This is a genomic window from Streptomyces sp. NPDC012637 (assembly GCF_042954805.1).
GTDB lineage: Bacteria > Actinomycetota > Actinomycetes > Streptomycetales > Streptomycetaceae > Streptomyces.
Map to the genome: position 1 here is coordinate 1 of NZ_JBIBDS010000001.1, position 112,099 is coordinate 112,099.

At 70.1% G+C, this 112,099-nt stretch carries 104 protein-coding genes, 1 tRNA gene and 10 pseudogenes (1 of these 115 cut by a window edge); 55 read left to right on the forward strand and 60 right to left on the reverse strand.

The window, feature by feature from the left end:
- The first annotated feature begins 1,050 nt into the window (after positions 1–1,050).
- The 8 genes from ACFY8W_RS00005 (at position 1,051) to ACFY8W_RS00040 (ending at position 10,394) form a co-directional block, all read left to right on the forward strand.
- Positions 1,051–1,200, forward strand: a complete 150-nt coding sequence (locus ACFY8W_RS00005; RefSeq protein WP_382548715.1) for a hypothetical protein — start codon at positions 1,051–1,053, stop codon at positions 1,198–1,200.
- 531 nt (positions 1,201–1,731) lie between these two features.
- Entirely contained in the window at positions 1,732–2,868 is a 1,137-nt protein-coding gene (locus tag ACFY8W_RS00010) for a hypothetical protein (protein WP_382548717.1), read from the forward strand.
- A gap of 388 nt (positions 2,869–3,256) precedes the next feature.
- Positions 3,257–3,877, forward strand: coding sequence for a hypothetical protein (locus ACFY8W_RS00015; protein WP_152369426.1), 621 nt, complete (start codon positions 3,257–3,259; stop codon positions 3,875–3,877).
- 570 nt (positions 3,878–4,447) lie between these two features.
- On the forward strand, positions 4,448–4,987 hold the full coding sequence (locus ACFY8W_RS00020) for a DUF4365 domain-containing protein (RefSeq protein WP_167309075.1): 540 nt from the start codon (positions 4,448–4,450) through the stop codon (positions 4,985–4,987).
- Entirely contained in the window at positions 4,984–6,186 is a 1,203-nt protein-coding gene (locus ACFY8W_RS00025) for a hypothetical protein (RefSeq protein WP_152369428.1), read from the forward strand. The genes ACFY8W_RS00020 and ACFY8W_RS00025 overlap by 4 nt, the downstream gene beginning before the upstream one ends.
- 438 nt (positions 6,187–6,624) lie before the next feature.
- Complete coding sequence (locus ACFY8W_RS00030) at positions 6,625–7,365, forward strand: hypothetical protein (protein ID WP_382548723.1); 741 nt, start codon at positions 6,625–6,627, stop codon at positions 7,363–7,365.
- Positions 7,366–7,420: 55 nt separating this feature from the next.
- On the forward strand, positions 7,421–7,855 hold the full coding sequence (locus tag ACFY8W_RS00035; RefSeq protein WP_152369430.1) for a hypothetical protein: 435 nt from the start codon (positions 7,421–7,423) through the stop codon (positions 7,853–7,855).
- A gap of 169 nt (positions 7,856–8,024) precedes the next feature.
- On the forward strand, positions 8,025–10,394 hold the full coding sequence (locus ACFY8W_RS00040) for a hypothetical protein (RefSeq protein WP_391098141.1): 2,370 nt from the start codon (positions 8,025–8,027) through the stop codon (positions 10,392–10,394).
- 34 nt (positions 10,395–10,428) lie between these two features.
- Here ACFY8W_RS00040 and ACFY8W_RS00045 read toward each other — a convergent pair whose 3' ends face one another.
- Positions 10,429–11,070 carry a hypothetical protein gene (locus ACFY8W_RS00045; RefSeq protein ID WP_152369432.1) on the reverse strand — a complete coding sequence of 214 codons (642 nt, stop codon included), beginning with the start codon at positions 11,068–11,070 and terminating at the stop codon, positions 10,429–10,431.
- Between the two features lie 466 nt (positions 11,071–11,536).
- On the opposite strand from ACFY8W_RS00045, the gene ACFY8W_RS00050 reads away from it, so the two are divergent.
- On the forward strand, positions 11,537–12,235 hold the full coding sequence (locus ACFY8W_RS00050; protein WP_391101611.1) for a Helicase associated domain protein: 699 nt from the start codon (positions 11,537–11,539) through the stop codon (positions 12,233–12,235).
- Positions 12,236–12,327: 92 nt separating this feature from the next.
- Here the strand turns inward: ACFY8W_RS00050 and ACFY8W_RS00055 are convergent, their stop codons facing one another.
- On the reverse strand, positions 12,328–12,597 hold the full coding sequence (locus ACFY8W_RS00055) for a hypothetical protein (protein ID WP_391098145.1): 270 nt from the start codon (positions 12,595–12,597) through the stop codon (positions 12,328–12,330).
- A gap of 241 nt (positions 12,598–12,838) precedes the next feature.
- On the opposite strand from ACFY8W_RS00055, the gene ACFY8W_RS00060 reads away from it, so the two are divergent.
- Positions 12,839–13,054, forward strand: coding sequence for a hypothetical protein (locus tag ACFY8W_RS00060; RefSeq protein ID WP_391098147.1), 216 nt, complete (start codon positions 12,839–12,841; stop codon positions 13,052–13,054).
- Between the two features lie 773 nt (positions 13,055–13,827).
- A complete protein-coding gene (locus ACFY8W_RS00065; RefSeq protein ID WP_391098150.1) occupies positions 13,828–14,241 on the forward strand; it encodes a DUF6086 family protein in 414 nt (137 codons plus the stop codon).
- 41 nt (positions 14,242–14,282) lie between these two features.
- Here the strand turns inward: ACFY8W_RS00065 and ACFY8W_RS00070 are convergent.
- Positions 14,283–14,507 (reverse strand): annotated as a pseudogene (locus ACFY8W_RS00070) (transposase); the annotation flags it as partial.
- Positions 14,508–14,865: 358 nt separating this feature from the next.
- Here ACFY8W_RS00070 and ACFY8W_RS00075 point away from each other — a divergent pair.
- The 4 genes and pseudogenes from ACFY8W_RS00075 (at position 14,866) to ACFY8W_RS00090 (ending at position 17,442) form a co-directional block, all read left to right on the forward strand.
- Positions 14,866–15,690 (forward strand): helix-turn-helix domain-containing protein, encoded by an 825-nt coding sequence (locus ACFY8W_RS00075; protein ID WP_391098152.1) that lies wholly within the window; start codon positions 14,866–14,868, stop codon positions 15,688–15,690.
- Between the two features lie 83 nt (positions 15,691–15,773).
- Complete coding sequence (locus ACFY8W_RS00080) at positions 15,774–16,256, forward strand: cupin domain-containing protein (protein ID WP_391098154.1); 483 nt, start codon at positions 15,774–15,776, stop codon at positions 16,254–16,256.
- Positions 16,253–16,531, forward strand: a pseudogene (locus tag ACFY8W_RS00085) (SGNH/GDSL hydrolase family protein); the annotation flags it as partial. The gene ACFY8W_RS00080 and the pseudogene ACFY8W_RS00085, both read left to right, overlap by 4 nt.
- A 329-nt stretch (positions 16,532–16,860) precedes the next feature.
- Entirely contained in the window at positions 16,861–17,442 is a 582-nt protein-coding gene (locus tag ACFY8W_RS00090; protein WP_391098156.1) for an RICIN domain-containing protein, read from the forward strand.
- Positions 17,443–17,737: 295 nt separating this feature from the next.
- Here ACFY8W_RS00090 and ACFY8W_RS00095 read toward each other — a convergent pair whose 3' ends face one another.
- Positions 17,738–17,923, reverse strand: coding sequence for a hypothetical protein (locus ACFY8W_RS00095; RefSeq protein WP_391098159.1), 186 nt, complete (start codon positions 17,921–17,923; stop codon positions 17,738–17,740).
- A 128-nt stretch (positions 17,924–18,051) separates the two neighbouring features.
- On the opposite strand from ACFY8W_RS00095, the gene ACFY8W_RS00100 reads away from it, so the two are divergent.
- Positions 18,052–18,462: a hypothetical protein gene (locus ACFY8W_RS00100; RefSeq protein WP_391101613.1), complete on the forward strand. Its 411-nt coding sequence runs from the start codon at positions 18,052–18,054 to the stop codon at positions 18,460–18,462.
- Positions 18,463–18,609: 147 nt separating this feature from the next.
- Here ACFY8W_RS00100 and ACFY8W_RS00105 read toward each other — a convergent pair whose 3' ends face one another.
- Positions 18,610–19,392 carry a TSUP family transporter gene (locus tag ACFY8W_RS00105; RefSeq protein ID WP_391098162.1) on the reverse strand — a complete coding sequence of 261 codons (783 nt, stop codon included), beginning with the start codon at positions 19,390–19,392 and terminating at the stop codon, positions 18,610–18,612.
- 231 nt (positions 19,393–19,623) lie between these two features.
- Positions 19,624–19,827, reverse strand: a complete 204-nt coding sequence (locus ACFY8W_RS00110) for a hypothetical protein (RefSeq protein WP_391098164.1) — start codon at positions 19,825–19,827, stop codon at positions 19,624–19,626.
- A 503-nt stretch (positions 19,828–20,330) separates the two neighbouring features.
- Between ACFY8W_RS00110 and ACFY8W_RS00115 the strand changes: the two genes are divergently transcribed.
- Together ACFY8W_RS00115 and ACFY8W_RS00120 are read left to right on the forward strand one after the other, a co-directional pair.
- Entirely contained in the window at positions 20,331–20,963 is a 633-nt protein-coding gene (locus ACFY8W_RS00115; protein ID WP_391098166.1) for an SMI1/KNR4 family protein, read from the forward strand.
- A gap of 182 nt (positions 20,964–21,145) precedes the next feature.
- Positions 21,146–21,454, forward strand: a complete 309-nt coding sequence (locus tag ACFY8W_RS00120; RefSeq protein ID WP_384414797.1) for a hypothetical protein — start codon at positions 21,146–21,148, stop codon at positions 21,452–21,454.
- A 195-nt stretch (positions 21,455–21,649) separates the two neighbouring features.
- Here the strand turns inward: ACFY8W_RS00120 and ACFY8W_RS00125 are convergent, their stop codons facing one another.
- On the reverse strand, positions 21,650–22,045 hold the full coding sequence (locus tag ACFY8W_RS00125) for a hypothetical protein (RefSeq protein WP_391098170.1): 396 nt from the start codon (positions 22,043–22,045) through the stop codon (positions 21,650–21,652).
- Positions 22,046–22,212: 167 nt separating this feature from the next.
- On the opposite strand from ACFY8W_RS00125, the pseudogene ACFY8W_RS00130 reads away from it, so the two are divergent.
- Positions 22,213–22,551, forward strand: a pseudogene (locus ACFY8W_RS00130) (transposase); the annotation flags it as partial.
- Positions 22,552–22,680: 129 nt separating this feature from the next.
- On the opposite strand, the gene ACFY8W_RS00135 reads toward ACFY8W_RS00130, so the two are convergent.
- Positions 22,681–22,881 (reverse strand): hypothetical protein, encoded by a 201-nt coding sequence (locus tag ACFY8W_RS00135; protein ID WP_391098172.1) that lies wholly within the window; start codon positions 22,879–22,881, stop codon positions 22,681–22,683.
- Positions 22,882–23,073: 192 nt separating this feature from the next.
- Between ACFY8W_RS00135 and ACFY8W_RS00140 the strand changes: the two genes are divergently transcribed.
- On the forward strand, positions 23,074–23,592 hold the full coding sequence (locus ACFY8W_RS00140) for a pyridoxamine 5'-phosphate oxidase family protein (protein ID WP_391101616.1): 519 nt from the start codon (positions 23,074–23,076) through the stop codon (positions 23,590–23,592).
- Positions 23,593–23,628: 36 nt separating this feature from the next.
- Here ACFY8W_RS00140 and ACFY8W_RS00145 read toward each other — a convergent pair.
- The 4 genes and pseudogenes from ACFY8W_RS00145 to tap all read right to left on the reverse strand — a co-directional run.
- Positions 23,629–24,283: pseudogene (locus tag ACFY8W_RS00145) on the reverse strand (ATP-binding protein); the annotation flags it as partial.
- A gap of 103 nt (positions 24,284–24,386) precedes the next feature.
- Entirely contained in the window at positions 24,387–25,832 is a 1,446-nt protein-coding gene (locus ACFY8W_RS00150; RefSeq protein WP_391101618.1) for a helix-turn-helix domain-containing protein, read from the reverse strand.
- Positions 25,833–26,189: 357 nt separating this feature from the next.
- Entirely contained in the window at positions 26,190–26,747 is a 558-nt protein-coding gene (gene tpg / locus ACFY8W_RS00155) for a telomere-protecting terminal protein Tpg (RefSeq protein WP_391098174.1), read from the reverse strand.
- 6 nt (positions 26,748–26,753) lie between these two features.
- Complete coding sequence (gene tap / locus ACFY8W_RS00160) at positions 26,754–29,093, reverse strand: telomere-associated protein Tap (RefSeq protein WP_391098177.1); 2,340 nt, start codon at positions 29,091–29,093, stop codon at positions 26,754–26,756.
- Between the two features lie 1,082 nt (positions 29,094–30,175).
- Here tap and ACFY8W_RS00165 point away from each other — a divergent pair.
- Positions 30,176–30,424 (forward strand): hypothetical protein, encoded by a 249-nt coding sequence (locus tag ACFY8W_RS00165; protein ID WP_391098180.1) that lies wholly within the window; start codon positions 30,176–30,178, stop codon positions 30,422–30,424.
- A 383-nt stretch (positions 30,425–30,807) separates the two neighbouring features.
- Here the strand turns inward: ACFY8W_RS00165 and ACFY8W_RS00170 are convergent, their stop codons facing one another.
- Positions 30,808–31,983, reverse strand: coding sequence for a YhjD/YihY/BrkB family envelope integrity protein (locus ACFY8W_RS00170; protein WP_391098183.1), 1,176 nt, complete (start codon positions 31,981–31,983; stop codon positions 30,808–30,810).
- Positions 31,984–32,249: 266 nt separating this feature from the next.
- On the opposite strand from ACFY8W_RS00170, the gene ACFY8W_RS00175 reads away from it, so the two are divergent.
- From ACFY8W_RS00175 to ACFY8W_RS00185, 3 genes are all read left to right on the forward strand, one after another.
- On the forward strand, positions 32,250–32,465 hold the full coding sequence (locus ACFY8W_RS00175; RefSeq protein ID WP_391098186.1) for a DUF6479 family protein: 216 nt from the start codon (positions 32,250–32,252) through the stop codon (positions 32,463–32,465).
- Positions 32,466–32,559: 94 nt separating this feature from the next.
- Positions 32,560–32,826: a DUF4235 domain-containing protein gene (locus ACFY8W_RS00180; protein ID WP_391098189.1), complete on the forward strand. Its 267-nt coding sequence runs from the start codon at positions 32,560–32,562 to the stop codon at positions 32,824–32,826.
- Between the two features lie 135 nt (positions 32,827–32,961).
- The gene (locus ACFY8W_RS00185) at positions 32,962–33,411 is read left to right on the forward strand and encodes a hypothetical protein (protein ID WP_391098191.1); all 450 of its coding nucleotides are present in this window, start codon (positions 32,962–32,964) and stop codon (positions 33,409–33,411) included.
- 895 nt (positions 33,412–34,306) lie between these two features.
- On the opposite strand, the gene ACFY8W_RS00190 is transcribed toward ACFY8W_RS00185, so the two are convergent.
- Entirely contained in the window at positions 34,307–35,284 is a 978-nt protein-coding gene (locus ACFY8W_RS00190) for a hypothetical protein (protein ID WP_391098194.1), read from the reverse strand.
- Positions 35,285–35,396: 112 nt separating this feature from the next.
- Here ACFY8W_RS00190 and ACFY8W_RS00195 point away from each other — a divergent pair, with 112 nt between their 5' ends.
- Entirely contained in the window at positions 35,397–36,425 is a 1,029-nt protein-coding gene (locus ACFY8W_RS00195; protein WP_391098197.1) for a helix-turn-helix domain-containing protein, read from the forward strand.
- Positions 36,426–36,753: 328 nt separating this feature from the next.
- On the opposite strand, the gene ACFY8W_RS00200 is transcribed toward ACFY8W_RS00195, so the two are convergent.
- The gene (locus ACFY8W_RS00200; RefSeq protein ID WP_391098199.1) at positions 36,754–37,632 is read right to left on the reverse strand and encodes a DUF1206 domain-containing protein; all 879 of its coding nucleotides are present in this window, start codon (positions 37,630–37,632) and stop codon (positions 36,754–36,756) included.
- 130 nt (positions 37,633–37,762) lie between these two features.
- On the opposite strand from ACFY8W_RS00200, the gene ACFY8W_RS00205 reads away from it, so the two are divergent.
- Positions 37,763–38,020 (forward strand): WhiB family transcriptional regulator, encoded by a 258-nt coding sequence (locus ACFY8W_RS00205; RefSeq protein ID WP_391098202.1) that lies wholly within the window; start codon positions 37,763–37,765, stop codon positions 38,018–38,020.
- Between the two features lie 121 nt (positions 38,021–38,141).
- Here the strand turns inward: ACFY8W_RS00205 and ACFY8W_RS00210 are convergent, their stop codons facing one another.
- Entirely contained in the window at positions 38,142–38,588 is a 447-nt protein-coding gene (locus tag ACFY8W_RS00210; protein ID WP_391098205.1) for an ATP-binding protein, read from the reverse strand.
- Positions 38,589–38,706: 118 nt separating this feature from the next.
- Positions 38,707–39,918: a SpoIIE family protein phosphatase gene (locus ACFY8W_RS00215; protein ID WP_391098208.1), complete on the reverse strand. Its 1,212-nt coding sequence runs from the start codon at positions 39,916–39,918 to the stop codon at positions 38,707–38,709.
- Between the two features lie 107 nt (positions 39,919–40,025).
- Between ACFY8W_RS00215 and ACFY8W_RS00220 the strand changes: the two genes are divergently transcribed.
- Complete coding sequence (locus ACFY8W_RS00220; RefSeq protein ID WP_391098210.1) at positions 40,026–40,538, forward strand: MarR family transcriptional regulator; 513 nt, start codon at positions 40,026–40,028, stop codon at positions 40,536–40,538.
- 117 nt (positions 40,539–40,655) lie between these two features.
- Here the strand turns inward: ACFY8W_RS00220 and ACFY8W_RS00225 are convergent, their stop codons facing one another.
- From ACFY8W_RS00225 to ACFY8W_RS00240, 4 genes are all read right to left on the reverse strand, one after another.
- Positions 40,656–41,831 carry a SpoIIE family protein phosphatase gene (locus ACFY8W_RS00225; protein WP_391098213.1) on the reverse strand — a complete coding sequence of 392 codons (1,176 nt, stop codon included), beginning with the start codon at positions 41,829–41,831 and terminating at the stop codon, positions 40,656–40,658.
- A gap of 60 nt (positions 41,832–41,891) precedes the next feature.
- Entirely contained in the window at positions 41,892–42,260 is a 369-nt protein-coding gene (locus tag ACFY8W_RS00230; RefSeq protein ID WP_391098215.1) for an anti-sigma factor antagonist, read from the reverse strand.
- A 48-nt stretch (positions 42,261–42,308) separates the two neighbouring features.
- Positions 42,309–44,825, reverse strand: a complete 2,517-nt coding sequence (locus ACFY8W_RS00235) for a SpoIIE family protein phosphatase (protein ID WP_391101620.1) — start codon at positions 44,823–44,825, stop codon at positions 42,309–42,311.
- Between the two features lie 255 nt (positions 44,826–45,080).
- The gene (locus ACFY8W_RS00240) at positions 45,081–49,109 is read right to left on the reverse strand and encodes a HAMP domain-containing protein (RefSeq protein ID WP_391098217.1); all 4,029 of its coding nucleotides are present in this window, start codon (positions 49,107–49,109) and stop codon (positions 45,081–45,083) included.
- A gap of 385 nt (positions 49,110–49,494) precedes the next feature.
- On the opposite strand from ACFY8W_RS00240, the pseudogene ACFY8W_RS00245 reads away from it, so the two are divergent.
- The 3 genes and pseudogenes from ACFY8W_RS00245 to ACFY8W_RS00255 all read left to right on the forward strand — a co-directional run bounded on the left by ACFY8W_RS00245 (position 49,495) and on the right by ACFY8W_RS00255 (position 53,118).
- Positions 49,495–51,085 (forward strand): annotated as a pseudogene (locus tag ACFY8W_RS00245) (FMN-binding glutamate synthase family protein).
- A 33-nt stretch (positions 51,086–51,118) separates the two neighbouring features.
- Positions 51,119–52,837: a thiamine pyrophosphate-dependent enzyme gene (locus ACFY8W_RS00250; protein WP_391098220.1), complete on the forward strand. Its 1,719-nt coding sequence runs from the start codon at positions 51,119–51,121 to the stop codon at positions 52,835–52,837.
- Positions 52,838–52,923: 86 nt separating this feature from the next.
- Positions 52,924–53,118 carry a CsbD family protein gene (locus ACFY8W_RS00255; RefSeq protein ID WP_391098222.1) on the forward strand — a complete coding sequence of 65 codons (195 nt, stop codon included), beginning with the start codon at positions 52,924–52,926 and terminating at the stop codon, positions 53,116–53,118.
- Between the two features lie 979 nt (positions 53,119–54,097).
- Here ACFY8W_RS00255 and ACFY8W_RS00260 read toward each other — a convergent pair.
- On the reverse strand, positions 54,098–54,550 hold the full coding sequence (locus ACFY8W_RS00260) for an SRPBCC family protein (RefSeq protein WP_391098225.1): 453 nt from the start codon (positions 54,548–54,550) through the stop codon (positions 54,098–54,100).
- 279 nt (positions 54,551–54,829) lie between these two features.
- On the opposite strand from ACFY8W_RS00260, the gene ACFY8W_RS00265 reads away from it, so the two are divergent.
- Positions 54,830–55,939: a protein kinase gene (locus tag ACFY8W_RS00265; RefSeq protein ID WP_391098228.1), complete on the forward strand. Its 1,110-nt coding sequence runs from the start codon at positions 54,830–54,832 to the stop codon at positions 55,937–55,939.
- Positions 55,940–56,429: 490 nt separating this feature from the next.
- Positions 56,430–56,582: a hypothetical protein gene (locus ACFY8W_RS00270; protein WP_391098230.1), complete on the forward strand. Its 153-nt coding sequence runs from the start codon at positions 56,430–56,432 to the stop codon at positions 56,580–56,582.
- A gap of 283 nt (positions 56,583–56,865) precedes the next feature.
- Here ACFY8W_RS00270 and ACFY8W_RS00275 read toward each other — a convergent pair whose 3' ends face one another.
- Both ACFY8W_RS00275 and ACFY8W_RS00280 read right to left on the reverse strand, forming a co-directional pair.
- Positions 56,866–57,375: a hypothetical protein gene (locus ACFY8W_RS00275; protein WP_391098232.1), complete on the reverse strand. Its 510-nt coding sequence runs from the start codon at positions 57,373–57,375 to the stop codon at positions 56,866–56,868.
- Between the two features lie 16 nt (positions 57,376–57,391).
- Complete coding sequence (locus tag ACFY8W_RS00280; RefSeq protein WP_391098235.1) at positions 57,392–57,952, reverse strand: hypothetical protein; 561 nt, start codon at positions 57,950–57,952, stop codon at positions 57,392–57,394.
- A gap of 510 nt (positions 57,953–58,462) precedes the next feature.
- Here ACFY8W_RS00280 and ACFY8W_RS00285 point away from each other — a divergent pair.
- Together ACFY8W_RS00285 and ACFY8W_RS00290 are read left to right on the forward strand one after the other, a co-directional pair.
- The gene (locus tag ACFY8W_RS00285; protein ID WP_391098238.1) at positions 58,463–59,149 is read left to right on the forward strand and encodes a hypothetical protein; all 687 of its coding nucleotides are present in this window, start codon (positions 58,463–58,465) and stop codon (positions 59,147–59,149) included.
- Between the two features lie 217 nt (positions 59,150–59,366).
- On the forward strand, positions 59,367–60,179 hold the full coding sequence (locus ACFY8W_RS00290) for a DUF4241 domain-containing protein (protein ID WP_391098242.1): 813 nt from the start codon (positions 59,367–59,369) through the stop codon (positions 60,177–60,179).
- Between the two features lie 30 nt (positions 60,180–60,209).
- Here the strand turns inward: ACFY8W_RS00290 and ACFY8W_RS00295 are convergent.
- Positions 60,210–60,991: pseudogene (locus ACFY8W_RS00295) on the reverse strand (IS5 family transposase).
- Here ACFY8W_RS00295 and ACFY8W_RS00300 point away from each other — a divergent pair.
- Positions 60,941–61,069 (forward strand): hypothetical protein, encoded by a 129-nt coding sequence (locus ACFY8W_RS00300; RefSeq protein WP_391101802.1) that lies wholly within the window; start codon positions 60,941–60,943, stop codon positions 61,067–61,069. The pseudogene ACFY8W_RS00295 and the gene ACFY8W_RS00300 sit on opposite strands and share 51 nt — an antisense overlap.
- 40 nt (positions 61,070–61,109) lie before the next feature.
- On the opposite strand, the gene ACFY8W_RS00305 is transcribed toward ACFY8W_RS00300, so the two are convergent.
- The 4 genes and pseudogenes from ACFY8W_RS00305 to ACFY8W_RS00320 form a co-directional block, all read right to left on the reverse strand.
- Positions 61,110–61,598 (reverse strand): hypothetical protein, encoded by a 489-nt coding sequence (locus ACFY8W_RS00305; protein ID WP_391098244.1) that lies wholly within the window; start codon positions 61,596–61,598, stop codon positions 61,110–61,112.
- A gap of 205 nt (positions 61,599–61,803) precedes the next feature.
- Positions 61,804–62,043: a hypothetical protein gene (locus ACFY8W_RS00310; RefSeq protein ID WP_391098247.1), complete on the reverse strand. Its 240-nt coding sequence runs from the start codon at positions 62,041–62,043 to the stop codon at positions 61,804–61,806.
- On the reverse strand, positions 62,040–62,702 hold the full coding sequence (locus ACFY8W_RS00315) for a transposase (protein WP_391098250.1): 663 nt from the start codon (positions 62,700–62,702) through the stop codon (positions 62,040–62,042). The genes ACFY8W_RS00310 and ACFY8W_RS00315 overlap by 4 nt, the downstream gene beginning before the upstream one ends.
- Positions 62,703–62,759: 57 nt before the next feature.
- Positions 62,760–63,149, reverse strand: a pseudogene (locus ACFY8W_RS00320) (HAD-IA family hydrolase); the annotation flags it as partial.
- A 171-nt stretch (positions 63,150–63,320) separates the two neighbouring features.
- Between ACFY8W_RS00320 and ACFY8W_RS00325 the strand changes: the two are divergent.
- Positions 63,321–63,722, forward strand: a complete 402-nt coding sequence (locus tag ACFY8W_RS00325) for an SDR family NAD(P)-dependent oxidoreductase (protein ID WP_391098252.1) — start codon at positions 63,321–63,323, stop codon at positions 63,720–63,722.
- 185 nt (positions 63,723–63,907) lie between these two features.
- Here ACFY8W_RS00325 and ACFY8W_RS00330 read toward each other — a convergent pair whose 3' ends face one another.
- Positions 63,908–64,351 carry an anti-sigma factor antagonist gene (locus ACFY8W_RS00330; protein ID WP_391098254.1) on the reverse strand — a complete coding sequence of 148 codons (444 nt, stop codon included), beginning with the start codon at positions 64,349–64,351 and terminating at the stop codon, positions 63,908–63,910.
- 75 nt (positions 64,352–64,426) lie between these two features.
- On the reverse strand, positions 64,427–64,825 hold the full coding sequence (locus ACFY8W_RS00335) for a MarR family transcriptional regulator (protein WP_391098256.1): 399 nt from the start codon (positions 64,823–64,825) through the stop codon (positions 64,427–64,429).
- A 365-nt stretch (positions 64,826–65,190) separates the two neighbouring features.
- On the opposite strand from ACFY8W_RS00335, the gene ACFY8W_RS00340 reads away from it, so the two are divergent.
- On the forward strand, positions 65,191–66,456 hold the full coding sequence (locus tag ACFY8W_RS00340; RefSeq protein ID WP_391098258.1) for a competence protein CoiA family protein: 1,266 nt from the start codon (positions 65,191–65,193) through the stop codon (positions 66,454–66,456).
- A 350-nt stretch (positions 66,457–66,806) separates the two neighbouring features.
- Here ACFY8W_RS00340 and ACFY8W_RS00345 read toward each other — a convergent pair whose 3' ends face one another.
- Positions 66,807–67,250 carry a helix-turn-helix domain-containing protein gene (locus ACFY8W_RS00345; RefSeq protein ID WP_391098261.1) on the reverse strand — a complete coding sequence of 148 codons (444 nt, stop codon included), beginning with the start codon at positions 67,248–67,250 and terminating at the stop codon, positions 66,807–66,809.
- Positions 67,251–67,381: 131 nt separating this feature from the next.
- Here ACFY8W_RS00345 and ACFY8W_RS00350 point away from each other — a divergent pair, with 131 nt between their 5' ends.
- Positions 67,382–67,573, forward strand: coding sequence for a CsbD family protein (locus ACFY8W_RS00350; RefSeq protein WP_391098264.1), 192 nt, complete (start codon positions 67,382–67,384; stop codon positions 67,571–67,573).
- Between the two features lie 650 nt (positions 67,574–68,223).
- Here the strand turns inward: ACFY8W_RS00350 and ACFY8W_RS00355 are convergent.
- From ACFY8W_RS00355 to ACFY8W_RS00365, 3 genes and pseudogenes are all read right to left on the reverse strand, one after another.
- Entirely contained in the window at positions 68,224–68,382 is a 159-nt protein-coding gene (locus tag ACFY8W_RS00355; protein ID WP_391098267.1) for a hypothetical protein, read from the reverse strand.
- Between the two features lie 83 nt (positions 68,383–68,465).
- Positions 68,466–68,810 (reverse strand): annotated as a pseudogene (locus tag ACFY8W_RS00360) (serine hydrolase domain-containing protein); the annotation flags it as partial.
- A gap of 252 nt (positions 68,811–69,062) precedes the next feature.
- Positions 69,063–69,713, reverse strand: coding sequence for a tetratricopeptide repeat protein (locus ACFY8W_RS00365; protein ID WP_391098269.1), 651 nt, complete (start codon positions 69,711–69,713; stop codon positions 69,063–69,065).
- A 501-nt stretch (positions 69,714–70,214) separates the two neighbouring features.
- Here ACFY8W_RS00365 and ACFY8W_RS00370 point away from each other — a divergent pair.
- The 3 genes from ACFY8W_RS00370 (at position 70,215) to ACFY8W_RS00380 (ending at position 73,452) form a co-directional block, all read left to right on the forward strand.
- Positions 70,215–70,478 carry a hypothetical protein gene (locus ACFY8W_RS00370; RefSeq protein ID WP_391098272.1) on the forward strand — a complete coding sequence of 88 codons (264 nt, stop codon included), beginning with the start codon at positions 70,215–70,217 and terminating at the stop codon, positions 70,476–70,478.
- 418 nt (positions 70,479–70,896) lie between these two features.
- Positions 70,897–72,072, forward strand: a complete 1,176-nt coding sequence (locus tag ACFY8W_RS00375) for a SpoIIE family protein phosphatase (protein ID WP_391098274.1) — start codon at positions 70,897–70,899, stop codon at positions 72,070–72,072.
- 729 nt (positions 72,073–72,801) lie between these two features.
- Positions 72,802–73,452 (forward strand): DUF4360 domain-containing protein, encoded by a 651-nt coding sequence (locus ACFY8W_RS00380; RefSeq protein ID WP_391098277.1) that lies wholly within the window; start codon positions 72,802–72,804, stop codon positions 73,450–73,452.
- Positions 73,453–73,681: 229 nt separating this feature from the next.
- Here the strand turns inward: ACFY8W_RS00380 and ACFY8W_RS00385 are convergent, their stop codons facing one another.
- From ACFY8W_RS00385 to ACFY8W_RS00405, 5 genes are all read right to left on the reverse strand, one after another.
- On the reverse strand, positions 73,682–74,014 hold the full coding sequence (locus tag ACFY8W_RS00385) for a DUF6004 family protein (RefSeq protein WP_391098279.1): 333 nt from the start codon (positions 74,012–74,014) through the stop codon (positions 73,682–73,684).
- Positions 73,971–74,102 carry a DUF6004 family protein gene (locus ACFY8W_RS00390; protein ID WP_391098282.1) on the reverse strand — a complete coding sequence of 44 codons (132 nt, stop codon included), beginning with the start codon at positions 74,100–74,102 and terminating at the stop codon, positions 73,971–73,973. Before ACFY8W_RS00390 ends, ACFY8W_RS00385 begins: the two co-directional genes overlap by 44 nt.
- A 226-nt stretch (positions 74,103–74,328) precedes the next feature.
- A complete protein-coding gene (locus tag ACFY8W_RS00395) occupies positions 74,329–74,541 on the reverse strand; it encodes a hypothetical protein (protein WP_391098284.1) in 213 nt (70 codons plus the stop codon).
- Between the two features lie 485 nt (positions 74,542–75,026).
- Complete coding sequence (locus tag ACFY8W_RS00400) at positions 75,027–75,854, reverse strand: DUF2785 domain-containing protein (RefSeq protein WP_391098286.1); 828 nt, start codon at positions 75,852–75,854, stop codon at positions 75,027–75,029.
- A 330-nt stretch (positions 75,855–76,184) separates the two neighbouring features.
- Complete coding sequence (locus ACFY8W_RS00405) at positions 76,185–76,754, reverse strand: methyltransferase domain-containing protein (protein WP_391098288.1); 570 nt, start codon at positions 76,752–76,754, stop codon at positions 76,185–76,187.
- A gap of 421 nt (positions 76,755–77,175) precedes the next feature.
- Here ACFY8W_RS00405 and ACFY8W_RS00410 point away from each other — a divergent pair, with 421 nt between their 5' ends.
- Positions 77,176–77,493, forward strand: a complete 318-nt coding sequence (locus tag ACFY8W_RS00410; RefSeq protein WP_391098290.1) for a DUF6221 family protein — start codon at positions 77,176–77,178, stop codon at positions 77,491–77,493.
- 59 nt (positions 77,494–77,552) lie between these two features.
- Here ACFY8W_RS00410 and ACFY8W_RS00415 read toward each other — a convergent pair whose 3' ends face one another.
- Positions 77,553–78,137 (reverse strand): exonuclease domain-containing protein, encoded by a 585-nt coding sequence (locus ACFY8W_RS00415; protein ID WP_391098292.1) that lies wholly within the window; start codon positions 78,135–78,137, stop codon positions 77,553–77,555.
- A gap of 423 nt (positions 78,138–78,560) precedes the next feature.
- Between ACFY8W_RS00415 and ACFY8W_RS00420 the strand changes: the two genes are divergently transcribed.
- A tRNA-Pro gene (locus tag ACFY8W_RS00420) sits at positions 78,561–78,634 on the forward strand.
- A 3-nt stretch (positions 78,635–78,637) separates the two neighbouring features.
- A complete protein-coding gene (locus tag ACFY8W_RS00425) occupies positions 78,638–81,022 on the forward strand; it encodes a hypothetical protein (RefSeq protein WP_391098294.1) in 2,385 nt (794 codons plus the stop codon).
- Between the two features lie 395 nt (positions 81,023–81,417).
- Here ACFY8W_RS00425 and ACFY8W_RS00430 read toward each other — a convergent pair whose 3' ends face one another.
- Entirely contained in the window at positions 81,418–83,793 is a 2,376-nt protein-coding gene (locus ACFY8W_RS00430) for a hypothetical protein (RefSeq protein ID WP_391098296.1), read from the reverse strand.
- A 13-nt stretch (positions 83,794–83,806) separates the two neighbouring features.
- Positions 83,807–84,229, reverse strand: coding sequence for a hypothetical protein (locus tag ACFY8W_RS00435; protein WP_391098298.1), 423 nt, complete (start codon positions 84,227–84,229; stop codon positions 83,807–83,809).
- Positions 84,230–84,576: 347 nt separating this feature from the next.
- On the opposite strand from ACFY8W_RS00435, the gene ACFY8W_RS00440 reads away from it, so the two are divergent.
- Positions 84,577–84,726: a hypothetical protein gene (locus ACFY8W_RS00440; RefSeq protein ID WP_391098301.1), complete on the forward strand. Its 150-nt coding sequence runs from the start codon at positions 84,577–84,579 to the stop codon at positions 84,724–84,726.
- Positions 84,727–84,903: 177 nt separating this feature from the next.
- The gene (locus ACFY8W_RS00445) at positions 84,904–85,344 is read left to right on the forward strand and encodes a VOC family protein (RefSeq protein WP_391098304.1); all 441 of its coding nucleotides are present in this window, start codon (positions 84,904–84,906) and stop codon (positions 85,342–85,344) included.
- 305 nt (positions 85,345–85,649) lie between these two features.
- Here ACFY8W_RS00445 and ACFY8W_RS00450 read toward each other — a convergent pair whose 3' ends face one another.
- Positions 85,650–87,419, reverse strand: coding sequence for a hypothetical protein (locus tag ACFY8W_RS00450; RefSeq protein WP_391098306.1), 1,770 nt, complete (start codon positions 87,417–87,419; stop codon positions 85,650–85,652).
- 672 nt (positions 87,420–88,091) lie between these two features.
- On the opposite strand from ACFY8W_RS00450, the gene ACFY8W_RS00455 reads away from it, so the two are divergent.
- Positions 88,092–88,871, forward strand: a complete 780-nt coding sequence (locus ACFY8W_RS00455) for a phosphotransferase (protein WP_391098308.1) — start codon at positions 88,092–88,094, stop codon at positions 88,869–88,871.
- Positions 88,872–89,351: 480 nt separating this feature from the next.
- On the opposite strand, the gene ACFY8W_RS00460 is transcribed toward ACFY8W_RS00455, so the two are convergent.
- The 3 genes from ACFY8W_RS00460 to ACFY8W_RS00470 form a co-directional block, all read right to left on the reverse strand.
- Positions 89,352–89,735, reverse strand: a complete 384-nt coding sequence (locus tag ACFY8W_RS00460; RefSeq protein WP_391098310.1) for a hypothetical protein — start codon at positions 89,733–89,735, stop codon at positions 89,352–89,354.
- 315 nt (positions 89,736–90,050) lie between these two features.
- The gene (locus ACFY8W_RS00465) at positions 90,051–91,553 is read right to left on the reverse strand and encodes a DUF4157 domain-containing protein (RefSeq protein WP_391098312.1); all 1,503 of its coding nucleotides are present in this window, start codon (positions 91,551–91,553) and stop codon (positions 90,051–90,053) included.
- Positions 91,554–91,919: 366 nt separating this feature from the next.
- The gene (locus ACFY8W_RS00470; protein ID WP_391098314.1) at positions 91,920–92,885 is read right to left on the reverse strand and encodes a GDSL-type esterase/lipase family protein; all 966 of its coding nucleotides are present in this window, start codon (positions 92,883–92,885) and stop codon (positions 91,920–91,922) included.
- A gap of 770 nt (positions 92,886–93,655) precedes the next feature.
- On the opposite strand from ACFY8W_RS00470, the gene ACFY8W_RS00475 reads away from it, so the two are divergent.
- The 3 genes and pseudogenes from ACFY8W_RS00475 (at position 93,656) to ACFY8W_RS00485 (ending at position 95,365) form a co-directional block, all read left to right on the forward strand.
- Positions 93,656–93,952 (forward strand): hypothetical protein, encoded by a 297-nt coding sequence (locus ACFY8W_RS00475; RefSeq protein ID WP_391098316.1) that lies wholly within the window; start codon positions 93,656–93,658, stop codon positions 93,950–93,952.
- Between the two features lie 170 nt (positions 93,953–94,122).
- Positions 94,123–94,970 (forward strand): annotated as a pseudogene (locus ACFY8W_RS00480) (IS5 family transposase).
- Entirely contained in the window at positions 94,967–95,365 is a 399-nt protein-coding gene (locus ACFY8W_RS00485) for a hypothetical protein (RefSeq protein ID WP_391098319.1), read from the forward strand. Before ACFY8W_RS00480 ends, ACFY8W_RS00485 begins: the two are co-directional and overlap by 4 nt.
- 92 nt (positions 95,366–95,457) lie before the next feature.
- Here the strand turns inward: ACFY8W_RS00485 and ACFY8W_RS00490 are convergent, their stop codons facing one another.
- Together ACFY8W_RS00490 and ACFY8W_RS00495 are read right to left on the reverse strand one after the other, a co-directional pair.
- Positions 95,458–95,748 carry a hypothetical protein gene (locus ACFY8W_RS00490; RefSeq protein WP_391098322.1) on the reverse strand — a complete coding sequence of 97 codons (291 nt, stop codon included), beginning with the start codon at positions 95,746–95,748 and terminating at the stop codon, positions 95,458–95,460.
- Positions 95,749–96,480: 732 nt separating this feature from the next.
- Positions 96,481–97,344, reverse strand: coding sequence for a hypothetical protein (locus ACFY8W_RS00495; RefSeq protein WP_391098325.1), 864 nt, complete (start codon positions 97,342–97,344; stop codon positions 96,481–96,483).
- Between the two features lie 168 nt (positions 97,345–97,512).
- Here ACFY8W_RS00495 and ACFY8W_RS00500 point away from each other — a divergent pair, with 168 nt between their 5' ends.
- Positions 97,513–98,064 carry a 2'-5' RNA ligase family protein gene (locus ACFY8W_RS00500; RefSeq protein WP_391098327.1) on the forward strand — a complete coding sequence of 184 codons (552 nt, stop codon included), beginning with the start codon at positions 97,513–97,515 and terminating at the stop codon, positions 98,062–98,064.
- Between the two features lie 28 nt (positions 98,065–98,092).
- Here ACFY8W_RS00500 and ACFY8W_RS00505 read toward each other — a convergent pair whose 3' ends face one another.
- The 5 genes from ACFY8W_RS00505 to ACFY8W_RS00525 form a co-directional block, all read right to left on the reverse strand.
- Entirely contained in the window at positions 98,093–98,554 is a 462-nt protein-coding gene (locus ACFY8W_RS00505; protein WP_391098329.1) for a DoxX family protein, read from the reverse strand.
- Between the two features lie 83 nt (positions 98,555–98,637).
- Positions 98,638–99,072 carry a YdeI/OmpD-associated family protein gene (locus ACFY8W_RS00510; protein WP_391098332.1) on the reverse strand — a complete coding sequence of 145 codons (435 nt, stop codon included), beginning with the start codon at positions 99,070–99,072 and terminating at the stop codon, positions 98,638–98,640.
- A gap of 231 nt (positions 99,073–99,303) precedes the next feature.
- The gene (locus ACFY8W_RS00515) at positions 99,304–99,972 is read right to left on the reverse strand and encodes a glyoxalase (RefSeq protein WP_391101622.1); all 669 of its coding nucleotides are present in this window, start codon (positions 99,970–99,972) and stop codon (positions 99,304–99,306) included.
- 289 nt (positions 99,973–100,261) lie between these two features.
- Complete coding sequence (locus ACFY8W_RS00520; RefSeq protein ID WP_391098335.1) at positions 100,262–102,457, reverse strand: SpoIIE family protein phosphatase; 2,196 nt, start codon at positions 102,455–102,457, stop codon at positions 100,262–100,264.
- A 390-nt stretch (positions 102,458–102,847) separates the two neighbouring features.
- Positions 102,848–103,531 (reverse strand): maleylpyruvate isomerase N-terminal domain-containing protein, encoded by a 684-nt coding sequence (locus tag ACFY8W_RS00525; RefSeq protein WP_391098338.1) that lies wholly within the window; start codon positions 103,529–103,531, stop codon positions 102,848–102,850.
- A gap of 939 nt (positions 103,532–104,470) precedes the next feature.
- Here ACFY8W_RS00525 and ACFY8W_RS00530 point away from each other — a divergent pair.
- A complete protein-coding gene (locus tag ACFY8W_RS00530; RefSeq protein WP_391098340.1) occupies positions 104,471–105,712 on the forward strand; it encodes an FAD-dependent monooxygenase in 1,242 nt (413 codons plus the stop codon).
- Between the two features lie 120 nt (positions 105,713–105,832).
- Here the strand turns inward: ACFY8W_RS00530 and ACFY8W_RS00535 are convergent, their stop codons facing one another.
- Both ACFY8W_RS00535 and ACFY8W_RS00540 read right to left on the reverse strand, forming a co-directional pair.
- A complete protein-coding gene (locus ACFY8W_RS00535; protein ID WP_391101624.1) occupies positions 105,833–106,243 on the reverse strand; it encodes a Rid family hydrolase in 411 nt (136 codons plus the stop codon).
- 96 nt (positions 106,244–106,339) lie between these two features.
- Positions 106,340–106,513 (reverse strand): annotated as a pseudogene (locus ACFY8W_RS00540) (transcriptional regulator); the annotation flags it as partial.
- A gap of 65 nt (positions 106,514–106,578) precedes the next feature.
- Here ACFY8W_RS00540 and ACFY8W_RS00545 point away from each other — a divergent pair.
- On the forward strand, positions 106,579–107,007 hold the full coding sequence (locus ACFY8W_RS00545; RefSeq protein ID WP_391101805.1) for a hypothetical protein: 429 nt from the start codon (positions 106,579–106,581) through the stop codon (positions 107,005–107,007).
- On the opposite strand, the gene ACFY8W_RS00550 is transcribed toward ACFY8W_RS00545, so the two are convergent.
- From ACFY8W_RS00550 to ACFY8W_RS00560, 3 genes are all read right to left on the reverse strand, one after another.
- The gene (locus ACFY8W_RS00550) at positions 107,004–107,300 is read right to left on the reverse strand and encodes a hypothetical protein (protein WP_391098343.1); all 297 of its coding nucleotides are present in this window, start codon (positions 107,298–107,300) and stop codon (positions 107,004–107,006) included. The genes ACFY8W_RS00545 and ACFY8W_RS00550 overlap by 4 nt on opposite strands.
- Positions 107,301–107,476: 176 nt before the next feature.
- Positions 107,477–107,914 carry a hypothetical protein gene (locus ACFY8W_RS00555; protein WP_391098345.1) on the reverse strand — a complete coding sequence of 146 codons (438 nt, stop codon included), beginning with the start codon at positions 107,912–107,914 and terminating at the stop codon, positions 107,477–107,479.
- Positions 107,915–108,022: 108 nt separating this feature from the next.
- Entirely contained in the window at positions 108,023–108,556 is a 534-nt protein-coding gene (locus ACFY8W_RS00560; protein ID WP_391098348.1) for a hypothetical protein, read from the reverse strand.
- A gap of 286 nt (positions 108,557–108,842) precedes the next feature.
- Here ACFY8W_RS00560 and ACFY8W_RS00565 point away from each other — a divergent pair, with 286 nt between their 5' ends.
- A complete protein-coding gene (locus ACFY8W_RS00565; protein WP_391098351.1) occupies positions 108,843–110,036 on the forward strand; it encodes a hypothetical protein in 1,194 nt (397 codons plus the stop codon).
- A 113-nt stretch (positions 110,037–110,149) separates the two neighbouring features.
- Here ACFY8W_RS00565 and ACFY8W_RS00570 read toward each other — a convergent pair whose 3' ends face one another.
- Positions 110,150–110,995, reverse strand: a complete 846-nt coding sequence (locus ACFY8W_RS00570) for a UTRA domain-containing protein (protein ID WP_391098353.1) — start codon at positions 110,993–110,995, stop codon at positions 110,150–110,152.
- Positions 110,996–111,567: 572 nt separating this feature from the next.
- On the opposite strand from ACFY8W_RS00570, the gene ACFY8W_RS00575 reads away from it, so the two are divergent.
- A protein-coding gene (locus ACFY8W_RS00575; RefSeq protein WP_391098355.1) for a cellulose binding domain-containing protein crosses the window boundary here: on the forward strand, positions 111,568–112,099 show its 5' portion. It continues 902 nt past the right edge of the window; the window shows 532 of its 1,434 coding nt (coding positions 1–532); the start codon lies at positions 111,568–111,570; its stop codon lies beyond the right edge, outside the window.

Consider the following 112,099-nt stretch of genomic DNA (forward strand, 5'->3'; position numbering starts at 1 on the left):
CAGCCGGGAGGGGGCGGCGGCCAGGACGGGTCGGGCTGCCAGCCCGCCGGAGGGACCCAGCCCTGGACCAGGGGCCAGTTCGGCGGCGGATTGAATCGGAACCTGTCCACACTCACCCGTCCACTCCCCTCCCCCGGCACCGCCCGGTGCCCCGCCCTCGATTTCCCGCGCGATCATGCCGTGCAGGCTGCCGGGAGGAAGGCCGATCACGAGGATCGGCGCAAAAGGCACCCTGGCTGCCACCGAAGGCCGCGGGAGGGGCGTCGTCGCGCTCCGGCTTCGAAAGAGCCATACTCGGCGCGTGTTGCCGCCGGTTTGGGCGACGTTTGTCAGGCTCCCGCGGACGGGATGGCGTGACGCTGCCGCACTGAGCAGCCGTTCTGCGCGGCCCTGTGTCCCGGGTGGGACCGTGCCTGCCGAGAGGGCCGGCATTCCGCCCAGGGCCAGTCAGTGTGTCTCGGCCACGCGGGGGGATATCGCACATACCACTCGTGTGTGCCCAAGTCACCTTACCTTGCACATCAGATGGCCGGTTTCTATGCCTCCGGTCCCCCACTTCCGAGGAGTTGTTCGTGTCTGCTTCCCTTACGCCCGTCCAAAGCATCGACGCCACGACCGCGGCACTCCAGGAAGAGCTTCCTCGCCTGGAGCAGCTTCAGCAGGAACTCGAGAAGGAGCTGGCCGCGGTCTCGGAGCGCGTCCTGTCGGTCCGTAAGGCACTGACGGCCTTGCTGGCCCTGGCCGAGACCCCTGCCCCTCGGGCGGTGCAGGCCGCGCCTGAACCGGCTGTGGCAAAGGACGAGACGGCGGTCGAGGCGGCGCCTATACAGGAAGCGGGTCCGGTTCCCGCGCCCCGCAAGGCCGCCACCACACGCGCGGCCGGCGAGCGTAAGACGACGCCGGCCAAGGCCAACGGGCGGAAGGAACGGTTCCCCTGCGAAGAAGCCTCGCGTCGCGACCGCGTCGCGGAACGCCGCTCCTGCCGCGAAGGGCCCTGCCGGCTTCACCGAGCAGGTGATCGGCATTCTCGCCCGTTCACCGGAGACTGCGATGCGCGCGCGGGACGTCGCCCAGGCACTCGGCCATGATTCCTCGACGGGCGCCGTGAACTCCGTCCGCAGCACGCTCAACCGCCTCGTGGCCACCTCGCGGGCCGCCCGCGCCGGCCGGGGTCTCTACCAGGCTGCTGCCGCCAGCTGATCCAGTCGCAGGTCATCGCCATCCGGCACCTCCTCGCCGGGGCCTCGCTGACGGAGTCTGGCACCTTGTGATCTCTGTCCGCACATCGACCCGGCGAGGCTCCGCTGCCCTTCGTTGCGGGCCAGTCCGACGAGGGCTACGGCGTCGTGGTCGAGTTCGCCGGCTGTTCAGAGCCGCACCCCGCCCAGGCCGCCGCAGCATCTCGATCACCACCCGTTCCAACAGCCGACACCGCGCCTGACCACGCTTCCCCAACTGGTTGCACAGGGGGCGTGAACTACCGCAACTGAAACCACCAGATGCCCCCAGTCACCGCGGCGCTGCCGGCTGCGTACGCAGCGCCTCGAATCATGGCGAACCCTGCGGCCCGAAGCAGGCGTCGGGGTCCTTTGCGAAAACGTCTCGTCATTTCGTCTCTCCTCTGAGCTGGCTGCCGTGCGCACGATGCGCGACAGGCGTATGGCTCAGTAGGCCAACCCGTCCCAGAGTGAGGCCCTGTGTGAATCGCGGGGTTCTAACTAGACTCGCCTCGTGGTGTGGAAAGAGCCCAGCGAAGCCGAGCAGCGATTGTGTGAGCAGCTTGCGGCGCACGGGCTGTCAGTGAGCTGGGCGAAGATTCGTCGATGGCGCGAGTTCGGTGCGCTGCCCTGGAAGAAGCGGGAAGGCCTGGGGCGTGGGGCTGGGTCGAGCTCGGGGCTCCTACCGGAGACTTTCGCTGTTGCTCAAGCCCTGGCGCTGGCCACCGCGAAGAAACGGCCCCTGGAGCAGGCCGTACTCGAGGTGTTCACCACGGGCGCTCGGCTCGATCAAGTCCTCGCGGCCGCGACGGTACCGCTACCCGAACGTGCGGTTCGACGCGCTCTGGCCTGGTACATGGCGCGGGATCGCTCCCATCCCTTTGCCGCCATCGAGATGGCCGCCAGATCCGCAGGCGGCTGCCCCGACAAGGCCATGGATGCCGCTCTGGAGGCGGCTCACCGGTACTTCCCCAAGCTGTACCGCCAGGCGAAACAAAAGGGGCGACCGCCGGGTATGACGGTGCCCGACAGCCTCGCCGACGCCGATGGCCTCGCGACCATCGCCGTGGCAACGGTGCTCGGCTTCGAGGTCTTCGGCGCCGACGCCGTTGTGGAGGCAGTGAACCAGTCGCTGCCCGAGCTAACTGACGAGTACGGGGACCAGGTCTTCGCCCAACTGAGCAGCTCTCTGCGAGGGGCTGAAGGTCACGGCGCGAACCCGTGGTCCCGCCGTGCTCGCTGGCCCTCGCTTCAGGACCGGATCCAAAGGGTGGAAGAGGTCGAGTACGCGCAGCTCTGCGGGATCCGCGATGCGCTGGCCCTACTCGTGGAAGCCTCCCCCGCGCTGGCGCTGGCGCTGGCGCGAAGAGCAGGGGTCGAAGATCCGGCTGTACGGCACGTTGAGGCAGTTCGGGCGGCGAACCGGCGCACAGATGAGTACCTGCGACGGGCCGAGGACATCAGCCGCTGCCCCACGGAACGGGCCTGGAAGGACTTCACCGGCCTTCTCCTGAACGTCTGCATTTCGCCACGGCGCCTCAGTACTTTCCAGGACGATGTCACGGCTCTGGATCCTGCCTTGAACGACATTCCAGGCCTTGGCCGTCGGGTGCTCGCGAGCTGTATCGCCGCCTCGGCCGGCGAAGCATAGGGGCCTCGCTCACTGCAAGAACACCAAGCGCCGGATGCCAAGCCGAAGCGAAGCCGTTGCGGCTGAGTCTTCAACGGGGTGCAGGAGGTACCGTTCCCTGGCACGCAGCGGGACAGGTCGGCATCAACCCTCTACAGCCTCACAGGCCCAGGTGTGCCATCGTTCCAATGTGAGTTCTGAAGACATAGCCGCCTACGCGTCACTTATGGCAGGCATCGCTGCCCTGGTCATGGTCGCTTTCGGACTGCGCCAGTTGCGCTTGCTACGGGAGCAGAACCGGAGCAGTCAAAGGGCGAGTGCCGCTGCTGTGGAAGCTGCGGATGCTGCTCGGGCTGCCGTCACTGAAACGGCTCGGACACGTGCTGACACGTTCGCGCCAAGGATCACGGTGCTGTCCGAGGAGCCCCAGTGGCCTCCGCTCATCAGCCGGCACGCGTCCCGTGGAGATCGTCTGTTTTCCTCGGGCGTCGTGCATGGTGCCGAGCAGCTGGGCCGGGAAGAGCTGATCTTCCCCGAGAGTGCGGAACACCTGATGTGGTTCGTCGTCCGTAGTGTTCTCACGAACGAGGGTGCCTCGACAGCTCGTGTCCGGATCATGGGAGACGGCGAGTTCATCGAAGGTGATTCTCACCTGCTGCCCGGTGAGCGGCTGTCTGTCCCTCCGCGAAGTGCTGCAGGCTCCGGCTTCGGAGAGGACTATTTGCACCGGATGCACATCCTGCGTCCCGGACAGTCAGCTCTCGTTCAGTGGGCCGCTCCGATGAAAGTTGCCGAGTGGACCGTCAACCATGATCTGGGAGCTCCACCGGAGGCGAGCGTGACGATCGAGGCCTTCGACCACGCTGCCCATGGTGTCATCGACCGCACCAGGGTGAGCGTCACCGCTCGGGTGCTTCGTCCGGTCCGCGGGCGTGAGGCGCACTGGGCTCTGACCACCGCCGAACCCCGGGACGTTCACGTCGTGGTCTGGGATACCGAGCGCGAGTACCGCAGCGAGCAGCGCGACTGACATGCGACCGTAGAGGCAGCACGGTGCCTGAGCCGATGCAGGATCTGTCACCCGGTCGGGAGCACTGTACGTCGGCGGCCAGGGGGAGCTCGAGATCGCCTGCCTGGCCCCTACCTCGCGCCTGCGCCTGCGTGAGGCTGACAGCTCTCGGAAGTGCGGGTGCCCGGTGGCAGACTCTGGCCGCGCTGGCCGGGAGGGTGCCACTGACTGACTCGTTCAGCTGGCGTACAGGTTGAGCAGGTGTTTGCCCGGTCGGGGCTCGAGGTTGCGGTAACTGAATCGCAGCAGGGTACGGCCAGCGGCGCTGTGGTCTTGGCTGAGACTGATGGGCTTCAGAGGGTGGGCTGCGTGAGAAGCGTCAATCGATTAGCGGACCTGGCATCGCGGACGTAGATCGCCCCCTGCCCGGGGCGTCCATAGTTTGCTGCCCGGCCTGGCGTTGCAGGGCTAGGATCCGCCCGCAGCGTTCGCGGCGGTCTTTCGTACTCGGGGACGGTGAGTGAGGCATAGAGTGTGGCGAGGGTCGAGCGGTGCGGGTGGTGGCCCTTGGGGCGGGAGCGTGATCGGCGGGTGGACGAGGCGGGGTTTCGCCGAGCGGGTATCCCCGCGAGCGCGCACAAGGAACGCGCGAGCTATCACGTCCTGGGGCTTGTGGCCAACAGTGCAGGCTGTCAGCTGCAGGATCCGCAGCTCGACTACGACTGTCTCGACACGACAGTGCTGGGTTCGGGTCCACACTCTCGGCGCGGCCCCCGGTTCGATGTCCAGCTGAAGTGCACAAGCAGCGTCCATACGGCAAGGCCGCTCGCCAATGGCGACTACTCGATGAACCTGCCGGCCGACCAGTACCTGAAGCTACGAGCCCCGGGCTATGTCCCGGTGCGGCTGGTAGCGATGATCCTCCCAGAAGGAGTAGAGGTTCCGCAGGTCAGGAACGACGGGACCTTCTGGGCCCTGGATGGTTTCATGCTGTGGTCCGACCCGGAGGACTGGCCTGCGCTTGAGCCTGGGAGGAAGTTCGGCAGAGTGATTCTCCCGCGGGAGAACGAGTTCACTCCGGAGTACGTCAGAGACCTGATCAAGCGCCTGGGCAACGGAGGTGGGCGGTGAAACTGGAAAAGCTGGACTCTGGGGCCTTCCGGCCCCTGGTTCCGTCTGTCTCCGTCGCGATGCTCTCGGACTTCCTTCATGAGGCTGGCTGGGTGCTGGCCGACGAACGTGAGGGACTAGCGGAGTACTGGCTTTCCCCCCAGGCGGGAGCCGGTGAATCGGAGGATGGGGCCTACCTGCTGCCGCTGAACGAAGGGATGCGTGACTACGACCGTAGGCTGGCCGAGCTGCTCGCGGGACTGGCCGACTACTTCGGTGATGACGCATCACAGCTTCTGCAGCGAATCAGTTCCGTGGACTGGGACACTCTGTTGTTCCGCATAAATCCTGCCGGGCCTGGTGAGTCCGTGCCGCTTGCCGAGGCTGCGAGCGTCCTCGCTGTGGGCTCGGAAATGCTGAGGCTGGCGGCTCTCTACACGGACAATCCCGAAAGGACCGGATGGGGCAGCCGCCGTAGTGCCGGCGTGGCGGCCTATCTGCGCGACGGGGTGCGGCTCGGCCACACCCGGCAGGGCAGCTTCGTCTTCCCGGTGATGTCTCGTACCGGGCCATGGCAGGGAACCCGGCCGCCATTCGGACGGCAGGTCATGATGAACCTCGCCGCCGCGCTCGACCGTGTCCATCGCTGGGTCCGTACCGGCGCCGATGAACGTGAGGGCATGCCTCCGTTCGAGACCGCCGTTGCAAAGTCCCTGCGTCCGCTTGCCCGAGCCGGAGACCTGTCGCTTGAACTGTCGTTCCAGTGGGCTGCGAATCCTCCCACCATGGAGAACATGCGAAACAGTCCCCTATCCTTCGACGCCTCCGCCGTACGTACGTTGCACAGACGTACCCAGCAGCCGACCATGCCGCACGGCATCGAGGATGATCTGCCGGAGCCGGAGAGGGCTGCTCTGCGGTCTCCCTCCGCCATCACCCGCCAGCCGCAGGAACAAGAACTCACCGGCGAGATCGTCGCCATCGGTGTAGATGACCGCAATGCAGCCCGAGGGCAGAACCCCTGCTTCATCGTGCTCCGTGTCGGGGAGAACGACTACACCATGGCGGTCAACCATGACGAGCATGACTACGCGCTCCGCGCGCGTCGAGACGGACGGAGGGTCACCGCCAGAGGGGAAGTCGCCATGCGTGGGAACGGGAGAACGATCCAGGGCTCTCTGGTCCGGGACCAGACTCCCTCGCTCCCCCGTCGACCTTAAGGCGTATAGGCACGTCCAAGGGACTACCGCCGCCATTGCAGGAGGCAGCTGGTAGGCACCCGAGAACGCAAGGCAGCCTCGCTGGTCTCAATACTCGCAACCGTCTTGTACGAGGGGCGCTCCCCAGGTCAAGTTGGCGTCCCGCTCGACGGCTGCGAGCAGACGCTTCATGGGGTGCGGCCGACGTACACCAGTAGCGGCTTCACCCTCTGGATCGCCCTTCGGCGGTACCTCTACGACGCCCCGGGTGATGTCCGAGGCTGGACCTATGCTGATCACGTCTTGACCCGATGAGGCTTCGTCCCGGTCGCTGGGCATGGAGATGGAAGCGGAAACAGAGGTCCCGTGGCGAAGTCGTCTCTCGGCCCGCAGAAACGCTCCTCAACAACGGCTGCCGGTGAAAGGTCCGTCGCGGCCGCCGGCAGTATCGCGACAGCCGTGACCGGCGACGGGAACGTCGTCATAGCTGGCGATGTGAATGTCATCAACTGCTACATGATCTTCAGCAACACCAAGGACTCGGTACCTGGGGTGGGCGAGGTGGCAGTGGTGGATCAACCTTCGGTAGCGAACAGGGAGAAGGTATTCGTTCCCGTACTTGCGGGCATCGTGAACTGGGTGGGCCAGGGCATCTCATTGCATCCCGGCCCACGCCTGGTGCGCGCTTATGTCGAACACGCCCTGCGCCAGGTAGGTGCCGAGGGGGTGGCCGCCTACGGCCAGGAGCTCGACAACGGCGACACTCTGCTGTTGTTCACGGGCGCCGAGGATGTACGCGTGCTCGGCGCGCTCCTGCTGCGCGAGCTGGATCAGCTGATGGCGACAGACTGGCAGCGAGCCTCACGCAAGGAGGGCTACCTGCTGCCGCAGGTACGGCTGATGCTGCATGCCGGGTTCGGGGAGTTCGATGGCTCCGGCATCTGCAGTCCGTCACTTGTCGATGCCCTGCAGTCGCACTCCAGGACCACGGCGATGAACGACGCAGGTGCCGGGGACGCGGTCGGTGTGGTGGCGTTGGTCGCGCGTGACGCCTTTGATGCCGAGGTTTATGGCTTGCACTGCGGCGGGGCCCAGCTGTGGCTTTCGTTCACGCACACGGTGCCTGGTGCTGCCAGTCTGGACTTCTGGTTCCGTGGCGCGCTGGGCGTGGAACGTCGTGAGCCTCCTGCCGACACATGATGCGGACGAATCCAGGATTCGCAACTAGGTTGTCTGGAAGTAGAGATGAGCAGGAGTGGTGATGCTGACGGGTTGGCGCAGGGGTGTGTTGTGGACGGTGGCGACGACTGCTGGTCTGATCGTTGTGGGCTTGACGCTGCTGCTGTGGCTGAATGATCTCGGGACGGCAGGGACGGTGGCGGGCTTCGTCGCTGATACCGCCGCGATCATCATGGTCGTCCTGACCGTGCGGGCGCTCTTGCTTCAGTCCGGTCAGCAGCAGAATCACACTACGGCGTCGGGCCCGGGGGCGGTTGCGGCCGGTCGTAGCATCGGCAGGGCCGTAACGGGCGATGGTAATCAGGTATCGGGGCCGGCCCCGGCCGTCGCGCCGGGTGGTTCAGCGCTGGGTGGTTCAGCGCTGGGTGGAGCGGTGGAGGCGTCAGGATCGAAGTCGGTCGCGGCGGGTGATTCGATCGGTGAGGCTGTGACAGGCGACAACAACACGTGAGAGACAGCCGGAGCTCGATCGGTGGGGTGAGCATGGGGGACGGGATCAGCACGTGAAGTCCTGGCGGAGCCGTTTCGGCATCGGGCGGGAGAACAGGTGGTCCCGTGGCTCCCAGGAAGGTTCAGCTGAATCACGTGGGGTGTCGGCGTCGGGGGACGGGGCCGTCGCGGTGGGCGGGGATGCCGGCTTCATCCTGAATGGGCACTACAACACGGTGCTCATGGTTCCGGGATACGGGGGGCCGAGAACGCTGGATGACCTGGCTGCCGCGGGCCGGGCCCGCATGGTGCAGCGCTGGCATGCGGTCGGTGTTCCGCTCGATGTGGCGTGTACGTTCGCCGATACTGCGCATCTGGGATCCCTTCCCTCTGCGATGGTCACCTCGCCCGAAGGCCGTGTAGTGGTCCTGGAGGGTAGCTTTGGGGCGGGTAAGTCGCTGGCAGCGGAGCGGAAGCACCAGCAGGACATCACCGCAGCCCGCACAGATGCGCGGGCCCCCATTCCTGTTCACCTCCACGCCAAGCACATTCAGGGTGGTGTGGTCGACGCAGCCATCCGGGCAGCACGTCCCTTCGGTGATCCTGCAGCACGTGGGATTGCTCTAGTGGTGGACGGACTGGATGAGCCCGGCCCGATCCGCGGCAAGGAACTGTTGGATCAGGGTCTCAGCTGGACCGCTTCGACGGCCGGGCAGCGTTGGCACATCCTGTTCACGGTCCGCCCTGGCCTGGAGCTGAACGACTCTGTTCGCCGGATCATGCCGGATTTGGGTGAGGATGAGACGGCCCTGCTGATCGACCGGCTCGGCGGGAACGGATCTGCCGTGGGCAGTCAGCCGAGCATGGTGCGCCATGTGCTGCGCCGTCCGTTGTTCGCCATCATTGCAGCCGGGCTGCAGCGCGATCGGAGTCCTCTGCCACACAGCCCGATGGCCTTCCTGCAGGCGCTGGTGACCCGGGCCCTGCGCGATGCGGAGGAGGCCAAGGAGGAACGCGCCGAACGGTTGCTTCAGAAGCTGGCCACGGAGTGTGCAAGCACTGGTGGTCTGGCAGCAGCCGCTGATGTGGGCAGTCCTGGCGACGTGCACGCGCTGCTGGGTACCCGGCTAGTGGTACGTGTCGGCGAGCGACACCTGGCGTTCGCTCTGCCCGTGCTCGAGCAGTACTTCACTGGTCAGGCTCTGCTGGCCGGCGGAGTACCGGCCGACGTGACGCAGAACGTGGAACTGCTGGACCGCTGGCGCTACGGGTTGGCCATGGCAGTCGCCTCGGCAGGCTGGGAGGCGGCACGAACGGTGATCGAACCTCTGCTGCGCGCCCAGCCGGGCATCGCGGCATGGGTCGTCCACGAGGCCGTCCCCCGCGCTGTACCTGAGAGCGAAGGTCCGTGGCCGGATATGGCTGCCAGCCTGGTCAGCCAGCGCCTGCAGGCGACCCTTGAGGCCTGGCAGCAAGGGCTCGGCCCGGCAGGCGACCTGATCTTCTTCTACACAAGATGGTCTGGCCCCGTCACGGTCGATGCCCGGCTGAAGGGCAACAAACTGGGACTGCACATCCTGCGGAGACACGCCGACCACACTCCGGAACTCGCTATCCCCGTCTCCCATCGCTGGGCGGAGCCGCATGGAATGCGCCCCCTGGCAGCATCGGCCCGGCCAGTTGCGGCAGATTACGCCGCCTGGCCCTGGCAGGAAACCCTGGGCACAGTTGCCTCGCGCCTGCACATGCTGTGTGAGCGCAGAGATTTTGACCTGGCCGACTGCGACGCCTACACGAAAGAGCGGTTGTGGCTGGCAAGCACAGGCCTGCTGAGACGTGCAAGCCGGCGCTATGCACCATTGCAGGCAGACGAAGCACATCAGGCCTTGCGTCAAAGTCTCTACTCCGCGGGAAGGCTGCCTGTCCGGTCAAGCTACGGTCACCAATTCAGCGGACGGCAGGTGGAGTTGCTTCGGATTGACGAGCAACTCGGCGGTGGTCGATGGGCTGACGACAGCGGCATGCTTCACTACCCCTACGCTGCGCCCGACCAGGAAGACGGTCCCCACGTGCACTGGGTCTGGGACACATACAGTCCCTCACAGCTCAGGCTGCGTACCGAGCAGGTCCTCTCCGCCGCCATGGAGATCTACACCGCGCTCGTCGACACCTGGTTCCCCCACCTCAAGCAGGTTCTCGGCCTGGCCAGCGCCTGCCCCGCCACATTGGTCGCCGACCTGTACGTAGCCCCGCCCCAGGACAGTGACTCCTATGAACCGCCCCTCATGCGACTTTCCCTCCGCCCCTCGACGGGCAGCTCGGTCAGCGTCCACCTCGTGCCGTCAGAGGATGACCTCTACGCTCCAGCCCCGCCTCTCTCACCCGGAAACGAGCCGGCAAGGTCCCCATGGGCGCGCCCGAGTACACCGGTCATCAGCGAACCCGAAATCTTCGACGACGCTCCCGCGATCGGCTATGCCTACGCCTGGCTTCACGAAGACCTGCACCGCCTACACCTCACCTCACACGGACCAGGAAGAACAAACTCTGGCCTGCCATAGCGCTCTTACACGCGGCATACGGCAGAGCTGCCTGCTACGGCACGCGGCGCTCGGGTAGCAGGCCCAGTTCACGTGCAGTGGCCAGGTCCTCGTACGCCGTGGTCCGGCCGACATGCATGCCGGGGCAGACGAGGGTCTCGATTACCTGGCGTGTGGAGAGATCGGCTGGTGCATCCCAGATGATCTGCGCGGTCTTCTCGATGCGCGGCAGGTAGGTACTCCACCATCGTGGTCCCGTACGGCGCCGGAGTTCCTTCACGAGAACGATCTGCGGATCGGGCATGACATCGCCAAGTCGCCTGATACGTGGTGGCCCCCATCCATCAACGATCCACTCCCAGCCCTCTTCGGTGGCTTGGAAGGGACCGTAGGGAATCATGGACAGGGCCAGCGGCAGAGCGAGCCTCCGGGCGGCAGCGCGAATCCGGTCCTTCTCCTGGTCCGAAGACACGCCACCAACCGTGGTGGCGTTCTCTTGCTCGACGAACCCTCCGCGGTCGACCTCGAGCGCGACGCACATGTCCACGCCGGTAGCGTTGCAGCTCAGCCAGATGCGGAAGCGGGGCGGGAAGAGGTGGCCGGCCACCTGGACCGGACGGTCCTTGAACCAGGACTCGTCTCCGTCGTGAAGACTGGAGGGCTCGACGATCAGACCCTCCGCCCAGTATCGGTTCACTCAGCTCCCTCGCCATGGGAGCTGCGGAGCGCACCGATCAGCAACAGGCCGAGAGTTGTCGTCCCGCCGAACGCCACGGCGGCATCCCGTACTGCCTTCGTGACCGGCTCGGAGTCAGCCTGGGCAAGGATCACGGCTGCGGCAGCCGCGAGCAGCCCCACCAAGACAGCCACCAGTACGCGGTAGTGAGTAGGTTGCACGGCTCCACTCTCGTGGCACTGCGCCGGGCAATCCAGGGTTCTTCGGTCCGCAGAATGCGAGACGAAGAAGCGGACAGCCTCTGACCTGCATAAACTCCACAGGGGCCGTTGGAGTCGGCATGGAAATGACACGGCCTTTCGTCACTAGCGTCAGCGCCAGTGCGTCACGGCCTGTCAATGACAACTAGCAGGTCACCAGGCCTACGCCGCTGACATCGAGGTGACGACTCACTACTGACACTTCCCTGCAGACCATCAAAGAGGGCCTGTCCGCCGCGCGCGGGTGGGCCGAGACGAACGGGCACCTCCTGGCCCCGCTCGACGCCACCTTCCAGGGCTACAAGGTCGGCATCTGGCTGAAGAACGCGCGGGCCACCACCCGGCGTGCCCAGGAGCTCGAACAGCGCCAGGCCGAAGGTCTGCCGGTGGAGTCGTGGGCCGGCGCCCTGTCGGCGGAGAGGCGCGAGCAGCTGGAGGACATCGACCCGTCCTGGTGCCCGGCCTGGCCCGTCGCATGGCAGCGCGCCTTCCACCTCGTCCGGCTCCACCTCGAAGAGGCCGGCGGCACACTGCCGACCGAGCCCGGCAAGGTGATGCACCAGGGCGAGGACCTCGGACGGTGGGTCCGGGCGCAGCGGCTCGGCTGGGACAAGCTCACCACCGTCCAGCAGTGGATGTGCGAACAAGTCCTCGGCATCACACCCGCCAACGAGGAAGAGAAACCGCCCCCGCGCCGTACGCAGGCCGACAAATGGGCAATGTACTACCAGGCCGCCAAACAGTACTACCAACGCGAAGGACACCTGTGGGTACCGAGGAAACACATCGAACGCATCGTCAGCGTCGACCAAGAAGAGCGCGAGCTCCGACTCGGAGCGTGGATCAGCAACCAACGCAACCGAGCGGCGACGCTGACACCAGACCGGATCGAGCTGCTATCCCAGATCGGCATGCGATGGACATAGCGGTAGGGCGGGCAGCGGGGGCGGACAGGATGATCCTGACCGACCCCGCTGTCATCAGGGCCAGTCGAAGTCGAGCGTGCCCGGAGGTGGCGTCAAGGTGTGTCGCCGGACCAGTACCAGCGGTTTCGCTCGCCGGGCCGCGGGTCGTACAGGGCCCGGCCGCCGGCGCCGAACTGCCCGAGCTCGGTCGTCAGCGCGACGCCGGTCTGGATCTCGTCCGTCGTCCAGCCGGTGATGTCGAGCAGCAGCCCGTCAAGCGGGCCGCCAACCAGTTCGGCGTAGTCGCGGTGCGGGAGCGGGCCCGGGTGGTCGTGGTCGGCGCCGTAGACCCGGCCGCGCAGCAACTCCTCATCCCTATGCATGGGTCTCAGCCTCCCAGCCACCACCGACAGCCGGGCCCGGTACGCGTACCCATCACGCCCGCCCGCCGGCGGCGCGGGGCTTGCCCAGGATGGCCTTGAGCTTGCCCGCGCCCGCTGGCGGCTTGCCCGGCTCAGCGGCGCAGGCGCGAGAGCCAGCCGGTGGTCTTCTGCTCGGGCACAACCTGGTCCGCACTCCCCGCACAGGGGTGGGCGGCGTTCCGGAGGAAGGGCGTCCCAGCCGGTGCGCTCCACCGCTCTGTCCCCTGCGGCGTCCCTGCTCGTGGTCGGCTGGCTTCAGGTTCTCCTGAAGCGGGAACGCCGCACCACGCTGATCACGCTCGCCACTGCGCTGTCGCCCGGTAGCTCAGTAGTCGTCCATGGCGGGCAGTCATGGGAGGTCAAGGTGGCCCCGGCCCCCGACCGCCTCCTCGTCATCCCGTACCGCCAGGTGCGATGACCGCGCCCAACCCGGTTGCAGGGGTCCCCGGCCAGGGACCCCTGCCGCACACCGTTCTCAAGGCCACTGTCGAGGAATACTGCTCTGTCTGTTCCAGTGCCGCCGCGTACGTCTTCCGGCGCGCCCCACCGCCGGCCTTGCCGGGCGGGTTCGCCCGGCTCGCGCGCAGCTTCTCCCACGCCTCGTCAGGATCCGCCTTCATGTACATGGGCCGACGCTACCCCGCGGCACCGACACCGGTCAGCGACGTAGTCGAGGCCCAGGGCGTGACCGCGGGCGATAGGCGTACGAGCGGGAGCCAAGCGTGTCGCAGAACCAGTCCCAGCGCTTCCGCTCGCCGGGCCGCGGGTCGTACAGAGCCCGGCCGCCGGCGCCGAACTGCCGCTCGGTGGAGAACGCGACGCCGGTCTGGATCTCGTCCGATACCCAGCCGGTGATGTCGAGCGGCGCGCCAGCCGACCGTCGCCCTCCTCCACGACCTCGCCTTGATGCTGCGGGCGGCACGGCTGCCGCGCATCCCCCCATCTATCAACTCGGCTGCGAGCAGTGGTACCTGGGTCCTAGTCGTTGCGGGACAGATCGCGAGAGCTAGGGCAACGGCATGATCATTCGAGGCGCATGCGTCATACGAGGCATGCGCCTCGACGGCGGCGACGTGGAGGTTCTCCGTACCATCGTTGGCTCTGTCCGCGAGAACCGGTTCTGGCTCACTTTCCGTGAAGGGCTGACTGACCGTAATGTCGAGCCCCTATGACCAGCGGTGAGAGGCTGACATGAGCCCGTACTACAAAATGGGCGACCAAGCTCTGTGGAACCCGTCGAACGGGGCGTCCCGGTTGTTCATGAGCCAGGTCACCGTCTATCAAGTCGAAGTGGGTCTGCCATCCGGCATCGGCCCCATGGAGGCTGACGAGTGTCAGATCGACCCCATCGCATTCGCAGTGTTCGTCGACGCGCTGCTCGCCTGGCATAGCGAAACCAGGCACGCAGTCATGGCCGCTCTGTCCGAAGGGTTTGTTGCCACGGTGCTGGCCTTGGCTGAGAAAGCGAACATCGAGGTGAACTGGCACGCTGCCGAGCGCGCCGAGAGCGACTATCTCCAGACGGCTTCGGATCCCCATGCGAAGGAGTGGACAGCCGCACTGCAGCAGAAGTCACGCGAGCTCACCCGGCACGTGGCGGCCTGAGGCTCGTCTGTCAGTACCCGTGGCAGGCGCGCAAGCGTGTCCTATGTGGAGAGCAGGACACGCTTGCGGAGGAGATCGAAGCCGGCTCGGCCGAACATCTGGCGTTTGAGCATCTTGATCCGGTTGACGTGTCCTTCGACCATGCCTGAGTTCCAGGGCAGGGTGAGGCCGGCGATCACGGCGTCGCGGTCGCGGTCGATGCCTGCGGCGAGGGTGTGGAGGCTGGGCAGGTCGTCCTGGCGGACGGCGTCGATCGCCGCGTACAGCTCGACCTTCGACATCCGCGGCATGACCAGCACCTTTCACCAGGAGCACCTCGATGCTGCCCTGGCAAGAACCCCAGTGCCTCCCAAACGCGTCGACATCACCCATCCGTGGAACAGGGCGCCTCCCAAACCCATCGACAAGCGACCTCAACAACTGCTCGATAAAGCCACGGTTCTCGCTTCCGAGGCTGGGCCAGGTTCCCGGGTCCGCGCCGGCTCATCTGCGGGGGCGTGCTGGGGCTGTCGAGGGCGTGCGTTGCGTGGTGGTCGCGGAGCGGACTGGCGAGCGGCACGGCGGTCCGGTTGATAATCTTGCCGGGCTCGCCGGCTCGTACTCCGGGTAGGGAGGGAAGGTCGCATGGCCATCGGGATCGGAGCACGTCCGGCGCCCGCCTTGCGGCCGTACGTCGACTCGTATGTCGGTTTCGACCTCCGCGGGCTCGCGGCGGGGGTGCACTGCGGCCCGCCGAGTCGCGTTCTCACTGCGGTGATCAGCCTGTCAGACCCTTTGGAGGTGGCGGCGGGCGTTGGCGACGGGTCACCGGTCACCCGGTTCGGCAGTGTGGCCAGCGGGCTGATGGGCCGGTCCGTCGCGATCCACCACGACGGACACCAGCAAGGTGTGAAGGTGGCGCTGACACCGCTCGGGGCTCGGGCCGTCTACGGCATGCCCGCCGCTGTGCTCGCCCACCGGCTGGTCCCACTGGACGAGGTTCTCGGAGCGCTCGGTGTCGAACTGGCCGACCGGCTCCGAGCGGCATCGACCTGGGCGGCGCGGTTCGCCGTACTGGACGAGTTGCTCTTGCGTGCTGTGGGTCGTGGCGCCGGCAGCGACCGTGTGTGCCGGATGCGCCCCGAGGTGGCCGAGGCCTGGCGCCGCCTCGTCGCCGCACGGGGCTGCGTCCAGGTCGGTGCAGTCGCCGCGGAACTGGGCTGGAGCCGCCGGCACCTGACCGAACGGTTCCGTGGCGAGATGGGTCTGTCCCCGAAAGCCTTCGCCCGCGTTCTCCGCTTCGAGCACGCGCACGACCTGGCGACGGCGCGGGACCGGCTCCCGTGGACCGAAGTGGCGGCCATCGCCGGCTACGCCGACCAGGCCCACCTCGTGCGGGACTGGAGCGAGTTCACGGGCCGCACGCCGACGGCCTGGCGGCGCAGTGAGGTCCTCCTCGCAACCGGGTAGTCGCCGACCGACCGCCCGTCGCGTCGGCTAGTGTTCCCATTCCTTCAAGACCACCCGGTCGCTACGGTGTGACGATCGTCGGCATGAGAGTCGTCAACGAACACCACGCCATCGACCTACGCACCACCCCGGTACACCTCGGACTGGGATCAACAGCGAAACCCGTTGAGGGTTTCGCCTGGGACCCGGAGGCCCTCCAGGCCTACAGTGCCGCGGTTGCGGCAGACGGCGCCGAGGGCCGGATGGTGATGATCTTCGACGGCGACGGCCCCGGCGACCATTGGGAAATCCACCCTGCCGGCGACGAACTGGTCGTCTGCCTGAGCGGGGCGGTGACGGTCACCCGCGACCTGGACGGAGTGCCCGAGCGCGTTGTGCTCGGGCCCGGCGAGGCCACCATCAACCCGGCCGGAGTGTGGCACGCGGTCGACATGACCGGCCCGGCGTCCATCCTGACCGTCACCGCCGGCCTCGGCACCGACCACCGTCCGCGCACCGACACCCACCCGGCCGAACGCGTCGCGCTGCCGGGACCGGAAGCATCATCGGGACCGGAAGCATCATGACGACGCGCATCGCCTGCCTCGGCGACAGCCTCACCCGCGCGCTGATCAGCGTCGACTACCTGGACGTCCTGGGACGACGCCACCCACCCGGTGATCTGCAGCTTGCCCGCTTCGGCGCCAACGGTGACTTCGCCTACAACCTCTTGCAGAGCCTCGACGCCGTCATCGCGAACCCGCCCGACGTCATCACCGTGTTGATCGGGACCAACGACGCCCGAGCGAGCCTTGCCGGCTACCACGTCGACAAGGCGATGAAGCGCAAACAACTCGTCGAGGTCCGGGAGGCGGATACCGGGCAGCTCGTCGAGGAGGTCGGCCTGGGCGGCATGGATGCGGTCAGGGACCTGCGGTCCCGGACCGAGGGCCCTGCGTGCGGTCACGCGGTCATCGCAGGGCTGGGCGGTGACACGGCCCGTCACCGCTGACGGCTGTCGAACAGGATCACGGCAAATATCTGCACGTACACACCCTGGAAAGGCCGATCCACGCAGAACCAGACTCATCGACGTAATCATGATCATCCCTTCGTACCGCTGGGGGAGTGCGGTGCGAAGCGTTCACATTCACACCAGTCGCACACACCACGATTCAGGAGACTTCGCTCATGCGGAAGACGTTTGCCCTGGCTGCCGCCGCCATCGGGATGATCGGCATGCTCGCCACCGCACCTGGCGCGGCGGCCTCGGACGGGGACCCGAGCGCTCCGGCTCCCGTCACAACGGCCAACCTCCCGCCGACCTTTGAGGCGCCGGACGCAGCCGGTGCCGGAACCACGGCCGCCAGCGCCAGCTACATGGTCTTCGCCAACGCCGCGTACGGAACCTGCATGGATGACAGCAGCGCGCACGGGCTCCGGATGCACGAGTGCAGCGTCGTGAGCATGGACAACGGCTACCAGAGGTTCTCGATGGCCGTCTCGAGCGGCTACTACAAGTTCAGGAACGTGGCCACAGGCAAGTGCCTCGACGGCAGCACCAACTACGGCGTTCGTACCCACACGTGCAGCGACGCGAGCTTCAACAACGGCTACCAGAAGTGGACGGTCTACAACGTCACCGACGGTTGGGTGAGCTGGAAGAACGCGGCCACTGGGCAGTGCATCGACTACAGCGCCAACAACGGTCTGCGTCTGCACACCTGCAGCACCGATTCCTTCCTCAACGGCTACCAGGCGTGGAGCTACTGAACCGCTCAGGGTCTATACCGTAGTCACGGGCATCCAAAGCCGACTGGTCGTTGACTACCGGTCACACCCCACGGCTCCGCCCGACCCTTTGTGACCCCGACGCCCCCTTACCCAGCAGGGGGCGTTCCGCCCCGCCTCCGGTGCTTCCTCCTGGTTGCCCGGGGCGCGGTACCGGCACCGCCCCGCCAGGGCGGCGCCCAGCGCGTCCGAGAGGCCGAGCGAGATTGCGCCGTTCCACATGGCTCGGGCGGGCATCGTGCTCCCCCAGGACGCCCCCTGGGGTGCTGACCTCAAACTATGCAGACCGGCGCCGTGATCGCACGAGCTGGATTGGCGCCTCCATGATCTGCACGTCCGACACACCCGCGCGGGCCTCGTACTGCGGCAGGTACGCCTCAGCGGCCGCGAGGCCGAAGCTGACCGTGGACTCCCGGCGGCCGTCGTGCCCGTCCTGTACCCACGTGATCTTGCAATTCTCCACCGCTGATCCTCCACTTCGTGTCCGCCCAACGGCGAAATCGGCTGGTGGCCACTGGGCTTCGCCAGCGTGCCACGCGACACTGACAGAGCCGAGGAGAGCCTTCGGCGCGATACGAACGGTGTGTGAGTATGCGGGCAGCGGTCGAGGATCTCGTGGAGGAAGCCGAGCGGCGGATCCGAAATCGGCTGTGGATTCCGACCAAGGATGACCGTGTCGTTGCGGCGAAGGCGGCGAAGGACCTGGACGCTGCCCTCGGGACCGCACAGTCTGAAGAAGAGAGGTCCGAGGTCGATCGGCTGGCACACCTGCGGGAGGCACTCGCCGCCCTGGCCATCGCCCTCGCCCACGTCCACGGACCTCTGGCCTGGTTCCTCGGCGCGGCGGTCACTGCGCTCGCCCCGGTGCTGCACTGGCGCGCCCTACCTCCCGAAGGCGGACCCACCTTCGGCACCGTCACACCGTCCCCTGAGCAGTACCGGGAAGCCGAAGACGCGATCCGTCGACTCCGCAGCACCCTCGCCAGCATCGCAGCTGCCTGACGCCACTGTTTGGACGGTTGGCTCTGCACACGAGAACGGACAGCAATTCGACACCAGTTTGGGAGGCGCTGGGGGCTGGCGTCGGGCCGGAATATTCACCAGTTTCGACAGCACCCTGGTGCACCGGAACGACTGGGCACCGCGCGGTCAGCGAAGGGTCTGGACTGCGTAGAGCGCGCCGATTCCGGCGGCAAGGGTCCCGAGCAGGAGTCGGAGGGCCGTCTCGGGCAGGCGCAGCTGAAGGCGTGCGCCAAGGTATCCGCCAAGGAGGCCACCGGCGCCGCAGGACAGGCCCAGCAGCCAGTTGGGGGCGACGTCGCCGGTGGCGGCGAGGGAGAGCACTGCGTAGGTGGCCGCGCCGGCGACGGAGGTCACGAAGGTCGAGGCCAGAGCCGCGGGTGCGACGGTGGCGACCGGTGTTCCGCGGCCGACGAGGATCGGGCCCAGCAGCGAGCCACCCCCGATTCCGTAGATACCGCCGGCCACGCCGACGGCCAGGGCCAGTGACGTCGTCGCACGGGGCGAAGGCTGGTCGCGGTTGCGGGCTGGTGCCGGGCGTACGGTCCGCAGCCACAGCCACAGACCGATCGGCAAGAGCAGCACCGCTATGAGGAGGCGGAAGATACGCGGGCCGGGGACGGCGAAGACGCGGATCACGGCGCCGACGACCACGCCGGGAACAGTGCCCGCGATCAGTAGCCGGGTCAGCGGCCCGCCCAGCTGTCCGGCCCTCCAGTAGCGCAGGAGGGCACCAGGGCCGGCCACGACGTTGTAGAGCAGATTCGTGGGTGTCACGGCCGGACTGGGCACACCCAGCACACTGACCTGAACAGGCAACAGGAAAACCGCTCCGGAAACGCCCACGGGCGCGGTGATGACGGATATCAAGAGCCCGGCGGCGAACCCGAGCAGCCCCATCGACCACTCCACGACGTCCCCCTCGCCTCTCTCCAACCGGCACCCGGGACAGGGCTCCGGATCAGGTGCCGCCCATTCTCGTGAACATCGACCCCGCCCCGATCCAACCGCCTCCCGAGACGGTGAACAACCGCGTCCAAACTCGCCAACAAAGCCAGACGGTGACAGGCGGATCTGACAGCGAGTCTCGGGCAGAGAAACGCCCCCTGGCCTCGGTGCGGGTGGCGAGGGGGCGGGGTACGGCTACGTCGGGGTCAGGAGTGCCAGCTGCCGCGGAGGGCTCACCGGCATCACGTCCTTCGCCAGGGTCTCCGCCCACCCGCCGGGCACCATCGGGTTCCCGGCCGGCCAGGCCATCTTCCGCACCTGCTCCAGCACCGCGGCGTACCACGGGTCCCTGCGAGCGTCGGCACGGGCGGACGGGTTGAAGTCGCTGATCGCGCTCACGCGGCGGGGCCGACTTCCGGGTGAGTGAAGGCCACCGGCTTGCCGAGCTTGCGCGCGTAGGCGATCTCAGCGCGGGTGGAGTCGCCGATGTAGTCGCCGACGAAAGCGCCTGACTTCGAGACTTCTGAGGCGCTGGCACCACGAACTTGGCCCCTGCCGCCCGGGATCCTCGACTGTGTACGGCTCGGTTCCGACTGATTCGGTGTTCAGGTCAGTGAGTACTTCCAAGAGAACGCGAGTCGTTTGCCGATGAGCGCGGGAGGCACCCCGAAGGCGGCCAAGCCGATGTTCACGAGTTCGGGAGGCGTGCCGCTGACCTGGTCGGGACATCTACTCCGAACCTCAGGCGTCACGCTCTGCGCACCGTGCCACCAAAATCGCCGCCAGCCGCGACCAGGTCGGCGGCTGCGCCCGTACCCGTACGCAGGAGCTCTCCAGACGCTTGGATGTGTCTCTGCCAGACCGATCGGTAGAGTCTTGGAGACGAGAGAAGAGATCCTCCCATGGACTCCCGCATCACCCGCATACGCTCCAAGCTGGCGAAACTCCCCTACCAAGCGCAACGAAGCCACTCGGTGTGCGCGGAGCGCCACCAGTTCCGCCTCGGCCCGCGCATCACCGCTTCGGAAGCCGACGCCTTCGAGGCGGAGCACCGCATCGTCCTTCCTGCGGCCTACCGAGCGTTTCTCATCGAACTCGGGGGCAGCGGTGCCGGCCCCTTCTACGGTCTCCTTCCGCTGGAGGAGTGCAGGCTGTTCACGATGAACCGGAAACCGGCGGACGGCAGCCCGCGGGGATTCACTCATGTCGACCACCCGGACGCGCTGCAGGGTGACCTGTTTCTCCACATCATCGAGATGGGCTGCAGCGATCTGTGCCTGATCGAAGTGACTGGCCCCCTCACCGGCCGTGTGGTCACGGGCAACGCGGACGGCTTCTGGCCCCCGAACGTCTCCTCCGCACAGGACTTCCTCAAGTGGTACGAACGATGGCTCAACCATATGCGGGACGGCAAGGACAACCGCGCGCTGGGACTGACCTCCCCGGCAACCATCGCGACCGCCCCATGGGTTTTCCGCGCCCGAACCAGGCCTCGCTGCAGTAACTCAGTACATCGTTCAAGCCGCACTCCGTGACCGCCTCGCGGCCCCCTCAGTGCCTGTTTCTGAACCCTCGGACTCTGCGGGGCCGGTAGCCGTGCAAGCTGGCCGGGATTGGACTGTGCCCCCCTCGACGAAGCCCCCGAGGATGGCCGGAAGTCTTCGAGCGGGGGGAACTGATGAGGCGTCCTACAACTGCTGCGGCCGTGGTCGGTCTCTTGCTGGCTCTGACGGCCTGCGAGTCGGGGGCGGCGTCCGGCAAGGTCCAGGGTACCGACGCCGAGTTGGCCTGCGCGGCCGTGAGGCGACTGCCGGAACCGCTGCCGGGCACCGACAGCGTGAAGGCCTTCGACATCTTGGTGTCGCGCCTCGTCGGCGCCGGACATCTGGCCAGGGCGGCTGCCCTGGCGGATGCCAAGTACCAGCCGCTCGCCGACGCCCTGGACAAGGCGCACGAGCTGCTCAACGTGACTTCCGACCCCAAGCAGGCCGAACCCGCAGTCAAGGAGGCCCGGACGTACTGCTGAGCGCCTGTTTCTGAGCCCTCGGACTCTAAAGGTCTCCCCCGAAGACCGCCCCGCGCGTCCCACACACCTCAGCAGTTCCGTTCGCCGAACGGTCACCGTGACCGTTCAGCGAACGCTTCCGCAAACTCCGCATTCCGGGCAATGACTCGTCGACCTGCTGCTCTGGGGTTCAGAGACAGGCACTTAGCTTGTTCTTTATCTTCGGCGGTCTGCGGCTGGGGAGGGCGGGCCCATGAAGGCGTCAAGCTCTTCGATGATCTTGCGGAAGTCGCGGGCGCCGCGCTGCGACATCGCTTGCATCACGCCGTCGAGTAGGGCACGGCCTTCGAGAGGGTTGCCGCAGCAGTTCCAGTGCACGTTGCCGAACTCGTCGTCGTGCCAGAGCTCGCGCTCGGGGCGATGGACGTAGTCCTTCCATAGGCGCAATGCGGTACTGATGTCGCCTGGCTGGAGGTAGTTCCGCGTGCGTTCGAGGCGAACGATCTCGGACAGCGCTCGCGGGGAAAGGCGGTCGATGGCCAGCCTTGAGCGTTGTGACTGGTGTCGGTCCGGGATTCCGGCCCGGATGCGTCCTGGCCGTCTACGCGGCATGGACCTTTCGGTTGGTGGTCATGCCGTACATGGTGCCACGATCTCGAACGGTGTCTCGAACGGGTTCGCTCGCCCGGGGATTCGTCGGACGTGGGGGCGGCCTTCGTCTGATCATGTGCTCCGACCAAGGAGTACACGTGACCACGACGAAGGCCGTGAGGGTGAGTCTGCTGCATCACGATGTCCGGGAAGCGTTCGCGGAAGCGTCACGCTTCCGGGAAGGGTTCTACGAGTGCCTGACCGCCCGGCGTGATGAACTGTTCGAACTGACCGACGCGTTGCTGTGCGTCGAGGGGCCTGTGGTCTCGCCGGTGGACCTGACGCTGACGCCCGAGTACCGTCGTGGGCACGGCGCTTTGTACGGAGCCCTCAACCGGGGCCGGATCGACGTCGAGCGATTGCGGACAGTGCTGGCCAGACTGCCGTTGCCCCGGTTCGAGAACGGGCGCCCGGTGCTGGCGGTCGATGTGTCGCCGTGGCTGAGGACGGGGGCGGGTGGGAGCTCCAAACCCAGCGCAGTGGCAAGGCGAATCCGCTCGGCGACGAGCTCCGGTTCGTCCCGGCGCTCGTCGCGGCCCAGGTAATCGGCGGTTCGGAGTGCTGGACGAGGCGCTCGCAGTCGGGGCGGTTGCCGGTTACGGCGTGCTCTCCTGATCTCGGTCGGACAAGGGGTCAGGGTGGGATGTCCGGGTGTAGCGCAGTCCGGTGTCGGGCGTGATGTTGAATACCGCGCACAGGTGTTGTGGGTCGGCGCCGGTTACGGCGGCCTCTTCGAGGATCCGATCCTCGCGGAGTCGTTCGGCGGTGACCGGAAGATCCTTGAGCAAGGGCTGCATCCAGCCGATGGTGACCGGCGTGCGAGAGTGCGCGGTCTGCGAGCTGACTTCAAGCGACAGCGTTTGTCGATGACTTCTGGCGGCAGTTGGTGATCAACGGCTGTGGAGATGTCGACGAGTTTTGACGGCGCTGCCGACGGTCGTGGCCGTCCGGGCTGGAGAGCCCCGGGGCAGGGCGTGGGATACTTGATCATGCCTGTGACTCATCCGTGGCTGGCCGGCCCGTCACCGAAGCAGCGGCTCGATCGCGAGCGGCTGGAAGAGCGAATACTCAATCTGCTGTCGTCGCAGAACATGTGCGTGCTCGCGACAGCGGGACCGGAGGGGCCGCTCGCGACGCCGGTGCGGTACTTCCACCTCGACTTCGCGGTGATGTTCTCCACGGCCGCTGGCTCGCCGAAGATGAGGAATCTCGCCGCGGATCCCAGGGTGTCGGTGGGAATCTTCGCTCCGCTGGTCGGGCAGGCCAGCAGCCGAGGTGCCCAGCTCTTCGGCCAGGCTCGCGTTCTGTCTGAAGACGACCCGGACTTCGAGCACTACTGGCCGGCTTTCCGCTGGCAGTCCGACCATGTCGAGCGGTCGCGTTCTCTCGACGAACCGCCGTCGGGGCCGCTCGTCGTGATCGAAGCGGAGCGGATCGTCTATACCGAGCACTGGCTGCGGCGCGAGGGGTTCGCCCCGCGTCAGTTCTGGACCCGCGCGGACACGTAGCCGGGATCTTTCGGTGGGCTGTCGGTGCGGTAAGCCGGCCTTGGCGGGTTCCCCGGCCGGGGCTCTGGTGCTGGCAAGGCGATAGGAGTCGGTGCTGGTCTCGAGAGCGGTGCCATTGAACATGAGCCGGTCGACGATCGCCGCGCAGAGCCGGGGATCGGTGAACGTCTTCGTCCAGCCGCTGAACGACTCGTTCGAGGCGATGGCGACGCTGTTCTTCTGTCTTGTTCAGCTGCTTCTCGTCCGCAGCCTCGACCAGCTCGTTGACCAGCTTCGTGGCGAGGGTGTAGCGGACGCGGTAGCCCTTCATCGCGGCTTCGCTGCCCAGGGCGATGAGCATGTGGGACTTGCCGGTGCCGGAGTCGCCGATCAGGCAGAGCGGCTGGCTCTTCTTGATCCACTCACAGCTGGCGAGGGTGTGGACGGTGGCCGGGTCGATGTTCGGGTTGGCGTCGAAGTCGAAGGAACGCAGGGACTTCTCCCGGAGGAAGCCGGACGCCTTGATCCGCCTCTCCGACCTGCGGCGGGCCCGGTCGTCGCACTCGGCCATCAGCAGTTCGGCGAGGAAGCCGCGGTAGGTCATCTGGTCCTTGACCGCGCGGTCGGCGATGCCGGAGAACTCGTTGCGGATCGACGGCAGCCGCAGCAAGCGGCAGGCGGAGTCGATCGCGGCGGCGGCCTGTTCGGTCAAGCCTCGCTGACGGGCCTGACCGGCATGGAAGTGCTGCTGGAGCGCTACCGGGCCACGACCGCATCGACGAGGCAGTTGGTCAACGGACGCTCCTCCTCCGCCCTCACGCCGTCCCCCGCAACCGTACGCGGCGGCGTTCGCCCACGAGCGAAGGACAGGGGGAGACGCTGCTGGAGCTCAGCAGGAGGGCGCGGTGACCCGGCACGCGGCGGCTCTCAGTGCCTAGGGGTCGACACGCTGGCGTGCAGCTCGCGGACGCCAGGGGTACGCGGGTGCCGTTCGGCGAGTTCGGTGATGATGCGCCGGATGGCGGGGCGGCCGCGGACCTCTCCGGGGCTGGCTCGGTGAGCGTCGAGCAGGGCGCGGGCGGTCTGCTTGGGCCGTCCCCACGCCCACCAGGCGCGTGCCATGTCGGTCCCGAGGCGCGCCTTGTGCTCGGCGGTGGCGAAGAGCTCCGGCCGCAGGTGCTGATCCGCTTCGAGGGCCGCGCCGGCGTCGCCGAGTGCCCAGGGACCCCGACGGTGTAGAGATCGACGGCGGCCGGACTGATGGGGAACAGGCGGCCCGGCGGGCTTCCTCGGCCATGGCCAGGGCCTCGCCCCGCCGTCCCGCGCGGGCAGCGGGGTAGGCCAGGGTGCGCAGCATCTGCGCGTACGCGGAGGTGGCCGCGTCGGTGCGCAGTCCGGTCGCCTCCACGCGCGCCGCTGCCGTCTCCATGAGCCGCTGGGCTTCGTCGCTGCGGTCCTGGTGGCGCAGCACGATGGCGAGCTCCCGGGAGGCCGCTGCGGAGGCGAGCGGTGAGCCGGAGACCTCCGCCCAGGTGCCGGCATGGTCGGCGGTGAGACGGTCCTGCTCGTAGGCGCCGAGCTTGACCAGCAGGGCCGTGCCCAGGCTGTAGACGGAGGACAGGCGTGCCTGCTCGAGCTCGCGGCGCGAGGTCGCGGCGGCGTGCCCGTCGGCGATCAGTCCTGGGAGGAGCAGGACGAGGAGCTGGTGGTGGGCACCGGTGTCGTACAGCTCGCGGGCGGCGGCCACGCGGGTGTCGAAGGCGCCTCGGTTGGTGGGGGGCGGGAGTGTCGGCCAGGGCGCGGTCGACACTGAGCAGCAGCACGGCCGGCGCGGTCGCCGTGGCAGTGAGCAGCGAACGGCGGCGCATCGGGTCCTCCTCGGCGTGCGGACTGGCCGCCGCTCTAGCGGCGGACGGTCCAGTCGATTCCAGGGGCGCCAGGGAACTCACCAGGACGTTTGCGGGGACACCCACGCGGGCGGCAACACGGTGAATGAGTGTCAGGTCGGTGACCTGTCTGAGCCGTTCCAGCCGCGCCACGGTCGCGGCCGAGCACCCGAGGTGCCCGCCAAGGTCGGCGAGCGTCCACCCGCGGCGCTCGCGGCCCAGGCGGATGAGCGCGCCCGGGCGGCGCTGAGCGACTAACTGACTGACGTGGGCACTGCTCCAGAGCGGGTCACCGGGCACGCGTCCCTCCCGCGCTGCACGACCGGGCGCCCCGCGGTACGAGGAGCCGACAGGACGTGTCGAGACCGCTTGCACACCGTGCAAACCGCTTGCAGAACAAGGCAGTTGATCAGTACTCGGTCACACCGTGCGGTGTCTTCAGTACATCGCCCCGCACCGTCGCGGGCCACCGTCCACCGGAGGCATCCATGGCAACCGCAGCCTTCATCCCTCCGGCCGGCGACCCGGCGACCGGCCCGGCCCGCTCCGCCCGCGACTTCGTGCCGGCCGACCTGTGGGACAAGCAGGTCGGACTGCTGATGCGGGACTACCCCCGGACCGGTCCTTCGGCGAGTGGCTGCGCTCCGGGAAGATCCGTTTCTCTCACCGGTCTCCCAGTGCTCCGGCAGACTCGTTGCGGGCGGTGCGGGGCCGGGGCGCCGCGGGCGACGGCTACAGGTCGATGTCGATGTGCTCGACGTCGGTGAACTGCACCCCGAGACCGGCCGCCCGGGTGTTGTTCGCGCGGAAGTACATCTCCGCCAGGCCCTCGGCCGCGATGCGCTGCAGTTGCTGCTCGTCGGCACCCTGCTCGCGGGCGGTGTAGAGGCGGTCCGCCCATTGCGGCGGCAGGGCCTGGGTGATGTCGCGGATGCGGGCGTCGTCGGTGGTGCCCGGGGCGGCGGTGAAGCCGAAGCGGGCCCGGGTGGAGACGACCAGGCCGCCGGTGGCGGCCGCCTTCTTCCGGGCTTTGGCCCGGATCTGCGGCTGCCACCGCTTCTTGACCTCACGGTCCAGACGGGCACGCAGATCCTGCCGGGGCCGCTTCAGCTTGCCGGCCACGTACCGCTCGACCGTGCGCTGGGAGATCCCGAGGGCTTCGGCGGCAGCCTTGGTGCCCTTGAGCTGCTTGACCAGGTACTTCATCTGGGATCGGGCACTTTTGGGGGCCGGGCGGGTGAACGCCTGCTCCAGTGCGCGGTCCAGGCTCTCGCCGAGCAGGTCCGCCATGGCCGGCTACTCCCCTTCTCCGGCGGCCGGATCGTTCTTGATCAGGTTGGCGATGTTGAAGACGCTGCCGTTCTCCTCGAACTGCTGCTCGGCCCACAGGACGGTCTGGGTGCCCTGGTGCTTGACCATGCCCGGCGAGACGCCGAGCCGGAACGTGCCCGGCACGGGCTTGCCCTCCGCGGTGTGCGGCAGGACATCGAGGGGCGACGGGCCCGGGGACGGGTAGACGACGGCGTCGGTGCCGATCGCGACCGGGTAGAGGTTGGCCGCCGCGGCGGTCTTCATCAGCTTGCGATGCAGGCTGACCCGGTTGTTCGCCAGAACAGCGGCCCGGATGTCGGGCCGCCACGTCTCCCGCCGGAGCGCCGGCCACGGCTCGTAGTAGGGCACCTGGCCGCGGTTGCGCTGGCGGAGCTTGCCGATGGAGCCCTTCGCCGTCGCCTTGATCGCGTTCGCGAGCAGCGCCATGACCGGATCGGCCTGCCGGGAACGGGCCATCGCGTCCAGGAACTCGGCCCCGGCAAGGCTGGTGGTGACACCGAGGTCGGCCATCGTGGCGACGTACGCATCGCGCAGGCGCTTGTACCAGGGATCCAGGTAACGGCCGGACCGGGTGCGCACGTACGCCTCGAGCGGCGCGACGTCGAAGCCGAGCTCGACCGCGTAGGCGAGGGTCGGGGTGGCGTACCAGGCCGGCCCCGTGGGCGGCCGGCCGCTCGGCGTGAACGGCGAGGGCAGCCGGGCACCATCCACCATTCGGCCGTTGACCTCCACACGCGACAGGTCGGCATGCGAGAGGTCGACCAGCCACGAGCCAGGCAGGGCAGGATCGAACGTCGGGTTGCCGGTGAGATGGGTCGGGCCGTTCAGCCCGACGGCAAGCCCGTTGGCCGCGGCCGCGAACGACATGTTGACGTCGATCACGACCAGATAGGGGTTCATGCACTCCTCGTCGGTCAGCGGCCGGCACCAGTCGTACGGCTCCTCCATCAGCATCTCGGCCGGGGTCCGCAGGTGGTGCCGGGCGAAGCGGTCCTTGAGGACCGGGTGTTCGTCGGGAACCTCGCACTCCACGACGTCGTAGAGGTGTGTGAGCGCGTCTGCGTTGAACGCCTGCCTGAACTCGCCGGTGACCTCGTCCTTCTCCGCGCGGGTCGGCGGGCGCAGCGCGACCATGAGTTCCAGGCCGGTGACCGACGTGGTCCCGCGCGGCGTCATCACCCGCTGTGCGTACGTGCCGAGGTAACGGGCGAGATCGGCCGGGTGCATCGTCGGCAGCACCGGGGCGTCCTTACGGTCCCACTCGCGGACGTCGAGCGCGTTCCACGCCGGAATACACAGCTGGACACAGTTGCGCCTGGAGCCCTCGGCCGGGCGGTAGATCCGTGCCCACGGCCCGAAACCACGCTGGGTCAGCTTCCAGTCCGCCTTGATGAGCTGTCTGACCGCCTGGTGACCGTCCGGGAGCCGCCCGGCACGTCGCTCCTCCTGCGACAGGACGGCCGGCAGGCCATAGCGTTCCAACGCGGCCGCGGTCAGGACCAGGAGCGGGTCGGCGTCACGGCCCCAGCGGTGCAGGCGGGCCTGACCGAGCTTGGCCTCGGCCAGCGTCCACTCGATCAGCGACGGCAGATTCCTGGCCGGCACGTCGAGGACCAGGCCACCAGTGCAGTACGCCGACACGACGCCGTCCTCGCAATCGATGACAGCAAGCGGCCCGTGCGCGAAGCGCGGATCGGCCACGGCCGACCCTGTGGCGTTCTTCGGCGCGGCATTCTTTGCCGCCGCGTTCTTCGGCGAGCGCGCCTTCGGCGTGGCGTACTTCGCCGGGGCCTCCTTCGGCGCGACGCTCTTCGGCACGGCGTTCTCCGCACCGGGATTACTCGACGACGGCGGCCTGGTCGTACTACTTGCCGCCGGGCGGGACGGCCGCACGGACGCGGTCGGAGCCAGGACCCGCTCGGGCCTCTGCTCAGGCTCAGGCTCGGGAGCGGTAGCGGGAGCTGCGGGGCGGGGAGTGCAGGTCCCCGGGGCCGCCGACGCCTCCGTGCCTGCCGCATCGGCCGCATCGGTGCCGGGCTCGACGTCCTGGGCAGGGAAGCGGGCGGCAAGACCCTCCAGAAGGCGGGCGTAGGCGGCGCGCTTCGGCGCCCGCGGCTCCGTCGCCCCGGTCTCCCAATTCCCGATGGTCTCGCGCCGGCTGTTCAACGCCTTCGCGATCTGCTCCTGACTCAGGCCGGCAGCTTCCCGCAGACGCTTGCGCTCCCGGGGAGAGGGCAGGTCGTCCTGGGCTGCCTGCTCCAGCAGCGCATCGACAGCACTGAACAACTCGTCCTCAGTGGGCACAGACCACACCTCCACCCGCACCCTAACCCAATCACACGCCGACTTTCGCTCTGAATTTCATCTGAATCACTCAACCAGCTGCCCAGGCGACCGGAGGCGCGCAACGGTGGAGCGAGAAGATTTCGCGGCACGCACGGCACGCCGAGGCCAGGACGCACCCATCTTCCCGCTCCACCCCCCCACGATGAGTGCCGTGCCGCCCCACAGCCGCCCAGACAGCGTCGGTGAGACGCTCGCTTCTGTGCCCGGCCAGATGCGCTGCAGGGGAACGCCGACCGCTGTGCTCATGGCAGGGGGTTAAGCAGGAGACCGGACGGCCGGTGCGGTCGGCGACAGTCAGGAAGGTCTCGTATCACGAGCAGCGGCAAGGCCATCTCGGCAGTGGTTCGGTGGTTTCGGGGATGGCGCATGCCAGGAGACACCACTTGCATGCACCTCCACGTGCTTCGGCCTGGCTCGGACAGCCGCGCAGCCGGCAGGAAGGATCACCGATGCCGGCCCGGCGACGGCGGCCGACACAGAAAGCAGCCGAGCATCACGGCTGCGACGCTCGCGATGCCGCACACGCCGCGCCCGCCGACGGGGCGACGATGCCGACGTCGGCCGTCAGGATCGTGGACGACGGCAGAATGCCTCTGGCGGGTCACCCCGATAAGAGCCGACATGCCGTCCTCGGCAGCGAAGCCAGCCGCGCTCGCCGGTAATCAACAGTTCCGAGCCGACGAAGACGTTCATACAGGACTCCCAGAAGCCTCCGGGCCCGGCGTCATCAGTCCACAATGCGCGCCACGCACCACGCACCCACCACGCACCACGCACCACGCACCAGCAGTGAGTCCTTGCAAACGGCGCAGCGGAGAAGTACTGAGGGGGACACCCCGGAAATGAGCCGGGGGCGAGCCGGGCTGCGGACCGGCGCCGTGGAGGTCGGTCCAGGCGGGAAGGGGCCGGGCTCTGGTGGGAGCCCGCCCCGTCCTCAACGCATCACGTCTCTTCCTGCGGTTGTCGCGGACGAAGACACCCCTTCATACGCCCAACCCGCCAAGGAGGCCCCTCACGGCCCCTGTAGTGTGGCTCGTCGCTTGATCACCACCGGGGGAACGATGGACATCGTACGGATCATGGAAGCGCTGGCCGAGCAGGGCGTTACCGTCATCTTCAAGGCGGATGCCGAACGCATGCGTGACGGCACCAAGCCGTGGACGTTCGTGGCCAGCGGGGCTCCGCTGCGGGAGAACCTGCTCGTCCGCACCGACGCGAAGTCCGTAGCCGGCTGCTTGGCCATCTGTCTTCCCCGGCTGAAGGAAGCCGGTCTGACCATCCCAGAATGATCCGCAGCGCACTCAGTCGACCGGTCGGAGCCGGGAACGCCGCCGGCTCACCGGCCTGTTGTCCTCTGGCCGCGGACGGACTCAGAGCCTGACGGCATTGACCGGAGGCGCCTGGAACGAACTGAACGGCTCCGATGCGGGCCGCCCAGACCTCTCTGCCCTGATGCCATCAGCGACGTACCGGGAAAACCCGCCAGGCACGCAACGACGCCGAGCGGCCGTCGAGCTCACCGGCAAGGGCCACGCAGCGGAGCGGGAGTGGCAGATTTCGGCACCAAAGTCCTCGCCCAGCGGCGGCACGGAGATCATCGCGATCCCCGCGGGCCGTGTCCCGCGCCCGGGTCGGCGCCGGCCGTGGCCGGATTCACCGGGCCCCGCGGACCCTAAGGATCCTCCCGTTCGTCGCCCAGCCGTCGGCGGTCGGCATCGTCCCAGGCGCTGGTGTCGCGCGGTTCGGCGTACGGTTCGGCATCCTCCGGGTAGCCGCCCGCCACCGCCCGCTGCCGCAGCATCTCGGCATCGAACTCCAGGCCGAACAAGATCGCCAGGTTGCTGATCCACAGCCACACCAGGAAGACGACCACGCCCGCCAGAGTGCCGTAGATCTTGTTGTACGAGCCGAACGCGGAGACGTACAGCGCGAACCCCGCCGACGCGACCAGCCAGAGGACCAGAGCCAGCAGACTGCCGGGCGTGATCCAGCGGAAGCCCTTGACCCGGGCGTTCGGCGTGGCCCAGTAAAGGATCGCGATCATCGTCGTGACCAGCAGCACGAGCACCGGCCACTTGGCGATCGACCACACCGTCAGCGCGGTCCCCCCGATCCCGAGGACGTCCCCCGCCCGCTGCGCCAGAGCGCCGGTGAACACCACGATCAGGGCACTGGCCACCGCCAGGACCAGCAGCACCACCGTCACCCCGACCCGCAGGGGCAGGACCTTCCACACCGGACGCCCCTCGGGCACGTCGTACACGGCATTGGCGGCACGGATGAACGCCGCCACGTAGCCCGACGCCGACCACACCGCAAGAACCAGGCCCACGACCGCCATCACCGACGCGACACCGGCTCCGCTCTGCAGCTGCCGCACCGCCCCGGACACGATGTCCGCCGCCGGGCCGGGCGCCAGCTGGCGCACGTTCTCCAGCAGAGTGTCAGTGGTCGACCTGCCGGCAAGACCCAGCAACGACACCAAAACCAAAAGCGCGGGAAACAGCGCCAGCATGCCGTAATACGTCAGGGCCGCCGCCCGGTCCGCCAGCTCGTCGTCCCGGAACTCCCGCAGCGTCCTCTTCAGCGCCGCACCCCAGGCCTTCTTCGGCAGCCGGGTCGGACGCCCCGGCGCCCGCCGCTCCACCTCGGGCCCCGGCCCGGGCACCGACGCGCGCGCACCAGACTCCCCCACCGTGCCCCGGCCCGGCTGCTCTGCCCGGGATGCGGGACGGTGCTCCGGGCGGGCCCGCGACCGCTGCCCAAAACGGCTCTCCCGCCGAGGCCCGCCGGCAGGAGCATCCCTGCCAGGCTGCTCGACACGCGATCTCAGATGCCATCTGTCCATGACCGCCCGGGTACCCGTGACCCGACCTTTCACACCCCAGCACAAAGCCCCATCAATGGGGCATAAAGGAATCCGTCGAAGACCACCCCGACACGCACGATCCACCAGACCCCCACACAACCACCCGCCACCCCATGGACGCCTCGGGCACATGACCGCGACCGCCGCGACGGGTGAGCGGGGCACGTGGGGAGCCACGCATGTCCATCAGCCGCCGGGGTACCCGGCAGGCAACCACTTGTCGCCGCAGGGAAAGGACGCCTCACATGACTCCAGCCGACCCCGCAGCCCAGCTGGCCGCTGCCTCCGGGACATCATCACTGCTGATGGTGCCGATCGGCATCGTCGTGGTCCTCGTGCTCATCGGCGCGTTCTGGTGGGGCAGCAGACGAGTCGCCCGCAGACGCCGGCCCACAAGCCGGACAGGGCCGCCGCCCGGGGCCGCACACGAGCGGACAGCACATGACCCGGACAGCCCATGACCCCGACGCACCCAAGCCCCAAGCACAGAGCCCGAAGCACACGACCGCGAGCACACGAACCCGAAGCACACGAACCGGGAGGGAAGCCACAGCGATGAAGGCCTCAGCCCTCGCCTACAAACCCGCCTCACTGGCCCTCGGCGCCGCAAGCGGCATGCTCGCCGCCGCCGCGTTCAAAAAGACATGGCAGCTACTGCGACACGAGGACGAGGCCCCCAAAGCCACCGACGAGCAACGCCACTGGAACGAGGTGCTGCTCGCCGCAGCCCTCCAAGGAGCGCTCTTCGCCCTCGTGAAGGCCGCCGTCGACCGCGGCGGAGCCACCGCACTGCGCCACCTCACCGGCACCTGGCCCACCTGAACCCCAGCGCACGGGCCTAAGCGGCGCGCTTCCCCGGCCGTCGGTTGCTCGCTTCGGGTGGAGAAGCGGGCCGTCCGGACGGCCCGCGCCCGTAGCGTCGATACGCGCGTCCGCCAGCCGGGCACATGCCCGGTCATGACTGCTCAAGACGACCCCGACCTCGGCCCCGACCCCGCTCACCAGCCGCCCGTGGGCGTGTCCGACAAGACCCTGGAGGCACTCGGCTCGCTCTCCAAGGCACTGGAGACAGTCGAACGCGCCCGAGGCCACCTCTACGGCTTCCACCAGCTCACCGGCACGGCAGACTTCGAACTGGACCGCGCCGTGGCGCTGCTGCGGGCAACCGGGCACCAGGAGTGGGCGCGCCGCGTCGAGACCGAGATCCTCGGCCGGAACGTCATCCCCGGCCACTGGACCTTCCAGATCGTGGAAGCCTACAACCGCACGTACTACCAGCCCTTCCAGGATCTCGAACGCCGCGCGGTCGCCGAGCTCGTCGGCGGCCGGGAGCACCTTTTCGAGGCCTGGCTGAAGGCGGTACGCCGCACCGTGGGACACCCCGACCACACCTACCGGCCCCGCTGACACGCCACCGGCCCACACACGGCACCCGACACGTGAGAGCCGCATCCAGACCCTCTTCCCGTAAAGCCGGGATCCCTCGCCAACCCCGTCGACGCCGGCCGGCTGCCCGCAGCTCGGAGAAATTTCCGGAGGTGGGCGCTGCCCGGCTCGGCAGAATGGTCTGGTGACACTCTTCACCTGCGCGAGCTGCCGGCATCCACTCACCGGAGATCTCAGGAAAGCACGGCCCTCACGAGACGCCGTGCAGCATTCCGGCCACCGGATCGCCCCTCCGCGGATGGCCCGTGGCACCTACACGACCAGCAAGGACGCAAGTCTCTTCCTCCTGCACCCCGACGACCTACCCGGAACAGCTCCGCACCCGGACGACGAACGCCACAACGGCTGCTGCGGACTCGACGGCCGAGACGGCCCCAACCTTGTCTGCGCAGCCTGCGGAACCGACGTCGCCACCGAAGAATCAGACTGCTGGACCCAGAACGTCGTGACGGTCCCCGCCACCGCGGTCATCCCCGAAGCCGGATCCCCCGCCTGAACCCATCACCACTCAGCGCCACCACGCTCACGCTCACCGCAGCAAACGCCAGAGACGATCCCACGGAACACCGCCCCGGAACGACGCCCCGCGACAGAACCCACGCACTGAAAGAGGTGCGCGATCGACCGGGACCCGGCTGCCGCCCGACGAGGGCAGCCGCCGCGTCATCGCCCGCCGGAACCGCACCGAGCCGGTGCTTCCCCGCCGAACGATCCGCGGCGGACTCCGCGCTCTCATGCCCGGTCAGCCGGCCCTCGCCGTGATGCCGTCCCCGCCCCCTCCCGGGCGCCTTCACCCGGCCGCATCCAGCACCAACGAGCAACCCGGCGAAGGCTCCCGGTCACGGCACCAGAATGGTCACGGAGAGTCGTCGCAGGTGGGGTCGGGGATCGCCCTCACGGTGTACGGCGGCCGGCCCGGCGGCTCGTCGAGCTGGCTGTTGACCACATAGAGACGGCAACCATGCCTCGCCAACGTAGTGGGCAGGTCGAAAGGCTCGTCCACGAGACGGTGGGTGACCGTGCCCGCCCGCAGTTCCCGGTCGAGCCGGGCGATGTAGACACCGTGCGGGGCGCCGTAGTTGAGCACGGCGTACAGCGTGCGACCGCGCAGCACCATGCCGTCGGCGCCGAAAGACTGCTCGCCGAGGTCGAGCCGGCTGACCTCCCGGTCCGCAACACCGATCCGCCAGACGGCCTCCGTGCCGTTCGACGCCACAAGCAGAGTGGAACCCCTCTCGTCGGCCACGATCCCGTTCAACAGCCAGTACCGTGCCGGGAACTGCGGGAACGCGGCACGGATATCCAGCCAGGGTTCGAGCGGGCCCACGGTCGAGCCCCGGATCTCCGCACGGTGGATCACGGGGTTGGCCCAGTCGGTGACGTACACCGCGTCCTCGGTCACGACCAGGTCGTTCAGATGCGGCGCGCCGAGCGGCCCGTCCTTCGCCGTGCGCCGGGCGAGCAGCCGCCCGTGACGGTCGTGCACGGTCAGGATCGCACCCCCGACGGACAGCACACGTCCACGCCGGTCGGTGTGCACGCCCAGGGTGCTGGTGCGCTCTTCCAGCCCGCGCGCCGGAAACGGCTCCAGCTCCGCAGCACCGATCCGGCCGCGGTACAGGGTTCCGAGGCCATCGGAGGACACGTACATCGTGCCGTCAGGAGTGACCGTGATCCCTTCAGGCAGAACACCCGCCTCACGGGAAACGACGTAGCGGTCGGGCAGGTCCCGCGCGACAGCGGGGACGGGTGTTCCGGCGAGGGCCGTGAGCAGCAAGGTGGCTGCGAGGCAGGCGGTCCGGACGGGCATACGAGGCATCGACGCGACCTCCATGGAGAATCTGCGGAAAGGGAAGACGACAGAGCGAGCGTGCGGCAGCCTCGCGCAGGGCGCAGCCCCTTTCAGCCCTCGTCGAAAGGGTCGGGCAGGCGGATAATCGCTCGTCATGATTCGTCTTCACTTCACCGCCGACGACCTGTGCCGGATCACGCTCGCTCCGGCGGTCAACGCACTGACGGAGACCGTGCTCGGCGCCCGGCTGAGTCTGCGTCAGAGCAGGCGGGGAGGCAGGAACGGAGACTTCGGCTTCGGGCAGGCGCGTCGGGCGCGGTCCGCCGCCCGCGAGTGGCACCACTCCCTGCACAAGGGTCCTGGTCCCCGGGCCGGTGTCCTCGCCGAATTGGTCACGGAAGACGGCTTCATACCGGACTTCCTGCTGCAGCCGGGGATCCACGACCTCGCCGGCGCCCTCGAGGCGGCCGCGGCAACCCCCGTCGAGCGCCTGGCGCTCGACCTCGGAATCCCGCAAGCCGCGGGGTGGAACGGCGGTCTGACCCGGCCGGGCCGATGGGCACGCGAGCTGGCCCAGGGCTCCCCCAAGGCGACCCGCGCCCTGCTCCACGACACCCAGGACTTCTTCACCAGACACGTCGAACCGCTCTGGCCCACCATCCGCCAGGACACCCTCACCGATCGCGCACTACGGTCGGAAATGCTGCTCCGCGGCGGCGTCGACGCCCTCCTGACAACGCTCGGCACGACCTGGCACTGGAATCACCCCACCCTGCACGTACCCTCACCATCGACACACGACATCCCGCTGTGCGGACGGGGACTCCTGCTGATCCCCTCGTGGTTCGCCACCGGCCCCATGGTGATGTACCGCCCCGAAGCGCCCACCACCCTCGTCTATCCCCTCCACGAAGCACCCGACGAGAGCACCACCCCCGACGAACGGCCAGAAGCCCTCGCCGCGCTACTCGGCCGCACCCGAGCCCACGTACTCACCCTCCTGCACACACCCGCCACCACAACGACCCTCGCCGAACGCGCCTCCATCTCCCCCGCAGCAGCCAGCCACCACACAAAGGTCCTGCGAACCGCAGGGCTGATCGACACCGTCCGCACAGGAACGGCAGTCCTCCACACCCTCACCCCACTGGGCCACACCCTCCTGACCGGAACCATCCGGTGACACCACGATGACACCGCAACCCGCCCGGACACCCACGAGAGCGGATACCGGCACCGCAGGAGCAAGAACGTGATCGAACCGGCGATCGATCACCAGCGGAGAAGTCGGGGCGACTGACGGCCGCCCCGTGGAGGAGGCGCCGGCCCTGGCGGGCGGCGAGGAGGACGGGAGACCAAGCCTTCGGATGTGCCGCGAAGGGACGTGTTTGGGCGTCGTGTTCGCGGTCATCCGGATCCTCGAACGTGGTCCTCGACCCGAAGGGATTCCGTCGTGCCGATCGTGCTGGTCCTGGTGCTGGGTGTCGGAGTGGCGATGGCCTGGTGGAGCGTCACGCCCGTCCCCTTCGGGGCACGGAAGGGCTCCCGGTGACGGACGGGCTCAGATCGCGCCACTTCGCCTGACCGAAGGAGAACAGACCGAAGAACACCAGGCCGGCGGCGACCACGATCAGCAGCCAGGGACCCGCCGGGGTCTGCGCGAACGAACGGATCACGTCGTCCACGCCCTTGGCCTCGCGAGGGTCGAACGCCACGGCCGCCTTCACACCGGAGAAGCCGAGCGCGGCGAGGACGAGACCGCGCCCGACGCCGCCGGCCACCCCGGTCACGTCCATGAAGCGACGCTGGTACGGCGCCAGGCTCCCCCACACGAGGCGGTCCCGGTACTTCCGCAGGACCGCCCTTCCCGCGATCCACACTCCGGCCGCCACGACGCCGACGGCCACCGCCCCGACCCACCAGCGGCCGCCGGGCAGGTCCAGGAGCCGGCTGGTGACGTCCCGGCTCTGGCGGTCGGTCGAGCCCTCGCCGCTCCCCCGCTCCCCCACCGCGAACGAGAGGACCAGGAAGGCGGAGCCGGCGTAGAAGACACCGCGCCCGGCGGACAGGACACGCTTGTGCGGCTTGTCGCCCCTGGGACCGGCCGCGCCGAAGACCGCCTCCGACAGCCGCCACACCGCCATCCCGGCCAGGCCTGTACCGAGCGACCAGAGCAGGACGGTGCCGAACGGGGTGGCGGCGATGCGTGCGAGGGCCCCGCCGCGGTCGGCCTGCTCGCCCGTCCCCGTGAGGCCGATGCGTACGGCCAGTGCTCCGACGAGGAGGTACAGCACGCCCCGCGCCGCGAAGCCGGCTCGGGCCGCCGCCCGTACGGCATCGCCACGGGTCGTTCTTCCCGCTGCGGCCGCGTGCGGCCTCGTTGTGGTCATGTCCACTCGCTCCTCTCGGTCGATGCTCCGGATGCCCCGTCCGCGCCGGACCAATCCGCCCGGTTTCGAGCACGGAGGAGCGGTCAGGCGAACGGGGAACGAATCCCGACCCGAGAGCCAGGAGGCTCACATGGACGACTGGCGTGCGGCGGCGGCCTGCCGGGAGGTCGACCCCGACCTGTTCTTTCCGGTGGGAGTCGGCGCCCCCGCGCTCGCCCAGGCCGAGGAGGCGAAGAAGGTCTGCCGACGCTGCCCTGTGCGGGAGAGGTGCCTGCGCTGGGCCATGGCGGAATCCCACCCGCCGGTGGGCGTGTGGGGCGGCCTCACGGAGACCGAACGGCATGCGCTGCGGCGGCGGTCGCGCCGCGGGGCGGACGAGCGGCGGTGAGGGCCTGCCGGGCCTGGCCCGCATCGGTCCGCACGGCGGGCCGGCCGGTCCCGGCCGCACCTGCGGCCGGGCCGCCGGCGCCGGCGGGTCAGCGCGGGCTGCTGTCCCCCGGCTTCGCCCCTTACCCCGGCAGGAGGGAGAGGCAGGCACGGACCCGCTTCCCCTCCGGGGCGGGTTCGACGGACAGGCTCTCGCAGACGGCGAGCACGATCTCGACGCCGTGCTGCCCGATCCGGCGGGGGTCGTGTCCGCGGGGTACGGGAGCCGCGGCCTCGCCGTCGAAGACGGAGATGTCCAGGGTGTCGCGGCGTAGTTCCAGGAGCAGCCGGCAGGGACCGGCCGCGTGCCGGACCGCGTTGGTCACGAGCTCGCTGACCACCAGCTGCGCCAGTTCGACGCGCTCCTGCGCCACTGGTCCGGACGTCGACGACGGGGCCGCCGCGAGGAAGTCGGCCGTGAAGGCGCGGGCGGAGGCGATCGCGCCGCCATGGGAGGTGTCGTCGTAGACGGCGCTCGCGGACAGCAGGGGCTCCGGTGCTGCACGCTCCGCGGTGATCGCGTCCGACATGGCGCTCGTGCTCCCCTCATCCGGTTGGGCGGCGCGGCTGGGCCCCGCGTACTCCGCCTTTCCCCTGTTCCGGGTTCCCACACCGCACGCAACGGGGATCACACCCCGTCGGCTCGCGTCAGGGGGAGCGCCGAAGGGGCGGGCGGGGCTCCCCGTCCCGTCCGGCGCCGATCGCCCCGGCATCGTGGCCGCGCCAGTCGAGACACAGGACGAGGACGGCGTCCGGTGCGTCACGAGGTGTCGCGCGCAGCGCCCGCACGACGGCTTCGGGGGCCTCCGCACCGCTCAGGTGGCGGGCGTCGGCCAGCGCGCGGGCGACGGAACCTTCCGCCTCCTCGAGCTTCCCGGAGGACGGGGGCTCGTCGGCGCCGCAGGCGACGAAGACCAGCCGGTCGCCGCGCAGGAGGCGCAGGTGCTGGGTGGCGTAGACAGTGTCCTCGAACATGCCCAGGGGCAGTTGGCGGTCCAGTTCGATGCGCTGGGTCACCGTGCCGCGGATCCGCCAGAGCGTCGGCGACCCGGCGTCGACGACCTCGACCGCGCCGGTGTTCAGGTCGATGCGGAGCAGCAGCGCGGCGAGCGGGTTCTTTCCCCGGTACTGCCCGTAGAGCGCCTGGTCGGTGAGGCTGGCCTGCCCCACCAGGTCGAGTCCGGCCCGCCGGGCGTTGCGGATCGCGGTCAGGGCGAGGGTGCTGACCAGGGCGGCGGGGGTGCCGGGGCCGGCGGCGTCGGCGACGATGAGCTGGAGTTCGTCCTCGGTCACGCTCCAGTCCAGGAGGTGTCCGCCCGAGGTGTACGCGGGTTCCCAGTGTGCGTGGAGGTCGAAGGCGGGTCCGGCGCAGGCGCGGCCCGGCAGGGTGTCCCACTGGATCTCCCCCGCGACGCTGAGGGCGTGGGCCCTGCGGGTGGTGCGGTACAGGTCGGTGTGGCGGTCGGCGACGCGCAGGGCGTGTCCGAGCGTCTCGGCGACCCGGGCGAGGCTCGCGGTGGTCGCCGGACCGCCCCGGTCCGCGGGCAGGACGACCACGAGGACGCCGAACCGGTCGCCGCGGACCGTGACGGGAAGGTAAACGGTCGCCGTGGGGCCGACATCACGGAAAAGATATGGTTGCTGCGTACGGAAGACGCGGCCGGCGGGGCCCGCGTCCACGGGCACGTGCGGCATCCCGGCAGGCGTCTGCACGGGCTCCACGGGGCGCAGGGACGTGAATCCGTAGTCGATGAGCAGCAGGTCGGCGGAGGCCGCGGCGTACAGGTGCGCGAGACTGGTGCGGAGGGAGTCCAGCAGGAGGTGTGGTGCCGCCCCGCGCAGTGCGCCTTCCACTGTCACGTGTCGATCCACCGGATCCGTACCGCCTTCTGGAGAGATGTGGAGATGACCGGTCCGTCGCAAGGCCGACGTCCTCGGCCCCGGACGTCCGAGGAGTGTCGGCAGGCATGAACAGCAACCCCGCCCCGTCCCCGCGGGAACCACAGCAGACGGCCGAGGCCGCGAGGGAGCTCATCGAGCTGTTGGAGGTGCTGTGGGAGCGCGGCCGGGACATGGTGTCGGCGACACCGGTCTCGGCGAGTCAGCTGCGCGTGCTGTACAGCCTGGACCGTGAGGAGGGCATCAGCCTGCGCACGCTGGGCGACCTGCTCGGCTCCGCGCCGCCGTCGGTGAGCCGCATGTGCGACCGGCTGGAGGCGCTGGGCTTCGTCCAGCGCCTGCCCAGCCCCGTCAGCCGGCGGCAGCTCGAGCTGCACCTGACCGTGCATGGCAAGGCGTACCTGAGGGAGCTCCGGGCCCAGCGCGAGGCTGCGCTGCTCGCGGTCATCGACGACATGTCGCCGACGAGCCGCAAGGCCCTGCTTCGGGGGCTCACCGGCTTTCACGAGTCCCTGGGGAGGAGCGGACCGACCGCCTCGTCACGCCCTCACACGCCGCTGAAGGACGTCAGCTCGGCCTGATCTCCCCGCGGCGCCGGCTTCGGCCGGGCGCGCACCCCATGTCCTCATTGCCACCTCTGGTCGACCTCGACGCAACCTACCGGGCACTCGCCAGGTGTTGCCCCAAGGATACAGTTGTCACACGGCAATTGTTGACACGGAGCCGTGCCAGTCGAGGCAGACGACCAGAGCGTCGTCCTCCAGCGGGCTGCTGCCGTGGTGGACGGCGAGCTCCCGGAGCACCGCCTCCGGCACGTGGGTGGGAGGCAGCAGACGCGTCCCCCGCAGCGCGCGGGCCAGTGCCCGGTCCCCGTAGCTCTCCCCGGCGGGCGAGACGGCGGCGTACACGCCGTCGCTGCCGAACAGCAGGCGGTCCCCCGGCCGCACGGTGAACCGCTCGGGGACGTACACGGTGTCCTCGAACATGCCGAGGGGGAACTGCGCCTCGAAGCCCACCGACTCCACCGAATGACCCCGCAGCCGCCACAGGCGGGGCGAACCGGCGTCCACGGCCTCCACCTCACCCGTGGCCAGGTCGAAGCGGAGCAGGAGCACCGACACGTATGCGTCGCCCCGGTACTGCGCGTAGACGGCCTGGTCGGCGAGGGCGGCCTGGTCCGCGAGGGCGAGTCCGGCCCGGCGGGCGTTGCGGAGCGCGTTGATCGCGAGGTTCGTCAGCAGGGCCGCCTCGATGCCCTCCCCCATGCCGTTGGTGACGGTCAGCGTCAGCCGACCGTCCGAGACCGACCAGTCGTAGTTGTCGCCGAAGATGGCGTAGGCGGGCTCCAGATGCGCGGCGAGGGCGAACTCGGGACGGGCGCACGAACGGCCGGGCAGGAGCTGCCACTGCATCTCCGCCGCGAGCGTGAGCCGCGTCGCACGGCGGGCGAGGACGTACAGGTCCGTGTCGCGCTCGGCCACCAGGATCTCGTGGCCGAGCGCCTCACAGACCTGGGCGAGTCCGGGGAGCAGGGGCCGGAGGTCGGCGCCGGGTGGCAGTGCGGCCGTGAGGACGCCGAGCCGGTCCCCGCGGACGGTGACGGGCAGGTGCAGCAGGAGCGCCTCGGGGCCCTGGGCGACGTACGGCTCCTGTGCGCCGAAGGCGCGCCCCTGCGGACTGGCGTGGATCGGGACCGACGGCTCCGCACCGGAGGTGCGCTCGACGAGCTGGAGCGTCCGCAAGCCGTAATCGGCGAGGCGGAGTTCCACCCGCAGGGCGCCGCACTCTCTTCGCAGGGCCTCCTCGACGACGCTCACCAGCTGGTGCGGAGCCGCCCGGCGGAGCGCCTGCTCGATGTCGGCGATCTCGTGCACGGTCTCGCTCTTCCTTCCTCCCTGGGCCCGGTCCCGGCCGGGGACCGGGCCGCCGTTCCGCTAACTTCTGTCGCCTGCCGCGACCAGTGCCTCCGCCACGCCGTCGTGCGGCGGGATCGTCGTCGTCACTCCCGTGATCTCCAGAATGCGTCGCACTGCGGGCGTCGGCGCGGCGAGGTACAGGTCACCACCGGTCTTCCGCGCCTTCTGGACCGCCCTGATCAGGACGTTCAGGCCCGAGGAGTCCATGAAGCCGAGGGCGGACAGGTCGAGGACGAGGTGCCGCCGGCCCTCGCCGAGCTGGTGCCTCAGGTGGACCTCGAGCCGGCCGGCGGTCTCCATGTCCAGCTCACCCGCGACGGACAGCACTGCCGTGCGGGCGTCGCGGATCTCGACGTCGACATCCAGGTTCGGTTCCTGCTCGGACATGTTCCCTGCTTTCGGACGGGGGCGGTCGGTGGGCGAACGGCCTGGGGGTCAGAGCACCTGGACTCCGACGACACACGTGTCGTCGTCCGTGTCCGACTTGCTGCGCGCCAGCAGCTGGTCCAGCCGCTGTTCGAGACCGTCGGACGGCAGCCGGGCGACGGCGAGCAGTTGGGCGACGGAGTCGTGGACGGCGGTGTCCCGCCGTTCGACGAGCCCGTCGGTGTACATCAGCACGGTGTCGCCCGGCTCGAGCCGGAGCTCCGACTCCTCGTACTCGGCCTCGGCGAGCGCCCCCAGCAACAGCCCGCGCAGCAGCGGCAGGTCGACCGCCTCGTCCTTCCGGACGAGCACCGGGGGGAGGTGGCCCGCACGAGCCCAGCGCAGCGTGCGGTTCTCCGGGTCGTAGACGCCGCAGACGGCGGTGGCCGTGACATGGGCGGTGAGGTGGTGGGCGACGCTGTTGAGCCAGGCCAGCAGCTGTCCCGGCCCCGCGCCCGTCACGGCGAGACCGCGGAGGGCGTTGCGCAGGACCACCATGCCGGTGGCGGCCTCCACGCCGTGGCCGGCGACGTCGCCGACGCACAGGAGCACCTTCCGGGAGGGCAGCACGACGGCGTCGTACCAGTCGCCGCCGACCAGCGACTCGGACTCGGCCGGACGGTAGCGCACGGCGACGTCGAGCCCCGGTGCGTCGAGCGGCGACTTGGCCGGCGGCATGATGGCGTGCTGGAGCTGGAGGGTGAGCCGGTTGCGTTCCTCGGCCGCCTCCTCCGTGGCGGCCAGTCGGTCGCGGGTGGCCGTGAGGGCGACCTCGGTCCAGTGCTGCGCCGAGATGTCCTGGTAGGCGCCCCGGACGGCCTGGAGGGCGCCGTCGGCGCCGAGGGCGGGTTCGGCGGTGACCCGGATGTGACGCGTGACGCCGTCGTGGCGCAGCATGCGGAAGGCCGTGGAGCTCACCCGGCGCTGGTGCAGCACCGACTGGAGGAAGCGCCGGATGGTGTCGGCGTCGTCGGGGTGGGCGTGGGCGGCCAGGTCGCGCAGGGCGACCGGGGGCTCCGTCGGCCGGAGGCCGAAGAGCTCGTACAGCTGACCGTGCCAGGTGATGTCGCCGGTGACGACGTCCTCCTCGAAGGCGCCGACCCGGCCGAGGCGCTGGGCGTGCTGCAGCAGGCTGGCGAGGCGCGCCGACTCGTCCTCGACGCGCCAGATGAGCAGGACACCCGCTCCGTACCGGCTGATGCTGATGTCGGCGAGCGAGGTGAGCGGCACCTGGTCCACCAGCGCGGTGAGCCGGGTGCGCCGTGCCCGGAACGGCTCGCCCGTGGCGTAGACCCGTTCGATCCGGTCGAAGAGTTCGCTCTCGCCGGCCGTGGCCGGGTAGGCCTCCAGGAGCAGCGCCCCCACGACGGCGCCGCGGGGCCGTCCGGCCGGGTCGCGGAAATGCGGGTTGGCGTGCCGGATGCGGAAGTCGGCGAGCCTCCCCGACTCGTCCAGGTGGGGCGTCAGGACGAGGGCGGGGTCGTAGAGGCCGTCGGAGAGCTCGGCCAGCTCCAGGGCGCCGTCGCCGGACCGGACGAGGAGGTTCGCGGGGGACGCCTGCTCGGGCCGCGCCTCAAGGGTGTGGGCGCACAGCTCCGCGAGGGCCTCGATCTGGCGCTCCACGGCCTGCGGCTGGTGCTCGAGCGGCCGCGGCCAGCAGATCTCCAGTACGCCGTGGATGCGGCCTCCGGTCCCGGCGGGGACGACGACCCGGCCGCCGTCGGGGTGGCGCGTCCGGCCGATCGTGGGGATGCCCGCGGCCGACAGGGAGGGGTACCAGACGGTTCGGCGGCCGGTCAGCGCCTGGCGGGCCGCGGTGGTCACCCCAGGAGGTACGTAGTGCCAGCGGGCTGCCTCGTCGGGGCCGAACCCGGCGTGGCCGCGCAGGGTCAGCGAGGCGTCCGGGCCGGTGGTCCAGATCGCCACGGCGACGGCGCCCAGGGGTTCGAGGGCGTGGGTGAGCAGCGACTCGGCGACGGCCTGGGTGTCGTCCGCGCTGAGCGCCGCGCTCTCCGCGGTACGCAGCCGTACGGCGACCGAGGCGGCGGCACCGGCGTCCTGGCCGGCGGTGCCGGGGTCGCCGGCCGTCGTCCGCACGAACTCGTCCGCGACCTCGGCGACCCGGTCGCGGGCCGCCTGGTTGATGATGTCCGCGGCCAGCTCCAGCCGGGACAGTCCGGCCCGCTCGGCGAGTTCCGCCAGCTGCCGCGCCGCCTGGGCGGGGCCGCAGCCCAGGCGCTCGACGATGACCCCCTTGGCGAGTTCGATCAGGGCGCGCCCCTCGGCGGCGGCGTGCGCGGCGAGCACCTCGCCGCGCAGCCGCTCCACGGTGGCGGCCAGCCGACCGTCGGCGAACCCTCCCTGGGCCGAAGGCCGTTCACCGTCCACGGGAAGCCAAGCCGGGACGGCTTCGGATGCCCCGTCCGCCGGGACCCCCTCGGGCGCCTCGGGCGCCGTGGTGCCTTCGGACGCTCCGGACGCCGGGGAGACCTCGGGCGCCTCGGGCGCCGGAGCCGTCCCGGACACCTGGGGCACCCCGGGCGCCGGGGTGCCTTCGGACGCTCCGGACACCGGGGAGACCTCGGGCGCCTCGGGCGCTATGGTGCCTTCGCCGTGAAGGCCGGCGGACGGGCCGCCCCGGAAGCGGTGGCCGCTCACGTCGGCGACTCCTCGGTCATGGCGGCCTCGGGGCCGCCGCACGGGCGGGAGCACGGAGCGCCGGACAGGCGCGGCGCGGACGGACGCGCAGCGCGGGGCCGTCCGGCGGGGGCGGTCATGGGGCTAGGCATCGTTCATCCAGCGGCCGACGCAGGCGATGAGCTCGTCGGCGTCGACGGGCTTGGTCACGTAGTCGCTGGCCCCCGACGCGAGGCTCTTCTCACGGTCGCCCGGCATGGCCTTGGCGGTGACCGCGATCACGGGCAGGTCCGCGTACTGCGGCAGCTCTCTGATCCGTGCCGTCGCCGTGTAACCGTCCATCTCCGGCATCATCACGTCCATCAGGACGAGCGAGACGGCGGGGTTCGCCAGGAGCGTCTCGATGCCCTTCCGGCCGTTCTCGGCGTGCAGCACCGTGATGCCGTGCAGTTCCAGGATGCCGCTGAGGGCGTAGAGGTTGCGGGCGTCGTCGTCGACGACGAGGACGGTCCGGCCGTGCAGCCTGGTGTCGATGGCCTGGGGTGCCGGGGCCTGGTGGTCCCCGCGCACCAGGGGCACGACGTCGCCGGGCTGCTCCGCGGACAGGTGCAGGGCGATCCGCTCGCGCAGCTCGTCGAGGCTGGAGAGGAGCTCCAGTGGACGGCGGCGGGCCAGTTCCTGCAGGGCGCCCTCCTCGTCGGCGGGGAGCCGGCGGTTGTTGTGTGCGAGGACGGGGACGGTACGCAGCGCCTCGTCGCCGTCCATGGCCTCCAGGAAGCGCAGGGCGTCGCCGTCCGCCATGTCGACGTCGAGCACGACGCAGTGGAACGGCTGGGTGGCGAGCGCGCCGGCGGCCTCCTGGGGGCCGGCGACGGCGATCAGTTCGATGTCCGTCCGCTCGGCGTGCCCCCCGTCGGCGGCGAGTTGGGTGACCGCGTTCTCGGCGACGACGGCGAGCAGACCGCGCGGGCGTTCCTCGATCACGAGGAGGCGCCGCGCGGGCCGGACCGTCGGCGCGCCCGGCCTGGCCCGCAGGGCGAGCGCGGCGCCCGGGACCGCCACCGGGAGCGTGTTGGCCGCGGGGGTTTCCGCCGACGAGCCGGCGGGGGTGGGCTGTTCCGTGAAGTCGCTACGGGTGACGGGCAGGTAGAGGGTGAAGGTGCTGCCCTCGCCGGCCACGCTGGTGACCGTGAGGGCGCCGCCGAGCAGGTACGCGATCTCGCGGCTGATGGAGAGTCCCAGGCCGGTGCCGCCGTACTTCCGGTTGGTCGTGCCGTCGGCCTGCTGGAAGGCGCCGAAGATGGCCTCCAGGTTCTCGGTGGCGATGCCGATGCCGGTGTCCCTCACGCGGAAGGCGACGACGGGGCCGCCCCGGTGGACCGACATGGGCAGCTCGTCGTGCGACGCCGGTTCGATGCGGAGCTCGACGCTGCCCTGCTCGGTGAACTTGACGGCGTTCGACAGCAGGTTCCGCAGCACCTGCCGCAGCCGGGAGTCGTCGGTGACCAGGTCGACGGGGACGCCGGCGGCCGTGGAGACCGTGAAGGCGAGGCTCTTCTGCGAGGTGAGGGGGCGGAAGGTGGCCTCGACGTAGTCGAGCAGCCTGCGCAGGGGCACGCGCTCCGGGTTGAGGTCCATCTTTCCGGCCTCCACCTTGGACAGGTCGAGGATGTCGTTGATCAGCTGCAGCAGGTCGGATCCGGCCGAGTGGATGATGCCGGCGTACTCGACCTGCTTGGCCGTGAGGTTGCGGGTCGGGTTCTGGGCGAGGAGCTGGGCCAGGATCAGCAGGCTGTTGAGCGGGGTGCGCAGTTCGTGGCTCATGTTGGCCAGGAACTCGGACTTGTACGTGGAGGCCAGCGCGAGCTGCTGGGCGCGGTCCTCGAGTTCCTGCCGGGCCTGCTCGATCTGGAGGTTCTTGGCCTCGATGTCGCGGTTCTGCGTGGCGAGCAGGGCCGCCTTCTCCTCCAGCTCGGCGTTGGAACGCTGGAGTTCCTCCTGCTGCACCTGGAGTTCCTCGGTGCGCGAGCGCAGTTCGCCGGCCAGTCGCTGGGACTCGTCGAGCAGTTCGTCGGTGCGGGCGTTGGCGACGATGGTGCTCAGGTTGACGCCCACCGTCTCCATCAGCTGTTCCAGGAAGTCCCGGTGCACGGAGGTGAAGGGACTGAAGGACATGAGCTCGATGACGCCGAGCACCTGGTCCTCGACGACGATCGGCAGCACCACGAGGCTGCCCCGGGCCGTGCTGCCGAGTCCCGAGGAGATCGTGACGTAGTCGGCGGGCACGTTCTCGGCGGCGATGGTGCGGCGGCTGCGGGCGGCCTGTCCGACGAGCGACTCGCCCAGCCGGAGGCGGTCCCGGCTCCGGTCGCCGGCGGGTCGCCCGTAGGAGCCGACGAGGCCGAGCTCGACGCCTGCCGCACCTTCCTCGGCCAGGTAGAAGGCGCCGTACTGGGCGCCCACGAGCGGGGTCAGCTCGTCCATGACGAGTTCGGCGACGACGGCCAGGTCCCGGTGGCCCTGCATCAGCGCGGAGATCCGGGCCAGGCTGGACTTCAGCCAGTCCTGCTCCTGGTTGGCCCTCGTCGTCTCACGCAGCGAGCCGACCATCGCGTTGATGTTGTCCTTGAGCTCGGCCACCTCGCCGGACGCCTCGACGGTGATCGAGCGCGTCAGGTCGCCCTCGGCGACGGCGCTCGCGACCTCGGCGATGGCGCGTACCTGGCGGGTGAGGTTGCCGGCCAGCTCGTTGACGTTTTCGGTCAGCCGCTTCCAGGTCCCGGATACGCCCTCGACCTCCGCCTGTCCCCCGAGCCGGCCCTCGCTGCCGACCTCGCGGGCCACGCGGGTCACCTCGGCCGCGAACGAGGACAGCTGGTCGACCATCGTGTTGATGGTCGTCTTCAGCTCAAGGATCTCGCCGCGGGCGTCGACGTCGATCTTCTTGGAGAGGTCGCCGTTGGCGACGGCGGTGGTGACCTGGGCGATGTTCCGGACCTGTCCGGTCAGGTTGTTCGCCATGGAGTTGACGTTGTCCGTGAGGTCCTTCCAGGTACCGGCCACGTTCGGCACCCGGGCCTGGCCGCCGAGCCGGCCCTCGGTGCCGACCTCGCGGGCGACGCGGGTCACCTCGTCGGCGAAGGCGGACAGGGTGTCCACCATGGTGTTGATGGTGTCGGCGAGGGCGGCGACCTCGCCCTTGGCCTCCACGGTGATCCTGCGGGAGAGGTCGCCGCGGGCCACGGCGGTGGCGACCTGGGCGATCGAACGCACCTGCCCGGTGAGGTTGGACGCCATCACGTTGACGTTGTCGGTCAGGTCCTTCCAGGTGCCGGAGGCACCCCGGACGGTGGCCTGGCCGCCGAGGTTGCCCTCGGTGCCGACCTCGCGGGCGACGCGCGTGACCTCGTCGGCGAAGGCCGAGAGCTGGTCGACCATCGTGTTGATGGTCGTCTTCAGCTCCAGGATCTCGCCCCGGGCGTCGACGTCGACCTTCTTCGACAGGTCGCCGCCTGCGACCGCGGTGGCGACATGGGCGATCGCCCGCACCTGGGCGGTGAGGTTGCCCGCCATGGAGTTGACGGAGTCCGTCAGATCGCGCCAGGTGCCGGAGACGCCCTTCACGTCGGCCTGCCCGCCGAGGATGCCCTCCGTGCCCACGTCACGCGCCATGCGCGTGACCTCGTCGGCGAAGGCCGAGAGCTGGTCGACCATCGTGTTGATGGTGTTCTTGAGCTCCAGGATCTCGCCGTGCGCGTCCACGTCGATCTTCTGGGAGAGATCGCCCTTGGCGACCGCGGTGGCCACCTGGGCGATGTCACGGACCTGGGTGGTGAGGTTGCCGGCCATCGCGTTCACCGAGTCGGTCAGGTCGGCCCACGTGCCGGAGACGCCGGGTACGGCGGCCTGCCCGCCGAGTGTCCCCTCCGTGCCGACCTCCCTGGCCACCCGCGTCACCTCGGAGGTGAACAGGGAGAGCTGGTCGACCATCCCGTTGAACACGGTGGAGATCTCGCCCATCAGCCCGTCCGCCTCGTCGGGCAGACGGGTCCCGAAGTCGCCGTCCCGCACGGCCGTGAGCCCGGCCAGGAGCTGCCGAAGCTCGGGCTCGCCCACCGCGGCCGGCCGGGACCGTCCCCGGTTCGAGGAGCCCCTGGTCGTCGTGTCAGACATGCGTCGCCACCCTCGTTCCCCACCAAGCTTCCGCTCACGGACCGCCCGGCTCCGGTCACGGGCCGGAGGTTCGCTCCCCCAGGACGTCTCCGGCCGCAATCGTTGCCGTACGGCAATCATGACGACACTACCCCTACGTGATCGACACGAGGAGGGCGGAGGCGGATCATGCGGCCGGAACACGCCGTCGGACCCGGCTCCGGCGGCGCGCGGAGGACACGACCGGGCCGGACCGCCGGGCAGGCGCGGCGGGATGGATGCCCGCCTCTGACGGCCCTCTGACGACCCTCTACCGGCCCTCCACCGGGCCTCCGCCCGCGCCGTCCGCTGCCGACGCGACCGCTGAGGGCGCGTGGCCGGGCCCATCGGGGACAGAAGGCCGTTCATGGTGACGATTCTGCTCGTGGCCTGCCCCGCCCTCGCCGCACTCGCCACCGGCCTCGCGGCCGTCGTGGTGTCTCCGTGGTGGTGGTGCGCGGCCGGACCCACTCTCCTGCTCGCCGTGATCGCGGCGTACGACGTCCTCCAGCGGCGCCACTCGATCCTGCGCAACTACCCGCTCCTGGGCCGCCTGCGGTTCGCGATGGAGGCCATCCGTCCCGAGGTGCAGCAGTACTTCATCGAGGGGAACGTCGACGGCGTTCCCTTCGACCGGGACACCCGCTCCATCGTCTACGAGCGGGCGAAGGGCACGGACGGCGAGGACCCCTTCGGCACGGAACTGGAGCTGGACCGGCCCGGCACCACCTACCTGGTCCCCTCCATGGCCCCGCGCCCCGTGCCGTCCGAACCGCCCCGGGTCCGGATCGGCGGCCCCGACTGCACCCGGCCCTACGACATGGCCCTGCTCAACGTGTCGGCGATGAGCTTCGGTTCCCTCTCCGGCCAGGCGATACGCGCCCTGAACGAGGGCGCCCGGCGCGGTGGCTTCGCCCACGACACCGGCGAGGGCGATATCGGAGCACCATCTCGCCCCAGGCGGCGACCTCGTCTGGGAGATCGGGACGGGGTACTTCGGCTGCCGCACCGAGGACGGCGACTTCGACCCGCGCCGCTTCGCCGAAAAGGCCGCCCTCGACCAGGTCGCCTGCGTCCTGCTGAAGATCAGCCAGGGCGCCAAGCCCGGCATCGGTGGCGTGCTGCCCGGCTCGAAGGTCGGCAGGGAGATCGCCACGGTCCGGGGCGTTCCCGAGGGCCGCACGGTGCTCTCCCCGCCGTACCACCGCGCCTACCGGACCCCCAGGGAGCTCGTGCGCTTCCTCTGCCGGATGCGGGAGCTCGCCGGCGGCAAACCGGTCGGCTTCAAGCTGTGCGTGGGAGCGCGCCGCGAGTTCCTGGCCGTCTGCAAGGCGATGCTGGAGGAGGACGCCACGCCCGACTTCATCGTCGTCGACGGGGCCGAGGGCGGCACCGGGGCCGCACCGCTGGAGTTCGCGGACAGCGTCGGCCTCCCGCTCACCGAGGGCCTGACCACGGTGCACCGGGCGCTCGTCGGCGCGGGCCTGCGCGACCGCATCCGGATCGGCGCCTCCGGCAAGATCGCCACCGGAGCCGACATCGTCAAACGGCTGGTCCAGGGGGCCGACTACGTCAACTCCGCCCGGGCCATGATGTTCGCCCTCGGGTGCATCCAGGCCCAGCGCTGCCACACCAACACCTGTCCCGTCGGGGTCGCCACCCAGGACCGCCGGCGGGCCCGGGCACTCGACGTCGCTGACAAGGCACGGCGCGTCCAGCGCTACCAGGAGGCGACCGTCAGGAGCGCCCTCCGGCTCATGGCCGCCATGGGCGTCGACGGTCCGGACGGGCTCGCGCCGGGGATGCTCCTGCGCCGCGTCGGACCGGCCGCCGTCCGGTCCCATGCCGAGCTGTACGAACCGCTCGAACCCGGGCAGCTGCTGGTCCCCGCATCGGTTCCGGCTTCGTGGGCAGGCGACTGGAAGGCGGCTCATCCGGACCGGTTCACGTTCCCGTGAGCCGGTCGACGTCCTTCGTGAAAGGAGACCCCCATGACTCGTACCGTCGCCCAGGTGATCGTCGACGGTCTCGCGGACCTCGGTGTCGGCCACGTCTTCGGTGTGGTCGGCGACGCCCTCAACCCGCTCACCGACGCCATCCGGACCACCGAGGGCATCGACTGGACCGGCTTCCGCCACGAGGAGGCGGCGGCCTTCGCCGCCGGAGCACGGGCCCAGCTGTCGGGCGAGCTCGCGGTCTGCATGGGCACCGTCGGGCCGGGATCCGTGCACCTGCTCAACGGACTGTACGACGCGGCCAAGAGCGGTGCGCCGGTCCTGGCGGTCTGCGGCCAGGTGCCGCTGTCGGAGATGGGCGGGGACTACTTCCAGGAGGTGGACAACGACCTCCTCTTCCGGGACGTGGCCGTGTACCGGGCGACCGTGACCTCCCCCTCCCAGATGCCGCGACTGCTGGAGTCGGCGGTGCGGGCGGCCGTGACCCGGCGGGGCGTGGCGGTGCTGACCGTACCCGGGGACCTCGGGGACCAGAAGGTCGAGGATGACCGGCCGCCGCGCTTCGCGCTGCCCCGCCCGGCCGTCACCCGCCCCGACGACCCGGCGCTCGCGGCCGCGGCGGAGGCGATCGCCGAGGGGTCCCGGGTGACCCTCCTGGTGGGACGCGGCGCCCGGGAGGCCCGCGAGGAGGTGCTGCGCACCGCCGAGCTCCTGTCGGCGCCCATGGTGCTGACCCTGAAGGGCAAGGAGGGATTCGAGGAGGACAACCCGTACGAGGTCGGCCAGACCGGCCTGATCGGCAACCCGGCCGCGGCGCACGCCATGGACAGCTGCGACACGCTGATCCTGCTGGGGACGGACTTCCCGTACCGGGACTGGTACCCGGAGGCCCGCCGTGTGGTGCAGATCGACGTGCGGGAGGAGCACCTCGGCCGCCGCGTCCCGGTCGACGTCGGTCTCGCCGGGGACGTGGGCGCCACGCTGCGGGCGCTGCTGCCGCTGCTGAGGCCCGTTCCGTCGCGGTCCCACCTCGACGAGGCCCGGGAGCGGTTCGCGCGGTGGGAGAAGGACCAGGCCGCCCTCGCCGACCCCGCCCACGACAAACGTCTGCTGGGGCGGGTGCGGGCGATGTTCGACAACCGGGTGGAGGAGATCCGGCCCGAGGCCCTCGCGGCCGCGATCGACCGGCACGCGGCCGACGACGCGATCTTCACCTCCGACACCGGAATGGCCACGGTGTGGCTGTCACGGCTCGTGCGGATGCGCGGCACCCGTCGCCTGATCGGTTCGTACAACCTCGGCTCCATGGCCAACGCGATGCCCCAGGCCATCGGGGCCCAGCTGTGGGCGCCGGACCGCCAGGTGGTGGCCTTCTGCGGCGACGGCGGCCTCGGCATGCTGCTCGGCGACCTGATGACCGTCCGGTCCGAACGGCTGCCGGTGAAGCTCGTCGTCTTCGACAACCGTCGTCTCGGCATGGTCAAACTGGAGCAGGAACAGGCCGGCCTCCCCGAATTCGGGACGGTCCTCGACAACCCCGACTTCGCCGCGGTCGCCGAGGCGCTGGGCCTGACCGGCATCCGCGTCACCGATCCGGGCGAGCTGGACGAGGCCGTGCGCAAAGCGCTCGCCCTGCCCGGCCCCGTGCTCCTGGACGTCGTGACCAACCCGGCGGAGGTGGCCGTGCCGGGCAAGCCGACGGTTTCGCAGGGCTGGGGCTTCGCCATCGCCAAGATCAAGGAGAACCTCCCGTAGGCCGTCTGCCGAGCGGTGCGGCTCCACAGTCCGAGGGGTTTGCATCCGCGGATACCGGTCATGCGTCCTTTTGTCGGATGTGTCGTATGGAAAAGGAGTGGATCCTCGTGTCCGGTAAGCAGAAGACGAAGGCCAAGGGCGAGCAGGCCAAGGGCAAGGCGAAGGAAGCGATCGGCCGGACGGTCGGTAACGAGCGTCTCGAGGCTGAGGGCCGGGCCGAGCAGGCCAAGGGCGACGCACGCGGCGCCAAGGAGAAGGCGAAGGACGTCTTCAAGCACTGACAGGACGGATGACGGACCTCGCGTCCGGCTCGGAGGGGCGGTGCGCCACATGGGCGGCCGCCCCTCCGCCGTGCGCGTGCCTGCGGAGGCGGGTCAGCTTGCGTGCGAAGGCGGGTCTGCGTACGGGCGGAGGCGGGTCTGCGTACGGGCGGAGATGGGTCTGCGTACGTGCGGACGTGGGTCGCCCTCTGGCGCCGGCGCGGACGTGCAGGGGGCGGTCGCCCCCCTGTCGTCGGCGCGGAGGTTCCGGGGCGGCCGCCCTCTGCCGCCGATGCGTGCGTGGGCCCTCTGCCGGTGGCGCGCACGTGGGTGGCCGCTGGGCTGCCGTTCGTCGGCGTCGGCCTAGCTCCTGCCGCTGCGTGCGAAACGCACCACGGCTTCGTCGGGGCCTGGATGAAGGAGCCCACTCGACGGCGACGGGGGTTGCCACCGAGCCGTCGTACCGCGCACAGACCACCGCCACACACAGAGCACCGCCCCGCACCGGCCTGAGGCCGGTGCGGGGCGGCCGGATGCTGCCGGCCCGCGGCGAGGGGGCGGCCGCGGGCCGGCAGTGGAGAGGCGTCCCATGCGCTCCTGTCCTCCGCCTACCCGCCCTTCCAGGGACCATTCCAGGTTCTCTCCGGCGGTGCATCGGGACCGCTCGGGTGCCCGGGCCGCTCGCGCGTGCGCCGGCCCCCGGAAGGGCGTACGACGGGCCTGCGGGGGCTGCGGGGGCTGCGGGGGCTGCGGGGGCTGCGGGGGCTGCAGGGGCTGCAGGGGCTGCAGGGGCTGCGGGGGCTGCCGGGGCTGCCGGGGCTGCCGGGGCTGCCGGGGCTGCCGGGGCTGCCGGGGCTGCCGGGGCTGCGGGGGCTGCGGGGGCTGCGGGGGCAAACGTACGACGGCGTGGGCCGGACGGTGACTCGTCCGGCCCACGCCGTCTTGTGCCCTGGGACCTCCGGCCCCGGGGCAGGGGTCCGAGCCCCTTCGCAGGCTCTCCTCAGACCGCTCCGCGCCAGGCGCCCGTCTCCTGGCCGCCGCGGCCTTCGATGAACGACTTGAACCGCTTCAGGTCGCCGGTCACCTTGCGCTTGACGAACCCGGCCTTGTCCCCGACCTGCTCCGCCAGACCCTCGGGGGCGAAGTCCATCTGGAGCATGACCTTCGTCCGGCCCTCGTCGAGACGGTGGAACGTGACGACGCCCGCCTGCCGCGCCTCGCCCTCGACGGTCGTCCAGGCGATGCGTTCGTCCGGGATCTGCTCGGTCACGACGGCGTCGAACTCGCGCCGCACACCGCCGATCTCCGTCACCCAGTGGGTGAGCGTGTCCGTGTGCTGCTCGATCCGCTCCACGCCGTCCATGAAGTGCGGGAACGTCTCGAACTGAGTCCACTGGTCGTACACGGCACGGACCGGGACCTCGACCTCGACGGACTGCTCGACCTTCGACATGCCAACACCTCTCTGCTGAAGGATGTTTCCCTCCCCATCGGGGCGGGATTGCCATGATTCGCCTAACCCGTCCTGCTGAACTCACACCTCGTCGGCAAGAGCCGCACCGTTCCCACGCCCTCAGGGCCCCTCCGGCTGCTCGCCGGCGGCACGAGCCGCGGATGTTCATGGACCGACGGGGCACGTGTCAGCCGCGAGCCCGTGCACGCACCGGCGGGCCACACGTACCCGTCGGCCGGCCCTTCGGCAGAGGGCAGGCCACATCTCCAGGGAGCACCGATGCAGGTCCGCGCGAAGCCCGTACTTCCGGATCCCAGGCTGACGGCGCGTGCCGTCGCGGGCCGTTACCGGCTCGACCGTCACCTGGGCAGCGGCGGTGCGGCCGACGTGTACGAGGCGCTGGACCTGCGTCTGCGGCGCCCGGTGGCCGTGAAGGTGTTCCGCCCCGAGGACGCCCGCCGTACCGGCGCGCAGTGCGGCGAGGAGGCCCGGCTCCTGGCACGGATGCACCATCCCGGTCTGGTGACGCTCTACGACTCGGGCGAGGAGGACGGCCGGCCCTTCCTCGTGATGCAGCTCGTCCGCGGGAGGACCCTCCGACGGCGTATAGCCCGGGCGGTCCTCACGCCCGCCGAGACCTGCCGGATGGGATCGGCCCTCGCCTCGGCCCTCGCCCACGTCCACGCTCACGGAGTCGTCCACCGCGACGTCAAACCGTCGAACATCCTGCTGGACCGGGCGGATACGCCCCACCTCTCGGACTTCGGCATCTCCCGCCGCTTCGACGGTCCCGCGGATGCCCCGCCCGAGGGCCACGGCACGTTCGTCGGGACCGCCTCCTACATGGCGCCCGAGCAGGCCCTGGGCCGGAAGGCGGGGCCCGGGGCCGACGTCTACAGCCTCGGCCTGGTGCTCCTTGAGGCGCTGAAGGGCGAGGCGGAGTACGGCGGTTCGCCGTTGGAGGCGGCGCTGGCGCACCTGAACCGGCCCCCGGTGCTACCGCCGGGCCTTCCGGTCGGGCTCGCCCGCCTGCTGTCGGCCATGACCGTCCTGCCCGCCGAGGCGCGGCCCGACGCGGCCGCCTGCGCCCGGGTCCTCGCCGACCCGCGAACCGCCGGACGGACCTCCTCCGGGGACGGAAGGCCGGCGCGCCGGACCTCCGGAGAACCGACCGGAGCGGTCGGCGCCCGCTCGTCCGTCAGGTCTCTCGGGGTCGGCCGTGCGGGGCGCTCCGGCGCGCGCGCCGTGGTGGCGCCGCTGGTGGCGCTCGGTCTCACGCTGTCCGGCTCTCTGGCCGGCGACGCGGCCGGGGAGGCCGCGGCGTCGCCCCGGACGGCATCCGCGGACGGGACCCCCGACAGCGCTGGCACGGATCCTTCCCGGCGGTGACGCCGTCAATCCCCGTGTGACGTCGCCGATCCCCGCGGTAGCGCCGTCGGTCTCTGCGGTGACGCCGTCGGTCCTGGCGGTGACGCCGTCGGTCCCGGCGGTGACGTCGCCGATCCCCGCGGTATCGCCGTCGATCCCCGCGGTGACGCCGTCGATTCGGCTGCCTGACGCGGCATCAGGAGGTCCCCGCATGCGCCGCATCGAGGCGGAGGACCTTCAACGGGCGTGCGGATTGCGGGGTGTGAGACGGCAACGACGGGCAACACGGAGTGACAGAACTCGGCCCGGGGCACTCGCCCTCGACGATGGGAAAGGTGGCGGACATGGCACACGACACGTGGCCCTCCGAGAAGGCCGCGACGCCCCCAGCTCAGCCGCACCTGACCGGTTACCGGGCCGAACCCACGGACGGATACGCCGGCTCGGTGGACACGCCCCGCGAAACCGTCCAGCCCTATGGATCGGACCCTATGGATCGGAGGAGATTCCCATGACCGCACTTCTTGCCCGTATCAAGCGGTTCGCCCGCAGCCCTCAGGGACGTAACGCGGCGGCGTCCGTGCGCCGGGCCGCCGCTGACCCGCGCCGGCGCGCTCAGGCGCAGCGCCTTCTCGACAAGCTGCGCGGCCGCCGCCGCCACTGACGGCCGCCGACCCGCCTCGGAGGGTCGAGGGTATGACGCCCCGCGCGATGTACGGCGCGGGGCGTCGTCGCGCGCGCCGGTGGCCTCTGCTGCGGCGATGCACGCACCGCCCCCTGAACGGCCCTTCGGGAACGGGCAGTCACGCCTGGGAAGGCGGTTACGCCTGGGCGTGCGGCGTCGCGGAAGAACCGGCAGCGGGCATGGTGCCGGCCCGGCGGTGCGGGCTGTGGAACCTCACGCACGGCCGGGCCGGAAACCCGGGGGCACGCCCCCCGTACAGGCGTCAGGTGGACAGGAGTCGCTGGAACAGGGCGCGGTACCGGCACAGCGCGCGGCGCAGGCTCTCGGTGTCGGCCTCGAGCCCCTGGTTCCATTCCCCCTCCAGGGTGTGCCGGTGCCGGGCGAAGGTGTCGGCCAGGGTTCGCATCACGTCCCCGACGAGCACGTCCGCCGCGTGGACGGCCTGGCGGGGGTCGTCGACGAACTGGCCCTGAACCTCGTGCCAGCGCCGGCGGAACTCCTCTTCCGCCTCGGCGCCGAGCAGGTCCGTCGTCCCCTCCGCGTCCGGGCCGGTGTCGGGCCGCGCGGAGCGGGCCGGGTCCGGTCGGTCCTCCGCGGCACTGACGCCGTGCGTGTTCTGCCTGCTCTGCCCCGGGTCCTGCGGGGCGGGCGCGGCGTGACGGGCGTGGCCGCCGTGGCCGGAGGCTGCCAGGTCCGGGGGTGCGGAGGGCATGGGCGGGTGCCGGGTCTCCGACACCTGGGTCGTGCGCTCGGACGTGTCGTGGTGGGGCATCTCTCCTGCCTCCGCGTCAGGACCGGCGGGCGCCGGTCGGCCCGCCGTCGGCGAGCAAGTCGTCGAAGAGGGTGCGGTAGCGCATCATCGCGCCCCTCAGCTGTTCGGTGGTGGCGGCGTCGCAGGTGCTCACCGCGTGAACCTCCAGGGCCGCCCGGTACTGCTCCAGGGCGCGACCGTGTCGCACGGACAGGTCGCGCAGCCGCTGCTCGTACCCTTCGTCGGGGTACCCGCGGTCGCGCATCAGTGCCGCCACAAGCTCGTCGGCGTCGTGGACGGCCGCCTCGGGGCGATCCACGAACTCTTCCTGGATGCGCGCCCACCGTCGGGCGTACTGTTCCCGCACCTCGCCGGGCAGCGGCTTGATCTCCAGGTCGGCGAAGCGGCGTTCGCGGTCTTCCAGTTCGCGTTCCGCGGACCGTCTGTTGCCGGCCGCCTCGACGGCCCGTTCGTACTCGGGCCCGAAACGATCGCGCAGTCGCGCCCGCCGCCGACGGTTCACGGCCATGCCGGCGACGAACCCGCCGACAACGACGACCGCGATGACCGCGATGACCGCGACGATTCCGGTCGACATCGACTCTCACCCTTTCGCGTTCTCGCAGAGTCGCGCTGTTCGGTCCCGGCCCTTCCGGGGCCTGGGACTCATGGAAGCCCGCTTGCCCCGCGACCTCGAACACAAACAGGGCATACAGGGACGCAAAGGGAAGAAACGGGATCCCTGCGTCCTGTCCGCGCCGGACGGGACGGAGCAGTCTCCCGGCACCGCCGCCTCTCCTGCGGCACGCGAACGAACGGCGTGAATCCGCCGCCGGTGATGAAGGCGGCTGCGTAGAGATCAAGGACCGGGCGGCGGTCTCGTGGCTCAGATGCAGCGCAACGACGCCGACGATCATGCCGCTCGCCAGGCAGAGGTTGCAGAAACCGACGTTGAACCGCCAGATGCGGACGTCAGGCCGAACGGCGGGGCAGGGTGACGTCGGAGCATCGGAGCGGGAGATCCACCCTCCGGCCGCCGACCCGCTATATCTTCCGAGGGCAGGACGGCGACAGCCACTTCGCACTCGACCGTTAGGGCCTTGCCACAGTGACCGGACGCATCCCCGAGCCGACCGAGAGCCCGAGTCGGCGGGAACCCGTCGGTGAGGCCCGCTGGCCGATGGCCATGGCCGTCGTCACCGCCATGGTGCTGACCCTCCTGCTCCCGGACGACCTCCGACTGGCGCCCCGCTGGGTTCTCCCGACCGTCGAGGGACTGCTTCTGCTCGCGCTCGTCGCCGGCGACCCGGGCCGGATCGACCGGCGCTCGACGGTGCTGCGCGGAACGTCGATCGCCTTGGTGTGCGTTCTCGCACTCAGCGCCGTCTGGTCCACCGCCCAGCTGGTCGACGACATCCTCCACGGCGGCAAGGAGACCAGCTCCGCCACCAGCCTGCTGCAGACCGGCGGCACCGTGTGGGCCGGCACCGTTCTGGCGTTCTCCCTGCTGTACTTCGAACTCGACAGTGGCGGAGCTGCCGCCCGTGCCCACCACATGCCCCGCACACCCGCGCTCGCCTTCCCCCAGCAGCTCAACCCCGAAGTGGCCGACGCCGACTGGCGGCCCCGCTTCGTCGACTACCTCTACCTCGCGCTCACCAACGCCACCGCCTTCAGCCCTACTGACGTGATGCCCCTGGCTCCCTGGGCCAAGATCGCCATGAGCGTCCAGTCCCTCGGCTCCCTGCTCATCCTCGGCCTGGTGGTCGCCCGCGCGGTCAACGTCCTCGCCTGAGGTCCCTCGCTCCGCGGTCCTGATGACAGGGGATCCGTCCAGCCGCGTCGTTCGGCCTGAGCGCGCACACGGCGGTTGGCTCTGTTCACGGGTAGCGGTTCTGGCACAGACCTTGGGGAGCGATCACGGATTGCGACGATGCAAGAAGTGCCGGTGTCAGCGGGTCCACGTAGCTTTCGGTTGACCGCCCGGCCGGGTGGCGAGGAGGGAGTGAGACATGGAGTGGGTCAGGGACGCGCGGCTGGCAGCCGGGCCTGAGGCCACCTGGTACTTGGAGGCGGCTTTCACGCCCGGTGCTCACCTTGGCACGGTGTACGACGACCCGACGACGCCGGTAGTCGTGACGGCCATCGAGGAGCTGACGACGATCCGCGTACCGAGCGGCCGGCTCGTCGTCGATGCGCCATGGCACGACGACCAGGTCTGGGAGTACCAGAGGGGGCTGCCGACCAGGCCCCCGCGGGAGCTGGCGGTGCGCATTCCCCCGGGCGTCTACCGGGTTGAGATCGCGTGGACGGCGGGCCCGTACGAGTTCATGGGCGAGCACGTCGACGGCGTTGAGTGCGCCGCGACGCGCCTGTGTATCAGCGACGACCCTGTCGTCGGATGGGAGATGGCCCTGAGTGTCGAGGACGACATCGCCCGGCTTCAGCCGGGCGAGGAGCCCTGCTTCTTCTCCGATGCCAATGTCGGTTGCTTCGCCGACGCAGGCGCGTGGACGACCTTGTCCGCACCGTTTCGCACGTTCATAGACGGGGATCCTGCACCGCGCGACTCCGAGCAGTTGGCTGACGGGTGCGAACGGGTACGCGACGAGTCGCAGCAAGCCGATTTGGTCACCTTCGGGGCCGAGTCGGGCGGCGTCGTCTGGTTGGGCCGCACGAAGACCGGCGATGTGGCGGCATGCCCGACGCCAAAGCATGACGTCGCTGCCGCCTCTCCCTGTCCTGCAAGTCGCACAGCCGGACGTGCCTGCTTTCACTGCAGCAGGATCATCTTCCAGGGCAGGTGGAAGCCGGCTCGGCCGTAGAGCTGTCTCTTGATCTTTTTACTGGTCGTTTCAAAATGAGGTCCGAAGGCGGCGGAGGCATATGAGGCTGCAGGCAAGGTCGAGCAACCCCTGGTGGAGATCGGCGCGGCGTTCGTAGCGCGTACGGAGCCGTTTGAACTGGTGCAGCCAGGCGAATGCCCGCTCGACCACCTAGCGGACCTTGCCCAGTCCGGAGCCGTGGGCGATGCCCCGTCGGGCGATCATGGGTTTGATGCCGCGTTTCCACAGCAACCTGCGGTACTTGTCGAAGTCGTAGCCCCGGTCGGCGTACAGACGCCGGGGTTTGCGGCGGGGGCGTCCCCGAGCTCCCCGAATCGGCGGGACTGCGTCGAGCAGGGGCAGGAGCTGGGTGACGTCGTGCCGATTGCCGCCGGTGAGCGTGACGGCGATTGGGGTTCCGTGGCGGTCAACGATCAGGTGGTGCTTGGAGCCGGGACGGGCGCGGTCGACGGGCGAGGGGCCAACGTGGTCCCCCCTTTGAGGGCCCGCACGTGCGATCCGTCCACGGAGCAGTCGTCCAGGTCCAGCAGGTCGGCGCGGCGAAGCTCAGCCAGCAGGGCAGCATGCAGGCGCGGCCAGACACCGGCTTCGGTCCAGTCCCGCAGCCGGCGCCAGGCCGTCACTCCGGAACAGCCCACGGTCTCCGCCGGGACGTCCCGCCAGGCGACACCGGTCCGCAGCACGAACAGGACGCCGGCGAGTGCTGTTCGGTCAGGAACACGCAACCGCCCGGGATGCCGGTGACGTCGTTCGGGAGCAGGTGGCAGCAACGGGGCCACCCGCTCCCACAGGTCGTCCGGAACAAGATCAGCACGCACCCGGACACCGTGCCGACCAAGATCGTCGAGCACAAGACCCGCGGCATCTGATTCGAGCGCAGGGTCTGGCGTGGTTGGCCAGATCGAGCACTCAGCCTGAGGCGCCCTCCAGCGGAAGGTGGTCCCGGAAGTACTGCGACTCCAACCACTCCTCCTTCACGAAGAGCGGACGCGTCAGGCGCCCTGCACCGACCTGCTGCGAGCGCAGAAGAATCCCAAGGTCAGTCAGGGAAAGCGAGTCATCAGGCGTGTAGAGAACCCAGTTCCCATGCTGCGCAGCGTGATCCAGCAGGAACTGCTGGCCCTGCTCCGGATCGCTTCCCGCCAGCGGGAAGCCAGACAGGAAGACCTGCGGACCGGTGACCGCATCCAGCGCAACGCAGGCGAGCTTGCCCGCGTCGTAGAACGCCTTCACCCCATCGGGGAAGTCCTCCTGCGCATACGGACCGCCAACCAGTTCCTGCGGTCCTAGGACCAAAAGTGCTTGGGCGACCTCGGCTGGAGACATCCCGAACTGCAACGGACCCACGCCGGCTCCCGACTGCAGCTCCCAGCACTCCCGCTCCGCATCCGCGCCCATCCACCCACTCCTACGTCCGACCGGTCCGGACCTGCTTCTGTTGCTCAGGCCGTATGTACAGGGCCATGGGCCAAGGTGCCAACATCGCTGCACAAGTGCCCACGGGAGCGCTGCTCTCGGCCGGAGTCATTCTGAAACGGTCAGTTAATGCGCTTCACGGCTCCCTCGATGCTGCCCGAGTTCCAGTCCAGGGTGAGGCCGGCGGTCACAGCGTCGAGGTCCCGGAGCAGGTGGCGTGCGAAGCCGGCAAGGCCGGGTAGCTGGCTTCGACGGTGCTGATCCTGAATGGGAGCGTGGTGCCGAGGCGGCCGCTGAGCATCTCGCCGAAATCACGGACGTGTCCGGCGGCTATGCCCAGTTCGGGACAACGGGCCAGGACGCCTTTCAGGCCGATGCGGTCTTCCTGGGTCAGAGCGGTGGGGTGGCGGGTGAGCCAGCCGGTCACCTCCGTACCGTCGGCGGCCGTGGCGGTGCTGCGGACAGAGCCCCGCTCAAGGTGGCGATGTGGGCTCGGACCATGCCGTAGGTGACGGGTGACTGCTCGGCAACCAGCTCGTCGTGGAGCTGGGTGACGCTGGTGCATCCTTCTGTGAATCGTCGTTCCAGGTAGGGCTTGTAGGGGTCCAGTCTGCTGGGCCGAGGCCGGGTCTCGCGGAGGGTCTCCTGCCAATGTGCGGCGTTCACGTACCGGAGGACGGTGTTGAGGCGCCAGCCCAGGTGCCGGGCGACCGCCCGGCGTGAGTGGCCTTGGGCGAGGATCTCGTGGATGAGAGCGTGTGCTGCCTTCTTTCGCTCGGCCCGTCGGCCGACGGGCTCCGAGTCGTCCTGCGGCCGATCCGAAGCCGGTGGGTTGTCCTGCGGCAGCACGCCGCTGGGTGTCGGGGTACGCAGGCAGCAGCGATGGGCGGCGACGCAGGTCTCTACCGCCCGGCCGAGGCCCTGCCACAGATGGAACCGGTCAGCGACCTGCAGAGCATCGGGGGCGCCTCGCGCGCCCTCGGCGTAGGCGCCTGCCCGATCCCGGCAGATGATCTCCACGCCGGGGTGGCGGTCCAGCCAGTCGGCCAGTGGCCTGGCTTCTCGCGTTGGGAGAACATCGACCACGCGGATCAATCGTTTCAACGCCTGGCCGGCAACCGTGGGAGACCGGCCAGGCCGACGTCATCCGAGCGGGACCCGCCCTGCGGCCCGGGGCCCTGCATCCAGATGAGCTGCGATGCGCGTAACGGTCCGGGCGTTGTCCTCGAACAGATGCGCCTGCATACCCGCCGCCTGGGCGGCCTCAATGTTGACTGCGACGTCGTCGATGAACAGGCAGTTCTCCGGCCGCACGTCCAAGCTGGCGCATGCGGCCTCGAAGGCACGCAGGTCGGGCTTCTCGGTGCCGATCTCGTGCGAGTAGACGATCTGCTCCACCAGCTTGTCGAAGTGATAAAGCGACGTCTGCCGTTCCCGGGCGCCCACGAAGCTGTTGCTCAGGATGCCCAGCCTGCAGCTTCCGCGCAGCCCTCGCACATAGTCGATCAACTCCTCGAAAGGAACCGCCGGGTGGTGGATGACGTCCCGTAGGTCCGAACATCGGATTCGGACGATCGACGTCGATCGCGTACGACCCCACACCAGCACCGTGTGCGACCCGGTCCCTCCACGGTGACCTGGCCGATGGGCGAGGAACGGGCGGTTGCCCAACTCCGGCACTGCATCGACGAAGGAATGGATCCCATGTCTCTGGCCGGCAAGAAGATCGTGGTCATCGGCGGAACCTCCGGCATCGGCTTCGCCAGGGCCCAACAGGCCTCGGCAGCCGGCGCGGACGTCGTGCTGGCCTCCAGCAGGCAGGACCGCGTGGACGCCGCGACGAAGCTGTTGGGCGAGCCCGCCGGAGGCCGCGGCCTGGACGTCGCCGACGGCAACGCCATAGCCGCGTTCTTCGAGGAGGTCGGAGAGCTCGACCGCCTCGTCCACACCGCGGGGGTATCCCTGGTGGTAAAGCCGTTGGCCGACACCACCCCGCAGAAGGCCAGGACGGTCTCCGAACGCCGGTTCTGGGGTGCGTTCCTCGCCTCCAAGTCCGCGGCACCGCGCCTGCGCGACGGCGGCTCGATCACCTTCAGCTCCGGATGAAGGGCTGGGGCCTGTCCCTTTGACTGCCGGCCAGGGGTGGCGTCGATGACCGTGGGGGCTCGGTGGACGGTTTCCGTCACACCGGCACGCCGACTGCCTGCGGGAGCGGACCGACCCGCGCAGCTGCCGTCTGCGAGGTGCCGGCGTGCACCACGCGGCGCTCGGCGTCGCCCGCCCGCACCTCCTCAGCCTGGCCGGGTACCGGAGAAACGGGCTGGGCCGGTCCCGGCCGCCAAGGTTTCCGGAAGGGGCCAGCCACGGACGGTGAGGAGATGCTGGGCCCCGGTCACGCGCAGCAGGCGGGCGACCGGGCGGCTCGGTGCGGTCAGCACGAGGGTTTTCCCGGCCTTGCGTGCCTGCCGGTTCAGGTCGCTCAGGACGTGCAGGCCTTGGCTGTCGCAGAAGGTGACGGCGGACAGGTCGATGTCGAGGCCACAGGGGCTGGAGTCCAGCGCCGCGGTGAGGTCACGGCGCAGGCCGTCGGCATCCTCCATGTCGATCTCGCCGCACACGCGGACCGCCACCCGCTGCGCGCCGGGTTCGCAGACCACGGCGACGACCGAGGGACGCAACGTGCCGTTGATGTGCTCCACCGCAGCGGGGAGCGGGCGGTCGAACTGGGAGGTCATGGCCTTACTCCCTTCAGACCCCGAAACGCGGGGAAGAAGGCCGGCAGGGCGTTGGCACAGTGAGCCCGGGTCCCCTCACCCGGGACCGTGGTCGGCATGGTGACCAGCGGCATCCACAGGTCGGCCGTGCGGGTCGCGCTCACCGTCATCACGATCCGAGCGGCCGGCCCCGGCAGGCGGGTCGAGGCCGACGAGCAGATGCAAGAAGTCCGCGATCTCGTGGTGACCCTCGGCCGGATGGCGAAAGAGGGTCCCCGGCGTGACCTCGTAGTGGTTCCGGCGGCCGCGGCGTACCCGGGTGAGGTACCCCGCGTTCTCCAGGTCCGTGACGATCGCCTGGACCGCCCGCTCCGTGATCTGGCAGCGCTCCGCCAGATCGCGCAGCCGGATCTCCGAATCACGCAGGATCATCGCGAGGATCCGAGCGTGGTTCGTGACGAACGTCCAGCTGCCCCGAGGCACCGTCGACTCCATGTCCGAAATTATACGATTTGCGATACCGGTTCCACCAGACCGGAATCCGCGATCCGGACACGCGGCTCGTGACAGCCCCGGCGCGCGACCAACGGCTCACCGACACCCGGCCTGCCGGTCCGGCGGCGGGTCCGGCGCAGCGTCGGCGCGCCGAGCATCCAGACCACGGCCGGCCGGGTCTTGACCCTGTCACCGGTCTACCGAGGCGGCGAAGTCCGTGTCGCGGTTCAGCCCGGGCCGGCCGTGCTCATGCGGAGCCGTCGTGGGGCCCGGCGGCACGACGGCGGTCACCACGGCACCCACCTTGCCGCCATGTCAGTGGCGGGGCGCATCATGGCCTGCGAAGCCGACCGACGGGGGGCCACGTGCAGTTGACAGCTGATCATGCCGAGTGGGGCCGACTGGACGTCACCCTCGACGACCTGGGCTGCGGCCGGTCGTGGGAGGCGATACACCGAGTGCGTGGTGTGGAGCTGACGTGTCCGGAGTGCGGTGGCCAGGTCCGCCCCCGTCTGTCCAAGCTGGAGACCCGGCACTTCTATCACCGTGCCAAGCCGCCGACGTGCTCACTGGCAAACGAGTCACTCGAACATCACCTGCTCAAGCTCGAGCTGGTGACCAGTGCGCGCGCCGCAGGCTTCCAGGCCGAACTGGAGGTCGCCGCACCCACCGGGGAATGGCGGGCGGACGTGATGGTCTTCAACCCGGACGGCTCCAGGCTGATGGCGCTCGAGGCGCAGCTGTCGCCCATCACCGCCCAGGACATCGCGGCCCGCACCCGTCTTTACGAGCGGGACGGGGTGAGGGTGTGCTGGTTCGGCTTCCGGCCGCGCCCGTGGGTGGGCACGGTGCCCACCCTCCTGGTCCAGGCCCCCGAAGAGCGTGGGCAGGAGTGGCGGGTGACGGCCGGCCTGGCGCGCTTATCCCCGCAGCTGGTGAGCTGGTCGCCGACCGGTGCCGCGTTGAGCGACGCGGTGTCGTGGATGCTGACGGGCCGGATCGTGCCGCACGAGCCTCTCTCCGGTGCCAAGCGGGTCACCGACGAGGGCAACTGGTACGACTGGGCCGAGGGCTGGACCAGGTCCTGGAACGACAGGTGGCGCTCGTGGTGGACAACTCCCGCCTACGCTGCACTGGATGCCGACAGCGCGCGAAAGGAGGCGCAGGCCCGGCGTCTGCAGCAAGCACAACAGGAGGCCGAGGCGCGGCAGCGGGTCATCCGGGAGAAGCAGAAAGCCACGAAGAAGGCGGCCAAGGACCGCGCCTACGCCGCGTTCTGGAGCCGCACGGGCCTGGACCAGCAGCGATGGAAGTACTTCCGGGCCATCGCCGAGCTGTACTTCGGCCGGAACCTGGTCTTCGGCGCACCGGATCCCCGCTACGGCGACGGCAGGCCCGTCTTCGAACGCACCGGCCCTGACGGCCGGCAGTGGACACTCGCCGGCGTCGCCTGCCCCGACCCACGCCGGCTACGGGCCTGGGCGGAAGAACTGCCGCTGCTGGTCTGCTCCCACCACGAAGTCGACACCCTCGCCGACCGCGCGTGGGCTCCGTTCCAGGTCTACGTCCTCAACCCCCACACCGGAGAGACGGACCACGCGCGCATACCGCCCGCAACCATCTCGCCGTAACCGGGGAACCGTCGCGTCCTGCCCCGCCCCAGGCACCGACGGCGAGGGCAAGGGCTGCGACTGCGGCGGTCACGACCCAGCGGCGCACAGCCGGAGACAGCCTGCTCAGGACGCAGAACGCGCAGCATCGCGGGCCGGGGCGGCAGCGCCCCGGGCCGACGCTCGCACTCCAGTCCCGCAGGCAGCTCGCCAACAGATCCGTATTCGGTGAGTGAGGCCGGCGACCAGGAGTCCGGATGTGCTGCCGAGACGTCGACTTACCGTCGGAGGTCGCATTTCGCGCGTGCTCTGGACCCGATGGGCGTCCGGCGCCTGAGCTTGCGCTCCAGGAGCGGAGCGCAGGAAGCGGATCAGGCCTCGGAAGGGCGGCTGTCGTTGCTGGTGGCAACCGTCCGCGCGCGGTCCGTACGCAGAGCGCCAGGGGTCAGGCCGAGGTGGCGGCGCATGGTGCGGGTGAGGTGGCTCTGGTCGGCGAAGCCGCAAGCGTCGGCGACGTCCGCGATTGCGGTGTCGGTGGTGAGCAGGGCCCGGCGAGCCTGTTCGAGCCGCTGACCGAGGACGTACTGGTGCGGGGACTGCCCGGTGGAGGCCCGGAAGACCCGGGTGAGGTGGGAGGGGCTCACACCGGCGACCCGGGCGAGGTCGTCCAGTGCGACCCGCTCGGCGAGGTGGGTGCGGATGTAGTCGGTCGCCTGCGCCAGCCGGCGCGGCGGCAGACCAGAGGGGGCGGGCGCGAGGCCGGTTCCCCGGGAGGCCGCGGTCTTGATGACAAGCGCGGCGACCGCCTGGACCAACGACTGGGCGTAGAGGGTCTTGCAGCCCGAACCGACGCAGGGCAGCGAACCGGCCGGCCGACCGACCGACGAGCACCTCGGAGCGCCCCAACCTAACGTGGAGGGTGACACCCCACGTAACGGAGGAAACCATGGATACGCGCGGCGCCATGGACAAAGCCAAAGGCCGGCTCAAGGAAATGGCCGGAAGAGTCACCGGTCATGAACGCCTCGAATCCGAAGGCAAGGCAGACCAGACGAAAGCCAAAGTCCGGCAGAAGATGAGAAGCGCCCGACACCGCGCCGAAGGCATCATGGACTCGATCAAGCACCGCCACTCGTAACCACTCAGGAAGGCGGGTGGTACGTCTCAGTCCCTCGGCCGGGTATGGGAAGAGCCTGCCCTGGTCTTCGCCAGCGACGGCGGCGGCCACCTGTTCGCGCTGGCGGGATCCGGCCGGGTCTGGAGGTCGGCCACCGCCTCGTGGTTCGATCAGTTCGACCTGGCCGCGGCCGGTCTCCACGAGTTCTTCGAGGGGCTCGCTCGACGGAGCAGCGACCAGCTCTGACGATTGTCCGACGCCGCCTGTCGACTCATAGCCGGGAGAGGCACAGCTTCGCCACCTGCACCCGCCAGGGCTCGATGCGCCACCCGTGGTCCCGGGACGCCGCACCACCCTTCCGGCTGGCCGCCGTTCGACGCGCCCGCGCACGCTCGACCGCGCCGGTCGGTCTTCCGTTGGTCCTGCGTGCCGACCCTGCACCGGATCCCGCGGCCGGTCGACCTCGGATGTCGTCCGCCCGCGAGGTGGGAGGTGCCGCGCCTGACAGCCCGCGGCCTGTCGGGCACGGAGATGCCGAGCAGCTCTACATCGGCGAGACCCGGTCTGGTCGTGCCCGGCCGCCTTCGTGGGCCGGTGACCGGGCGTCGTCGGCGTCTGCGTCGTCGGCCTCCGCTCTGCGTCTGCGTCGTCGGCCTCTGCGTCTGCGGGCGTCAGTTGCGTGACACGGCCGAGGCGAGTCGCTGGGCCACCGCCGATGAGCCCCGGCTCTCGGCGGACGTGATACCGACCGCGTACACCACGCGGCGGAAGAGGTCGCGGGAGGCGAAGACAGCACTGCGGTAGCCCGGGTCGGCTCCCGTCTTGCCCACACCACCGAACCGTCGGGCATCGGCGCGTACATCAGTCCCACGCTGAGACAGGCCGTGCCCTTCCCGGGACCGGTGTTGCACTGGCCGTCACCGACGAAGGGCAGAGGCCGGCCCTCGGCGTCCTTCGGCACCGTGAACAGCTCGGCGGCCTGCGCCGGACGCAGCAGCCGGCCGTCGCAGAGCCCGGATATGAAGCGGTCCAGATCGCGCGTGGTGGAGGTCATGCTGGCCGGCAGTCCGCCCTGCATCTGGACATCGACCAGTTCGCCGCTGCTCCGCGGGAGATAGCCGGGAAGGTAGGGCCGGGAAACGGGCGTGGCACGGCCCGGCACGGCGGCGCGCGTCTCCGTCATGCGCAGGGGCCGGAGGATGCGCGTGGTCACCTCGTACTGATAGGAGTGCCCGGTGAGGTGCTCGATGGGCTTCCCCGCGACGCGGTAGCCGAACGAGTTGTCCTCCTGGCGCGTGCCGGGTGAGAAGTGCGGGCCCGGAGCGGGACGGCCTTCGGGCGCAGCGTCCCCTCGTTCACCTCGTCGAAGCTCAGGTAGTCGGAACGCACCCCGGGCCGTCCCTGAGCGGACCCTGACACGGCATCAGGGACCTGAGCGACGCCGCCAGGCCTGACGCGCGGCCGGCGAACCGGACGGTGTCGCAACCGCCCTGAGGATCGAAGGTGTCCGTCAGACCGTTTCGATCCGGTCCAACAACGCGTGGATCTTCCCGACCCGCGGATGCGAGGGGAGGAAGAAGCGCTCGCAGGCGGACAGGGCCCGCCGGGCCTCTTCCCGCGCCTCGCTCGGGCGGCCCAGGCCGTGCAGGGCCACGGCCGTGGCCAGCTCCAGGTCGCCGCTGGTGCCGGGAGAGCCCTCGGGCTCCGTTCCATGGGCCTCCGCAAGAGCCTCCTCATGCCGCCCGAGGCCCGACAGGGCGCGTACCAGGAGGATGCGCAGACCCCGTTCCGGTCGCCGATCGGCCCGCGACAGGTTGCCTCGTGCGATCGCCTCCGCCTCCTCGTACCGGTGCTGTGCGCAGAGGGCGTCCCCGAGGCAGAGCACGGCCCACAGTTCGATGTCCCCCATCTCGGCCAGATGCCTCAGGCGGGCCACTGACCGCAGGACGTCGCGGGCCTCGGCCTCCGCCTCCGCGGGCCGCTCCAGGTCGATCAGCACCCACCCGCGGTGCAGCCGCGTCGCCAGCAGCAGCTCGCGGTACCGGCCGTACGACGGCTCCATGTCCTTGATCAGAACTTCCAGTTCGGCCAGGACGTCCGCCCCGCGCCCGTGGGTGATCGCCGCCGCCGTGGCGTAGAACGAGCCCAGCCAGGCCGTCACAGGGCGTCGGTCACGCCGCCCCGGCCGCCGGCGAGCGGCGAGGAGCGCTCGCGCTCGCGCCTCGGCCTCCTCGAACCTGCCCTCCGCCAAAAGGTCCTGGGTGGCGTACAACGTCGCCCGGTGCCATGGCGCCGTGGCACCGCTCGCCCAGGCCCGCCAGGAGCCCACACCCCATACCCGTTTGTCGTACGCCACGGTGTAAGACACTACGTGTTCGTACGGGCGGGTCGGGACCCGGGCGGGACCCGGTTGGGGGCCCGGGTCGGGACCCGGGTGCCGACCCGTCCCTTGCCGGATGCCGGGCCCGTAACCAGGGTCCGGCATCCAGCCGAGGGTGCCAGACCGCGAATCGTCGGTGCCTCCCGCAGTAGCGCACATCTCCTTTCCGCTCTCAGGGGCCGGTCCGACGTCTGCGACAGCATCCGGTGTTCCGGTCCGCCTGTCACACTGGCGCCGTGCGCGTCGCGCCAGGCGATGCCAGGGGGAAGGGCCGGGTCTCGGATGTCTCGATGGATCGTGCTGGGCCTACCCGTCAGCACCGATGAAGGCGTACGGACCCTTGCGGAGTTCGACGGCAGCCCGGAGGAAGCGGAGCAGGCGGCGAACACCTTCGAGTGTGACCTCTGGAAGGTACGCCGGCGCGAGGTCTTCCGGTGCTCCGACCGGTCCCATTTCATCCGTGTCCACGGGCGCGTGAACACGCGCAGCTTCCTCATCCAGCTCGCGGAGCTGGTCCACGACTCGGCCACGCGTCCGACCACCTGACAGCGCGGCACCACGGAAGTTGCGAAATCGCGCCAGGGCCCGCTCGCGTGCAAGAGGCACACCGTCGGCGCGTCGCCGCTCAGCGGCTCGCGCGGAGGACACCGTGCTCCGACGTGCGCCACCAGCCGCGTCTGCCCCGGGCAGAGTGCCGGCAGCCCAACCCACAGGTACGGCGCCGACGGCAACCCGCGCGGCCTTCCAGGTGGGTCCGGTCGGCAGCCCCTAAGAGACTGGGCGAGTACACGGCGACGGCCCGGGCAGGCCGACGCGCCCGCGAGCCTGCGTGCCGCCGCGCGCCCGCCATTCTCATGGCCCACTCAACCTGGCGTTGCCGCGTGCCGCCGCCAGGTAGAGGCGTGGTCGGCGCATACGCTCGGCGGAAATGACCGCGAACGGCAACGGGTGAAAGGTCTTGGTCATGGAACCGCACGAGCAGGTGCTGTCGGACCTGGTCGCCCGCTCTCATCTGGTGGCGGGCGGGGACCTGGCCGAGCTCGTTTTCGAGACGGGCCGGCGGATGGGCCTGACCGGCACCGCCCTCTACGTGGCGGACCTGCAACAGGCCACGCTGGTAGCGCTTCCGCAGACCCTGGCGCCCGAGGCCCCGACACTCGACATCGATGCCTCCCTGGCGGGGCTCGCCTACCGGACGGAGCGGACGCAGCGCTCGGCGAACGGTGGCACCGTATGGATGGCGATGATCGACGGGATCGAACGGCTCGGCGTACTCAAGGCCACGGCCGAAAGCTTCGACGAGGAACTGATCGGCCGGTGCGAGGTTCTGGCCGGAGTGACGGCACTGCTGCTGGTGTCCAAGTCCTCGCACAGCGACGTGCTGATCGAAACGGAGCGGCGCAGGACGATGACGGTGCAGGCAGAGCTGTTGTGGGCGTTTCTGCCGCCACGGACGATCGGCACGGCTCGTGTGACGTCCTCCGCGGTGTTGGAGCCGGCCTATGAGATCGGCGGCGACGCGTTCGACCACAGCTTCGTGGACGGGGCGCTGCACCTGACGATGCTGGACTCGATGGGACACGACCTCGCTTCCGGGGGCGCGAGCGCGGCGGGTCTGGCGGCCTGTCGTGCCACCCGGCGGGCGGGTGGATCGCTCGTGGACATCATTCCTGCGATCGACCAGATCCTGAACCAGTGGTTCACCGACCGGCTGATGACCGCGATCATCGCCCATTTGGACGTAGAGGACGGGACACTCACCTGGGTCAACTGCGCGCATCCCCCGCCCCTGCTCATCCGCGAGGGCCGCGTGGTGACCGGCATGCTCGAGCGGCAGGCCGACCTCCCGCTCGGCTGGGGCTTCCACACCACGGCCCCGGCCGCGGTACACCGCGTGCGGCTCCAGCCCGGCGATCGGGTCCTGATCTACAGCGACGGCGTCACCGAGGCCAGGTCCGCCGCCGGTGACCTCTTCGGCGAACAACGGCTGGCCGACACCGTGATCCGCGCGACCGCCGCCGGCGACCCAGCCCCCGAAGCCCTTCGCCGCCTGGTGCAGGAACTCGTCCACCACCAGGACCACCGTCTCCGCGACGACGCCACCATCCTCCTCGCCGAATGGCACCCCCACCGAGACTGACACCGGCTCCGCCTGTTTCTCTCGGGCGGGCGGGCCACCGTGAGCAGCCGCGCGGGCCACGGCACCGATCGGCACGTCCACGCTTCTGTCCGGACGACGACGCTGGTGGGGCGGGCGTGAACCGACGGTACGGTGCACCGTCTCGGCGGATACCTCTGACGTGACGATCGGGTGTCCGTTCGGGCGGCCGGCCACCTGGTCGGTCCCGCCGGTCGCAGCGACCGCTTTGATGATCTCGGCGTGGTCGGCGACCGTGCCGCAGGTCCGCTGAGCCTCCGTTTTGATCTTGACGATCCGCCCTTGGCCGTACGGGCTCGAAGGCGTCGTGCGCCTCCCGCTCCTCGGCCAGCGGCGAGCGCGGAAGGAAAGGCGGCGGGGAGGGTCCTCTGCGAGAGCGACACAGGTCTGACGCGCCATCTGCTGTTACGAGCCAAAGATGGGCAGCCCGAGAGGCGATTCTTGGCCGGGCGCCGCCCTGCCCTGACACACCCGGGCCTCTAGCATTCGAGCACCCCCGCCCGTACCGGCGGAGGGCCACCGAGGCACACGACTGACATGTACATGATAGTTCAACCGTTGTCGGCTGCACCACCCCTGCCGCACGACCAGTGCCTCGATCCACAGCAGTAGGTCCGTGACGGCCGCCAGACCCCGTGGCGCGCCGCACCCCCCAGCCCCCGAACGGACACATTCCGTTCGCCCGGCACCGAAGCACTGGATGGGAGAAGCATGAGAATCCCCATACTGGGGAGCGGAGCGATCATCGCCCTGTTCGCCTCGGTCCTGCCCGCGCAGGCAAGCCCCTCGTCGATCGCCGACCCGCCCCCGGACAGGATCGTCATCGACATCGCCACGGTGAACGGCTCCGGCTGCCCGCTGGGCACCGCCGCCATCGCCGTGTCCGAGGACAACACCGCCTTCACCGTCACGTACAGCGAGTACCTGGCGCAGGCGGGCGGCACCTCCTCCCCCACGGCGGCCCGCAGAAACTGCCAGCTCAACCTTGTGGTGCATGTGCCCCAGGGCTTCACCTACGCGATCGCCAGCGCCGACTACCGCGGCTACGCGTCCCTCCGGCCCGGAGCGAGCAGCACCGAGAAGGCCTCGTACTACTTCCAGGGATCGCCGAACACCGCGTCCCGGACACACATCTTCCGAGGTCCGTACGAGGACAACTGGCAGGCCACCGACAACACCGACTGGGCGCAGCTCGTGTGGGCGCCCTGCGGCGTGCAGCGGAACTTCAACATCAACACCGAGCTCCGGGTCGATGCCGGCACGTCGAACCCGGCCACCACCAGCTACATGACCATGGACTCCACCGACGGCGACATCAGCACCATCTACCACCTCGCGTGGAAGCAGTGTCCCAAGAACTGACGCTCTGACACCCCGGCCGGGTACTTCTATCCCGGCCGGGCTGCTCTCCCACAGCCGTGCAGCGCGTGGATCAGCAGGGCGGCACCCAGCGGGCGGTGGCACGCGCAGCGCATGCTTCACGCCAGCTCGGTGCCGTCCGGCCCGGCGCGGTCGGTGTGGTCCGGTTCCGTCCGGCCCGGTCCGGCACGGTCGGGTGTGGTCCCCGTCCAGCCCGGTCCGGCCCCGCGGGTCAGATGTCGACTGTGGCCGTCTCGCCGACGAACGTGTCACGCATGACCAGCTTCACGTCGGTGAGGCGGGCTTCGATCGTGCGGTCCTCCGCCACCAGCGGGACGTCGCTCTCGGCGCGCAGCTCGGTGCCGCCGTCCACCGCGAGGGTCAGCGAGCCCTCGAGACCGGCCCGCATGATCATCGAAGGGTCGACCATCATGGTCATCAGGGGGCTCGGGGTGGGCGCGAAGAACAGCGACGGCGTGATGCCGACCGACTCGTTCTCGTCGTCGGCCGGGTACCAGGCTTCAGGCAGGCCGGTGGCCCGCAGCACGCCGGGTGCCGTCCTCACCGAAGACCACCGTCGCGGCGGCGAGGATGTGCGGGCGGAGCGGCTTGGGATCGAGGTTCAGGGACTCGTAGGTCTCGCGGAGACTCATCGGATACCTCCGTCATCTGTACGTGCACGGCACTGACGAGGGAAGCCTGGTGTGTCGAGTCGTGCCCGTTGCGCGTGAGCGCTGCGCGCCACCGGAACGAGTGAGCCGAGATCACGCCATCGGACCGAGACCTGCCTGACTGAACGCACGGTGGGTCATCCGGCGCCTGCGCATCGACACCACATGGTCGTCGGTGACCCCACCGCGATCTGCCGAATGAGACGGGTCAGGTGCCGAGCAGGGTGCCGAGCGGCGACAACTGGTTCCCCGACAGGGGCAGCTGGTCGAGCGCCGGCGCGCTCTGCGCCGCCGACGGCGCCGCGGCGGGGCGGGGCGCGGGCGCGTCACCGTCGCCGGGGCCGTCGGCCGCGGCCACCCCGGCAGCACCGAGGACCATGGCCCCGGCCAACAGCACGCCACCGACAATCTTGGACTTCATGGATGCGCCTTCCGAAAGCAGTATCTGGACGGGTTGGTACGGCGTGGTCAACGAGACGGACTCGTCCGGGACACCGGAGATCGATCTGCATCCACGGATGGGTGAAGCAGCGCATGCGGAGGCATTGGGCGTTCTCGCGGAGCGAGGACCGGAATGATCTTGATGGAAGGCGACGGGGCGGAGTCCATGGGTCCCGTCTCCCGTCCGTGCTCTCCCGGGCGCCTGGGAGCGAGGGTGTGGCCTGCCGACCGCGACTCCGCGGCGGACCGCCTGGCGGCCGCGTGGCGGGGGCCGCTTCCGGGCGCAGTCGGTGACGGTCGCACGCGGACCGCCTGGCGGCCGCGCGGCGGGGCCGCTTCCGGGCGCAGTCGGTGACGGTCGCAAGGCCGTACAGCGGGCGGGACCCGGTTCCTGACCGGCCGTCGGGCGCCTGTGGTGAGACCCGCCCACGGGACGCCTCCTCACCGCGCGGTGGCGCCCGCCCGTCACGCCGCCTGGAAGACCAGGGCCAGCACCTCCGTCAGGCGCCGCTTCAGCGCCTCGGCGTGCGGCAGGCGGGCGGGGGCGGGAGCGCCGCCGATCCGGACGCCGGTGTCGGCGAGGAGGTACAGCATCCGCAGCGTACGCATGGCGTTCGAGGTGTGCGCGGCGGTGGAGGCGCCATTTCGGCCGGCAGCCCAGTCCTTCTCGATGGCGTCGAGCCAGCTGACGGCTTCGGCCTCGGACAGTTCCGGCCGGGTGAGCGTGCGGGCGACGCCCTGGGCGAGCCGGTCGTCCTCCTGCTGGGCGAAGAGCTCGTCGGACGGCACCACGAGCCGCTCCGCCGCCAGCGCGAGCATCTCCTTCGGGTCGACCTCCGGATGGAGCCCGAAGGTGCCCAGCAGGTCAGCGCCGTGCGCGACGGCATGGAGCCAGCCGAGCTCGGGGTCGTACCCGCGCAGGTCCGTCTCCGCCGGGAACCAGCGCCGGAAGGCGGCGAGCCACGCCGGGTCGAAGTCGCCGCGACCGACGATCATGTCGAGCACGAGCGGGGCGAAGGTGCGCGCCTGGATCTCGGGCTCGCCGAACCGGTCGGCCATCACGGCGCCCAGCCGGGCGCGCAGCGGCTTGTCGATGACGTCCCGCTGGATCCACGTCCGCAGCACCACGTAGGGAGCGCCGTCGCGGATGTCGGGGTCGGGGTGGCGGAGGGCCTCGGCCAGTTCGGAGACGAGGGCCGGCAGTTCGGCCGCCGCTGGGGCGGGGCAGTCGTTCTCGTAGAGGTACAGCCAGCGGGCCGCGTCGATCGGCGGCCTGTCGTCGGTCTTGGTCACTGCCTCACCTTCGGTGAGGACCTCCGGCCAGGCAACCGATTATCGGACGTACGGGAAGGAAGGAGTTGGCGGCCTGGGCCCGATGGGACCCGCGTGTCAGTACGCCTCCCTGCGCTCGCCCGCCCCGTACCCCGCGCACGGAGACCTCGTTGACCACATCCGACGGTGCGCCGCGGGAGGCCGGCTGTACCGGCTCCGGGAGCACGGCCGGGCCCGAGGCAACCTGGCCTCTGCTGGAACGCCAAGCCCCCGGTCATCAGCCGGCCGTTCTCCGATGGGTGCGGGCCTCTCCCCACGCGCCCGTCAAGGCCGAACCCTCGCAGGTCGTCGTCACGGAGAGCGCAGGACGAGGTGGTCCAACCACCCCAGTTCCCACCTGTCGGCGCGCCAGCCCCTGCACAGGTCGGTGATCTCGGCAGCAGGAAGAGCGCTGGACCGACGACCGGCGGGAAGGCTCTCGCGTTCCAGGACGGGCAGCACGAGGTAGACGAGACCGCCCGGCCGCAGTAGTCCGCGTGCCATGTCGAGGATCTGTGGCTTGCGGTCGAGGAACTGGAAGGAGAGCCGGAAGGAGACGACATCGACGCTTGCTGACGGGAAGCCCGGCGGTGGGCCGGTCTGGATGTCGTGCTGCACCCACCGCGGGCCTTGTGTGTACGAGCGGGTGCGGGCCTTGAGGAGGGCCGATGCGGATACTTCCACGCCGGTCACGTCGTAACCGAGCGAGTGCAGGCAGCGGGCCAACTGGCCGGTGCCGCAGCCGATGTCCAAGGCCCGCTGACCAGGCTGCGGGGCGGCGTAGCGGGTGAACATGGCGATCTCGGCGTCGCAGACCTGCCGCCAGTCGCGGCCGTCGTCGTAGATCGGGTCCCAGTACTCGGCAGTGTTCCGGTCGCTCATGGTGCTCCCTTACGTGCCTACGAGGAGGTTGCATCATGAGGCCGCCCGACAGGGACGTCCATGCGGCTGCGCAGGTGCGCAGGGTCTTCGTCAGGTGGTCCGGCAGGTCCCCGGGCTCGGTCGGCGGTCAGCGTGGCATCGGGGCGTCGGGGCGTCGGGGCGTCGGGGCGTCGGGGCGTCGGGGCGTCGGGGCGTCGGTCAGGCGATACTCGGGCCCGCAAGGCGTGACCGTCCACACTCCGCCGACCAACTGCTCGAACCCATCCTGGCTGCCCTGGAGTTCGGGGCGCGGTGGAAGGGCGGTCTGTGCCGGCCGTAGTCGCTGGCCGGTAGTGAGCAGGCGTCGTTGAACTGGCGGAGTCGCGGCGTCGCGGGCGGGATCTGAGCGACAAACGCAATCGGCTTGGAGATCATGCAGGGGATGTCTGCCGAACTGATCACCTGGCTGCACGAGCAGATCGACGCCGACGAAGTGGCAGCCGCAGTCCAGCCACCCATGTCATGGCTTCCCGAAGGGCTGTCCCCCGACGGCCCGCTTGCCGCGCTCTACTCGCCGACCCGCACCATCGCCATGCGCCGCGACTTGCTCGCCGCCTGGCGTGAACCGGAACACGCCGATACCCGGGACCACGACAGCCACGGCATCGACTGGTCGCTGCGGGTCCTCGCAGCAACCGCCTACTCCGATCGCCCGGGATACCGCGAGGAGTGGGCGCCTGCCGACGACGAGCCGGCCTGACCCCTCGACTCTGTCCGCTGGACCGATGGTCGGCCCAGGCCGGTCGGACTTCGTGACGTTCAACTGGTCTCCGAGGCGCTCCAGGCCCCACGCTCCACCAGGTTCAGGACGAGGGCGGCGATGTTCCACGCGTCGTCCTCGCCCCGGTGGTGGCGGCCCTCCAGCGGCAGACCCGCAATCCGCAGGGCGCCGGCCATACCGGGCCGCTTGCGCAGGCCGTACCCCTCGGTGAACACGGCCTTGGCGTTGGTGTGTCCCTGCTCGGCCGGCCACCCGAACGGGTAGGGCACGCCGGCTGCCCGGCACTGCCGTTCGAACTGCTTGCGGTCGTAGTCTCCCCAGCTCGCCCAGGGGCGGCTGCGCGCGTCGTGGGCCTCGGCGAGGATTCGGCACGCCTCGGCGAAGCCGACCCCGTCGGCGACCTCAGCCGGAGTGAGGCCGGTCAGCTCGGTGCAGAAGCCGCTCACCTCGGAGCGCTCGGGCCGCACGAGGATCCGGTGCCGCCCCACACGCCGACGGGCCGTCAGATCCACGACGGTGAGCCCGATCTCGATGATCTCGCTCACCGCGCCGGGCGGTGGCTGCCCGTCCCAGCAGGTGGCCTCGACGTCGACGACGTTCAATAGGGTGGGTCTGAGTTCCATGACGGCAGGGTAGGGACGCCGGACGGATCGGGTCATCCGGTTTTGCGCCGGACCGGGACGGCCTCCCGCGCGCTCGGATGCGCGGCTTGCAGGGTCTCCACGCGCCCGCCAGAACCGGTCCCGCTCCGCAGCGAGCATGCCGTCGGGGTGTGGTCCAGCACGGACGGCTTGCCGTAACGGAGCTCCTCGCGGGTTGTCCGCTGTGCCCGTTGGCGGCTCCGGTCAACAAGAAGGCGTGGGTCGCGCGTCTTCCGCCCGGTCGCCCGGGCCTCGGTGCCGGCGGCGCGGCGGAAGGTGGTGGTGACCAGATGGCACTCACGCGTGTTCCTCCGCGGGCGCAGGGCCCGACGTGAGGGCCGGTCGCACAGGCTCGTGAAATCGGTTGCCGCGCCGACCACAGCGCTTCTAGCGTCTCCGCATCTACGGCGTGTAGCTCAGTCAGTCAGAGCGCCGGGCTTGGGACCCGGAGGGCGCAGGGGCGGAACCTGTCACGTCGGCTTATGAACGAGATCGCTGACCAGCAGCTCCCGACGGTGACCGCCGACCCCGCTTACGCCGCAGACCGGTTGGACCGGGCCCTGCGCACCTTCCTCACGCATCCCGACGCCGATGTGCGCGACCGTGCGGAAGGGCGGATGCGTCAGTGGCGGCAGGTGCTGTCCGGAATCGCGGACGGGCGGCTGAGCATCGGCTCACGCACGCCGGTGGCCGGGCTGCCGGTCTGGGTGACCCCCGAGGTCGTGCACGGGGGCTTCGCCACCGGCACACCCGCGGCCGGCGGGCCGCTCGCACCGTACGAGAAGGAGGCCGCGCGGCAGGCTGGCGTACCCGCGACCAGGGCCGCACTGTTCGCGCACGCCCTCACCGAGGAGGGCCTCGCCTGGATGTGGGGCCTGCTGGACAGCGGACGGTACACAGCGGAACTGCCCGAGGAGACCGCGCTGCTGACCGTCGCCTGGCTGGTGCGGGCCGGTGACATCGACGGGGCCGCGGCGCTGGTGTCCGAACTCCGGCCGTTCGCCGACCGGTTGCGCTTCCTGCCGCGCCCGGCGGACCGGCCGGCCGCCGCGCCGGGCACGGTACACCGACGGACGGTCGGCGAGGTGACGGCCGAACTCGGCGGCAGGCAGCCGAAGACGGCGATCGAGACCCAGCGCGAGGCGCTGACCGTCTGGCGTCCGTTCGAGGATGAACTCCTGGAGTACTGGCTGCGGCACGGGGGCGAGAACCTGCAGGGTGGTGCAGCGGTGCCCGCCGGCCGGGGCGGCGTACCCGAGCGCGGCGAGGCCGTCGTACTACTGGAGCGGTACGAGAAGCTCGCGGCGGCCCACACGCTGTGCGGGAAGCACCGGGATCCGAAGTCCAACGCCGGCATTCTCCGGCGTGCCCTCGAGGACGTGGCCGCCGGGCGACCGGTGCCGCCGCGGCTCGCCGGGCTCGTGAGGCACGCGGTGACGTCGATGGTGGCCAAGCGGGGGCGCCCGGGATCTGCCGAGCACACCCGGCTGCGCCGTGACCAGGCGCGGCAGGCCGCGCTGCCCTCCCACCATCGGATCGCCGCGCTCGTGGTGCGCCGGCTCGCGGGCCTGGACCAGCGCACGGGCACGGCCGACGTCGAGTCGCCGGTCGTCCCGGTGACCGCCGTCGAAGCCGACGCGACCGGGCTGCCGGCCGGCACCGTCGTGCCCGCGCGGCTGCGGCAGGTGGTGGGCTCCGCCCTGAGCGCCCCGCTGGCGACGCTGGTCGAGCGCGGCCTCGTACCGTCGGCGGAGGTCCTGGCCTCCCTGGTGCCGCAGTTGGTGGCCGCGGCCACGGCCCGGCGGTTCACCGACCCGGCGCTGCGCGCGCTGGCGGCGGCCACGTACCGTGCCTTCCGCAACCGGCGCTCCCTGCTGCTGTCGAACCTGCAGCACCAGGCCCGGGTCGACGAGCTGCCCTGGGTGCGGGCGGTCGCCGCGCACGGCACCGACGCGGACGCGGGCGAGCGGGCGCGGGAGGCAGCCGGGGCGGCCCTGCGGCAGCTCGGTGAGATCGCGGTCGGCGCCTTCCCCGGCACTCTGCTGCCGAACCCGTTGGTGCGCGAGCTGAACCAGCTGGCGCGGCAGGCGGGAATCACGGCGCCGTTCGTGGAGGAGCTGGCGGCCGACATCTTCACGGGTGCGTTCACGCCGAAGTTCCTCGAGTCCGCGCGCGTCGCCGCCGACCTGCTCGACGGGAGCCTGTACGCCCGCTACTACGCGATCGACTGCGGGGCCGTACGGAGCATGGCGGATGTCCAGGCCATGAAGGGGCACGGCCGTCGGGCCGGGGCCTCGCGGGCGGCTTCCTCTTCCTCCGCTGCACGCGATTTCGGCCGGTTGTGTGCCGAGCGGGCGGCACGGAACTCCGGGGCCGCGGCGGTCGGTTCCGGCCACGAGGCTGGGGTCTGGCCGGGCTCACCGGCGGCGAACGGCACCGTCATCGAGCAGGCCCAGATCCTCACCACCCACAATCTGGCCGTCCTCGTCCGGCACGCCGGTATCGCGCCGACGGCGGGCTGGGAGGCGCTGGCGCGCGAATGCTTCACCACGGTGTGCCGGCTCGTCACGCGGGTGCAGGGGCACCCGCGTCCGCTGGCCACGGTGAAGGACGCGGCGTACGCATGGCGGCAGATGCTGTTCCACCTGTCGCTGTGCACGCCTGACCGCCAGGCGGCGGTCGTGGCGTGGGCGGCCGCCGAGGCTGCCCGGTGGCCGTGGCACACGGCCGCCCGGCTGGGCCCGGCCGTGGCCGGGCTGCGCCTGGTCGCCTCGGGCGGCGAGTTCGAGCCGGGCGGGGCGGCGCGCGGCGGTGGGCCGGCCCGGCGGTTCCTGGGGTGGAGCGTGGGCGGGCACTGGATGGTCTGAGCAGGCGCGGGACCTGAGGGTGGGCTCGTCACGGCGAGGGGGCGGGTGGAGGTGGCCCGCTCCTGTGGAGGACGCGAGCGCCCCCGCGGCGGTGAGCGTTGGGCGCTTTCGGAGTGCGGCGGACCCGGCGGGCCCGGCGAGCCCAGTGGGTCCGGCCAGCCCAGCAGGCCCGGCCAGCCCAGCGGGCCCGGCGAACCCAGCAGGTCCAGCGGGTCCAGCGGGTCCAGCGGGTCCAGCGGGTCCAGCGGGTCCAGCGGGTCCAGCGGGTCCAGCGGGTCCAGCGAACCCAGCGAACCCGGCAGTCCCGGCAGACCCAGGGGGCTTGGTGGACCCAGCAGTCCCAGTGGGCCTGGTGGACCCGGCGGCCCCCAGGCGTCCCGACCAGCACCGCGGCATCAGGTCTGCGGCTGGTTGCCCGTCTGGGCCGCCCGGTCGTTGCCCTTCGCGTAGCCGGCCTCCGCCGCGCTGATGAGCGCGAAGGCGGTCGAATCCGTGGGGTCGATGTACTGCAGGGCGATGTAGCGATTCACCGGAGCCTCGAAACGTCGTTCACCGGCCAGATAGATGTCCTTGGTGTCCCGGCGGATCTGCTCCTCGATGCTCTCCTTCTTCTCTTCGAGCGCCTTCTCGCCGTACTTCCCGAGGATGTCGTTGATCGTCTGCTCGACGAAGGCCGCGCCGCTGTCCATGGCCACCGGCACCAGGATCGCCGCGGCGCCGACGCTCGCGGTGGTCGCGGGCAGCGCCGCGATGCCCGCTCCGACGACGGCCCCGGTGCCGAGTTCGATCAAGGTCTTCATTTTCTCGTGTGCCTTCTCGTACTCCTTGTACGCCTTCTCGCCCTCGGCCTTGACCTGTTCGCCGCGCGCGTGGTCGAGCAGTCCCTGCACCTCCGCACCGGTCTTGATCACGAACTGGGCCGGGCCCTGGTCGGGCAGCGGAGCGTTGCGGTCGGGGCGCAGCATCGTGTCCAGTGCGGCGGTGGTGGAGATCTGCTCCGCGACCGAGACGGTCTCGTAGGCGTCAGGGTGCTGCCCCAGCGCGGTCAGGAAGTCGATGGCGACCTCCCGGCTGACCGTCGCATGGGAAAGGGGATCCGTGCGCGGGGCGAACACGCTTTGCTGGCCGCCGTTGTCGAGGGCCCAGTGGAGGTCGTCGATGTATCCGGCGCCGATGCGTCCCATGCTCTCCGCCAACGCCTCCTGCTCCTTGAGCAGCTTCGCGTCGCTGTACTTCTCCATGACGCTCTGGGCGAGCGTCGCGGTGGTCTCGTCCTGGAGGAGGACCGGCCGCGGATCGTCCCAGGCGTGTCCCAGCGTCGCCGACTCCAGGGCGTGGCCGAGCGCGGACGGCACGTACGCCTCGGTGCCCTTCATGTCGTCGGGATCGTTGCGGCCGACGTCCGGGAAGGACTCCGCGCCGCCTTCGCGGGCGAAGTAGTCGAGATAGTTCCTGATGGGCTGGCCGTCCTCCTTCCCGAGGTCGGGCCGGGCACCCACCTTGAGCGTCCCGTCCGTGTTGTACGCGGCCGGCGGCTCCTCCGAGAAGAACTGCTTCGACGCCTCGGGGCTGTGGCCGAGGGCTTCGAGGACGCCAATCAGCGGGTCGTAGCCCGCCCCGTTGAGGCCGGACGGGTTGAAGACGTTCTGCTGCCAGGCGTCGCGCTTGTTGTCGGCGAACATGTGCGGGGTCTGCTCGTGCAGTTGGACCACGTGTCCGGCGATCGGGTTGAGGAAACGCGGGTCGTAGTCGCCGTAGCGCAGGATGCCGGCGAGCGCCTGGTACCCGTACACCCCGATGGTGTCGCCGGGGAACAGGGGGAGCTTCTGGGTGCCGAGCCTGCGGAATTCTGCCGACCAGTCGCCGAGCGGGTTGACGGGGACGCCGTTTCCGCCGGGTATCAGGATCTTGCTGTCCGGGTCGGTCGCCGTGGCGAGGGTGAGGCCCAGGTTGCGCTGGAGGTCCTGGACGTCCTTGAGCTGCTCTTCCTTGGGTCCGGCGGTGGTGTGGGTGTCCGTGGACATCTGGGCGAAGAGGTCCAGGGTCCCCTTGGGGCCCAGCTTCTCGTAGAAGGAGGTGGTGAACTCGACGGACGACCGGTTCGCCGCCAACAGCTGGTTCAGCTGCTGGAGTTCGGCATGGGTGAGGCTGTGGCCCTTGGCCCCCTTGGCCGCCAGCTCGTAGGCGCGCTGGGCCTCCTCCGCGTCCAGGCTGGTGTATGTGGGGGCGGTGAAGTCGTGGGCGTCGCCGACGTTCGCCGCCAGGGCGAGCCGGAGCGACTCGTCAGCGGCCGTGCACTCGGCGACGATGGACCGGATCCGCTCGGTCCAGGCATCCAGATCGGCCTTCTCCTTCGCCCGTTCCTGATCCATGTCCGGGTCGTGCCGGGTCGTGCTGTCGGCGGAGACGGGATACCGGGCGGTGACCAGACCCTGGCTGTCCACGACGATGCCCGCCTCGTCCGCGCCGTCGACGATCGCCTGGAGGGCGTCCTTGGCCTTCTTGAACGCGCTGTGCCCGTCGAGCAGGAGCTGGTGCATCCCCTTGGCCTCTTTGGCCGCGTCGTCGAACTCCTTCGCGACCTTGCGGATGAACGCCTGGCTGACCTCCGCGTTCGCTCCCGCCCAGTCCGCCTTGTCGGCCTTGCTCTGCATCCCGTCGCGGGCGTCGGCGGCGAGCAGCGCGAACTTGCTCGCCATGGCCGACCAGTCGTCGACAGCGGTCTTGAGTTTGTCGACCGGCGCGTGCAGCACGTCCCAGTACGTCAGCATGGTTCGCCCCCGCCTACTTCAGCAGCTCGTTGATCTTGGACACGGCCACGAGGTCGCCCCGGATCTCCGCGTCGTCCTTGGCGTGCGCCGCGATCGAGTAGTCCAGGTGGTTGGAGATCTGCGCGCAGGCGTCCCGCAGGGTCCCCACCTGCGTGTACCACCGCTCGTGCACCTGCGTCAGCTGGGCGCCGCAGGTGAACTGCGCGGCGGTGAGTGCCGCGGCCGCCTCGTGGTTCGACACCCGTACGGTCTCGGCGTCCCGTTTCACCCCCTCGTACAGCACGTGCGCGTCCGCGCCGATCGGGCCCAGAGTGTCGCTCTTGACGGCGAGATCGGGCGTGGCGCCACCGCCACCGGTCTGGTTCAGCCGCATCGTGACGGAGGGCTCCTCGGGCGCGTCCGCGCGCGCCTGCCGCCATTCCTCCTCGAACGACATACGTTCCCCCGCTTCATGTGTCGTGCGTGCGTGTCGTGGCCACACGTGACGTGCGTGTGGCGTCCGTAACGTCCGTGACGTGTCATGGTTCGCGTGTCGTGCGGTGCCCTGAGGTACCAAGCGCTCACCGTACGGACGCCCGTCCCCCGGCACCAGAGTCGAGCGCGCCGTAACCGGGCCATACGGATCAGGCCAGCCGTCGCAACAGCCGTGCCAACTCACGTCGTCGGGCCCGGCCTCGGGCGGAGAGCGCGTCGTTCCTGGCACACGTCGCGGCCGTCGACCTGGTCTGGCCGAGCCACCGGCACCTGGACGTCGGGACCGCAGAGCGCGCGGCGGACCGGGTGGTGTCCCTGCTGGAAACAGATGCCAGCTGGTGGACCGACCACGACGCCGGATGCGGCGCGGTGAACGGGCTCACCCCACTGTTCGACAGCCTGCTTGCCGGCACGGACGGTGAGCACTTCGCGCTTGTCCTGCAGATCGCCGACGACTGAAAGGGCCCGGCGTCCGTGCCGGCGACGTGCAAGCCGCTCCGGCGGGGCCGCAGAGGCGGGCCTGTGGAACTCGGCGGTTCGCGGGTGTCGAGAACGGGCCGTCGGCTCCGTTCTCGGTATACCGGTGGCTTGTACCGGTGATTTCACAGGGCCACGCCACGCACAGGGAGAACCGTCATGACGCTTCAGCGGATCGACAACATCGGGATCGTCGTCGAAGACCTGGACGCCGCCGTCGCCTTCTTCACCGAACTGGGCATGCAGACCGAAGCCACGGCTCACATCGAGGGCCTCTTCGCGGACCACGCCGTCGGACTCGACGGGGTGCGCAGCACCATCGCGATGATGCGGACCCCCGACGGCCACAGCAAACTCGAACTCGCGCAGTACCACACCCCCGCGGCGATCCGCGACGGGTCGCACAACCCGCCCCCGAACACGCTGGGCATGCACCGGGTCATGTTCGCCGTCGACGACATCGACGACACCCTCTCCCGCCTGCGTCCCCATGGAGCCGAACTCATCGGCGAAGTGGCGCAGTACAAGGACCTCTACCGCCTGTGCTACCTCCGCGGTCCCTCGGGCATCATCCTCGCCCTGGCCGAGCAGACCAGCTGACGCCCGCGGGCGAGCCGACAGTCCCCGCCCGCCCGGCCCGCGGACCGGTGGCGGCGATCGGCGCCGGTCACGGGCCGCGCCTCCTGGGCGGAGAGTCGGTCCTCGCCGGCGGGCCGACGTCGTACCCGCCGCTCCGCCCGGACCGAACGCCCCCGAGAGCGTGGTTCGTCGGGGGCGTGTTGCGCTCGGGTGCGGACCGTGGCCGTCAGCCGGCCGGCGCGACGGGACGCCCTGCGTCACGAGTAGCAGATGGGCCGCCCTCCGGCGGCGAGAGCGGCACCGGAGGGCGGGCTGTGCGGTCGGGTTCAGGCTGCCCTGCGGCGCCTGACGGCGTAGAAGGCGATGCCGCCGATCACCAGGACCGCGGCGCCGACGCCGACAGGTACGGCGAGGCTGCCCATGGGCGACCCTTCGCCTTCCGCCGACGGTGCCGGGGCGCCGGTCGCGCCGTGTTCGCCGTTGCCGTTCGCCGCGGACGGCGCGGGGGCCTGGGCGGCGGTGTCGCCGAAGAAGAACACCGGGCTGGCGTCGGGGCGGCGGGGTGTGCCGGAGACGTCCACGGTCAGTGAGATCGGCACGACGATGCCCTTCGCCTCGTCGTCAGGCTCGGCCACCTGTGCCTGGATGTAGTAGGTGCCGGGCACGTCGTACCCCTTGGAGTCGGGGCTCTTCGTATCGTCCTGCCCCGTGATGTCCCACGGCCCGCAGACCCGCTCGAAGTGCCCGGTCCTGCCTGCGAAGAGCTCGGTGGAGCGGTGGTCCTCGTTGCAGAGGGTCGATTCGCGCCGGGCGTTGTAGACGGTGACGCTCCACCCGCTGGTCGTGGACTTGGGGAAGTCCTGCGGGATGTCCACGCCGCCCTTGACCGTCAGCTTCTGGCCTGCCTTCACCTCCACCCGCCAGAAGGGCGCCTCCCCCACGGCGATGGACTGGCGGTGGGTGCCCGGCCCGATCGGAGTGGCGCTGTTGAAGGAGAAACCACCCTCGGCATCCGCCCCGGTGCGCGGCTCGGGAGTCCGCGCGCCGGCCTTCTGGGTGCTCGTGTCGGCGATGCCGACGAGGAGTTCGACGGGCATCGGCTTGTCGCCGGGCCGGGTGATGTCGTTCCCGACCATGATGCAGCCGGTGTCGTCCGGCGCGGGCGTCTCGTTGCCCGATCCGGGCCTGCTGCGTCCTCCGGTGGAGATGATGTTCGCCCAGCCCATGGACTGTTCGAACTCGCGGAGCCAGGCGCGGGGTTCGCCGTCGCCCGGAGGTCCGGCCGACACGGTGATGAGGGAACCGCGCGAGTACCCTTCCTCGGCGACGGCGGTGGCGCTCACCTGGAGCCGCTGGTCGGGCCGCTTCTTGACCCTGTAATAGAGGTCGCGGCCGCCGGTGAACTCGTCCAGGTACTGGCCGGGCGTGACCAGCGGAGCGCCCTGGCAGCCGTCAAGGGAGCCGTCGACCGGTTTTCCGGTGGCATGGTAGGTCTGCCACTCCTTGCGGAACAGGGTGCCCAGATTGGCGGTCAGCGAGTCGGCGTCGTCGGCGTCCGCGTACGATCCGCCGGTCACCTCCGCGATGCACTTCAGCTGCGCGCGCGCCGAAGAGGGCGTACGGAACCCGACCACGTCCACGGCGAGGTCGACGCCCTGCGCCTTGAGCTCGCGGGCCACCTCGCACGGGGGCGGCGGCGCGCAGGTGTCCTCGCCGTCCGATACCAGGATGATGCGGGGCTTGCCGGTCGTGCCGCTTGCGGCGCTTGCGGTGCTTGCGGCGCTTGCGGTGCTTGCGGCGCTTGCGGCGAGGTCCTTGGCGGCCTCACGCAGCGCGACGCCGATCGGTGTGAAACCTACCGCCTTGAAGCCCGCCACCCGCTGCTTGGCATCAGCACGCGCTGCCTGGTCCATCACGGTCACGGGCCGGACCAGCTGCGTGTCGGCGCAGCCCTGCTTCCGGTCCGTCCCCGGGTACGTGGCGCCGTAGACGCGCAGGCCCAGGGGCGCCTGCGCCGGGGCCGTCTCGATGATCCGGGAGACCGCCTGCTTCGCGGCGGCCAGACGTGTCAGACCGCCGGCGTCGTTCTCGTTCATCGACCCGGACAGGTCCAGAACCAGCTCGATCCGGGCCGGACCGGGAGGCTCGGGTGCTGCCGGGGAGGCGTTCGCGGTTGCTACTGGTGGCAGAAGCGCGGCAAAGATCAGCGTGGAAACGGCTGCGGCCACGCTTCGCCTGCGTGAACGGGGAAACATGAAGACGATCTCCAAAAGGTTGATAGGGCGGGCTCCTTGGCACCGACAAGCCAAGGCGGGCGCGGGAACTCGGGGACCCGTGGGCGGCAAGGGCCGCAGGGGCGGCAGGGTCGGCAGGGGCGGTCGTATGCGGTCTGGACTCGACGCCCGGTCGGCTGGGGGTTGCGTCGGCCAGGTCGGCGGTCGGTCGGTCGGTCGGCCTTCGGCGCTCGCGAGAGCCGGGGTCTGAACTGCACTGCAGGGCAGCGGTCTTGTGGGCGGTCAGGTATTCGACTCAATCGACGATGAGCAGATGCGAACGGTTCCTCAGAATGGCGGATACCGAATTTCCTGCACCGATTGCGCAGACTTACGAGAACGCTGTTCCGATCGCAACCATGTGCAGGCGGCCACCTGGCCGCCCCGAACCACCCGCGGCCCAGACGGTCGACTCTCGCCTGGGGCGCGTCACGCTGACCGGCGTGACGCCGATGTGCACGACGGTGACGCGGGCGGGAGGACTACGCTGACCCCATGATCGCGGATGGGGCCATCGACAAGGGCAGCGTGACCACGGTGCGGAGGGTCGGAGAGACGATCCGCCGGCCCGGCGGCGCGTGGACGTCCGCGGTACACGCGTTGTTGACCCACCTGGAAGCGGTGGGCTTCACGCGGGCACCGCGGGTCCTCGGCACCGACGGCGCCGAGGAGGTCCTGTCGCTGGTGCACGGCGAACCCGCGTTCTCGCCTTGGCCGCCGGCCCTGCGATCGACCGCCGGAATCGGCGAACTGGGGTGCTGGCTGCGCGAGTACCACGACGCCGTCCGGGACTTCCGGCCGCCGGCCGACGCATGCTGGCAGGGCCAGGAGGACGACTGGGAGCCCGGCATGGTCATCAGGCACGGCGACCTCGGCCCCTGGAACTCCATCTGGGACGGCGAGCGCCTGGCCGGCTTCATCGACTGGGACTTCGCGGCGCCCGGCCACGCCCTCGACGACGTTGCGCAACTGGCCTGGTACGCCGTGCCGCTGCGTCCCGTCGAACAGCAGCGCAGAGCACCGATCGACGGCGACCACGCTCTGAGAATCCGCCTCGAAGCTCTCTGCGCCGCCTACGGGGCACAGCCGGCACACGTACTCGATGCCCTCGACGGCGTCCAGGCCCGTGAAGCCGAACGCATCGAACGACTCGGCCGGCAAGGCCAAGAACCGTGGGCGACGTTCCTCGCCCGGGGCGACGCCGCCGAGATGGCAGCGGAACGAGCCTGGCTCCGATCGCAACGCACGGTTCTCCTCGGCGCCTCCGGCGGCTGAGACGGCTCCGGCGGCTGAGGCGACTGAGGCGACTGAGGCGACTCCGGCGACTGAGCACGACTCGCCTCGGCAGCCCACTCAAAGGCAGGCCGACGAGCGTTCACCGGACATCCCTCAGGCACGGCTTCGTTGCCGAAGTTCAGGTAGCGGCCCTTGCGGAACTGGAGATGCGGAACGTCACCGACGTGAGTGCGTCGAGGACCTCCCGCGCCGAGCCGATCCCCGCCTGAGCCGCGCACACCCCTATGCCGTGTCCCGCACAAGGCCGACCAGGCGCGCAACCGCCCGGAACCGGGCTCCCGTGGCGGCCGGCCGTCGTGCCTCGACGCGGCCGACCACAGCGAGCGTCATGCCGTCGAGTGCGGGATTAACCGCCTTGAGAGACGCCGGGCGGTCGCCACACCGTATGACGAGCTCGCTGTCCGCTAAGACACAAACGCCCTCATCGCAACCATCTACGGATGGCTGTGACCAGGGCCTTCACGACTCATAAGGGCCGCCCCGGAAGTACACACTCCTGTGCGCTCGGGGACGGTCACCGCGCCCGTGCGCGGCATCGGAGCGGTCGGCAGGTGCCGTCCGTTCGGCCAGCGTCCGCAAGGTCTCAAGGCCGGCCAGCACCTCCGCGCGATTGTCGGACCTTTTCATCCACGCCGGCAGCCGAGGGATCATCGACATCGTCGACTGCCAGCCGCCACGCTCTCGCAATCGCGCCCCGACGTAGGCGGACAGCTCGTCGACGTGCTCCTCGTTGTAGGCCCACAAGATGTGACCGGCGCAGCGGGCCTGCAGCCACAGAGGCCGCTGGAAGAACGGTTCCTCACTACCGCCCAGCACCGCGCCGACCAGCCCAGTCCCCCGCATCTCAGGGCTCCAGTCGGCGACGGCACCGCACCCTCCGCAAGCCAGCCGGCGCGGCTGGAACAGGAGCTCGGTGAAGTATCTGGGATCAGAAAGGCCAGGCCGGGGGATCACAAGGGCGCGGCCCCCGCATCGCGGACAGACCACAAGCATCCGACCCGCGAACCGAGCCAACCAGCCCCCTGAGTCAGAGTGACGAGCGAGATCAGTGCGCGGCTCGGAATCCATGAGGGACACCATCGCAGGTCCGCGATACGAGCGGCTACCGGATTCTCGAACATACCCACCGGTCGTCACCAGCGACTTTCGGTACGCGGTCTAGTACTCGGTCGTCTCGTTGTTCCACTTGTGACTGGCCCTCGACGTCACGTCCTGGATCTGCTTGACGAACAACTGGAACAGCAGCTTGGTCGCCTCGGTGTCCCCGAGGCTGAGGCTGAAGTCGCCGTGCTGTTCCGGCTTCATGCCGACGTACCCGCTGAGGTTTCCTTCGGCGCCCGAGCCCGTCGGGAAGGTGCGGTTCGCGCCGAAGATCTTGCGCAGTGCCGCGGGAGCCCCCGTGTTCCCGGACAGGGCCATGTTGTCCGGACTGAACAGCAGTTCGTGCGCGCCGGGCTTGAGCGTGAACTCGAGGACGCGGGTCGCCGGGCCGCCGACCACCCTCCTGCTGGCGCCTCCCGCCGCCTTCTTGTGGTCCGCGTAGTGCTGGTCGTGCTGGCTCTTGTAGTAGCGGTACGCCTGATTCATGTCACCGAGGTGGTTCTTGACCGGCATGGCACCGACGGTCGACCCGGGTGCGTCCTTGGCCGCGTGGAAGTTGCTCGTTATCTGTCCGTCGCCTTGGTGCTCTCGCAGCCACGCCTCGGTCCCCGCGAGCTTGCCGGCCCCGTTCCATTCGAGGATCGCGTCCGCTTCCTCGAGGGTCATGGTCCGGAACACCCGCAGTTCCTTCTGGCCGTCCCCCGCTGCCTGCGCCGTCAACGCCGTCAGGAGCTGGTTCGCCACGGTCGTCAGGATCACGTTGAGATTCCGCGCCCCTCCCGGGGCGGTGGGGGCGACCGCGGGCCGGTCTCCTGCCTCACCCTCCCAGTAGCGGTCGGTCCAGAGGTCCTGGATGTTCTCCGGGGTCCGCACCCGCTGCACGGCGCCTGTCTGCTCGCTGCGTTGCGCCGGAACCGGCTCTGCCGCCGGCCGAGCCGGGGCGGGGCCGGACAGCACCCGGCGCGCGTTCGCCTCGGCCGCACGCTCGAAGCGGTCGGAGGGGTCGGACACCCGCAGGCCGCTGCCGTTGTCGGTGCCGGCCACCGGACCCTGGCGCTGCTGGATGACATGTGTGAGCTCGTGGGCGAGGGTGTGCCGGTCCCCTCCGCCGTGGCCGATGACGACGTGGCTGCCGGACGTGTAGGCGCGGGCACCGATCTCGGCGGCCGAGCGCTGGGCCGCGGCATCGTCGTGGATGCGCACGTCGGAGAAGTCCGCGCCCATACGGGACTCCATGTCGGTGCGCGTGGCCTCGTCCAGCGGCCGGCCCCCGGAACGCAGCACGCCGGGCACGGTCGAGCGCTGTACGGGGGCCTGCCCGGGCCGGTGGTGGCCGCAGCCGTCGTCGTGCTGATGCTGCTCCTGGTCCGGTCGGCCGGAGTGTCCCGCCTGACGCATCATCTGGACGACCGCGGCATTGCCTGCGCTGCGCTGCAGGCCGAGCAGCGCCGTGGCGGAGATCGGCGCTGCCACGGGCGCGGCAGCGGCCGTGCCGGCCTGGCGGGCCAATCGCTGGGCCTCCACCTCGTCGGACGACTTCCCGGGCTTGTGCGTACGCATGCGGAGCAGGCCTCTCTGCGGTTCGATCAGGTACCTGCTCCTGCGTACCGCGAACAGGCACGCCGGTGAAAGGGCGATTCAGGCAGAGTCGAACCGACCGTTCGATGCCCCGGTGACGCGGCCGGTTGCCCTTTCGTGCAGCGTCCGCGCACCGGAAGCCCGCTGGCCGCCCGAGGGTGCCGCGCGTGGTTCGTGGGGGCTGCCTCTCGGACTCACCTGTGCGCTCCTCAGGAGTAGGTGTACGCGGGGACGCCGCGGAACTGGCCTCCGGCTGGTGCCGGAGGCCAGTCGGCCGAGGGCTCGTCGGTGCGGCCGAGTGGGGTTGGGGGCGGGTGGGGCGGGGCGGGGCGGGTGGGGTTGGGCGGGTCAGGCTCCGGCGATGACGTTCAGGATCGCTTCTTCGACGTGGTCGGCGGCGTTGCGGTGGCCGAGGGCGTTAGGGTGCACGAAGGACAGCTGGTCAGGGAGGGTGATCAGGCCTTCCACCCACTTGTGGGCGTCACAGGCGCTGTGATCCTGGGACGAGGTGTAAAGGTCGACGAAGCTGGCGGCATCCTGCGTACCGGCCGACTTCTCGATCGCCTTGTTGAGGGGTTCCAGGACGTCCTGGCGCAGCCATGCCAGGTCGCCCTGAGTGATCGTGCCGAACTTCGTCAGATCGCCGAAGCCGCACTTGGACGTGTCCTCGGGGATGACCGTCGGGTAGCCGACGGTCAGGATCTTCGCCTGCGGGGCGCGCTCGTGGAGCACGACCAGCATCCGGTCGTACTCCTCGCTCACCTTGTCCAGCCGGCCCTGGATGCCGACGCCCAGGGCATCCTTGCACGGGGTGCCCGCGCCGTCGCTTTCGGCGCCCAACTGTGTGCACTTCATGAGGAGGTCGGCGAAGCCGAGGGTGTTTCCGCCCACGCCGACGGTGATGACGTCGGTGTCGGGGCCCACCGCCTCAGACTGAGGGGGCACCGGAGGGAACGGGTAGTCCGGGTCCTCGGAGATGGGCGGCATGTGACGGCCGATCGGACTCTGGACCTGGTCGGTGACGTTCTCGATGGTGGCGGCGCCGCAGCTGACGTTGGTCAGGTCGAGGAGACCGCCGAGGTCACGGTCGATGACCTGAGGGTAGGACCGGTCGGTGCGCTCGCAGCCGTCGCGCGGAACTTCGAAGATGTCGCCCGCGGCCCGGATGACCCCGGCGGTGTAGGAGTCGCCCAGCGCGACCCACTGGTACTCCTCGGCCGCCGCGACGGGTTGTGCCCCGGCGAACTGCGCGGGTACGACGGCGCCGGCAGCGAGAGCTGCGGCCGAGCCGAGCAAGGCCAGACGGTTACGCATGCGTGCCACGGATCCTCCATAGGTGGGGGGTTTGATGTCCCTTTGACCCTAAAGAGTTCGTCACTGAAAGCACTAGATCCAATACGGACAGTAACACTGGACGTTCGGGTGATGCCTCTGCAGGTGTGTCACGACCGCTCGCCGCCCGAAGTTGTCCGCCCTGGTCCACAACTTGTGCCGCGCAGGACAGGTTCTTGATCGATTGCCGCATTCCGCCAGCCCCACGTCCTCACGATGACTGTCTTGTTCTCGATCACCGCGAACTCGATCCATTCTCGGCGGATTTGCACCATCATCGTGACGACTGCACGGCCAGACACCTCACCTCTGTCGCCGGGCCCCAGAGAGGATTGGGGCGAGGCGAGGACCGCCGGGCAGGCAGGTGGCGACTGCGTCGGCTCGGACAGCCAGGCCGCGACTGCCGCGCCGGGCCGTCACGAACCGCTCGCCCGGACATCGCGGAGCCGTCGGCATGACCGGTACCGAACGCGCGCTCCTCCTAGCCCTGCTGACGGGCCATTACCAGGAGGCTTCCTCCGGCAGGGCCTCGAGCACGCCGGCGTCACGCGAACGCGCGAAGCGATTAACGAACGCCTCCTCTTCATTCTGGTCACGCATACAAATCTTGAGGCGCCCCTGGTCCGCAACGTCAACCGAGAGGCGCACCGCCGACTCGCGATCGAATGACCGGAATTTCCGGCCGCGTGCACTAGCATCCGCCGCTAGCGTCACTCAATCGACGGTTGCTCGTTCAATCGACAGGAGGCCCGATGATCGGCGTGCTCGTGACTTTCACACAGACCGAAAAGTTCGATCCTTCAGCTCTCGCAAAGATCGTTGACGAGCTCCGCGGACCGTTCGAAGGCATGGCCGGCCTTCGCTTCAAGAGCTTCATGCTCGACGAAGACGGCGTTCGGGCGCGGAACTTCTACGTGTGGGACGACGAGCAGAAGACCCGCTCCTTCTTCACGGCGGAGCTCGTCGACATGGTGACGGAAGTCTATGGCGTCCCGCCCAAGATCGAATACCTCGATATCGTGGGGTTCGTCGACAACTCTGGTACCTGATTTCTCGAGGAGGCCTTGGAGCAAAACCTTGCTGTCCAGGCCGCTTTGGACCGTGTGGGGATTCCTCAGAGGGCGGTTCGTGAGTATTCGGTTAGTTATGGCGTCGCCTGATGGTGTGGGTGTGGGCTGAATCCGCCGATTCCCGGTCACCGATCTGTTGATGTGATGAGGTGACTGAACGCAAGCCGTACCCGAGTGACTTATCGGACGGGCAGTGGGCGTTGATCGAGCCGGTGATCACGGCGTGGAAGGACCGGCACCGCTCGGTCAGCGGCCATCAGGGCGCCTACGCGATGCGGCAGAACGTGAACGCGATCCTCTACCAGGGCCGGACCGGCTGCCAGTGGGCCTACCTCCCGCACGACCTGCCGCCGAAGAGCGCGACGTACTACTACTTCGCCGCCTGGCGGGACGACGGGACCGACCAGGTCATCCACGAGCTCCTGCGCTGCCAGGTCCGTGAACGGGCCCGCCGATGAGAGGAGCCGACCCTGGTGGTCCTGGACACCCAGAGTGTCCACGCGGCCGCCGGGGTCCCCGCCTCTACGACCGGCCGGGACGCGGCGAAACGGGTCCCGGGCCGCAAGCGGGGTCTGGCTGTGGACGTGCTCGGCCTGGTCATCGCGGTCATCGTCCTCGCCGCGAGCGCGCACGACAACGCCGCGGGCATCGCCTTGCTGGACCAGGTCGCCGACCACACCGGCGGAACCGTGGAGAAGGCCCTTGTCGGCCAGGGCTTCAAGAACCAGGTCGTCGCGCATGGAGCCGGCCTGGGCATCGACGTCGAGACCGTCGAACGCAACCCGCAGGAGCCTGGGTTCGTTCCGCAGCCGAAGCGGTGGAGGGTCGAGCAGACCTACGGGATCCTGATACTGCACCGGCGTCTGGTCCGCGACTACGAGCACCACCCGGCCTCCTCCGCATCCCGCGTCCACTGGGCCATGACCCACGTCATGGCCCCCGCCTCACCGGCAAGAACACCCCCGCCTGGCGCGATCCGCAGGCGGTGAGCGCATGAACCTCCAGCGCCTGCTCGACGCGCTCGGCATCCAGGATGACGCCGCCCGGGCCGTGGCCGAAGACCTCCGTACGCAGCTCGACGAACTGCAGGCCCGGCTGCGGGAGGCCCAGACCCACCTCGAACACCTTGCGCCCACACGGAAGACCGTCACCAGCCTCGCCGACCGGCTCCCGGCCGCCCTGCCGGACCTGCCCGAGCACCCGGACTACCCCCGCATCCTCGGCGTCTTCAACGACGCGACCGGACCGCTACGGGCCCGTGATCTCTGCGTGGCCCTGGACCACGAGCTGCTGCCGAAGAACATCGAAGGCACCCGGGCCAAACTGAAACGCCTCGTCAAGCTCGACATCCTCACCGAGGTCGAGGCCGGCCGCTTCGCCAGGAAGCAGTAGCCGCCAAGCACCGCGAGCAGCAGCCCCACACCAGCCGCACCGGGAAGCGGTCAGCACCTCAACAGGTGCCCTCGTAAAGACCGCTCCGCCTGCTACAAGCCCATGCCCAGAGCCGCCATGGCCAGGGCAATGCCAGCGATTGCACCCAACACCAGAGCGGCGACGGCCGCTGTCCGGCCGACACCCTGCTCGATGGGAATATTCGGCACAATTTTGTGCAATGCAGGTGCTACTAGCAGGATGAGGGCGAAGCCGACGCCGAGGCGCCAGTACGTCTCGCCTGAGCAGTCAGCATGAAATCGCCCGCCACACCCACTCGGTTCCCCGGTGAAGCCGGCCACCACGAGGAACAACGCACTGGCATACACCGCACCGAACAGCATCGTGACACTGAAGTCGACACGCCGTGCTCTGCCAGAGCTGTCACTGTCCCCTGCCACGTCGCCCCCGCACACTCGCTGCATCAAGAATGTGGAGTCTAGCCGGGCCTGTCCAGTGAGCGGGCTCGGCGCACCTCCGATAGTGACGGACGGTGATAGCGGCCATGGCAGAAACACCGGCCATTCCGAAAGCCGACGCAGCGACCACGACGTGAGCGAGGCCGATGTGCTCCTGTCTGTGAGACGTCGAGGCCAGAGCATCAACCTCACATTCCACAATGGGTCTCACCAGCACCGCTCAAAGGCCCACGAACCGCCCTCTCAGAACCTCTGTCATGCGATCGAGGCCAATCGCGCCGCAGCCGTGCATGCCCCTGCCCTACGCGACTGGCTGCCCGGGGCCACCTCTCCTGGCTCCGCCAGCGCGACGATGTTCCGGCCCGCCCGGCCGGGCCGGGGCGGCAACGGCGCGTCGTGCAGCGGCCGGATGGACCAGCGGCCTGCCGACCACGACGGCCAGCCCCGATGACACGGTTCGGAGGTGAGGAGCACAGCTGACAGGCGACGCCGAAAGCACACTCCGAGCTGTGGTGCCCATGGCGAACGACGGATGCACCGTCTTTGCTGTCCCGTTAAGGCGGTTGGAGCTTAGGGGCCACGGCGGAGCCATATTGCGCGAGTACGGAGATGGATGGGTATCACGACGCTGACGGATCCCAGAGTCGGACTCGCTCGTCACTCGTCTTCGTCGTCGATCTCGTAGGGCGGGATGGTCCATCGCATCACCATCCCGCCCGCCTCGTCGGCTTCGAGCGTGACCGGGTAGACCTGGCCGGCGCTCCGCTCGCCACGGTGTCTGATCGAGTGGTCACCCTGGTCCCATTCGATTCCGAGTACCTGGCAGCCGCCGACCTCGATCGCGCCGACGTGGAGCGGATGGTGCCAGCCTGCCCGCCGGAAGCGGTGGAAATCGGTGTGCTCGTCGACCGAGACCACCAGGCCCTTGCCATGGAGGCGGTCGCACCAGGTGGTGAGTTGGGCCGCCCGTGCGGACGCCTCGGCCAGCGGGAGGTCCAGCCACCCGTGGGGTCCGTCGACGCCGTACTGCGCGACCCGCTCACCGCCGAACTGTGCATGCGCTTCGTCCGCGTGCAGGCCCCAGTAGAAGACATCGGCGAGCCCGTCGGCCGGCTCGTCGTCCATTCCCGTCCACGAGTCCAGTCCCGTGGCGTCGCCGACGACCATGCCGCACCGGTCGACGGGCAGGTCCCCGAGTCGGACCGGTTCCGATCGGTCCGTGGTCTCGGACCAGAGAAGACCGAGACTGATCTCCAAGGTCGCGATCGCCGGTTCCCCGTCGAACGGAGACGGCGAGGTGCTCGCCCGCACTCTCAAGGGCCGGTCGGCCGCTGCCGGGGCTGCAACCGCCTCGCACAACCAGTCGCGAAGGTGGCCACCTCCGTCTGCCGCGGCCGCCCTTGCTCGCTCGGAGAGGGGCTCACCCAGTTCGCGCCACTGGTCGATCCAGCCGGCCATGCCGAGCACCAGCACACCGGATGGCGCGTTGACAGTTCCCAGGTCGACGAAGGTTTCAGACATGCGCCGATTGTGCCTTCCCGGTATGACAACTCTCCGCGCGAGGTGTTGGTGCCCGACGCTGGTGAGCCCGCGAGCCGTCAGGGGCTGGGGGGAGTCGCCATGCTGCAGATCGGCGTGATCGGTCAGGGCGAAACACGCCGTCTGGGGTGAGGTGGCACCATCCGTGTCATGGCAGATGACAGCACCAGTGCGTTCCAGGCGGGCCAGACGGGGCTCATCGTCCGGGTCCCAGAGGCGGAGCCAGCCGTCGGCAGGTGGCGTGAACGGTTTGACCCTTCGGCCCGGGCCGGGGTTCCCGCCCATGTCACCGTGCTCTTCCCGTTCCTCGACGAGAGCCGGATGGACGCGTCCGCCCACTCCGCTCTCGCGGACCTGCTGGGCAGCCACCAGAGCTTCGACCTGCGGTTCGAGAGGTGTGGACGACTCCCGCACGTGCTGCACCTCGTCCCCGAGCCCGACACGCAGGTGCGGCGGCTCACGGAAGCCATCGCCGATCGCTGGCCTGAGGCTCCGCCCTATGGCGGCCGGTTCACCGGGATCGTGCCGCATCTGACCATCGCTCAAGGTCAGGAAGGCCCCGTCCTGGAGGAGATCGAGGCCGACGTCACCGGCAGCCTCCCGTTCACGTCTCACGTCTCGTCGGTGGAACTCATCGCGTACGACGGCACGAAATGGCAGGAAAGGGCGTCGTTCGCACTCGGGCAGTGGAGCGGGTCGTGAGCGCCGCCGCGGCGCGGGGCGGGGCGGGTCAGGGATTACCGCTCAGGTGCGGCACCCTCGGCATTTCGCTGGACGGGCGTGGCGGTCGGGCCGTCTGCGCCGTCGGAACCCGCAGGAGGTCTCGCCAGTCGGCGGGCCAATTGGCCAGCGCGAGGAGGCCCATGACGAGGAGGTGGGTCGGCGCGGCCCAGCTCTCCACCGCCGGGTCGTGGTTGACGATGTGGGTGGTGGCCGCACCGGTGAGCACGAACATCAGCGTCGTGGCACCCAGGAAGCGTGCTCGCTTGTCGGGGATCACCAGCAGGACGGCGGCCGCACCTTCCAGGGCACCGACCACGAAGCGCATCCAGGACGGGTAACCCCATTCGACGAACTTCACGGAGTACGCCGAGCTGAATATCGTGTCGCCTGACCAGTACTTGGTCACGGCGCCCAACGCGAATTCAAAGGCCAGGAACCAGTAGAGACCGGTCATGATTCGCTTCGACATGCTTGTCCCTTCAGGAGTAATCGGGCAGGGTGAGGCCTCCGCACGGAGATGTCATGGCCGCGCGGAGTCTCGCTTCTCGTGTTTCAGCCGCGCAGGGTGGCGATGGCCTTCTCGATGCGCCGTTGGCGCGTCTCGGGCTTCTTCGCGCTCTCGATGGCGCGAACGTGCTCGCGCTTGCGGCTGTGGGCAAGGTTGTCGTACGCGGCGCGGGCGGCCGGGTCGTCGTCCAGGGCTCGGGCGAAGTCCTGGGGCTCGACGACGACGCGCGGCTCGGTGTCGAGCTCCAGCTCGACCTCGACCTCCTCGCCGATCGCGACACCCGCGGCCTGCCGGTTGGCGTTGCTGAGGCCGAGGAGGTGGCGGCCTCGCAGAATGGCGACCCGGCTCTTCCAGGAATGCCCGTTGACCGTGATGGTGACGGGCGGCCGCGCGCCCCCGCCGAGCGCTGCTACGACCTCGGGCGGAACTTCCAGGCCCCGCATGGGCTCGGGCGGTTCGACGTGGGACCGGAACTTCATGTTCTTCCTCCTGTTGTTCTGCCGGCTCACTGCTGATCCTGCACGCCGGCTCCGATCACCGCTCCCGCTTCCCTCACACCGGGACCATCGCCTTGCCCTGGACGCCCGTGTCGCGCCGTGGGGCAAGAGATCGCTGCTGTTCGGGGTAAGGGTGGCTGGTCGGTTCCCTGGGCGCTGTTGCCGGGACTCCAGACGTAGCCGTCCCGGTCGGCGAAGGTGACGCCGTGCCGGTCAGGACGGCGTCGGCGCGAGCGACTCGGCGGCCTCCCAGACGAATCCGTCCAGGTCGGTGAAGGCGTCGGCGGAGCCGCCGAGGACGATGCGGTGAGAGCCGGTGCCGTCGGCGGGGACGCCGAGGTCCTTGGCCAGGGCGCGGCGCTTGTAGAGGGCCAGCTTCACGGTGCTCGACTGACCGGGGGCGAACTCGGCGTACTTGCCGCCGACGCTCTTGGCCACGGTCAGGCCGCCCTGGCCGACGTAGAACTGCTTGGTGGCCTTCACGTCCTCGACGCCGATCAGCAGGACGACCTCGTCGATCTCGCGCGTGGCGGGACCGGTGTCCTTCTTCGCCGAGGTGGCGACCTTCCAGATCGTCCCGTCCGGGGCCTGGACGACGCCGCTGTAGCCCCACAGCGACTTCGCGGCGGGCTTCAGCACCGTGGCGCCGGCGTCCACGGCGGCGCCGACGAAGCCGTCGACGGTGGCGGGACCGGACACCGTGAGGGCCAGGGTGAAGCCGCGGAATCCGGTGGACCGCGCGTCGGAGGCCCGCAGGCGTATGTATGCGTCCACGCCGAAGGCGCCGTAGAAGCGGCGAGCGGCCTCGATGTCGGCCACCTCGAGGGTGACGGACGCGAGGGACGTGTCGGCTGTGGTGGAAGTGGTGGTTGCCATGACCATCACGCTAGGGGCTGTGCCGCCGCCGGGGCTTCTCGAATCCTGACCGGTCCTGAGACCGACCTCGCTTCGCCGCGCACGCCGGCGGCACGTCCTCCTCCACCTTGATCGCCCGCCCGCGCCGTGGGGCGTACGCGCAGCGCCTGCGTGGTCGGTCGCTACGCCCGCCGCAGACGGCACTTCCGCCGCATACGGCACATGCGGCGCAGCTCCCGCAGCCGCCGCATCCCTCGCATCCGCCGCATCCGCCGCGCGGCGAACCGTGTGGGCATCCCTCCGTCTCCGCCCTCCGCTAGTGGTGCCGGAAGTGCGGCGGCGGCGTGCGCAGGCTCGCCGGGCTCCCGTGTCCGGTGGTGCGCAGCAGGAGCAGGGCGGTGTCGTCCGAGTGCGGGCCGGTGGGCCAGGCGCGGCGGATGAGGTGGTCGATGAGGCGGTCGACGTCCTCGTCGCGGCGGTGGGCGAGGTGCTCGGCGAGATCGGCGGCGGTCCGGTCGGGGTCGGTTCCGGGCACTTCGACGAGTCCGTCGGTGTAGAGCGCGAGGGTGCTTCCCGGCGGGAGGGCGATGTCGGTGACGGGAGGGTCCGTTCCCGTGTCGATGCCCAGCAGCGGGGCGGGGTCGAGCCCGACGACCAGGCCCGGCTCCCCCGGCCGGTGCAGGAGGGGCGGTGGATGGCCGGCGCTGGCCAGGGTGGCCCGCCCGTGGGCGAGGTCGATCCGGGCGTACAGGCAGGAGACGAGCAGGTCGGTGCCCAGGTCCATCAGGACGCTGTTGGTGTGGGCCAGGGCCTGGTCCGGTGGGGCGCCGACGTGGGCGCGGATGGCGGTGCGCACCTGGCCCATCAGGGCGGCGGCGGCCACGTTGTGGCCTTGGACGTCGCCGATGACGGCGGCGACTGTGGTGTCGTCGAGGCGGATGACGTCGTAGAAGTCGCCTCCGATGTCCATGCCGCGGCCGGCGGGCAGGTAGCGGGCGGCCATCGTGAGGCCGGGCACGGTGGGGAGGCTGTGCGGCAGGAGCGCTTCCTGGAGGCCCAGGGCGATGTCGTGAACGGCGTCGTAGAGCCGGGCCCGGTCCAGTGCCTGGGCGATCAGGCCGGCGAGGGAGGTGAGGACCGCTCGTTCGTCGGCGGTGAACGTGTGCGGTCGGTCGTAGGAGAGGATGCAGCAGCCAACGGGGCGACCGGAGATGAGCAGCGGCAGGAAGGCCCAGGCGCGTTTGCCGCTGATCAGGGGGGCGTGGGGGAACTCCCGGGCGATCTCCTCGATGTCGGCGAAGAACGACGGGACACCCGTGGACAGCACGTGTCCGGCGGGGGTGATGTCGGTGCCCAGGGGCAGGCCGTCGAGGCGTTCGATGGTCTGCCGGTCGTATCCGTGCCAGCCGGTGATCTTCAGGCGGCCGGCCTCGGCCGCGGAGAGGACCAGGCCGTCCGCGCCGAAGGCGGGCAGGACCTGCCCGGCGACCAGCTCGACGACGTCGCTGACGTTCACGGTCTCGGTCAGGGCGGACGCCAGATGCAGGAGCTGGTAGAGGCGGCCGCTGTGAGCGGTCGCGGACGCGGCGGGCGCCGCGCGGGCGGCCTCGGGCCGGTCGTCGGCGGAGGCCTGCCGGGGGCCGTCGGGGGCGCTTACGGGGGTGATGCGGACGCTGATGCCGCTGGCGTCGGGGTAGAGCTGGAAGTGCAGCCGGCGGTCCGAAGGGGCCGCGGTGGTGAACTCGACGGGTTCGCGACTGATGACGGCGGTGCGGTAGTGGTCCTCGACGGCGGGCTGGTCCAGCCACGGCAGGGACTGCCAGGGCCGGGTCCCGAGCAGCCGGTCCGCGGTCCGGCCGAGCAGGGTGGCGGCCGTGGCGTTCACGAACGTGATCCGGCCCTCCAGGTCCAGGGCCAGTGTGCCCTCGGGCAGACGCTCGACGTAGTCCGCAGCCGCTTGCGGTGCCGGGCCCGCGTACGGGTGGGGCTCGGCGGTGAGCGGCACCCGGTGGGGCTGCTCGGGCGCCTGCGGCGGGTTCGGGGACAGGTCCAGGGCGTGTGCGATGCCCCGTGCCTCGGCGGCGATGTGGCCCCGTTCACGGCGGGTGGCCTGCTCCGGGTGGGCGGCCGGCCACAGCAGGACCAGGCCTCCCCAGCAGCGGGAGCGGCCGGGCAGCGGCATGGCCGCGAGGGCGAAGCGGTACGGCAGGCTCGCCGCGACCCGCGGGTACGCGCGGGCCATGTCCTCCTGGGAACCGACCCACACCAGGCGGTTCTCCCGTACGGCCTCGCTGACCGGAACGGTGCTCGCGAGCGGGATCCGGTGCCAGGGCCAGGCCACCTCCTCCGGCAGCCCGCACAGCACCGCCAGTCGGAGCGTCTGCGTGGCCTCGTCGAGGAGGTAGATGACTCCCGCGGAGGCGCCGGTGTGCCGCACGGTGTCGGCCAGCGCGGTTTCGAGCAGTCCCCTCTCGCCGGGCTGCTCGCCTGGGCCGGGTGCCGCAGCGCGCATATCAGGACCATACGCCGACCACCCGCCCGATCGCGCTGGTCGAGACTTGGGACCGCTGGGGTGCCCGGGCAGCATGTCTGGGCAGCGCGTCTGGGCAGCGCGTCTGGGCAGCACCTCACGTCGGGCAGTCCGTGGCCGCCGGACCGGGGATCGAGGTCGGCTGTCCGGCGCAGACGTCGCACGCGACCGCAAGAACACACGTTCCAATCTGGCACAGCCAGCCGTGCCGGCCGTGGGCCGGATGGCCGAGATGACGAGAAGGACGCGTGACGGACGTCGCGGGGTGGTTCAGAACGGCGGTGTGCCCTGTCAGGGAGCCGGGGACGCTGCGGGCGGCTGGGGTCTGCGCTGCCGGAGGACGGCTACGGCTTGCTCGCGTGGGCGCCGAGGTCAGCCCAGGGCGAGCCAGCGGATGCCGAGCTGCTCGACCTGGGCGGCCTCCTCCGCGTTCAGCGGTTCCCGGCCGGTGGCCTTGCGCAGGAAGCGCGTCCGGTTCCATCCCAGCTGGTCGGTGGCCGTGCCGTGTTCCGTGCCGAGGAGCAGTTCCGTCACGGCGTCAGCGGCGGACGAGGTCAGCCAGGGCTCGCGTCCGAGTGCGTCGGCCAGGTCGAGACCGTGGACGGCGACTTCTACCACCCGGGTGAGGAGGAACTCCGACAGGAGCATGGCGTCGCCATGACGGGTTCGTACGGTCCGGTCGGCCTGCTGGGCCTGGCACAGCCGGTCGACCCGCTGCCAGGTCGTGGCGAAGTCCTCGGCGAAGGCGGCTCCGTCGGCGGCCTGTGCCGCACGGTCCTTGGCCAGGGTGATCCGGCTTTCGTTCGTCCGGGGCGAGAAGCGGTCGTCCGGGCGGTAGTACTCCGCTGCCGAGATCTCCGGCTCATCGGGGGCCGGCGCGTTCAGCATGTCCGGTAGCCAGCCGATCACGACGCATACGTGCCCGAGCAGGTCGAGCACGCTCCAGGGAGAACAGCGTGTCGGAAGGTTCCACTCGGCCGGGGACAGTCCCGACATGGCCCGGGTCAGGGCCCCTGCTTCCACGCGGAAGCCTTCGAGCACTCGGTCCTGGTTCACGCTGTCGTCGTTTCCCCTCGTCGTCGGGCAAGGTTCTTGTCGGGCGGGCCACCGCGGCTCGGTGCACGGGTGCTTCACGGCGGGGCCTGTCGGCCCGCATCGGCCGTTCCGCCGTCGCCGGTGCCTGCGCTTGCGTCCTCAGGGGTGGCGCAGGGCCCGTCGGACGTTCGGTGTTCCGCTCTCGACTCTCGGCATCACGCGGCCACTCCGCACGGAGCATGGAGTAGATCACGGAGTCGTTCCACTGCCGGCCGCGCCACAAGTCGTTCCACTGCCGGCCGCGCCACACAGCCGAGCACAGGACGCCTTCTCTGACGAATCGTCCCTTCTCGAGGGCCCGCTGCTCGGCGAGGTTGGCCACGTCCGTCCACGCCTGGACGTCCGACACGGAACGGCTCCTGATCTCCCGGGCCGAACGGTTCGATTCCGCGCGGCCGCGACGGGCGAAGTCCGAAGTCTCGTGAACTTCTTCGACTGCCGACACGCGCTCCGGCGGGGTGCCGGTTGCGTCCGCCCGGAAGAAGATCGTCGGGACGGCCGTTGGGGGTCAGCCGTGTGAGCCGGCCTGCGTCGGACCGTAGAGCCCCCGGCGACCCTGGCTCCCCCCGACTCCCCCGGCTCCGCCGCTGACTCCTACGTGGTCACCTCGCCGCACGTCCCTGACGAGGACGGTGACTCCCACGGCGACGCCGCCCGGGACGCGACGGGCGACCCACCTGAGCGGAGCCGCCCGCCGTCGGGTGGTGGGGGCATCAGCCTCGGGCGCCGGCGGCGCGTCGTTTCGTTCGGAATCCGCCAAGCCCGCTGCCCGGCGAGACCGCGCTCGGAAGGTGTTCTAGCGTGGAAGGGGACGTGCACCGCGCAGCGGCGAAGGTCGGCACCTCCGGTCCGTCCGGCCTGCCGCCCTCTCGCGAGGCGTCCGATCGGCAGGTGAGGGCAATGAGCGGCACGGCCGGCTCATCCGGCGGCGGAACCCACGACCACGACGTGATCGTCGTCGGCGCACGCTGCGCAGGCGCACCGACAGCGATGCTCCTGGCGCGCCTCGGTCACCGAGTCCTCCTGGTCGACCGGGCGACGTTCCCCAGCGACACGATCTCCACGCATCTCATCCATCCGCCCGGGCTGGCCGCGCTGGACCGGTGGGGACTGCTGGAGCGGGTCGCGGCGACCGGGTGTCCTCCCATCGACACGTATCTGTTCGACCTCGGGCCGTTCACCATCGTCGGGTCCCCGGCCGGAGAGGGTTTCGACGTTTCGTACGCGCCGCGCCGCACGGTCCTCGACAAGATCCTCGTCGACGCCGCCGCGGAGGCCGGTGCCGAGGTGCGCGAGGGGTTCACCGTCGAGGAGGTCCTGTTCGACGGCCCTGCGGTGACCGGGATCAAGGGGCACGGCAGGGACGGCAGCACCGTCGTGGACCATGCCCGGGTCACCGTGGGTGCGGATGGGGTTCACTCGTCCGTGGCCAAGGCGACCGGTGCGGCCGAATACGCGGAGAAGCCGAAGATCAACGCCTACTACTACGCGTACTGGGCCGGACTGCCCCTGCACGGAAGGTTCGAGGCGTACGACCGAGGCGACTGCGCCTTCGCCGCGTGGCCCACCAACGAGGACCAGACGTTGGTCATCTGCGGCTGGCCGATGCGTGACTTCGAGGCCAAGCGCGGTGACGTCGAAGGCAATTACCACGCCACGTTGGCCCGTGCGCCGGACTTCGCCGAGCGGATCGCGCAGGCCAGCCAGGTGGAGCGGTTCGTCGGCATGGCCATCCCCAACTACTTCCGCAAACCCTACGGCCCGGGCTGGATCCTGGTCGGTGACGCCGGATACCTGAAGGACCCCATCACCGCCCAGGGCATCCAGGACGCCTTCCGCGACGCGGAGCGGTGCACCCGCGCACTCGACGACGTACTCGCCGGCCGGCGGCCCTTCGACGAAGCGATGGGCGCGACCCAGCAGACGAGGGACGCCCAGGTGACGAGCATGTACGAGTTCACGGCCGATTTCGCCACCATGGAACCGCCGCCCCCTGAGATGCAGCAACTGCTCTTCGCCGTGTCCCAGAGCCCTTCGGCGTCCGACGAGTTCGTCAGGGTCACCGCGGGAATGACCCCGCCTGAGGAGTTCTTCGGCCACATGCAGGAACGCATGAGCCACCAGACTCCCGACGCGGCCTGAGGCCGTCGCCGACAAGTGCGGCACCGGCACCGCTGCCGCCCTCCTCGTTCGGCTCCGACCGCGACCGGAGCCGACACCCAGGCGGGACGGTCGGTCGCTGGGCAGGGACGGCGCGTCGGCTCAGGAATCGAGCACGGCGGCGACGGCTTCGATCTCCACGAGCTGGCCGTCATAGCCGAGCACGGTGACACCCATCAACGTGCTGGGCACGTCGTGGTCACCGAACGCGTCCCGGACGACCTGCCATGCCGTCACCAGGTCCTCCCGCCGGTGAGAGGCAACGAGAACACGGGTGCTGATGACGTCGCACAGTGACGCGCCCGCGTCCGTCAGAGCGGTCCGCATGTTCTCCACGGCCCTGGCCGCCTGCCCCGCGACGTCCCCGATCGCCGCAGTGGAGCCATCCTCGTTCAGAGGACATGCTCCGGCCAGGAAGATGAGCCGCGCCTCGGCCGGGGCCGTGGCCGCGTAGGCGTACTCCGCGACATCGGACAGGGAGGCAGAACGAATCAAGGTGACAGCACGCGGCACGGTCTTCCTTTCGCAGCGGTTCCGGGTCACTCGGGACCCTCTCAAAGCTCGACTCCGCGTTCGACACATTTTCCTGGCCGGTCGACTCCGTGCGATGACGTCCCGGTCGGGGTAGAGGCGGTGGGACGCGGGGGCGAGGAAGTGGAAGCGGGCGATGTTCGGCCGCTGGACGTGGCTGTCGTACAGATGGGTCCAGAAGGCGCGGGTGAGCCGTTCGACGGCCAGCAGCTGGAGCCGGCTGTTGGCGACGAAGGCGGGCGCCGCGGTGACTGCCTCAAGGGTCGCGGGGCGGGGTGATGTGGCCTCCTGGCCTGCCCCAGTGGAAGGGTGGGTGCATGAGCGATGTGAACGCGGCGCTCCCTCCGCCCCGCCGAGCGGAAGTAGCCGCCAGGTGGCGGGCGCTGGTCGCGGGTGAGGTGAGCCGTGAGGCGGTGCATGTGTGGGCGGCTCCCTGGGCGGAGGGCGAGGGGGCGTTCGATCGCTTCGAGGACCCCTTGGTCGAGACGGCCCTGCAGTACCTGCACGGTTTCGACCTCTGCCGGGATCCAGGCCGTCCGCATGTCGTCTGGCACGGAACATCGGGTGAGGGCGAGTGGTGCCACTCGCTCGATGACATCACCAGCGGCTTCGCCCGGTGGCAGGAAAGGTGCGCTCTCTACGATCTCCCCGATGCCGATCCGCAGGGCAGGCCCCGGGCGGTGCGTGACCAGGCGAGAGGCCGGCATCCGGATCCGGCCCCGCCCGCCGTCGACGACGTCCGCTAGGCAAGGTTCGGATCCGACCCGCCGGACGGTCCCCAGCGGGCCGCCTCCAGGACTCCCGTCACGTCACCGGCCCACCTGAACCGGTCCTCGTCCTCGTCCTGCTCCAGAACGCCGGCGGCCACGAGCTGCAGCAGGGTCTCGTGCAGGGCCCGGCCAACCGGGTTGTCACTCCAGAAGACCCACTTCAGAGACGTGAATCCTTCGTGCTCGGCGAAGATCCCGAGCGCCCTTCCCACGCGGTACGCGGCGCCATCGGAGTCTGTCCAGCCTGCCAGTTCCTTCGAAAGGTCCATCGGCCGATGGTGCCAGGTGCTCCGGTCGACCGTCACCGCCCGGTGAGCAGGTCCGGTAGTTCGCGCATGTCGTGGGAGACGATGGTGCCCGGCCTTCGAGCCGTTCGGCCGGCGTCGGACCTCCGACGAGGCGAAGGTGCCCTCAAGCCAACAAGCCTGCGGTTCCGCGTGTGCCGTCAGCCGGCAGCGAGGACCTCGGTGAGGCTCACGGCGGGGCGGCCGAGGATGTCCGTCAGCGTGCGCTGCTGACGCTCGGTCAAAGGAGCGACGAAGACCACGGCGTCAGCGTCGGTCCGGTCGCACACCTGAGCCACCTCGCGGACCTTCCCGTAGGTCAGCAGAGTCCGCGAGGAGTAGGGCAGGCCCATCTTCCGGGCCCCGCCGTCCGAGACGCCCCGCCGTTGCACGATCTGCGCCAGGACCCGAGCCCCGTGCGCCGCAAGTTCGGTGGCTGCCGCCGCCATGAGCGTGTCGAAGTCCTTCTGCTTCGCGGAGAAGTAGCCGACCAGGACCAGGTCAGCGCCCCCGGCCGAGAGCCGGAACGCCGGGCGCCGTGCCGGCTCCGGCGGCACTCGGCGGGCCGGGCGCCGGTCGCGCCTTCGTAGCTGGTGCACGCGCCACAGGCTAGATGCCACGCTGCCCGCAGCGGTACGGGTTTCTCTCTGGCCCACTGGCACGTCGGCACGTGGGCCGAGTGCGGGTGAGGGAGCGGCTGCAGGTGCTTACGGGGTGTTGTCGACGAGGAGGGACAAGGCGTCGGCCGACTCGGGGGCGAGCCGGTAGAAGCCCTGGAGGCTGACCGAGCGCTCCAGGCGGCCGTCCACGACGTACTTCAGGTTGCGGGTCCTGCCCCGGGCGTTGCGCCAGGTGAGCGTCGGCAGCAGTTCGCCGGGTACCGGTACGTCGAAGCGGACGGGTGTCGCGTCCACGTGGACCGCGGTGGCTCCGCAGCCGCCGGCGCCGAGCATCGACCAGTCGTCGTGCCCCGGAAACGACGGGTCGCCCCACGTCTCCGGGGTAGCGCCGCAGCAGTCACCGCGTTCCGTGTCGATCACGCGCATGCGGGACACCACGAACACCTCGCACCGGTTGACGTGCAGCGCGTACACCGCGTCGCCGGCGCGAGCGCCCGACCAGGCGGGCAGGGACTGGTGGATCCCGGAGTAGGCGACCGGCGGCCGCTCCCCGACCCGGCCGGACTTGCGCAGGGCTCGGCACGTGTCGTGGGTCCACAGAACGGTGAAGGCATCAGACATGCGGTGATCGTATGAACGGGCACTGACATCGGCGCCGATGCGGCTCCCCGACATCGAGACACCGCGTGAGAGGATGGCCGACCCCGGCCACCCTCCGCCCTGACTGTCACGCGCGCCGCAGGCAACTGCCCTCAGGGGGCGGCGTGTTGCCAGCGATGTCGGGGTGCCGCCGACGGCGACACGCGAGCGGACGCCGCCGGAGGATGAGGATCCGGGCAAGGGACAGCCCTTAGCATGTGCACGCCATGATCATCAGGTACCGGCACGGTCTCGACGAAAGCAACTGATGCACCTCAAGCGCATACGCACCACCCTCGCCGCCCTCACCGCGCTCACCGCCCTCTCCGCGCTCACCGCCTGCGAGGACAGCGCCCCGGACGGGACGCCCGCAGCGGGCTCGCCGACAGCCGTGGCGGACAAGGGCGCTGACGCCGCCTCACTGGAGCAGGCGCAGAACTACGTCCGGCGATACGCCTCGTGCGAGGACATGGGCACCGACCAGAACGACCACCGGCTGCCGCTTGTCGATCTCACGACCGTCGGCAAGTGGTCGGTGACCGAACGGGGCGTGTGCAGCGACCGCGTCGAGCGCGGCGAGATCGTCTTCTACATGACTGCCGACATGAAGGCGTTCCAGGAGGGCTACAAGAAGCGCGTGATGGCGAAGATCGCTGCCGGCAACGCCACGTACGGTCTCTTCAGCCGGGTCTTCGTCGGCAAGAACTTCGCCGTAACGCCGACGGAGACCAAGACCGCGCTCAAGCTGTCCCGCTCCGACCTGCGCATCCTCACCTGCAATCCGACGGCGACGGTACCCGAGGGCTACAAGCGGGAGAAGGCGCTGGTCGAGGGCTGTGTACTGAGCGACTTCGTCGCGAGCGAGGACGGCGACGGCAGCCCGAACTTCGAGACCCCGCAGGATCCGGCCGCGGGCGACTCCACGTCCGAGAAGCCCGGCCAGCCGGCCGAAGGAAGCCTCGGTCTGCCGCACGCGGACAGTCTGGCCGAACTGAAGGCCATGCTGCACCCGACCTATGTCGACTGCACGCAGTACGCGACCGACCCGGCCTCGCTCGCGGTCGAGTCGATCGACTACCAGCCGGTCGTCACCGGCGACCACCGCACGTGGGGCGTCGAGGAACGGGCGATCTGCGGCGACCTGGGCGGCTCCCAGCGCGCCCACGACCTGAACTGGCTCGACACGGTCTCCGACATGACGATGCTCCAGACCCGAGCCAGGGCCGCCCAGCAGGAGGACCTCAAGGACGACGGCCGCGTCCGGGCCACGGCGAGCAAGCTTCTCGTGGGCCGGAACATCGCGGTGGAGACGAACGACCGGTCCGTCCGCCACGGCCTCTACCAGCTCCAGTTCCTCTACCTGAACTGCGAGCCGGGCTTCTCCGCCCCGGCGGGCTACCGCGTGGAGAAGGCCTCCGTCGCCGGTTGCGTCCTGACCAACTACGAGCCCGGCGACAACTGACGAGCGACACGCGTGCCGGCTCCCACGGCGCCGCGGCGGGCCCTCCTCCCTGGCCGGGAGGAGCCGGGCGCGGCGGGGATCCGGTACCGGCCCGCCCGGCACGTGCGCGTGCTTCACAGGCCGTGCTGGACGACTCCTCGGGTGGAGAACGTGACCGGGTCACCACCGGTGAAGTCGCCGGGAGGAATCCCCGGATGGTGCCCTTCGGCGGCGCCCGGGGATTCCGCAGTGGGGCCGAGGGCGAGGCGGGAGACGATGCGGTAGCGGTCGCCGCGGTAGAGGGAGTGGACGTACTCCACGGGCCGGCCGTGGACGTCCGTGGTGAGTCGTTCGAAGAGCAGCGCCGGGGAGAACTCCGGGACGTCGAGCAGGTCCGCCTCGGCGCGGGTGACCACGGTGGGCTCGATGGACTGCACCGCTTCGCTGACCTGGATGCCGTGCCGGTCGCGCAGGTGCTCGTACAGGTCGCCCTGCTCCAGTTCCTCACTGGTCAGGCCGGGCACGAGGTCCGCCCTGACGTGCAGGTGCTCGATGGCCATGGGAGCGCCGTCGACCAGCCGGAGGCGGGCGACGTAGCGGATCTCCGCCGCCGGCGAGATCCGCAGCCGGCGCCCCACGCGCGCGCCCGCGGGCAGCGTGCGAAGCTCCAGCAGTCTGCTGGTCCACACGCCGCCGGCCCGCGGCAGGCTGAAGGCGTTGCGGTCCGAGACCAGTTCCTGGGTGATCTTCTCCTCGGCCACGAACATGCCGCGGCCGTGCTCGCGGACCAGCAGTCCCGCGACGACGAGTCCGTCGACCGCGGCGCGCAGGGTCGGGCGGGAGACCCCGAGTTCCGCGCACAGGACGCGCTCGGAAGGAATGGCGTCGCCGGGGCGCCGCGCCTCGATGAGTTCGAGGATCGCCTCTCGGACGCGTTCGCGCTTGAGCATCGCCCCGGAGGCTGCGGTGTCTGTCTCCAATGGAGCCCTCGTTCGTCTGGGGCCAGTCACTGGTCATCGTGACTGGTCTGCTGGTCAGGTCAGTCTACGCAGCGGAGCTCGCGGCAATCCAGACAACGGGGCGCATCCATCAGCCAAGTCCCCTGCATTCCGGGAGGGTTGACGTCGTCAGTGGTCCATGCCACCTTCGTCCCGCACCAACTGGTAAGCCCTCTGCGACCCACTGGTCAAGCGAGGGTTGTCGTGCGCTCCCTCCCTCCCTGTCTCCAGGCTCCCCAGAGGTGAACGGTGAAGATCACCCTGCCGGCGTGGCTCTCCTCCTTCCTGTCCTCCTTCCCGTCCTCCTTCGGTACCGACCGGGGAGCCACCATGACCGCCGCCACCCCCGCCCCGCCGGACCGCCTGAGACACATCCCGTGGACATGCCGCGCCCCGAACTCTTCCTGGTGCCCCGGCCCACGCGGACCGCTTCGACCGCCCCGATCCGCCGGCACGCCCGATCCCGGGGCCGCGCCGGCCGTGCCCCAGCGCAGCGCCTTCCCGCCCCGCCCCTGTTCTCCCGCACAGCGTGGGAGTCACCGAAAGGAACAAGGATGAGCACTCGCCCCACCCGCCGCCGATCCCGTGCGGTCCTCGCCCTGGCCGCGCTCATGGGCAGCACCGCCCTGGCCACCCTGCCCGTCACGACCGCCTCCGCGAGCGCGGACGGGGTGGCCGTGCAGTACCGCACCAGCGCCTCCGGAGCCACCGCGGACCAGAGCGAGCCGTGGTTCAAGGTGCGGAACACCGGCTCCTCCACGATCCAGCTCAGCCAGGTCAAGGTCCGCTACTACTTCAAGGCCGACTCCCCCACCGCCACCTACCGCTTCGCCTGCTCCTGGGCCGTCCGCGGCTGTGCGGCGATCACCGGCACCTTCGGGACGCTCGCCAGCCCCACCGCCACGGCCGACCGCTACCTGGAGGTCGGCTTCACGCCGGGCGCGGGATCGCTGGCGCCGGGCACCGACACCGGCGACATGCAGCTGCGCTTCCACCAGTCGAACTGGCAGACGCTGAAGCAGAGCGACGACTACTCCTTCGGCGCCACCCAGACCACGTACGCCGACTGGTCCAAGGTCACCGCCC

Bases quoted from the DNA above. Each gene is read 5' to 3' on its own strand.
- ACFY8W_RS00005 (WP_382548715.1), top strand. From the start codon at position 1,051: ATGCGCGCGCGGGACGTCGCCCAGGCACTCGGCCATGATTCCTCGACG.
- ACFY8W_RS00055 (WP_391098145.1), bottom strand. From the start codon at position 12,597: ATGCATAGGGATGAGGAGTTGCTGCGCGGCCGGGTCTACGGCGCCGAC.
- ACFY8W_RS00065 (WP_391098150.1), top strand. From the start codon at position 13,828: ATGAGCCCGTACTACAAAATGGGCGACCAAGCTCTGTGGAACCCGTCG.
- ACFY8W_RS00075 (WP_391098152.1), top strand. From the start codon at position 14,866: ATGGCCATCGGGATCGGAGCACGTCCGGCGCCCGCCTTGCGGCCGTAC.
- ACFY8W_RS00080 (WP_391098154.1), top strand. From the start codon at position 15,774: ATGAGAGTCGTCAACGAACACCACGCCATCGACCTACGCACCACCCCG.
- ACFY8W_RS00090 (WP_391098156.1), top strand. From the start codon at position 16,861: ATGCGGAAGACGTTTGCCCTGGCTGCCGCCGCCATCGGGATGATCGGC.
- ACFY8W_RS00100 (WP_391101613.1), top strand. From the start codon at position 18,052: ATGCGGGCAGCGGTCGAGGATCTCGTGGAGGAAGCCGAGCGGCGGATC.
- ACFY8W_RS00115 (WP_391098166.1), top strand. From the start codon at position 20,331: ATGGACTCCCGCATCACCCGCATACGCTCCAAGCTGGCGAAACTCCCC.
- ACFY8W_RS00125 (WP_391098170.1), bottom strand. From the start codon at position 22,045: ATGCCGCGTAGACGGCCAGGACGCATCCGGGCCGGAATCCCGGACCGA.
- ACFY8W_RS00135 (WP_391098172.1), bottom strand. From the start codon at position 22,881: ATGCAGCCCTTGCTCAAGGATCTTCCGGTCACCGCCGAACGACTCCGC.
- ACFY8W_RS00140 (WP_391101616.1), top strand. From the start codon at position 23,074: ATGCCTGTGACTCATCCGTGGCTGGCCGGCCCGTCACCGAAGCAGCGG.
- tpg (WP_391098174.1), bottom strand. From the start codon at position 26,747: ATGGCGGACCTGCTCGGCGAGAGCCTGGACCGCGCACTGGAGCAGGCG.
- ACFY8W_RS00170 (WP_391098183.1), bottom strand. From the start codon at position 31,983: ATGGACAGATGGCATCTGAGATCGCGTGTCGAGCAGCCTGGCAGGGAT.
- ACFY8W_RS00175 (WP_391098186.1), top strand. From the start codon at position 32,250: ATGACTCCAGCCGACCCCGCAGCCCAGCTGGCCGCTGCCTCCGGGACA.
- ACFY8W_RS00180 (WP_391098189.1), top strand. From the start codon at position 32,560: ATGAAGGCCTCAGCCCTCGCCTACAAACCCGCCTCACTGGCCCTCGGC.
- ACFY8W_RS00185 (WP_391098191.1), top strand. From the start codon at position 32,962: ATGACTGCTCAAGACGACCCCGACCTCGGCCCCGACCCCGCTCACCAG.
- ACFY8W_RS00190 (WP_391098194.1), bottom strand. From the start codon at position 35,284: ATGGAGGTCGCGTCGATGCCTCGTATGCCCGTCCGGACCGCCTGCCTC.
- ACFY8W_RS00195 (WP_391098197.1), top strand. From the start codon at position 35,397: ATGATTCGTCTTCACTTCACCGCCGACGACCTGTGCCGGATCACGCTC.
- ACFY8W_RS00200 (WP_391098199.1), bottom strand. From the start codon at position 37,632: ATGACCACAACGAGGCCGCACGCGGCCGCAGCGGGAAGAACGACCCGT.
- ACFY8W_RS00205 (WP_391098202.1), top strand. From the start codon at position 37,763: ATGGACGACTGGCGTGCGGCGGCGGCCTGCCGGGAGGTCGACCCCGAC.
- ACFY8W_RS00210 (WP_391098205.1), bottom strand. From the start codon at position 38,588: ATGTCGGACGCGATCACCGCGGAGCGTGCAGCACCGGAGCCCCTGCTG.
- ACFY8W_RS00220 (WP_391098210.1), top strand. From the start codon at position 40,026: ATGAACAGCAACCCCGCCCCGTCCCCGCGGGAACCACAGCAGACGGCC.
- ACFY8W_RS00230 (WP_391098215.1), bottom strand. From the start codon at position 42,260: ATGTCCGAGCAGGAACCGAACCTGGATGTCGACGTCGAGATCCGCGAC.
- ACFY8W_RS00240 (WP_391098217.1), bottom strand. From the start codon at position 49,109: ATGTCTGACACGACGACCAGGGGCTCCTCGAACCGGGGACGGTCCCGG.
- ACFY8W_RS00250 (WP_391098220.1), top strand. From the start codon at position 51,119: ATGACTCGTACCGTCGCCCAGGTGATCGTCGACGGTCTCGCGGACCTC.
- ACFY8W_RS00255 (WP_391098222.1), top strand. From the start codon at position 52,924: ATGGAAAAGGAGTGGATCCTCGTGTCCGGTAAGCAGAAGACGAAGGCC.
- ACFY8W_RS00260 (WP_391098225.1), bottom strand. From the start codon at position 54,550: ATGTCGAAGGTCGAGCAGTCCGTCGAGGTCGAGGTCCCGGTCCGTGCC.
- ACFY8W_RS00265 (WP_391098228.1), top strand. From the start codon at position 54,830: ATGCAGGTCCGCGCGAAGCCCGTACTTCCGGATCCCAGGCTGACGGCG.
- ACFY8W_RS00270 (WP_391098230.1), top strand. From the start codon at position 56,430: ATGACCGCACTTCTTGCCCGTATCAAGCGGTTCGCCCGCAGCCCTCAG.
- ACFY8W_RS00275 (WP_391098232.1), bottom strand. From the start codon at position 57,375: ATGCCCCACCACGACACGTCCGAGCGCACGACCCAGGTGTCGGAGACC.
- ACFY8W_RS00280 (WP_391098235.1), bottom strand. From the start codon at position 57,952: ATGTCGACCGGAATCGTCGCGGTCATCGCGGTCATCGCGGTCGTCGTT.
- ACFY8W_RS00290 (WP_391098242.1), top strand. From the start codon at position 59,367: ATGGAGTGGGTCAGGGACGCGCGGCTGGCAGCCGGGCCTGAGGCCACC.
- ACFY8W_RS00305 (WP_391098244.1), bottom strand. From the start codon at position 61,598: ATGGGCGCGGATGCGGAGCGGGAGTGCTGGGAGCTGCAGTCGGGAGCC.
- ACFY8W_RS00325 (WP_391098252.1), top strand. From the start codon at position 63,321: ATGTCTCTGGCCGGCAAGAAGATCGTGGTCATCGGCGGAACCTCCGGC.
- ACFY8W_RS00330 (WP_391098254.1), bottom strand. From the start codon at position 64,351: ATGACCTCCCAGTTCGACCGCCCGCTCCCCGCTGCGGTGGAGCACATC.
- ACFY8W_RS00335 (WP_391098256.1), bottom strand. From the start codon at position 64,825: ATGGAGTCGACGGTGCCTCGGGGCAGCTGGACGTTCGTCACGAACCAC.
- ACFY8W_RS00350 (WP_391098264.1), top strand. From the start codon at position 67,382: ATGGATACGCGCGGCGCCATGGACAAAGCCAAAGGCCGGCTCAAGGAA.
- ACFY8W_RS00370 (WP_391098272.1), top strand. From the start codon at position 70,215: ATGTCTCGATGGATCGTGCTGGGCCTACCCGTCAGCACCGATGAAGGC.
- ACFY8W_RS00375 (WP_391098274.1), top strand. From the start codon at position 70,897: ATGGAACCGCACGAGCAGGTGCTGTCGGACCTGGTCGCCCGCTCTCAT.
- ACFY8W_RS00380 (WP_391098277.1), top strand. From the start codon at position 72,802: ATGAGAATCCCCATACTGGGGAGCGGAGCGATCATCGCCCTGTTCGCC.
- ACFY8W_RS00390 (WP_391098282.1), bottom strand. From the start codon at position 74,102: ATGAGTCTCCGCGAGACCTACGAGTCCCTGAACCTCGATCCCAAGCCG.
- ACFY8W_RS00395 (WP_391098284.1), bottom strand. From the start codon at position 74,541: ATGAAGTCCAAGATTGTCGGTGGCGTGCTGTTGGCCGGGGCCATGGTC.
- ACFY8W_RS00405 (WP_391098288.1), bottom strand. From the start codon at position 76,754: ATGAGCGACCGGAACACTGCCGAGTACTGGGACCCGATCTACGACGAC.
- ACFY8W_RS00410 (WP_391098290.1), top strand. From the start codon at position 77,176: ATGTCTGCCGAACTGATCACCTGGCTGCACGAGCAGATCGACGCCGAC.
- ACFY8W_RS00415 (WP_391098292.1), bottom strand. From the start codon at position 78,137: ATGGAACTCAGACCCACCCTATTGAACGTCGTCGACGTCGAGGCCACC.
- ACFY8W_RS00425 (WP_391098294.1), top strand. From the start codon at position 78,638: ATGAACGAGATCGCTGACCAGCAGCTCCCGACGGTGACCGCCGACCCC.
- ACFY8W_RS00430 (WP_391098296.1), bottom strand. From the start codon at position 83,793: ATGCTGACGTACTGGGACGTGCTGCACGCGCCGGTCGACAAACTCAAG.
- ACFY8W_RS00435 (WP_391098298.1), bottom strand. From the start codon at position 84,229: ATGTCGTTCGAGGAGGAATGGCGGCAGGCGCGCGCGGACGCGCCCGAG.
- ACFY8W_RS00445 (WP_391098304.1), top strand. From the start codon at position 84,904: ATGACGCTTCAGCGGATCGACAACATCGGGATCGTCGTCGAAGACCTG.
- ACFY8W_RS00450 (WP_391098306.1), bottom strand. From the start codon at position 87,419: ATGAACGAGAACGACGCCGGCGGTCTGACACGTCTGGCCGCCGCGAAG.
- ACFY8W_RS00455 (WP_391098308.1), top strand. From the start codon at position 88,092: ATGATCGCGGATGGGGCCATCGACAAGGGCAGCGTGACCACGGTGCGG.
- ACFY8W_RS00460 (WP_391098310.1), bottom strand. From the start codon at position 89,735: ATGCGGGGGACTGGGCTGGTCGGCGCGGTGCTGGGCGGTAGTGAGGAA.
- ACFY8W_RS00465 (WP_391098312.1), bottom strand. From the start codon at position 91,553: ATGCGTACGCACAAGCCCGGGAAGTCGTCCGACGAGGTGGAGGCCCAG.
- ACFY8W_RS00470 (WP_391098314.1), bottom strand. From the start codon at position 92,885: ATGCGTAACCGTCTGGCCTTGCTCGGCTCGGCCGCAGCTCTCGCTGCC.
- ACFY8W_RS00475 (WP_391098316.1), top strand. From the start codon at position 93,656: ATGATCGGCGTGCTCGTGACTTTCACACAGACCGAAAAGTTCGATCCT.
- ACFY8W_RS00485 (WP_391098319.1), top strand. From the start codon at position 94,967: ATGAACCTCCAGCGCCTGCTCGACGCGCTCGGCATCCAGGATGACGCC.
- ACFY8W_RS00490 (WP_391098322.1), bottom strand. From the start codon at position 95,748: ATGCTGTTCGGTGCGGTGTATGCCAGTGCGTTGTTCCTCGTGGTGGCC.
- ACFY8W_RS00495 (WP_391098325.1), bottom strand. From the start codon at position 97,344: ATGTCTGAAACCTTCGTCGACCTGGGAACTGTCAACGCGCCATCCGGT.
- ACFY8W_RS00500 (WP_391098327.1), top strand. From the start codon at position 97,513: ATGGCAGATGACAGCACCAGTGCGTTCCAGGCGGGCCAGACGGGGCTC.
- ACFY8W_RS00505 (WP_391098329.1), bottom strand. From the start codon at position 98,554: ATGTCGAAGCGAATCATGACCGGTCTCTACTGGTTCCTGGCCTTTGAA.
- ACFY8W_RS00510 (WP_391098332.1), bottom strand. From the start codon at position 99,072: ATGAAGTTCCGGTCCCACGTCGAACCGCCCGAGCCCATGCGGGGCCTG.
- ACFY8W_RS00515 (WP_391101622.1), bottom strand. From the start codon at position 99,972: ATGGTCATGGCAACCACCACTTCCACCACAGCCGACACGTCCCTCGCG.
- ACFY8W_RS00520 (WP_391098335.1), bottom strand. From the start codon at position 102,457: ATGCGCGCTGCGGCACCCGGCCCAGGCGAGCAGCCCGGCGAGAGGGGA.
- ACFY8W_RS00530 (WP_391098340.1), top strand. From the start codon at position 104,471: ATGAGCGGCACGGCCGGCTCATCCGGCGGCGGAACCCACGACCACGAC.
- ACFY8W_RS00545 (WP_391101805.1), top strand. From the start codon at position 106,579: ATGAGCGATGTGAACGCGGCGCTCCCTCCGCCCCGCCGAGCGGAAGTA.
- ACFY8W_RS00550 (WP_391098343.1), bottom strand. From the start codon at position 107,300: ATGGACCTTTCGAAGGAACTGGCAGGCTGGACAGACTCCGATGGCGCC.
- ACFY8W_RS00560 (WP_391098348.1), bottom strand. From the start codon at position 108,556: ATGTCTGATGCCTTCACCGTTCTGTGGACCCACGACACGTGCCGAGCC.
- ACFY8W_RS00565 (WP_391098351.1), top strand. From the start codon at position 108,843: ATGCACCTCAAGCGCATACGCACCACCCTCGCCGCCCTCACCGCGCTC.